A 114,341-nucleotide genomic window follows, 5' to 3' on the forward strand; every position below is an offset into this window, starting at 1 on the left:
CAACCCCGCTCCTGCAGGCGCATGAACTGTTCTCTCTTGGCCGAGAGCGGCCGACGCCCCGGGCCTTTCTTCACTCGACGCGATGACATCACGGTCTCAATTCTGCTGGACGGTGTTGCGACCATTGATGGAAACCACCCCGTCGCCAAGTGCTCAAAATTCCCCCGTCGTTGACACCGTTGTGGCAGGCGCGGGCCTGACCGGTCTGACCACTGCCGTGCTGCTGGCCCGCTCAGGCCAGCGGACAGCTGTGCTGGAGGCCCGGCATATCGGCGCTGCGGCCACCGGCAACACCACTGCCAAGGTCTCCCTGCTGCAGGGCACCAAGTTCTCGGCCATCGCGGCGAAGCAGTCCCGCGAGGTGCTGCAGGCCTATGTCTCCGGCAACCGCGAGGGGCAGCAGTGGCTGCTGCGCTATCTGGAGGACAACGGCCTGGACTATCAGGTCCGCACCGCCTACAGCTATGCCCACTCCCATCCCGGCCTGGAGCCGCTCCAGCAGGAGCTGGAGGCGTGCCTGTCCGCCGGCGTACCGGCCCGCTGGACTGAGTCCACCGAGCTGCCGTTTCCCACCGCCGGCGTTCTCGCCTTGGACGATCAGGCCCAGATCCATCCCACCCTGCTGCTGCAGGCGCTGCTGGATGAGCTGATGGAACGCGGCGGTGCGGTGCACACCGGCGTGCGCGTGGTGGACGCCTCCGGCTCGGCGCCGCTGACGGTGCAGACCACAGCCGGGACGGTGCAGGCCGACCACCTCGTGCTGGCCACCGGCGTGCCGGTGCTCGACCGCGGGGGCTATTTCGCCAAACTCACCGGCGAACGCTCCTATGCCTCGGCCTACCGGCTGCCTGCCGGCAGAGCTCCCCCGCAGGGGATGTACCTCAGCGTGGACTCCCCCGGCCGCAGCACCCGCACCGCTGAGGTCAACGGCGAGGAGCTGCTGCTGGTCGGCGGCAACGGCCATATGGTCGGCCGTGCTGAGTCGCACCGCGGCGCGGTGGAGGACCTGCACACCTGGACCGTGCAGCACTTCCCCGGGGCTCAGCTGACCCACCGCTGGTCGGCCCAGGACTATCAGCCCGCCGACAGCGTCCCATTCGTCGGCCCCCTTCCGCGCCGCGGCGGCAGAATCCATGTGGCCACCGGCTACAGCAAGTGGGGCATGACCAATGCGGTGGCTGCCGCTTTGGCGCTCTCATCGCAGATCCTCGGCGGATCGATGCCCTGGGCCGAAACGCTCAGCAGCCGCCGTCCGACTGTCTCCGCGGTGCTGAGCGGCGTGCAGAAGAACGTCTCCATCGGCGCCAGGATGGGTACCGACTGGGCCTCCGCGGAGCTGCAGTCCCTGCCTGAGCAGGTACCGCCTGAAGGCTCCGGCGTCGTCGGGCGCTCCGGCGGCCGTCCCGTGGGCATATCGACTCTCGGCGGCGCCGTCCGGCAGGTCTCGGCGATATGCCCGCATATGGGCGGAGTGCTGAACTGGAACGACGCCGAATGCACCTGGGACTGCCCGCTGCACGCCTCCCGCTTCACCGCCGACGGGACTCTGCTGGAAGGCCCGGCGGTGAATAATCTGACCAGACTCGACGACGACGGGCCCGGGTCGTCGAATTCTGCGCCCAGCGGGTAGACTGGTGCACTGTTGCGGTCCGCCCTGCGGACCCATGCGTCGTCAGAACGCCTTCTCAGCAGGTGCCTCTGCGCACCGGTGATGCTGTCAGCAGTGACTTTCTCGCGGCGACCGAGTGCACCGTCCGGTGCTTTCGCCCCTGCCAGACCCCCTGAACCGGACCGTTCTGGCGACCTATGAAAGGCCATCCCATTTCTGAATCCCCTATGACCTTCGCCGCCCTGGGCGTCCCCGCACCCCTGGTGGATGTCCTGCAGGCCGAAGGCAAGACCACCGCGTTCGATATTCAGCGCCACACCCTGCCGGACACTCTGTCCGGACGCGATGTGCTCGGACGCGGCAAGACCGGCTCGGGCAAGACCCTGGCGTTCTCCCTGCCCCTGGTGGCGCGGCTGGCCGCAGCCGGAGGCTCCCGAGCCTCGCGGCGTCCCCGCGGGCTGGTGCTGGCCCCCACCCGCGAGCTGGCCACGCAGATCCATGGCGTCATTGAGCCGTTGGCGGCGGCGAGCGGACTGCGCACCACCACGATCTTCGGCGGAGTCAGCCAGGCTCGTCAGGTCTCGGCGCTGCGCGACGGCGTCGATATTGTCATCGCCTGCCCGGGCCGGCTGCAGGACCTGCTCCACCAAGGTGCCCTGACTCTGGACGGAGTGGAGATCACCGTTCTGGACGAGGCCGATCATATGGCCGACCTGGGCTTCCTGCCGGTGGTCACCCGTCTGCTGACCGCCACCCCCGCCGGAGGGCAGCGGATGTTCTTCTCCGCCACCTTGGACAACGGCGTCGATGTGCTGGTCAGACGGTTCCTGCGCAATGAGCTGCTGCACTCGGTGGATGAGGCCACCTCTCCGGTGGCGGATATGACCCACCATGTCTTCGAGGTCGCCGCGGAGGAGAAAAAGCCGCTGGTCAAGGCCCTGGCCTCGGGCACCGGACGGCGGATCCTGTTCACCCGCACCAAGCACCAGGCCAAGAAGCTGGCCAAGCAGCTCACCGCCCAGGGGGTGCCGGCGGTGGATCTGCACGGCAACCTCTCGCAGAACCAGCGCGACAGAAACCTCGCGTCCTTCGGATCCGGGGATGTGCGGGTGCTGGTGGCCACCGACGTCGCCGCCCGCGGAGTCCACGTGGACTCGGTGGAACTGGTGGTGCATGTGGATCCGCCCGCTGAGCATAAGGCCTATCTGCACCGCTCGGGACGCACCGCACGGGCCGGCAGCTCCGGAGACGTGGTCACGGTCATGCTCCCCGAGCAGCGCCGCGACACCCTCGCCCTGCTGCGCCGCGCGGCCATCGACGCCGCCCCGGCCGCGGTGTCCAGCACCTCGCAGCAGGTCAGCCAGCTGGTCGGCGAGCCGGCCCCCTATGTGGCGCCTCCGGCCGCACCGGCAGCCGGCAGCACCCAGCGCGCCAACACCCCCGGGCGCCGCAGCGGCCGCGGCCGCAGCGGACGGAATCGCAGCTCCTCCGCAGGTGAGCGGTCAGGTCGCCGTCGGTCGGGGCGCCGCACACCAGTGGCGGGCTAGCCGCTGTCGGGGTCCACCAGCGACTAGGATGTTCTGCGGCCGGCCGGAAGCCGGCTTCAGAACACCGCCGCCGCTGATCAGGAGCCTGGATGACGGCTTGGAATCTGATCACTGACCTGGGATTCATCTGCCTGCTGCTGCTGGCCGGTGCCCTGCTGCGCGCTAAGGTCCGCGTCATCCAGGCGCTGTTCCTGCCGGCCAGTCTGATCGCCGGGATCCTGGGCCTGGCCCTGGGCCCCAACGGCCTGGGGGTGATTCCCTTCTCCGAGGCCCTGGGCGACTATGCGGGCATCCTCATCGCCGTGGTCTTCGCCGCCCTCCCGTTCACCTCCCAGCTGACCTCCTTCGCCCAGGCCGCCAAGAACGTGGTGACCACCTGGGCGGTGTCTCAGTCCGTGGTGGCGCTGCAGTGGGGTCTGGTCCTGCTGTTCTCGCTGGCGGTGATCGCGCTGATCTTCTCCGACATCCCCGACGGCTTCGGCCTGATGATGGCGGCCGGATTCATGGGCGGACACGGCACGGCGGCCGCCATCACCGAGGTCTACGGCGATCAGTGGGCAGAGGCGCAGAGCCTGGGAATGACTGCCGCCACCGTGGGGATCATCGTCTCCGTGCTCGGCGGGATTCTGCTGATCAAGCTCGAGTCCCAGCGGGGCGGCACCGCCTATCTGCGCAGCTTTGCGGATCTGCCACCCCAGCTGCGGACCGGAATTGTCGAGCCGAACCAGCGCACTGCAGTGGGCGAAGGTCCGGTGTCCACTATGTCCATCGATCCGCTGATCTACCACGCCGGCCTGGTTCTGGGGGTGGCCGGAGTCTCGGTGCTGGCAGCCGATGCGCTCAGCGGGCTGGGACCCGGCATCAGCGTGCCGACCTTCTCTGTGGCGTTTCTGGCTGGCTTCGCGGTGCTGGGGCTGCTGCGGTCCACCGGCGCGATGCGGCACTTCGATCGGCGGCTCTTCGAGCGGACCTCCAGCTCCTCAACGGACCTGCTGGTAGCGTTCGGCATCGCCTCCATCAACCCGGCCGTAGTGGTGGCCTACGCCGCTCCCCTGGCACTGCTGCTGGCGTTCGGAGTGGCGTTCATCCTCTGCTTCTACGCCCTGATCGCCAAGCGGCTGTTCACCGACCACCCTGTGGAGCAGTCGCTGTTCCTGTGGGGCTGGAACACCGGCACCGTGGCGATGGGCATCGCACTGCTGCGCGTGGTGGATCCGGATATGCGCTCGAAGACCCTGGACTACTACGGGATCGCGTATGTGCCCATCGGGTTTGTCGACATCGCCATCATTGCCCTGCTGCCCATGCTGGTCATGGCGGGAATGGCATGGCCGGCCGCTCTGGTGCTCACCGCCGCTGGAGCCGCACTGCTGGTGGGAGCCCGCCTGACGGTGGCCCGACCACGCACCGCCGCTCCCATAACGTAAAGGGTTATATTTTTCAGATATAACCGTTATGCTCATGTCATGAGCTCTGAGCACGTAGCCGTCATCGCCGATGTGATCGACTCCCGGTCCTATCCGGACCGTTCGGCAGTCCAGCAGCAGGTGGAGCAGCTGCTCCAGCGGATCAGCGACGCCTATCCGCCGCTGCGGGCGTTCACCCCCACGGTAGGCGACGAGCTGCAGGCCGTCTACAGTTCCCGCGCCGAGGCGCTGGCCGCCACCCTCTACGCGGGCCTGCTCCACGAATCCGGGCCGCAGCTGCGGTTCGGACTGGGCCAGGGCGAAGTGTTCGCGGTGACCAGCAGCGGCTCGGAGAGCATCGAGGACGGACCCGGATGGTGGCGGGCCCGGGAGGCCGTGGAGTCCGCCCACCGGCTGCAGCGCCGGCACCGGTATCTGCGCAGCCGGTTCGTCGGCCCCGAGCCCGAGCTCCAGAGGCTGACCAATGCCTATCTGCTGCTGCGTGATCAGACAGTGGAGGCAATGAGTCTCAGTGCCCGCCGGTACGCTCGGGGTATGGCTGAGGGCAGGAGTCAGGAGAGCGTGGCTGAACAGCTGGGCGTCTCCCAGCCGGCGGTATCGAAGTCCCTGCGCAGCTCCGGGGCCGCCGCGGTGTTGCAGGGACTGCGCGAGCTCACCGACGCCGCCGATGCGCCGACGCAGGAGGCGCAGTGACGCTGCTGGGCCTGATTCTGCTGAGCATCGGAGGCGGCGATCTGCTGCGGGTGCTGCTTCCGCGCAGAGCCGGCAGCCTGCTGCGGATCGTCCTGCTGGCCGGGTTCTCTCTGGTGGTGCTGGTGGCCGGAGGGATCCGCTGCTCAGTGCCTGCCTGGGGGATTCTGCTGGGGCTGGTGGCAGCCGCCTTCTGGTTCTGCACCGTGCGCATCGGGCCGCCGCTTCCTCCGCACCGGCTTATCCGCACCCCGCGGGTCCAAGCCGTGCTGGTCATCGGTTTCCTGCTGATCACCGCCGCGGCGGTGCTGCTGGCCCAGCTGAGCGGCAGCGCGGCGGCTGCGGCGGCCCATCACACCCTGGGCGGCCTGCCGCTGCAGACTGCGGTGCTGGGGGCCGGCGTGGCCGCGTTCCTGGGGGTGAGCTCCAATGGCCTGGTGCGGGCAGCGCTGCGGCAGGACGGCTCCCATCCGTGGGAGCAGGCGGCCTCCAATGCCCATCAGCTCAAGGGCGGGCGTTGGATCGGGCCGCTGGAGCGGATCACGCTGACCGGTCTGCTGGTGGCCGGTGCCTACCCGGTGGCGGCAGGACTGATCGCGGCCAAAGGCATCGTGCGCTTCCCGGAGATCCAGGCGGACCAGGCCAACGGCAATAAGGCGGAGTATTTCCTGGTGGGCAGCTTCGTCAGTTGGACCCTGGCCATCCTGGCTGCGGGTCTGCTGATGGCTGCGCAGTGATGCGGCAACCCCGCAGCGCTCAGGGAGCGAACTGCAGCAGCTGCGAGCGCACCTCCGGGCTCAGCCGCCGCGGGGATCCGGTCTCCCGGTCCACCATCACCAGTGTGGAGCGGGCGGTGACCTGCGGGGCGGGCAGCTCCGGGTCCGAGCGCAGGGCATAGTCGATGACGAAGCTGGCTCCGCCCACCGAGGGCACTGTCATCTCCACGGTGACCGGGTCCCGCTGGTAGGGCAGCTGGCCGCGGTACTTCAGCTGAAAATCGGCCACCAGGGCCCACAGCTCCTGGTCAGGCGCCAGCGGCGGGAAGATTCCCTGCTGATCGGGGTCGCTGCCGCTGCGCCAGAAGGCCCGTGCCCGGGCTTCCTCCAGCAGACGCAGAATGGCCACATTGTTCACATGTCCGTAGGGGTCCTGGTCGCCCCACCGAAGCTGCAGGGATACCGCAATGGCTGTCATGGCTCCCAGCGTAAGTCATGGCCTGCGGGTCACTGCGCATCGGCTCCCGGGCCGAACCGCCGGCTGAAGGCCTGTGTGGCCGTCGCGTTGAAGGTGACGAACCTGATCTCCTCGAAGTGCTCTCTCAGCGCCGGGTCCTGCTGCAGCGCCGCAGCGGCGGCCTCAGCCACCTGATGCGGGTCCCATCCGTAGACTCCGGCGCCGATGGCCGGGAATGCGATGGTCTTCGCCCCGGCGTCCCGTGCCTGCTGGAGGCTGGTGGCAAAGCAGCTGCGCAGCACACCGGCGTCGTGCTCGCCGGCGCGGCGATTGGGAGCCACAGTGTGGATGACCCAGCGCGCCGGCAGTCTGCCGGCTCCGGTGCGGACGGCCCTCCCGGCAGGCAGCCCATCTGGCAGCTGGGTGCGGCGGAGGCGGCGGCATTCCTCCAGCAGCTCGGGCCCGGCCGCCCGGTGGATGGCGCCGTCGACCCCTCCCCCGCCCAGCAGCGAGGAGTTGGCCGCATTGACCACCGCATCCACCTGCTGCGCGGTGATATCCCCCTGCACCACGGTGATCCGGGTCATCAGCTCCGCCCTTCCGCGGCCAGGATCCGACGCACCGCTGGGGCCACCTGCTCGGTCAGCAGTGGGGCGAGATCATCACTGGGGCGCAGCTGATCCAGCGGTATCCAGCGCAGCTCCTCGATCTCGGCGGCCGGCTGCAGCTGAGCGAGGATCTCTTCGCCGAGCGAGGGTTCGGCAGGCAGCTGAGCCATATCCACCAGATAGTTCTCGCAGACGACGTCGTATCCGGACTCGTTGGCTGCGGCGGCGCGGAAGCGTCCCATCGGCTGCAGCTGCGCCGGCTGCAGGTGAAGCCCGATCTCCTCCGCTATCTCGCGGAGCGCGGTCCGACGCGGGCCCTCGTCCGGTTCCGGCTTGCCGCCGGGCTGCATGAAGCGCTCGGTGCCGCGCTTGCGGACGGTGAGCACGCGGCGGCGGCTGTCCAGCAGCACGACGGCGGCAACGTGGATGCTCTTCTGGCTCACCCGCCCGAGTGTAGCGGCACCGGTGTGCAAGCATGTCAGCTATGAACGATCTATTTGTCGGCTCAGAGGTGAGCCAGCTGCAGCAGGTCATAGTGCACCGGCCCGGAACCGAGCTGCTGCGGCTGACCCCGGAGACCAAGGATGAGCTGCTCTTCGACGATCTGCTGTGGGTCCGCCGCGCGCAGGAGGAGCACGACCAGTTCACCCACGCGCTGCAGCAGGCCGGTGCTGAGGTGCTGCACCTTGACGCTCTGCTGACGCAGACCCTCCAGGTTCCTGAGGCCAAGCAATTCGTGATCGACCACACCGTCGACGAGCGCCTGCACGGTCCGGCTGCTGCCCCGGTGCTGCGTCAGGTGGCCGAGTCAATGGGACCTGCGGAGCTGGCCGAGCTGGTCATCGGCGGGATGACCAAGCGGGAGCTTCTGAGCCGCATTGATGAGCCGCGCTCGGTGGTGCTGCACTCCATGGGACCTGATGATCTGGTGATCCCACCGCTGCCCAACCACCTGTTCACCCGGGACGCCTCCTGCTGGGTCTATGACGGGGTGGCAGTGAATTCGATGCAGAAGCCGGCTCGGATGCGGGAAGCTGTGACCTATGAGGCCATCTACCGCTGGCACCCGCAGTTCGCCGAGGCGGCCTTTCACCGCTGGTCGGACGGTCTGCGAGACGGGCAGGCCACTGTGGAGGGCGGAGATGTGCTGGTGCTGGGCGGGGGCGCCGTGCTGGTGGGCATGAGTGAGCGCACCACTGCCCAGGGCGTGGAGCGGCTGGCCAAGCGGCTCTTCGCCGGCGGCTCCGCGGACCGGGTGGTCGCACTCAGCCTGCCCCGCGCACGGTCGTTCATGCACCTGGACACGGTGATGACCATGGTCGATGAGCGATCCTTCATCGAGTATGCGGGGCTGGGCGAGCTTCCCTCCTATACGATCACTCCGCGCGAGCGCGCAGGCACGCCCGCGGAGGTGGAGCTGACCATCGCCGATCACCCTCCCGGGCAGGCGCACCGAGCGATTGCCGAAGCCATGGGGCTGCACGGGCTGCGCATTCTCACTGCGGAGCAGGATGTGCACTCCGCGGCGCGTGAGCAGTGGGACGACGGCTGCAATGCGCTGGCAGTGGCTCCAGGGGTCGTCATCACCTATGACCGGACCCCGACGTCGAACTCGTTTCTGCGTGAGTCCGGCATCGAGGTCATCGAAGTCCCCGGCGGCGAACTCGGCCGCGGGCGGGGCGGTCCCCGCTGTATGAGCTGCCCGACACGTCGGGCTCGGGCGGGCGAATAGTCCGGGAGATCAGCGTCAGCGCGTTCGCGCAGGCCACCAGGACCACTCCGGCGAACCCGACCAGCGGCAGGTCCTCCTGAAGGAAGATGACGCCGATGAGCGCGGCGAACACAGGGTGCAGGGACATCCCCAGCCCGAAGACCACCGGAGAGATGTGCCGCAGCACAATCAGGTCCAAGGTGTAGGGCACTGCGGAGGAGAGCAGTCCGGCGATGATCGCGAAGCCCACCGCTGCCAGCGGCGGCTGCGTGCCTGCCACAATGACCAGGGCCACCGGCAGCATGCCGGCCGCAGAGATCATAGTAGCCACTGCTGTTCCTTCCACCCCCGGCACCCGGCGTCCCACTACCCGGTTGGTGAGGATGTAGCCGGCCCAACAGGCGGCCGCCAGCACCGCGAAGGCCAGTCCCAGCACGTCACTGGTGGGGCCGGGGCGGGTCAGCAGCAGCACTCCGCCCAGCGCCAGGGCGGCGCAGAGCAGGCTTCGCAGGCGCGCACCCGGAGCACGTGAGAACAGCAGCGCCACGGCCAGCGGCCCCAGGAATTCGATGGTGACCGCCATACCCAGGCCGATCCGCTCCAGCGCCGCGTAGAGGAAGGAGTTCATCCCGGCGAAGAAGGCGGCCAGCCCCAGGATGGGCAGCCACTGGCCGCGGGTGTAGCGCCAGAACCTGGGCCTGGCCACCGCGAGCATCACCAGCGCAGCCACCAGCTGCCGCCCGGCCACCACCCCTATCGGCGTCAGAGCAGCGAAGGCCTGGGCGCCCACTGCGGCACCGGCCTGTGTGCTCGCCGCGCTGCTGGCGATCACCGCCAGTCCGCGGCCCGGCCGGCCGCTGAGTCGAGAGGTCACAGACCTATTCTGCCTCTCCCCAGATCAGAGACTCACATAAAACTCACAGAAACTTTGATAACAGGACGATAACGACCCGAGATCCGCATGATTCCGGGGTTTTTACGCTGGTGGACGCCTGTCCGGCGCGGTTGACGCGGCGGAGCGGAGTCTTTTTACTTGAGTGCGGACATCTTCTTGTGATGTTGGCGTGACCTTCCCATCGCGTCATGCACAGCATCGCGAGAGAATCGAGACCAGTGAGGAATCACGACTTTATGAAGACACCAAAGACCATCAAGAAGGTTGTCGGCGGCTCCATGGCCGCTGCCACCCTGGCCGGCGGCGCCATGCTGGCCCAGGCCCCTGCAGCATCCGCCACCGGCGTCTGGGACCGCCTGGCCGAGTGCGAGTCCGGCGGCAACTGGTCCATCAACACCGGAAACGGCTTCTACGGCGGACTGCAGTTCACCCCCCAGTCCTGGCAGGCTGTGGGCGGATCCGGCCTGCCGCATGAAGCCTCCCGCGAAGAGCAGATCAACCGCGCCCAGAAGCTGCAGGCCATCCAGGGCTGGGGCGCCTGGCCCGCCTGCTCCGCCAAGCTGGGCCTCTACGGGGAGGACCCGGGCACCTCCAGCCCGGAGCCGGTCCAGCAGCAGGAGCAGGCCGAGCCCGCTCCCCAGCCGCAGCAGCAGGAGCAGGCCGAGCCCGCTCCCCAGCCGCAGCAGCAGACCCAGCCGGCCCCGCAGGCTCAGCCTGAGGTGCAGGAGGCTCCGCAGCAGAGCTACTCCGCTGCCGGTGAGTTCACCGCAGAGCCGAACGCTGACGTGGAGGTCGGTGAGGAGACCTACACCGTGGCTGCCGGAGACTCGCTGTCCTCCATCGCCGCGGAGCTCGACATCGACTGGAAGGACCTCTGGGGCGCCAACATGGACCTGATCGAGGATCCGAACCTGATCTACGTCGGCGACGAGCTGAAGCTGCCGGTCACCAACTGATCCTCTCCACACGTTCAGCCTGCAGCCGGCCCGGCTGCAGGCTGAACGTGACGGTGCCGTGCTGATCAGTGCGGTACACCGCCGATCCCTGCCGCTGAAGGGCTTCCAGGATCACCGGATCCGGGTGCCCGTAGGTGTTCTCCGCCCCGACCCCGATCAGGGCCGCATCAGGCTGCAGGGACTCCAGGACAGCGGTGCCCGAATTGGCGGCACCGTGATGGGCAACTTTCAGCACGTCGACATGCTCCGGCAGCGAGCCGGCGTGCAGCATCATCGAGGCGACCTCTTCTTCGAGATCTCCAAAACCCAGCAGGCGCAGCGGATTGTTCGCGGATCCGACTGCGCCTGCTGGCGTCTGGGGAGTCGAGAGTTCGAAGAGGGTCACCAGGGAGTTGTCGTTGGCCCCGGGGTAGTGGCTCGGTGCCGACCAGACGCTCCAGCGCACTGTCCAGGCGTTGCCGTGAGTTCCCTGATCGCCCGGCTGAGCGCGACGCACCGGAACGTCTTCCAGAGGCACTGTCAGTTCTTCGAGCGCCTGGGCGGCGTCGAAATCCGCAGATCCGGAGTAGAGCACCTGATGCACTGCCGCGGCCTCGAAGATACCGCCGGCTCCTCCGTAGTGGTCCAGGTGCTCGTGGGTGATCATCAGCACTTCCACCGTCTCCACATTCAGCACTGACAGGCACCGCTGTGCCAGTTCGGGGTGCTCGCCGGCATCGACGACCACTGCGGCGGTCTCTGCGGTGCGGACCACCAGCATGTCTCCCTGGTCCACGTCGCACAGCGCAAACCGCCAGTCCTGGTCGACGCTGGCAGGGCGCAGCGCTGAGGCCGGCAGCACCACCGCAGTCAGCATCCCCGCAGCGGCCACCAGGACGCTGAGCTGCCGGGGCCCGGGTGGACGCCCCAGCACCAGCAGGCGGCAGCCCAGCAGTGCGGCGCCGGTGTAGCAGGCAGCCAGCGTCAGTCCGAGCCATCCTTCGGGCCACGGGGCCAGGGCTTGGGGCAGGGAGCTGGCAGCACTGCCGATCGCGGCTATGCCGGCGGCAGGAAAGCCTGCCAGCCAGAGCAGTGCGGTGCTGATCGCTGGGGCGGCCGTTGAGAGCACCGCCGCCACAGTCCCCGGCACGGTGGCCAGCGGCAGCAGCGGGGCGGCCAGAATATTCGCCGGGACGCTGTAGAGGGTGACTCCTTCGGCGATGGGCAGCAGCACCGGGGTGACCAGCAGCTGTGCGGAGACTGCCAGAGCCAGGGGGCCGGACACTGCCCGGGGCAGCCGGGAGCTGAACACCTCCTGGAGCCGCTGACCGGCGCACACAATGCCGGCGGTGGCAGCCACAGAAAGTTGAAACGCAGGCTCAGCGGCGTACCACGGGTCCCAGATCAGCAGCAGCACCACGGTGGCGCACAGCAGCGCCGAGGATGCCCGGCCCCGTCCGGCGAAGACGGCCACCGCCCCGATGCTGCCCATCACCGCGGCCCGCATCACACTGGGGGCCGGCTGGACCAGGAGTACGAACAGCGCCAGGCCCAGCAGCAGCGCCGGCGGCACTGTCCAGCGCGGTGCCCGAAGCAGGCGCAGCATACCCAGCAGCGCCCCCATCACCAGGGCGCAGTGGGTGCCGGAGACCACGGTCATATGGCTCAGCCCGGCCACCCGCATCGACTCAGTCAGTTCCTGGCTCTGTCTGCTGCGGTCTCCCAGGATCACCCCGGGCAGCAGTTGGTCTGCAGGTTCAACGGCCACCTGAGCGGCCTCGGCGGTCCCGGTCCGCAGTCGGCTGAAGGCAGCTGTGAGTCTGGAGCAGCGGTCCTCCGGCAGCCGGGTGAACGCCTCATCCCCGAACGGCGCTGCCACCGCCGTGGCACGGTCAGCGCCCTCAGTCTCCCCCAGGGTGACCAGTCCGCTGTACCGCTGGCCGGCCTGCAGATCGCCCGCCTGGCCTGAGCGGTCAATGAGGACCACCGGTGCCTCGATCTGCTGAGCCGCCGGCGAACCGGGCAGCTCGGCCTGCAGCACCTCAGCGGCGGCTCGGTGGCCGGCAGTCTCGGAACCCCAGTCCAGCTCCGAATCAGCAGGAGCCAACGGCGCGGGGTCCGCGGTGACCCGCAGCTGCACCTGGATGGGAACCCCGCTATCCACCGCTTGGTTCCAGCCGGTCTCCTCCCAGCGGCGCTGATCCCCGGCGGCTGAGAGTGCGACGGCGCAGCAGACGGCAGTGCACAGCAGGGCCTGCAGGGCCACCGGCCACATCCGGGAGGCTGCGGCTTGCGGCAGCAGCCACAGTGCAAGACCCAGCGCGCAGGCCACCAGCGCCAGTGTGAGACCCAGGCCGAGGCTGACCGAGGCGCTGCTGCTGATCGCCGCGAAGGCCGCAGCCCAGCTCAGGCATGCAGCCGGCAGCAGACGCAGGTCCAGCGGCTGCCGGTCCTCCACGCTGCGCGTCATCACCAGGTGACGTCGTCGGCGATGTTCTCAATAATGGCCGGTCCGATCCCGCTGACCGCGGCCAGCTCCTCCACCGAGCCGAAGCTCCCGTGAGTCTCCCGGTGGGTGATGATTCGCTCGGCCAATGCTGGGCCGATCCCGGAGAGCTCCTCCAGCTCCTCGGCCGTGGCGGTGTTGAGGTTGATCTTCTCGGGTCCGGTCTCCACCCCGCCGGGGGCCGGCGGAGGAGAGCTGTGCTCGAACTCTTCGACAGTAGGAACCCAGAGCAGGGTGCCGTCCTGCGCCTCGGCGGCCAGGTTCACTCCCGCCGGGGCCGCATCAGCGGTGAGGCCGCCGGCGGCTTCCACGGCGTCAGCCACGCGGGATCCCGGCTCCAGCTCCACCAGCTGGGGCTCGGCGACCGCCCCAGCGACGTGGACCAGGATTGACTCCTGCGGTGAGGCTTCCTGCTCCGCTGCAGGGTTCTGGGGTGGGCTCTCACGGGGCCGGTCCGTGCCGGCCGCCGTCAGTTCGGCCGGTTCCGGAAGCCCCTGGGAGGATGAGGATGAGCTGAGCAGCCAGGAGACCGCCAGCCAGCTCAGCAGCCCGGCGGCGATCACCAGCACCGCACCCAGGCGCAGCCGGATACGCACCGGGGACGCGTGGGCCTGACGGCGCTTCAGCCGCAGGTGTTCTCGCCGGGTGAGCTGCTCGACCTCGTCCTGGTGGGCGTGCTCCATATCCGTTGAGGCTAGAGCCCCGCCTGGGCGGGCGATTCAGCGCCGAACTCAGCTGTGGAGGACTGTGCGTGGCGCCTGCCTTGCGGATGGCTGGGGAAAATGCGGCCCGGCTGCGTTATGGGCCCTGACGGCTCATTCGTGGTGGTCTGCGCCGGTGGAGGGCTCCTTGGCCGGCTCCACCACGGTCACCGCCAGTGCACCCAGTCCCAGATGTGCGCCCAGGGCCGGGGGCAGCTCCACCACCGGCACCGGAGCCGCCGACGCCTGCTGCAGCGACTGTGCCAGCCCCACCCCTTCGGCGCGATTGCCGAAGCAGTGCACACCCACTCGAGCGGCAGGGTGGTCGGCGGCCTGCTCCAAGGCAAGGTGCAGCAGACGGTCCACGGCGCGGGAGAAGCTGCGCGGCCGCTCGATCAGTGCCACTTCGCCTGCGCGGATGCCCAGCAGCGGTTTGACGCCCATCACAGAGCCCAACAGGGAGGAGAGCCGGTTGATGCGTCCGCCGCGGCGCAGCTGCTCCAGGCTGGGCACCACAAAGGTCGCCTCCGCCGAAGCGGCAGTCTCCCGGGCGGCGGCGGCAGTGGTGCGCAGGTCCGCACCCAGCCGGGCGGCCAGCGCCGCCTGGATCACTGCTTCGCCCAGAGCCAGACCCGCCTGCTGGGAGTCCACCACGGTGACCGGGACATCCACCTGCTGGGCAGCCAGGCGCGCGGCCTCCACCGTTCCGGAGAGCTTGGCTGACAGATGCACCGAGACGATACCGGCGAAACCTGCTCGCTGCAGATCGCGATAGACCTCGGCCAGCCGGCCTGGAGCGGGACGGGAGGTGCGGACGCTGACCCCCTGGGCCACCGCCAGCGGAAGGTCCCGCTCCAGCTCCTCGGAGACCTCGGAGTAGATCTGGGCCTGGTGGGGGAAGTCGATCATCACCGGGATGGGCACGATGGTGATGTGCTCGCCCACGGTTCCCACCGCGGCGGTGGAGTCACCGGGTTTCATCGGCAGGCCGCTGGCCGAATCCGTGACCACTGCGATGCGCCCGCGGACCCGCCGCAGGCTGACCCGGCGCCGCTGAGAGCGGCGGCGAGCCAGCAGCTCGGCCTCCAGCGCTGAGACCCAGGCTGCGGTCTGCTCAGCGGGTGAGGGCGACATCAGCCGGTGACGACATTGACCAGCTTGGGCGCGCGCACAATCACCTTGCGCACTCCGCCGTCCTCGGCGATGTAGCGCTGAATCTTAGGCAGCGCCAGAGCGGCAGCCTCCAACTCGTCCTCGCTGATGTCGGGGGCGACTTCCAGCTTGTCGCGCAGTTTGCCCTTGACCTGCACTACCGCGGTGACGGTGTCCTGAACCAGCAGGGACTCGTCGACCTGCGGCCAGGTGGAGTTGGCCACCGAGGGCTCGTGGCCCAGCATCGCCCACATGTCCTCAGCGGTGTAGGGCGCCACCAGCGACAGCAGCTGGGCGGTGACCTCAGCAGCCTCGCGCACTGCCGGGTCTGCCGGACCGGCGCCGGAGTCGATCTCCTTGCGTGCGGCGTTGACCAGCTCCATCAGCCGGGCGACGACGACGTTGAACTTCTGGTCTGCGATCAGCTGCTCGGCATCAGCAACGGTGCGGTGAGCGGCTGCCCGCAGCCCGGCTGCCCCGGAGGCCGGATCTGTTCCGGGGCTGCTGGTGACGTCCTGAGCCACGCGCCAGGCCCGGGCGAGGAACTTGGCCGAACCGGCGGGGCTCATATCCTGCCAGTCGATGTCATCCTCCGGGGGGCCGGCGAAGACCATAGCCACCCGCACGGCGTCGACCCCGTGGGCGTCCAGCTGCTCCGCCAGGTCCACGCCGTTGCCCAGGGACTTGGACATGGCCTTGCCGCCGTTGAGCACCTGCCCCTGGTTCAGCAGCGCTTTGAACGGTTCGGTGAAGTTCACCAGCCCGATGTCGTACAGCACTTTGGTGAAGAACCGGGAGTAGAGCAGGTGCAGGATCGCGTGCTCCACGCCGCCGACGTACTGGTCCACCGGCATCCACCGGTTGGCCGCCTCTGTGGGGAACGCCTGGTCGGCGCTGGTCGGGTCCAGATACCGCAGGTAGTACCAGGAGGAGTCCACGAAGGTGTCCATGGTGTCGGTGTCCCGGGTGGCAGCACCCCCGCAGGCCGGGCAGTCCGCAGTAACCCACTCGGACATTCCTCCCAGCGGGGATGTGCCCTTCGGGGCCAAGTCCTCTCCCTTGGCCTCAGTGGGCAGAGCCACCGGCAGCTGGTCCTCCGGCACCGGCACCTCCCCACAGTCGGGGCAGTGGATGATCGGGATCGGTGCGCCCCAGAAGCGCTGGCGGGAGACCAGCCAGTCGCGCAGCCGGTAATTCACTGTGGCCTCACCGGCACCGGATTCCTCCAGCACCTGCACCGCCCGGGCGATCGCCTCCTGCTTGGGCAGGCCCTCCCATTTCGGGGAGTTCACCGCAGTGCCCTCCCCCGCGGTGGCCGTGCCGGAGACCGCAGGGTGCTCCTCGCCGGTGTCCACCACCACATTGACCGGCAGTCCCATGGTCAGTGCGAAGTCCAGGTCTCGCTGGTCGTGGGCCGGAACACCCATCACCGCGCCGGTGCCGTAGTCGGCCAGCACGTAGTCGGAGGCCCAGATCGGAATGGACTCCCCGGTCAGCGGATGCACGGCGTGCCGGCCCAGCAGCACGCCGGTCTTCTCCCGGTCGGCGGACTGGCGCTCGATCTCGGAGACGGACTTCAGCCGCTCCCGGTAGGCCTCCAGCTCTTCGCGCTGCGCCTCGGTGACCAGCTCCATGGCCAGCGGCGCATCGGCGGCGACCACCATGAACGTCACCCCGTAGAGGGTGTCCGGGCGCGTGGTGAACACCTCGATGGGCTCGGCGTCCTCAACCTGGAACCGGACCGAGGCGCCGGTGGAGCGACCGATCCAGTTGCGCTGCATGGCCAGCACACGCTCGGGCCAGGCGCCCTCCAGCTGGTCCATATCGTCCAGCAGGCGGTCGGCGTAGTCGGTGATCTTGAAGTACCACTGGTTCAGCGACTTCTTGGTCACCGCGGTGCCGCAGCGGTCGCAGCCGCCGTCGACGACCTGCTCATTGGCCAGCACCGTTTGGCAGCTGGGGCACCAGTTGACCGGTGCGTCCTTCCGGTACGCCAGCCCGCGGCGGTGCAGCTGCAGGAACAGCCACTGTGTCCACCGGTAATACTCGGGGTCTGAGGTGTGCAGCCGACGGGTCCAGTCCATGGAGAGCCCGTAGCGTTTGAAGCTGGCCGCCTGGGTCTCAATATTGCGGTAGGTCCACTCCGCGGGGTGCGCGTTGTTCTTGATCGCAGCGTTCTCAGCCGGCAGTCCGAAGGAGTCCCAGCCGATGGGGTGGAGCACATTGTTCCCGCGCATCCGCTCATAGCGGGCGATCACGTCCCCCATGGCGAAAGCCTCTGCATGCCCCATGTGCAGGTCCCCAGAGGGGTAGGGGAACATGTCCAGCACGTACTTCTTCGGCCGGGGGTCGTCCTCGTCGACCACGAACGTCCCGGCCTTCTCCCAATAGGGCAGCCAGCGGGCTTCGATCTCGGCGAAATCGTAGCTCTGCTTCTCGGCGGATGGCTGGTTATCGCTCAACGGTGGGCACCTCGGGGTTATCGGCGCGGGAGGAGCCTCCCGCGGCGGGTACAGGCATTGCAATGCCCTCCAGTCTATGCCCTACCGCACCGCTAGGCTTGCTGGTGTGAACGCGACGACGAGCGGCCCGCAGCTGCCCTGGACCGAGGATCCACACCGGACCGGCGAGCCTATGCAGGTGCAGCTGCCGCTGCCGGGTGCCAGCTGCCGGGCGGCAGTATGGCGCTACCGGCCCACCCGAAGCCCCGGCGCTGCTGCCCATTCCGGCCGGCGGCTGCCGCGGCTGCTGATGATCCACGGATTCCGCGGCGATCATCACGGCATGCAGCTGGTGGTCGATGCGCTGGCGGAGTTCGAGGTCTTCGTCCCCGATCTGCCCGGCTTCGGCGCCACGCCCGCTGTGGTGGATGCCGCCGGGCGGCCGGTGGAGCATTCGGTGCAGCTCTACGCCCAGGTGGTCGCTGCCTTGGCCGATGCCTTGGAGCTGGGGGAAGAGGATGTGCTCACCGGCCACTCCTTCGGCACTATCATCACCTCCGCCCACGCCGCCCAGTCCCCGAGCCGGTGGGCGGGGCTGGTGCTCAGCGCCCCGATCAGCAACTCGGTGTTCTCCGGCACCCAGCTGCCCGGAGCCGCCGTCGTGGAACTGTACTACCAGCTCAGCCGGCTGCTGCCGGCCCGAGCCGCCGATGCGCTGCTGCGCTCCCAAACCGTGATGGAGGTGACCAATCTCACCATGGGTGTGGAGTGGGATGCGCCGCTGGCGGCCTTCGTGCGCGATCAGCACCGGCGCTACTTCGGCGGCTATGCCGACCGCGCCACGCTGCTGCAGGCCTATCGCGCCTCCAGCAGGCACACTGTGGCTGACTACGCCGAGGGGCTGCAGCTGCCGGTGCTGCTGCTGCCCGGAGCCAAGGATCAGCTGAGCAGCCCGCAGGGACGACGTCGGCTCCTGGCTCGTCTGCCGCAGGGCCGGATGGAGACGCTGCGCGGCACCGGACACTTGGTGCACTATGAGAAGCCTGCGCAGCTGGCGCGGGCCGTCCGGCGCTTCATCGCGCAGCTGGGGTGAGTCCGGTTCAGAACTGCAGGCTGGCGACGTCGTCTACGGCGATGCGCAGCCCCCGCTCCCCCGGGTTCGGCGCTGCGCTGGCGGTGCGCCGGGCGCGGCGGATCTCTGCCAGCACATCTGCGGCCTGGGCGTAGCTGAAGAACAGCAGCCAGCGATGTGTGCCCTCCTCGGCGGGGGCGGGGCCGACCCAGCGCAGACCCTCTGGCAGCTGCACGCGGCCGATCAGTTCTTCGGCGTCGGCGCGGGAGCCGGTGATGCTGAGCATGCGTGAGGCCGGGGGCAGTCCCAGCTCCAGGCGCCGGTACAGCTCGGTGCGGGCGTAGCCCACCGGATCCCAGCGCACCAGGGCGCCGGTGAGCTCCTCATTCTCCGCGGTGACCACCACCGTTCCGGAGCGGGCCGGATCCTCACTGTGGGGGCGCACCAGGGAGGCGGCGCGGAACCAGCGGGCCAGCACCCGCCGCGGCACGTCCAGTCCTTCGCGGGCCAGCTGCGCGTCCCCGTCGAGCAGCAGCGCGGCGGCATAGCCCTCAGCCGGTATGGGCTCCACCCCGGGGGTGCTGACCACCAGTGCGGGTGCGGCGCCCACTGAGGCCACCGGCTGGTCCCCGGTGGAGGAGATCACCGGCGTGTTGGGGAAGGCTCGACCCAGCTCCTGGGCGGTGCGGTCAGCCCCGCGGGCGGCGGCCCGGAAGCTGGTGGCTGAGCATTCCGGGCAGCGATGCCGCCGGTGGTGCAGTCCGCACCAGCGGCACTGCAGGGCGTGGGACTGGGTGTAGTGCGGCGGCAGCATCAGCGGCCCGTGGCAGTCCGGACAGCGCTGCTTGGCCCGGCATGCCTCGCAGACCACCGCCGGGACGAACCCGGTGCGGCCGACCTGCACCAGCACCGGCCCGTGCTCCAGGGCCTCCCGCGCGGCCCGGTAGGCGGTGTGGGGCATCCGCGCCCGGTGTGCGGTGGGGTCCCGCTCCTGGGTGTAGGAATCAGCGGTGGCGCGCACCAGCGGTGCTGCGGCTCGGCGCTGCCGGGGAGCCGGAGTCTCATCGGTGAGCCATCCGCGCTCCACCAGCCGTTGGACCTCCAGGCTGCGGGAGGTGGAGACGAACAGGATCCCGGCCCCGGTCTGCACGGCGCGCAGCAGTGCGACTTCGCGGGCGTGGTGATACGGCGCCCGGGGCTCGGCAAGGCTGGGGTCGTCGTCGTCGAGCATGACGATCAGATGCGGTGCCGGAACCGGCGCGAAGACCGCCGACCGGGTGCCCACGGCAACGCGGGCGTGGCCGTAGCGCAGCCGCAGGTAGGACCGGTAGCGGGGCGTGGGCCCCATCTCCGCGCTCAGCCGCGCCACAGTCTCGGCCGGGAGCTGCTCCTCCAGGGCTGCGGCCACCTGGTCCACATCCCGCTGGTTGGGGACCACCACCACGGCGTCTCCGCCGTGGTGAAGGCACTGCTTCACAGCGCCGCGTATGATCTCCGCCGCGCTGGAATCACCGTATCCGCGCAGGGCCAGCTGGGTGCGCCGCGGCCCGGGCTGCTCGACCCTGCGGGCCGGCGGCGGATTCAGCTCGGCGAACTCCTTCTCCACACGGGCGGCCCGGGCGGGCACCGCGGCGCGCAGCACATCAGCGGTGACCCCGGCGTAGCGCTGCGCCACCTGTTCGGCCAGCTGCAAGATCTCCTGGCTGACCACCGGCAGCGGGGAGATCACCTTGGAGATCAGGCTCAGCCGCGCCGGGGTGGAGGACTGCTGGGCCCGGGAGACCACGATCCCGGCCAGCTCACGGCCGGAGAAGCGCACCTTCACCCGGCAGCCGGGCTGAACCGCCTGGTGCATCTCCTCCGGGACCGCATAGTCGAAGGGCCGGTCCAGATGCGGCACGGCGGTCTCCAGGAGCACCTGGGCTACCGGAGATTCGGCGGCGGCTCCTGCCGGCATCGCCGGCGGCGGGGCCGGAGCCAGGGAATCCAGCAGCGCAGGCTGCTGCTCCTGGGCACGCTCCGGCGGTTTATCGGTCATAGTCCCGATGCTACGCGGCCCCCCGGACGACTGGCAGAATTGCTTCCGGCGTTCGCCCCGGAGAGTACCCCCAGCGCACAGGAGGCAGACTGCATGAGCATCGATATCGGCGTCGTGGTCACTGACACCTACCGTCCCGGCGACGGCGATCGCGACACCGCGCCGCTGATCGCCGCTCTCCGAGCCCGCGGGATCACCGCTGAACCGGTGGTCTGGCATGCCTGGGACCCGCGGCGCGACGGCGGCTTCCGCATGCTGGTGCTGCGCACCCCGTGGGACTACTCGGAGCGGGAGGAGGAGTTCCGGGCCTGGCTTCAGCAGGCTGGGCAGGTCTGCGACGTGCAGAACCCGCCGCAGCTGGTGCGCTGGAATCTGGACAAGGTCTACTTGAAGCAGCTGCAGCAGGCCGGGGTGGCCACTGTGCCCACGGACTGGGCGGCCGATCAGTCGCAGCTGACCGAGGCTCTGGTCGGTCACGGCCAGCAGTGGGTGGTGGTCAAGCCCACGATCTCAGCCGGTGCGCTGAACACCGGACTGCTGCGGGCTGATTCCGCCGAGGCGCGGGATCTGGGCCGCCGCATCCTGGACCGGGGCCGCACGGTGATGGTGCAGCCGGAGGTGCCCGAGCTCTCGGCCGGGAGGGAGAAGGCGCTGTACTTCATCGACGGGGTCTTCACCCATGCGATCGCCAAAGGAGCCCTGCTGGCCCGCGGGGGCGGCTTCCGCGGCGGCAGCTACCAGGAGGATCCGCAGCCGGTGGAGGCCTCGCCGGCCGAGCAGGCCTTCGGCGTCCAGGTGCTGAATGCCTGTGCCGCGGCCGCCGGCACACCGGTGCCGCTCTACGGGCGGATCGATGTGGTCTCCACTGCCGAATGGGGCACCGTGCTGCTGGAGGCAGAGCTGTTCGAGCCAGCGCTGAACCTGCACCGGGCGCCGCATGCCGCCGTCGCACTGGCTGAGGCAGTCAGCAGGCGGTTGGAACAGTCGGCAGCGCAGCCGGTGGGCTGAGCCGGGCTGCTGCTGCACCGCTGGGCAGCGGCCGCGGGTCGCAGCGGAGTTCTGCGGCGGTGCCATGATTCTGGCTGCCTCGGGTCGCTGATGCCGCTGAGGTGATTGGGGTGGAGCCGGATGAGCGCCTGCTGCGGGCCGCTCGAGCGCGTCCCGGCGCAGCGCGCGTGCTGCACGGATCCGCAGAGCATATTCCGCTGCCTGATGCCAGTGTGGATGTGGTGCATGCGCGCTTCGCCTACTTCTTTCCCAGTGAGGGGTTCAGCCCCCAGCCCGGTCTTGATGAAGTGGCCCGGGTGCTGCGGCCGGGAGGCCGGCTGGTGGTGATCGACAATGACCATGAGGTCGGAGAGTTCGCCCAGCTGCTGGCGGCCAGCGCCCCGGCGGCAGCTCAGGGCCGCGGCAGCTCTCCCACCCGCTGGTGGGCTGAGCGCGGTGCGCAGACCGTGAGCGTGCTCAGCGGCTGGCAGTTTCAGTCCCGCCGGGATTCGAGCGGGTGCTGCACCTGGAGTTCCCCGCGCAGCTGGCACAGAGGTGGCTGGATGAGCATCCGCGGCGGCTGGGCCTGAGCTACGGGTATCTGCTGCACATCTGGACCGCACCCGGCGGTGAGAGTGCAGTGCGCAGCGGGTAGGCGGCTTAAGCGCCGAAGAAGTCTTTGAGCTGCTGCACGCGGTTGAGCTGCTCCCAAGGGAACTGCGTATGGCCGAAATGACCGTTGGTGGCCGTCTGGCTGTAGATGGGGCGTTTCAGGTCCAGCTCCTCGATGATGCCCAGGGGCCTGAGGTCGAAGACCTCGCGGATCGCTGAGGAGATCTGGACCGGGTCCACCGTCTCCGTTCCGAAGGTCTCCACATAGATGCCGACAGGCTGGGCCCGTCCGATGGCGTAGGCGATCTGGATCTCGGCGCGGTCGGCCAGCCCGGCGGCCACCACATTCTTGGCCACCCACCGCATGGCATAGGCGGCCGAGCGGTCCACCTTGGAGGGGTCCTTGCCGGAGAACGCTCCGCCTCCGTGCCGGGCGAATCCGCCGTAGGTGTCCACGATGATCTTCCGGCCGGTCAGCCCGGCGTCGCCCACCGGACCGCCGATCACGAACGGCCCAGACGGATTGATGATCTCCTGGACCGCTCCCAGCTCCAGCCCCGAGGCGGCCACCACCGGTTTGATGACTGCTTCGGAGATATCGGCCTGCAGCTGGGCCTGCGAGGTCTCGGCAGTGTGTTGGCTGGAGACCACCACGGTGTCCAGGGTCACCGGCGCGTCGCCGTCGTAGCCGACGGTGACCTGGGTCTTGCCGTCGGGCCGCAGATACTCCAGCTCACCGGACTGCCGAACCTCTGTGAGCCGGGCGGAGAGCCGGTGGGCCAGCGCGATGGGGGTGGGCATATAGGTGTCGGTCTCGTTGGTGGCATAGCCGAACATGATGCCCTGGTCACCGGCTCCCTGGGCGTCGCGCGGATCGGTGGCGCCGTCGCGCGCCTCCAGGGAGTGGAAGACGCCGCCGGCGATGTCGGAGGACTGCTGACCGATGCTGATGGAGACGCCGCAGCGAGCGCCGTCGAAACCGTTGGCCGAGGAGTCGTAGCCGATGCCCAGCAGGGTCTGCCGCACAATCTGGGGGATCTCCACATAGCCGTCAGTGGTGACCTCACCGGCCACGTGCATCAGGCCGGTGGTGGTCAGCGCCTCCACTGCTACCCGGGAGTCAGGGTCCACGCGCAGCAGGGCGTCGAGGATGCTGTCGGAGACCTGGTCACAGATCTTGTCCGGGTGTCCGATGGTCACCGACTCCGAGGAGAACAGTCGCAGCGAGTCTGAAGTGGTCACCGGCTCATCCTATCCCCGCCGGCCACCGCCGCAGCAGCCGTGGTGTCACAGAGCGTAGCCGGCAGGCTGCACGCATCGGCAGCTCTGTGAAGTGGACAGCGGGCAGTTCTCCTGGTTCTGTGGACGGCGATGAAATACGTCAGTGGCTGCGCGAGCGCAGCGGCCACACGGCACAGGAGGCAAGCCCGATGAGCTACACCCCGCCGGAGGTCGCATTCTGCACGCCCATTCCGATCCGCTGGTCGGATCAAGACTTGAACGGGCATGTCAATAACGCCCGCGCCCTGACGCTGGTGGAGGAGGCCAGGATCAGCGCCTCGGCACACTGGGCAGGCGGCACCTCGGCTCACCGGCATCTGCCCCGCGTGGTGCGCACAATGACTATGGACTTCCAGCGGCCCATTCACTATCCGGACGCACTGGAGGCCTATGTGTGGGTCACCAGGATCGGCAGCACCTCCTACACCGTCCACCACGATCTGGTCCAGAATGAGCAGCTGTGCCTGAGCTGCGACGCCGTGATCGTCCTGCTGGATCCGGACACGCAGCAACCCACCCAGATACCCGAGGGGCTGCGCACCATCCTGGCTGCCGCCCTCTCCCACGATGCGAGAGGCCGACGATGACATCCGTTATGGAGCACCCGGACTATTTCCTGCTCGACGAAGGACTCACGGCGCAGGAGACCCAGCTGCGGGACGCTGTGCGCAGCTTCGGCAATGAGCATGTGCTCCCGGTGATCAACGAGTACTGGGAGCGGGCCGAGTTCCCGGAGCCGATCCTTGGCCCGCTGGCCGAGCTCGGCATCATCGGGGGCTTCATCCCGGGCTACGGCTGTCCCGGTCTGTCCCGACGCGCGGCTGGGGTGGTCGCCCGGGAGATGGGGCGGATCGACGGTTCGGTCAACACCTTTCTGGGGGTGCATTCCAATCTCTGCATGGGCACGATCTACATGCTCGGCAATGAGGAGCAGCGCAGCCGGTGGCTGCCGGAGATGGCGCAGCTGAAGCGCACCGGTGCCTTCGCCCTGACCGAACCCACGCACGGCTCTGACTCGGTCTCCCTGGAGACCTCGGCCCGCAAGGAAGGCGATGCCTGGGTGCTCAATGGGCACAAACGCTGGATCGGCAACGGCCATGCCGCCGACGTGGTGACCATCTTCGCCCGCGACGAGGCCGATTCCCAGGTCAAGGCCTTCGTGCTGGAGCGCCAGGCGGACGGCTCCTATCCCGAAGGCTATCGGCCCGAAGTCATCACTGGGAAAGTGGGCAAGCGGTCCATCAACCAGGCCGATATCGTCATCGAGAACCTCAGGATCCCGTCCGAAAACCGGCTGGCCGACTGCAGCAGCTTCAAGGACGTCAACAGGCTCCTGCGCGCCACCCGCGGCGGGGCTTCCTCGGAGGCCGTCGGCCACGGGATGGCGGCTTTCGAGATCGCTGCGGAGTATGCGCTCAACCGTGAGCAGTTCGGCGCTCCGATCGGCAGCTATCAGCTGATCCAGGAGAAGCTGGCCACTATGCTCTCCGATCTGACGTCCATGCAGCTGATGTGCACCCGGATGGCCGTGCTGGCCGAGGACGGCCGGCTCACCGACGGGATGGCCTCTTTGGTGAAGATGACCACCTCGCGCAAGGCGCTGTCGATGTGCCGGCAGAGCCGGGACATCCTGGCCGGCAATGGTCTGCTGCTGGAGAACCACATCGCCCGGCACCTGACCGATATGGAGGTGGTCTCCACCTACGAGGGCACCGATTCCATGCAGGCGCTGATTGTGGGCCGGGACATCACAGGCACGTCTGCCTTCACCCGGACCGCGCGCCGCTGACGGGCGGTCCGCGCTCAGCTGCCCAGCAGCCGGCTCAGAGTGCTGATGACGGCTGCTGCGGCCTGCTGCTTCGTTCCAGCAACGTGTTCGGCATGCTGCCCGGCCAGCCGGTCTTTGACGGAGTCGGCGGCCAGAATGTGAATCTCTGTGGAGTCCTGGCCGAATACCAGGTTCTCCCCCACCCTGTTGAGCACCAGCAGATCGCAGCCTTTGCGCTGCAGCTTCTGCTGGGCCAGCTGCAGCGGGTCGGTGGTCTCATCGCCGGTCTCAGCGGCGAAGCCGACGATCACTGCCGGCCCGCCGGTCTGGGAGCGCCGGGAGACGACGTCGGCCAGGATGTCCGGGTTCCGGGTCAGTGTGATGGTCGGGCTGGCGCCGTCGTCGGTCTTCTTGATCTTCGCCGCCGCGTAGTCAGCGGGGCGGAAATCGGCGACGGCGGCGGCCATGATCAGTGCATCAGCTCGCTCAGTCTCCACCCGCACCGCCTGGTGCAGCTGCTCCGCGGTCTCGATGCGCACCACCTCGGCGCCCTGCAGCTCCGGGCCCAGCGGTGCGTCCATGGATCCGGCGATCAGGGTCACCTCGGCCCCAGCCTGCAGCGCCGCCTGGGCCAGCGCCATCCCCTGCTTTCCGGAGGACCGGTTGCCCAGGTAGCGGACCGGGTCAAGAGGCTCGCGGGTGCCGCCGGCAGTGACCACTACGCGGCGTCCTGTCAGCTCGCCGGTTTCGCCCGCCGCACTGAGCAGCTGGTCGATGCGGGCCTTGATCTGTTCCGGCTCGGGGAGTCTGCCGGGGCCCGAATCCGCGCCGGTGAGCCGGCCGACCGCCGGGTCCATCACCTCCAGGCCGCGGGCGCGCAGCTGCCTCACGTTCTCCGCAGTGGCCGGGTTCTGCCACATTTCGGTGTGCATGGCCGGGGCCAGCAGCACCGGCGCCTGGGTGGCCAGCAGCGTGGAGGTCAGCAGGTCATCAGCCATGCCGGCGCGGGCCTTGGCCAGCAGGTCGGCGGTGGCCGGGGCGACAACCACCAGGTCGGCCTCCTGCCCCAGGCGGACGTGGCGCACTTCGTCCACGCCGGAGAACACGCTGGTGGTCACTGGGCGCCCGCTGATCGCCTCCCAGGTGGCGCGTCCCACGAACTGCAGGGAGGCTTCTGTGGGAATGACGTCCAGCTGGTGGCCGTCCTCTGTCAGCAGCCGTGCCAGATGCACGGCTTTATAGGCGGCGATGCCGGCGGAGACACCTAGGACGATGCGCATTCGGTCCATCCTCTCGCCGGGCCGCCGGAGCGGGCAGGCTCAGGCAGCCTCGTCGGCGGCCGGCTGCTTCTGAACCAGCAGGTCCTCGTTGATCTCACGCAGCGCGATGGACAGCGGCTTCTCATTGAGCTTGGTCTCCACCAGGGGACCGATGTGCTCGAAGAGCCCCTCGTGCAGCTGCGCATAGTAGTTGTTGATCTGGCGCGCCCGCTTCGCGGCGAAGAGCACCAGCGCGTACTTGGAGTCGGCCTTCTTCACCAGGTCGTCGATCGGCGGGTCGATGATGCCTTCGAGCTGCTCAGTCACAAATGTCCTTATGCGTTGGGGGTCGGTTCGAAGCCCATCTGGGCTACAAGTTCCTCGGCGGCGCGGTCGACGTCGTCGTTGATGATGGTCACGTCGAATTCCTCTTCTGCCGCGAGTTCTATTCTAGCGGTTTCCAACCTGCGCTGCTGCTCCTGGGCAGATTCCGTGCCGCGGCCGATGAGACGGGCGACCAGATCCTCCCAGGTCGGGGGCGCTAGGAAGACGAACTGTGCCTCCGGCATAGTCCGCCGCACCTGCCGTGCGCCCTGCAGATCGATCTCCAGCAGCACCCGGCGTCCCGCGGCCAGGGCCTGCTCCACTGTGGAACGCAGCGTGCCGTAGCGGTGGCGCCCGTGCACGGTGGCCCACTCCAGGAATGCGCCCTCGTCCACCAGCCGGTCGAACTCCTCGGGCTCGATGAAGTAGTAGTCCTCCCCGTGCACCTCACCCGGCCGCGGCGGACGGGTGGTGGCGGAGACGGAGAAGTGCACCTGCGGATAGTGGGTGCGGATGTGCCGGCTCAGCGTGGACTTGCCCACTGAGGTGGGACCGGCCAGGACGGTGACGGCTGGGGCGCGGCTGGACTGGGGCATCAGCCCAATTGTGCCAGATGCTCGGTGAGCGCCTGGCGCTGCTTGACCCCCAGTCCGCCGAGACGGCGGTTGATGGAGATGCCCAGGTCCTCCAGGATGCGGGTGGCGGTGACCCGTCCGACCCCGGGAAGGGCTTCCAGCAGCTCGATGGTCTTCAGTCGGGCCACCGCCTCCGAGGTGTCGGCGGCAGTGAGAACCTGAGGGAAGCTGAGCGCTCCGGTTCCGAATTCCCGTTTCACCTCGGCGCGCTCTGCACGGGCGGCCAGTGCCTTCTGGCGAGCCGTATCGCGCTCCTGCTGGGTGAGTTCTCGCAATGCCACAGTGATACTCCTCACATCGTGGGCCCAGGCGGACAGTGTGATGTGCCAGAATCTAACGGCAATCTGCGTCCAGGGCAATAGCTCGTGACACAGCAGAGTGTCTGATGGCCGATATCAGCCCAGGTCGGCGCGCGAAGACTCGATGGCGGCACGCAGATCGGCCACCTCAGGGCCGGCGGTGAGGATGCCGCGGGAGGAGTTGACGACCACCTGGTCCCAGACGCGGCCGAAGCTTCTGCGCAGCTGCTGGGCGTCAGCGCCCTGGGCCCCGTATCCCGGCGCCAGCAGAGGTGGAGAGCCGGCGGTCAGATCGATCTGGTGCTGGACGGCCAGGTGTGCGGTGGTTGCCCCGACGACCAGCCCTATGTGTCCCAGCGGCGCGGCAGAGGCCGCCGTATTGCGCCGGGCGGCTTCGGCTGCCACCTGGCCGGCGACGGTGCGGTGGGCCCGGGCCACCTGTGCCACATGATGCTGGAGCCGGGCCAGCTGCACATCCTGCCCCTCCGGGTTGGAGGTCAGGGTCAGCACAAAGAGTCCGGCCTGGTGGCGTTCTGCGGCCTCCACGGCCGGCTGCAGGGAGCCGAAGCCCAGATAGGGGCTGACGGTCAGGGCGTCGGCGGCGAAGTCCCGCTCCGGGTTGAGCCAGGCCTCGGCGTAGGCCGTCATCGTGGAGCCGATGTCCCCGCGTTTGGCGTCGGCGATCACCAGCAGACCGGCGTGCCGGGCATACGAGATCGTCTCGGTCAGGGCCTGCATGCCGGCTGGCCCGTGGGCCTCGTAGAAGGCGACCTGCGGCTTGATGACGCCCACCCGGCCGGAGGCAGCCTCGATCACGCGCTGGCCGAACTCCCTCAGCCCGGCGGCGTCGGGGCTGAGCCCCCAGTCGCTGAGGATCTCCGGATGGGGATCCAGTCCCACGCAGAGCGGGCCCTTCTCCCCCAGCGCGGCTGCCAGCCGCGTGCCGAAGGACTGCCGGGTCATCCGGCGACCTCCAGGCCTGCCTCATGCAGCCGGGCTGCGTGCTCCTGCAGGGAGCTCACCGACCAGGTGAAGGTGCGCTGGGCCTCAATGGCCTGCACGGCGGCTCCCAGCTCGGCCACGGTGGTGATCACCGGCACGCCGAGGCTGGTGGCTGCTGCGCGGATCTCGTAGCCGTCGCTGCGGGCGTCACCGCCGGAGGGAGTGTTGATGATCAGGCTGATCGTCCCGGACTCCACCAGCTCCAGGATGGTGCCGCCCTCTTCCGGGGTCTCGGCGATCTTCTGCACCACTTCGCAGGCGATGCCGTTGCGGCGCAGCACATCTGCGGTGCCCCCGGTGGAGACGATCTCGAATCCCAGGTCGGTGAGCCGTTTGACCGGCATCACCACTCCGCGCTTGTCCCGGTTGGCCACTGAGACGAAGGCCTTGCCGGAGGTGGGCAGCGGGTTGTTGGCAGCCAGCTGGGACTTGGCGAAGGCGGTGTCGAAGTGCTTGTCGATCCCCATGACCTCGCCGGTGGAGCGCATCTCCGGTCCCAGCAGGGAGTCCACCACCCGGCCGGCGGGTGTGCGGAACCGGGCGAAGGGCAGCACCGCCTCCTTGACCGCCACGGGGGCGGCAGGCGGGAGCTGGGAGCCGTCTCCGGCGGCCGGAAGCACCCCGGCGGCGTGGTGGCCGGACCCGGCGCGCAGCTCGGCGATGCTGACTCCGGTGCCGATCAGCGCGGCGGCCTTGGCCAGCTGCACTCCGGTGGCCTTGGAGACGAGCGGCACCGTCCGGGAGGCCCGGGGATTGGCTTCGATGACGTAGAGCACATCGGAGGCCACAGCGAACTGGATGTTGATCAGTCCGCGCACCCCCACACCTTGGGCAATTGCTGCGGTGGCCTGGCGCACCCGGGCCAGCACATGGGGGCCGAGGGTGATCGGCGGCAGCACGCAGGCCGAGTCCCCGGAGTGGATCCCGGCTTCCTCAATGTGCTCCATGATCCCGCCCAGATACAGGTCCTGTCCGTCGTAGAGCGCGTCGACGTCGACCTCTATGGCGTCCTCCAGGAAGCGGTCCACCAGAACCGGGTGCTCCGGGGTGACCTCTGTGGCGTGGGTGATGTAGCGGCGCAGTCCGGCCTCGTCGTAGACGATCTCCATTCCGCGTCCGCCCAGCACGTAGCTGGGACGCACCAGGACGGGGTAGCCGATGCTGTCGGCGACCCGTTTGGCGTCCTCGAAGCTGACTGCGGTGCCGTTCTTCGGAGCGGTCAGTCCTGCTGCGTTGAGCACCTGGTCGAAGGCCCCGCGGTGCTCCGCCAGGTCAATGGCCTCCGGGGAGGTGCCCAGGATGGGCACCCCTGCCTGGGCCAGCTGTCCGGCCAGCTTCAGGGGCGTCTGCCCGCCCAGCTGCACGAAGACGCCGGCCACTCCCCCGGTTCGCTCCTCCGCGGCGATGACCTCCAGGACGTCCTCCAGGGTCAGCGGTTCGAAGTAGAGCCGGGTGGAGACGTCGTAGTCGGTGGAGACGGTCTCCGGGTTGCAGTTGACCATGACCACGTCGTAGCCGTCGTCGTCGCCGCTGTAGTCGGTCAGCGCCATCGTGGCGTGGACGCAGGAGTAGTCGAACTCGATGCCCTGCCCGATTCGGTTTGGACCGGAGCCGAGAATGATCACCGATGGTCGTGAATGCTCGGCGATCTCGTCCTCCAGGTCGTAGCTGGAGTAGTGGTAGGGCGTGAAGGCCGGGAACTCTGCGGCACAGGTGTCCACGGTCTTGTAGACCGGCCGCACGCCCAGGGCGTGGCGGACTCCGCGCACCACGGCGGGGTCCATGGACCGCAGAGCCCCGATCTGCTCGTCGGAGAAGCCGTGCCGCTTGGCGGTGCGCAGGGCGGCGGCGTCGAGCTCACCGGCGCTGCGCAGGTCTTCGGCGATCTCGTTGATCAGCTGGATCTGGTCCAGGTACCACGGATCGATGCCGGTGATGCGGTGGACCTCCTCCAGATCCGCCCCCGCCAGCAGGGCGCGCTGCACCTGGTGCAGACGCTCGGTGGTGGGAGTGGCCATCCGCTGGAGCAGATCGCTGAGCTCCTCCTGGTCATCGTCGGTGAACCGGAATTCGCTGCCGCGCTGCTCCAGGGAGCGCAGCGCCTTCTGCAGCGCCTCGGTGAAGTTGCGTCCGATCGCCATCGCCTCACCCACCGACTTCATGGTGGTGGTCAGCGTGGGGTCGGCGGCCGGGAACTTCTCGAAGGCGAAGCGCGGCACCTTGACCACCACGTAGTCCAGCGTGGGCTCGAAGCTGGCCGGGGTCTTCTGGGTGATGTCATTGGGGATCTCATCCAGGGTGTAGCCGACTGCCAGCTTGGTGGCGACCTTGGCGATGGCGAACCCGGTGGCCTTCGACGCCAGCGCTGAGGAGCGGGAGACCCGCGGGTTCATCTCGATGACGACCACCCGCCCGGTCTTCGGGTCCACGGCGAACTGGATATTGCATCCGCCGGTGTCCACGCCGACCTCGCGGATGACGTTGATGGCGATGTCCCGAAGCTTCTGGTACTCCCGGTCGGTGAGCGTCATCGCCGGGGCCACGGTGATGGAGTCCCCGGTGTGCACGCCGACGGGGTCGAGGTTTTCGATGGAGCAGACGACGACGACGTTGTCATTGGCGTCGCGCATCATCTCCAGCTCGTACTCCTTCCACCCGAGGATGGACTCCTCCAGGAGCACCTCCGTGGTGGGTGAGTACTGCAGTCCCGCTCCGGCGATGCGGTGCAGGTCCTCCTCGTTGTAGGCCATGCCGGAGCCCAGCCCGCCCATGGTGAAGGAGGGCCGGACCACCATGGGGTAGCCCAGCTCCTCGGCGGCGGCGAGCGCCTCGTCCATGGAGTGCACGATCCGGGATTTGGCCGATTCGGCGCCGGAGCGTTCGACCACGCCTTTGAACTTCTCCCGGTCCTCGCCCAGCTCGATGGCCTCGATATTGGCGCCGATGAGCTCCACGCCGTATTCGGCCAGCACCCCCTGCTTGTCCAGGGCGATGGCGGTGTTCAGCGCGGTCTGGCCGCCCAGGGTGGGCAGCAGCGCGTCGGGCCGCTCCTTGGCGATGATCTTGGCGACCACTTCGGGGCTGATCGGCTCCACATAGGTGGCGTCGGCGAACTCCGGGTCGGTCATGATGGTGGCCGGGTTGGAGTTGACCAGGATGACCCGGATTCCCTCCTCCTTCAGCACGCGCAGCGCCTGGGTGCCGGAGTAGTCGAATTCTGCGGCCTGGCCGATCACGATCGGCCCGGAGCCGATGACCAGCACGGAGTTGAGGTCGGCGCGCTTAGGCATTCTTCTCGGGTCCTCCTGTGGCTGAGCGGGTGGAGTCGGTGGCTGAGGGGGCGGTGTCCTCAGCCGAGGGGCGGCGGTCTGCCGGGGGCAGCGTCTGCGCGCCGGTGGCCTCCCGCCCGGCGCGGTGGGCCTGGATGAGTTCCACGAATCGGTCGAAGAGGTAGGCGGAGTCGTGCGGGCCCGCGGCGGCTTCGGGGTGGTACTGGACGCTGAAGGCGGGAATGTCCAGGCAGCGCAGCCCCTCCACGACGCCGTCGTTGAGGCTTGAGTGGCTGACCTGGACCCGGCCGTAGCGGGATTCGGGGGCGCTGAGCGTCTCCCCGACTGGGGCGTCGACGGCGAATCCGTGGTTCTGGCTGGTGATCTCCACCTTGCCGGTGGCGTGGTCCATCACCGGCTGGTTGATGCCGCGGTGCCCGAAGGGCAGCTTATAGGTGGAGAAGCCCAGGGCGCGGCCGAGGATCTGGTTGCCGAAGCAGATCCCGAAGAACGGTGTCCGGGAGTCCAGGACCTGGCGCAGCATGCCGATCTGTGTGCTGGCGGTGGCCGGGTCTCCCGGCCCGTTGGAGAGGAAGACGCCGTCGGGGTTGAGCTCTTCGATCTCGGCAAAGGTGGTCTGGGCAGGCAGCACGTGCACGCGCAGGCCGCGTTCGGCCATCCGCACCGGGGTCATGGACTTCAGCCCCAGGTCCAGGGCGGCGACAGTGCCGACCGGCTTGCCCTCCCAGCCGTGGTCGGCCGGCTCCACCGTGTAGGGCGTCTCGGTGGTGACCTCTTCGGCCAGCCGGGCTCCGAGCATATCGGGCTGGCTGCGCACCGCCTCAAGCAGCTGGCTGTGCGGCGCTTCGGCGTCGTCGCCGGAGAAGATTCCGGCCTTCATGGACCCGTGGTCGCGCAGCCGGCGGGTGATCGCGCGGGTGTCGACGTCCTGGATGCCGACCACGCCCTGGGCGGCCAGCTCCTCATCGAGGCTGCGCACCGAGCGCCAGTTGGAGGGCCGGCGCGCAGCGTCGCGGACCACGTAGCCGGCCACCCAGATGCGCCGGGACTCCGGGTCCTCGTCATTGACGCCGGTGTTGCCGATGTGCGGGGCGGTCTGCACCACAATCTGGCGGGCGTAGGAGGGGTCAGTGAGGGTCTCTTGGTAGCCGGTCATACCGGTGGCGAAGACGGCCTCGCCCAGTGTGGTGCCTTCGGCTCCGTAGCTGGCGCCCTGGTAGACGGTGCCGTCCTCGAAGACCAGCAGCGCGGGTGTTCTGGTGTTGCTCATAGCTGGTGTGCGTCTCCTCAGACGTCGGGGCTGTGGGTTGTGCCGTGGGCGGGTGTGATGGTCTCCAGCGCCTGGCGCAGGGTGCGGCCCTCCTCGGCGCGGCGGGGGCGGAAGCCGGTCTCCACGGCGGTCTCCCCCAGCCGCCATCCGATGATCAGGGCGCCGTCGCGTTCGACGAACTTGCCCACCACGCCGCGGTCGGTGCGCACATACTGCAGGTCACCGGCGGGGATGAACCAGTTCCGGGCGCCGGCCCGGAAGATCGCAGCGCCGCTGCTGTGGGCCTCGATGCGTCCGGTGGTGCGCAGGCCCAGTTCGTGGACGGCCACGCGGTCCAGGTAGTCGGCTGCGGAGACAGTGCCGATGACCATCCCCTCGGCCCCGGCCTGCGGCTCGGCCTCGATCAGCTCCTCGGGGATCTGCGGCGGGGCAGGCAGTGCGGACTGGCGCCGCTTGCGGCCGCGCCAGCCCAGCCAGATCAGCAGGCAGATCCCGGCGATCACGGCCAGGGAGATCCACAGGTACATCAGGTAGGTGCCGGTCATATCCGGGGCTGCGGCGGCCAGTGTCATGCCGTCCTCCCGGTGCGCGAGCCGGCCAGTTCGCCGTCGAGCACCGTAGCGTGCCCGCCCAGGAAGGCGTGGCGGACCTGGCCGGGCAGCTCCAGGCCGCGGAACGGGGAGTTCCGGCCTTTGGTGGCGTGGTTCTCCGGGGTGATGGTGGTGGTGGCGCTGGGGTCCACCAGGATCAGGTTCGCCGGCTCCCCGGCTGCCAGGGGGCGGCCCTGGTGGGTGTGTCCGCAGATCTCGGCCGGGCGGACCGAGGTGATCTCGGCGAAGCGTCGCCAACCGATCAGTCCGGTCTCCACCATGGCGTGCTGCACTGCGCTCAGGGCCGTCTCCAGCCCGGTCATCCCCATGGCGGCCTGGGCCCATTCGCATTCCTTGGCCTGGTCCGGATGGGGCGCGTGGTCGGTGGCGACGACGTCGATGATTCCTTCGGCCAGAGCGTCGCGCAGGGCATGGGTGTCGGCCTCGGTGCGCAGCGGCGGGTTGACCTTGTAGACCGGGTTGTAGGAGCGGACCAGCTCATCGGTGAGCATCAGGTGGTGCGGGGTGACCTCTGCGGTGACCTGGATGCCGCGCTGCTTGGCCCAGCGGATGATCTCCACCGACCCGGCGGTGGAGACGTGGCAGACGTGCAGCCGGGCCCCCACGTAGTCGGCCAGCAGCACGTCCCGGGCGATGATGGCCTCCTCGGCCACTGCGGGCCAGCCGGGAAGACCCAGGGCGGCGGAGACGCTGCCCTCGTTCATCTGCGCGGGGTGCTCGGTGTCCCAGGAGGTGAGATCGGCGTCCTGGGCGTGCTGGGCGATGAATCCGCCGATGGTGGTGGCGTATTCCAGGGCTCGGCGCATCAGCTGGGCATTGTTCACGCAGTGGCCGTCGTCGGAGAACATCCGCACCTGGGCTGAGGATTCGGCCATCGCGCCCAGTTCGGCCAGCACCGTCCCGGCCAGCCCTTTGGTGACCGCGCCGACCGGGTAGACCTCCGTCCAGCCGGAGTCGGCGCCCAGCCGCTGGACCTGTTCGACGACGCCGGCAGTGTCGGCCACGGGGGTGGAATTGGCCATGGCGTGCACGGCGGTGAACCCGCCTTTGGCCGCGGCCCGGCTGCCGGTCTCCACAGTTTCGGCGTCCTCGCGGCCGGGTTCGCGCAGATGGGTATGCATATCGACCATCCCGGGCAGGGCGATCAGGCCGGTGGCGTCGATGGTCTCCAGGGACACGTCCTCGCGGGGCGCTGCAGTGTCGGCGCCGAGGCTGGCGATCTTCCCGTCCCGCAGCACCAGGTCGGCAGTGCTCTCCCCCAGGACCTTCGCGCCGAGGATCAGGTAGTCGGTCATGCGGTACTCCCGTCGTCGTGATTCTGTGACAGCAGCAGGTGCAGCACTGCCATGCGGACGGCCACACCGTGAGCCACCTGATCGAGGATCTTGGCCTGCGGAGAGTCCGCGGCGGCGGCGGAGATCTCCACACCGCGGTTCATCGGTCCCGGGTGCAGCAGCAGCGCCGGCTCTGAGGTGCCGCCCATCTGCAGCTGCTGCAGCACCGTCAGCCGTTCGTCGGTCAGCCCCCAGCGGCGGGTGTATTCGGCGGCATGGGGGAAGTACGCTCCGCCCATGCGCTCGGCCTGGATGCGCAGCATCATCACTGCGTCGGGGTCAGCGGCCAGCGCCGCATCGAGGCTGTGGTGCACGGTGACCGGCCAGTCGGAGATGCCCTTCGGAAGCAGGGTCGCCGGCGCGGCGAGGCTGACCTCCGCGCCCAGGGTGGTCAGCAGCCACACATTGGACCGGGCCACCCGGGAGTGCAGGATGTCGCCGACGATCAGCACCTTCATACCGGCCAGGTCGCCTCCGCGCGGGGGGCGGCCGTGGGCGGGGCACCAGCCGCGCCGCAGGGTCAGTGCGTCCAGCAGCGCCTGGGTGGGGTGCTCGTGGGTGCCGTCGCCGGCATTGATCACCGCCGCCTCCGTCCAGTCGCTGGCGGCCAGCTGGGCCGCCGCCCCGGAGGCGCCGTGGCGGATGACGATGGCGTCTGCGCCCATGGCTTCCAAGGTCTGGACGGTGTCCTTCAGAGACTCGCCCTTGGAGACGGAGGAGCCCTTCGCGGAGAAGTTGACGACGTCGGCCGAGAGCCGCTTGGCCGCGGTCTCGAAGGAGACGCGGGTACGGGTGGAGTCCTCGTAGAAGAGGTTGACCACTGTGCGTCCGCGCAGAGTGGGCAGCTTCTTCACCTCCCGGGAGGAGACGGCGGCCATCTCCTCCGCAGTGTCCAGGATGGCCAGGGCGTCCTGGCGGCTCAGTGAGGAGGTGTCCAGCAGGTGGCGCAGGCTCATGCGCGACCTCCCCGGGTGATCAGGACTGACTCATCGGCCGGGTCGACGTCGTCGACTTCGGCGAGCTGGACGAAGACGCGTTCCTCGCGGGATGTGGGGAGGTTCTTGCCCACATGGTCGGCACGGATAGGCAGCTGCCGGTGGCCGCGGTCCACCAGTACGGCCAGCCGCACGGCGGCGGGCCGCCCCAGGTCGGAGAGCGCATCCAGCGCCGCCCGGACGGTGCGGCCGGAGTAGAGGACGTCGTCGACCAGCACCACTGTGGCGCCGTCGATCCCGCCGGGGGGCACGTCGGTGGGCTCCGGGGTGCGGGCTCCGCCGCTGCGCAGGTCGTCACGGTACATGGTGATGTCCAGCGACCCGACGGCGTCGCGGCTGAACCGCTCATCGATGCGCTGCAGCTTCTCCCCCAGGCGGTGGGCCAGGGGGGCGCCGCGGCGTGGGATGCCAAGGATGACGAGGCCGTCGATGCCGCGCTGGGCTTCGACGATCTCATGGGCAATGCGGGTCAGGGCGCGCTCAATGTCGCCTGCGCTCATGACCTGCGCAGTCTCAGGCGGGGTCTCCACCATGTCGACTCCTTCCTCGCCTCACGGGACGATCATTAAAGGAGCGGTGTGCTTCGACTCAGCCTACCCCATCGTCGTCGGGGTCGGTGAGGGTGTCTTTGAGCTGCTGGATGCGTCCGAGCACGCCGTTGACGAAGCGCGGGGACTCCTCGGTGGAGAGCTGCCGGGCCAGTGTGACGGCCTCGGACACGGCCACGCCGTCGGGGATCTCCGGATTGTGCAGCAACTCCCAGGTGCCGATGCGCAGCGCCATCAGGTCCACCCGGGGCATGCGCTCCAGGCTCCATCCGCGGGCGTAGGTGGCCAGCAGCTCATCGATCTCCTCGCGCCGGGCGGTGACGCCTTCGATGAGGGTGCGCACGTAGTCGTTGACGACCATGTCAGCCCGCTCCACGCGGGTGGTGAGCACCTGGTGGGGGTCTATGCCGCGCTGCTCGGCCTCGAAGAGGACCTCCAGTGCCCGCAGCCGGGCTTTGCTTCGTTTGGCCACGGCGGGGGGTCAGTCGTTGACGCGGCCGAGGTATTCGGAGGTGCGGGTGTCCACCTTGACCCGAGTGCCCTGGTCCACGAACAGCGGCACCTGGATCTCGTGTCCGGTCTCCAGGGTGGCGGACTTGGTGCCGGCGTTGGAGCGGTCGCCCTGCAGGCCCGGCTCGGTGTAGGTGATCTCCAGCACCACCGAGGGGGGCATATCCAGGTACAGCGGAGTGCCCTCGTGCATGGCGATGGTCACCTCCTGGGACTCCAGCAGGAAGTTCGCCGCATCGCCGACAACCTCCGAGGGGACGGTGATCTGGTCATAGTCACGCAGATCCATGAAGACGAAGTCTTCGCCGTTCTGATAGAGGTACTGGTAGTCGGAGCGGTCCACGGTGGCGAACTCCACCTTCGCACCGGCGTTGAAGGTCTTGTCCACGACCTTCCCAGAGGTGATGTTCTTCAGCTTGGTGCGGATGAACGCCCCACCCTTGCCGGGCTTGACGTGCTGGAACTCCAGGGTGTTCCACAGCTGGCCCTCCAGCTTGAGCACCGAGCCGTTCTTAATGTCATTGGAAGTTGCCACAGGTTCAGGAGCTTTCTTGTCGGACGTCAGAGATTCACCAGCAGACCATCCTACCTCCTCCCCGCCGGCGACCTGCAGTCCGATCACCTCAGGGCGGATGCGCTCAGCGTCCGTGGCTACAGGGAAACGGTGGTATCTGAGACCGGTTCCGCGATCTCCTGGTAGGTCGCATACAGGATGGAGGGGTCGGGGATCTCCACAGTAGCCGGCTGTCCCACGCCGCTGAGCAGCACGAACCGCAGTGTCTCCCCCCGGTTCTTCTTGTCCCGGCGGATGCCCTCCAGCAGCTGGTTCCACCGATCGTCCCGGTAGCTGACCGGCAGCCCGAGGCTGGTGAGGATCTCCCGGTGGCGGTCGGCGGTGGCGTCGTCGAGCCGGCCGAGGCTGCGCGCCAGCTCGGCGGCGAAGACCAGGCCCACCGAGACGGCGGCACCGTGACGCCACTGGTAGCGCTCGGCCAGCTCGATGGCATGGGCCAGGGTGTGGCCGTAGTTCAGATGCTCGCGGCGCCCGGTCTCCCGGGCGTCCTCGCCCACGATCTCGGCTTTGACGCGGATGGAGCGCTCAATGAGTTCGCGCAGCTGCTTGGAGTGCGGGTTCTGCGCCTGGTCCGGGGCGGATTCAATGATCTGCAGAATCTGCTCATCGGCGATGAACCCGCACTTGACCACTTCGGCCAGGCCGGCGACCAGTTCGTTGCGCGGCAGGGTCAGCAGCGTGTCCAGGTCCACCAGCACCCCGGCGGGCTGGTGGAAGGAGCCCACCAGGTTCTTCCCCTCGGCTGTGTTGATACCGGTCTTGCCGCCCACAGCCGCGTCCACCATGCCCAGCAGCGTGGTGGGCATATGCACCACGCGTACCCCGCGCAGCCAGGTGGCGGCCACGAATCCGGCCAGGTCGGTGACAGCGCCGCCTCCCACGGAGACCACGGCGTCGGAGCGGGTGAAGTCGTTCTGGCCCAGCACCTGCCAGCAGAAGGCGGCCACCTGGATGTGCTTGCCCTCTTCGGCGTCGGGGATCTCCGCAGTCACCGCCTGGTACCCGGCCTTCTCCAGGTCTTCGCGCACCACATCGCCGGTGGCGCGCAGGGCCCGCGGATGAATCACCAGCACCCGCTCGGCAGAGGGGCCGATCATCTCCGGCAGTCTGGCCAGCAGACCGTTTCCGATGACGACGTCGTAGCCCAGTTGGTTGCCCCCTGCGCCGTTTCCTTCACCGACGGTGACCACAGTGGGCTCTGCCGCCGGGGTCTGCGGGGGTCCGGCCTGGCTCTCTGCGGCCGGGCTGGGTTCGGGGTTCTCAGTCTGGGGTGTCATGAGCGTGAGGAGATCGGTCCTTCGGTTCTGCCAGCGGTGGGTTGGTCGCGGTGTCGGTGCCGGCGGGCATTGACCGCCTGCACGATGGTATCGACTCGAGCGCCGATCGTCTCCTCGGCGGCGCTGACCACCAGGTCTGCGCACTCCAGGTAGAGCGGCCGCCGCGATGCGTAGATGCGGGCCCACTTGTCGATCGGCGGCTCCTCGCCCCCGGCGGTCAGCACCGGCCGGGTGGCGGCATCGCCGATGCGGGCCCGCGCCTGCTCCCGGGTGACCTCCAGCATCACCACGAAGCTGGGGCGGAGCAGCCGACGCGTGTTCTCCGAGAGGACGGCGCCCCCGCCGAGGCTGACCACGGAGGGCCGGGGCGCATCCAGCAGCTCGGCGATGATGCGCTCCTCGGCGCGGCGGAACGCCTGCTCGCCATGGGTGCTGAAGTACTCGGGGATCGACCCGTGGCGGGCGGCGAAGAACTGGTCGGAGTCCACATGCGGCCGGCTCAGCCGCCGCGCCAGCGCCGCCCCGACGGTCGACTTGCCGGAGGCCATAGGGCCGATGAGCACGATGTTTGCGTTCACGACAGACTCACTGCAGATGTGCCGGCGCCTGCACCGGGTCGCCGTCGTGGCCGGCGGCCTGCGGGTCTGCGCCCAGGGCGGGCAGGTTCTGCAGGTATCCGGTGAGGTTCCGGCGGACCTCCTCGACGCTGTCGCCGCCGAACTTCTCCAGCACGGCCTGCGCGATGACCAGTGAGACCATGGCTTCGGCGACCACTCCGGCGGCCGGTACTGCGCAGACGTCGCTGCGCTGGTGGTGGGCGGTGGTCTGCTCACCAGTGGCGGTGTCCACAGTGCGCAGCGCACGGGGAACAGTGGCGATGGGCTTCATAGCGGCGCGGACCCGCAGTGTCCCGCCGATGCTCATACCGCCTTCGATCCCGCCTGCCCGGTCCGTGGCGCGCACAATCCGGCCTTCGGCGTCGAGCTGGATCTCATCATGGGCCTGCGAGCCGCGGCGGGCCGCTGTGCGGAACCCGTCTCCGACCTCGACTCCTTTGATCGCTTGGATTCCCATCAGGACCCCTGCCAGCCGCGCGTCGAGCCGGCGGTCCCAGTGCACGTAGCTTCCCAGGCCCGGGGGCAGGCCGTCGACGACGACTTCGACCACCCCGCCCAGCGTCTCCCCTGCCTTATGGGCGGCGTCGACCTCAGCGACCATGGCCTGGGAGGTCTGTGCGTCGAAGCAGCGCAGCGGGTCGGCGTCGAGATCCTCGACATCAGTTGCACCGGGAAGAGCCGCCTCCTCCGGGACACTGACACTCCCCACCGCCACGGTGTGAGAGACGGTGGTGATCTCCAGCGCATTGAGCAGCTGCTGGGCTGCGGTCCCCAGTGCCACCCGGGTGGCGGTCTCCCGTGCGGAGGCCCGCTCCAGCACGGGCCGGGCCTCGGTGAAACCGTACTTCTGCATGCCGGTGTAGTCGGCGTGGCCGGGCCGCGGGCGGGTCAGCGGAGCGTTGCGGGCCAGGCCCTCCACCTCGCCGGGCTCCACGGGATCGGCGGACATGACCTTCTCCCATTTGGGCCACTCGGTGTTGGCGATCTCCACCGCCACCGGGGCCCCGAGCGTGCGTCCGTGGCGCACTCCGCCGAGCAGCTGGACGTGGTCCTGTTCGAACTTCATGCGCGCTCCGCGTCCGTAGCCCAGGCGACGCCGGGCCAGGGCCCGCCGGATATGGCCGGTGGTCAGCTCCACTCCGGCCGGCAGGCCCTCCAGGATCCCGACCAGGGACTTGCCGTGTGATTCTCCGGAGGTGAGCCAGCGCAACATGACATCCATCCTAGTCCTCGCCGCTGAGGGCAGACCGCATCAGGTTCACCATGTGAGCATGCTCGGCGGGACTGAGCCGGGCTGCATCGGCCTCGGTGCCGGCGGTGAACAGCTCCACCTGCTTGACCGCCTGGTGCAGCAGCATCTCCAGGCCGCTGGTCACAGGCCACCCGCGGCGCTGCCAGGCCTGCGCCAGTGCCGAGGGCCAGGGGTCATAGGCGGCGTCGAGCAGCAGCGGGCCTCCAGCCGGGTTCTGTGCCGTGGTCTCACCGATGCGGCCGGCCACCTCATCTGCGGCGCGGGGAGGCAGCGTGGAGACCACCGCGCAGGGCTGTTCGGTCTGCAGATCGGCGGGCAGCGTCTCCAGGGGACGGATCTCTGCGGCCAACCCCAGCAGGGGTGCGAGCGCCGCCACCGATGCCGCGCGCTGCGGGGATCTGACGTAGAGCACCGCGTCGGCACAGCCCAGCTCCGCGGCTGCGCCCAGAGCCGCCGCGGCGGTCCCGCCGGCTCCGATGATGGCCATACGGCCCGAACCCCCGTAAGCCATGGAGTCGGCTGCGGCCTCTTGCCGCAGAGCGGCGACGATTCCGTCGACGTCGGTGTTCTCCCCGTGGAGCCTGCGGCCGCCCGCGGCCGAGGAGATCACCACGGTGTTGAGCACTCCCAGGGTCTGCACGCGCGGGGAGAGCGTGGTCATATGCTCCACCATGGCGGACTTCAGCGGCATCGTCACCGACCAGCCGATCCATGACGGGTCGGCCCCAGGGCCGTCGATGAAGGTCTGCAGCTGCTCCTGGCTGACGTCTGCGCGGCTGTAGCCGATGTGCGCGCCCAGAAAGCCGTAGGCCGCGGCGTGCAGGGCCGGGGACTTCGAGTGGCTGATCGGCGAGCCGAGGACTGCAGCCCGGTGCTGGACCGGTGCCGCATGAGAGCCCCCTGCAGGGCTCATTCCTCCAGCTCCTCCTCGGCGGATTCCACGTCTTCGGGGCTGCAGACCCCGGGATTGTTATTGCAGAAGTCGTTGAATTCCTGCACGTCCTCCATATGGTCGGAGTACCACTCGTTGAATCGCGTTTCGCCGGTCTGGGGGTTCACCGTCACCCAGAAGTAGGCGTCGGTATCCGCCGGGTCGGCGGCTGCGGCGATGGTGTCCTCCACGGGAGTCGCGATCGGCCCCGGCGGCAGGCCTGCGTGCACAAACGTGTTGTACTCATTGGACTCATCGTGCCGCTCTTCGTCGGAGAAGTGCAGATCTCCGCTGCGTCCGAGTCCGTAGTTCACGGTCGCATCGATCTGCAGACGGCCTTCGGTGCCCTCGTGGTCGGGGTTCTCGATGCGGTTCTCGATGGCGCCGGCCATGATCCGGTAGTCCTCGAACCGCTCCTCGCTGGGACGCTCATCGCTGATGGTGTTATTGGCCTCAGCGGTGAGCAGCGAGGCGACGATGATCGTCTCCCACTGCTCCTCCGGATCGGTGACGCCGGCGTCCTCGAGTCGCTCGAAGGTGCGGTCGACCATGTCCTGCAGAACCTCTTCGGGAGTCATCTCGAAGGAGTCTTCATATTCGTACTCGTACTCCCCTTCGGCGATGAAGCCCTCCAGGGTCTCCGCCTCCTCGGGCAGGCCGTACTGACTGGGGTCGGACGCGGCCTCGCGGATCTCTTCCAGGGAGAAGGGGGTCGCACTGGCGATCCCCTCCAGGATCCGATCAATGCGGGTTCCGGCGTCGACGGCCACGTAGACTCGGTTCTGCTGGCCGAGCAGCACGTCCACGGCATCCTGGGCGGGCATCTGTTCGCGCATCGTCACCGGACCCGGCTGCAGCACCGGCTCCTCATCCAGGTCGTTCAGCGCATCCCAGAAGGCGTCACGGCTGGCGATGATGCCCTCATCCACCAGACGGTTGGCCACCGTTTCGAGCCCATCGCCCTGGTTGACCTCGAAGGTGATGGAGTCCCCGGACTGCGCCTCATAATCGTATTCGCCGCCGCCTCCGAGGATGGAGTTGACGATCATCACGAACCCGATGACCAGCACGGCGAATCCGCCCAGCGCCACCCCGAGGGTGATGTTGCGGCGCCGTCGCTTGGCCCGGCGCCGCTGCAGCACGCTGCGGCTCACGCCTCCTTGGGCCGGAGCCACGGTCTGGTATCCGCGTCCGAAGCCGGAGGCGCCCACCAGTACAGGCGTGCCGTCCTCGTCATGCTCGATCTGCCCGTCATAGTCCTCCTCCCATTCATGGCCGAACACCCCGGCGCCATGCAGGTCCTCGGCGTAGAACTCCTCCTCATAGAACTGCTCCTCCGAGTCCGCGGTCTCGGCCGGGTCCGGGGAGTAGGGAGAATGCGGAGCGACGACCTGTTCGAAAGGCGTTGACGGAGAGGCAGCCGCCGGCGCGGGGACCGCGCACGCAGCGGCGGGAGAGGACGACGACGACGGCGGAGTGGACTGCGCGGCAGGGTCGGCGGCGGGGGTGGGTGCAGCCGGCTCGCCCGCGGGGCTGCCCGGTGCCTGCTGAGGGCCCGGTGCCTGCTGAGGGCCCGGTGCCTGCTGAGGACCGCCCCCGCCTGCCGGGGATCCGCCGGACGCCTCAGCCGTGCCGGCCTCCGCCCCGGGCACCGGCTGGACGGGATTCTGCCGCGTCTGCAGCCGGCGACGTTCCCTGCGCGAGAGGAACCCGCCGCTGGTCCGGGTCTCACCGGGGCCGGTTTCACCGTTGCGGTCCTCACCAGTTCGGGGTCCGGCGGACCGTAAGCCGCCGGCGCCGGGCTGGGCAGTGCCGCTCTGGTCACTGGCCGACGGTGATGCTGAGGCTTGGCCGCCGCCTGCTGCCGCGCTCCGGGGCTTTCGACGGCGGCCCCGTTCGTCCTTAGGGGTCTCTTTCTCCTGGTCGAACAGCGCAGGACGCTCTGCGGAGTCGTCAGCCGTGGAGCTGGTGCTCATGCGGCGCACGGCGGATTCGCGTTCACGCTGAGCGGCTCGTGCCCGCTCTCGCGCCTCACGGATCTCGCGCCTGCGACGCCGGGAGCCCACCCCGGGGGGCTTTTCATCGCTCACGCAGTTCCTCGCTGGGCAGATCGACGGCAGATACAGGTCAGGGCTAGACGAATGTCTATTGCCGAGACCTCACGATTGTAATCTATCTGTTATTTCACGCCGACTTCAGCATCTCCAACCAGCTCCGGCGCGCCGCCAGGGCCTCCTCGGCCTCCTTCTGGCGTGCAGCGTCCCCGGAGGCCTGCGCAGCGGCCAGGTCCTGCTCCAGCTGCTCAATGGTCTCCTCCAGCTGGGTGAGCATTTCGTTCTGGCGGTCGCTGCGTGCCGCCTCCCGCGGGCTGCGGCCGGCACCGGTGGCCTCCCGGTAGGCCTCCTGCACCTCGGCGATGGCCCGCTCCATACGTTTGACGTCTCCGCGCGGCACTTTGCCGGCGGCATCCCACTGCTCAATCAGCTTCAGGTAGCGGTCCCGCACAGCCTCGGGCTTGGTGAAGGGCATCAGCTCGCGCAGCTTCTCCAGAATCTCCTCTTTGCGCTTGAGATTCTCGGCGTATTCGGCGTCGATCTTCGCATTGGCCTGCTCGCGGGCTGAGAAGAACACGTCCTGGGCGGCCCGGAAGCGAGCCCATTGGGCGTCCTCAGTTTTGCGGGGGCCGCGCCCCAGAGCCTTCCAGCGGTCCATCAGCCGGTGATAGGCCTTGGTCGTCGCACCCCATTCGGTGGAGCTCTGCAGCGCCTCAGCTTCTGCGATCAGCTCCTCCTTGGCCCGCTTGATCTCCGCGGCTTCCTTGTCGCGGCGGACGAAGAATGCCTTGCGGCTGCGCTCAAAGCGGCTGCGGGCGTCGCGGAACCGCCGCCACAGCGGATCCTCCTGCGCCTTGGTGAGCCGGGGCGGAGTGCGCTGCTCAGCCTTCCACGCCTCAAACAGCTCAGCCATCCGCGCCTGGGCGGTCTTCCAGTGCTGAGAATCGGGGTCGGCGTCGGCCAGCGCCTCCGCCTCAGCGACGATCTCCTCGCGGACCGCGACCTTAGCCGCCAGCGCCTGCTCATTCTGCTTGGCCTCCTCCGCGGCGATGGCCTCGATTCCGGCCTGCACCTCACTCAGCAGGCTGCGCAGCTCCTCGACGTCGCCCAACCAGGTGCCCTCTTCCAGCTCGGAGACCAGCTGTTCACGGCTGGCGCGCAGGTGGGCTGCGGAATCGGCCTGGGTGGCCACCCGGGCGGCCAGCAGCAGAGCCCGGTTGTAGAGATCATCGAACTTCCGGGTGAAGTACTGCAGCGCCTCGTCCTCGCCTCCGGCGGAGTACTGGCCCACATACTTCTCCTCGCCTCCGGGTTCGCTCGGCAGGGCGTAGACGTGGCCTTCGGCATCGACGCGGGCCCGGTCGCGGATCTCGTCGAGGGAGGTCTGGTGATACGTAGGCTTGACTGCAGGGCTCATGGCATCAAGGGTACCGGCAATGGATATGATGGTCAGGTTTGGCACCTGCGGCATTGAAGGAGACTGAGGAGCATATGGCACGCACCGCTTCCCTGTCCGGCTACCTGGAGCTGCTGCCCGAGGAGCGCCTGGTGGAGCTGCATATGCTCGACACCCTCCGCCGCGTCTTTGAGGCCCACGGGTTCTCCTCCATCGAGTCCCGCGCCGTTGAGCCGCTCGAGGTGCTGCTCGGCAAAGGCGAGATCGACAAAGAGGTCTACGCGGTCTCCCGCATCCACGACGACGACGGCGCCGCCGCCGCGGCCAAGCATGCCCTGCACTTCGATCTCACGGTCCCCTTCGCCCGCTATGTGGTGGAGAATGCCGGGCACCTGGCGTTCCCGTTCCGCCGCTACCAGATCCAGAAGGTCTGGCGGGGCGAACGCCCCCAGGCTGGACGCTTCCGGGAATTCACCCAGGCCGATATCGACATCGTCGGCGACGGGGAGCTGCCCTTCCGCTGCGATGTGGAGATCGCTCTGGTGATGGCCCGTGCCCTGGAGGCGCTGCGCATCGGGGAATTCACCCTGCGGGTCAACAGCCGCAAGCTCTCCGAAGGGTTCTACCGCTCCATCGGCCTGGAGGATACGGCTGCGGTGCTGCGCGCGGTGGACAAGTTGGAGAAGATCGGCGCCGAGCGGGTGGCCGCCGAGCTTGTTGAGACTGCCGGCGCATCCGAGACCCAGGCGGAGCAGGCTCTGGCACTGGCCCGGATCAGGACCTCTGAGCCCGACGTCGCCCCCCGGGTATTGGATCTGCTCGGCGATGCCGCACCGGACGACCTGCTGCGGCAGGGGTTGGAGGAGCTCACCACGGTGATGGCTGAGCTGACCTCCCGGGTTCCGGGCCGGGCAGAGGCGGATCTGTCGATCGCCCGCGGGCTGGACTACTACACCGGCACCGTCATCGAGACCGTGCTGCACGGTCACGAGGAGCTGGGCTCGGTCTGCTCCGGAGGCCGGTACGAGTCGCTGGCCACCAAGGGCCGGCGCAGCTTCCCCGGAGTGGGGCTGTCCATCGGGCTGACCCGGCTGCTCTCCGCGCTGCTGGATTCCGGGGAGGTCTCCGCCTCCCGGAAAGTGCCCACCGCGGTGTATGTCACCCTGCGCGAGGACCAGGACTGGCCGGCCGCCCAAGACGTGGCCGACCAGCTGCGCGAGCGGGGCATCAGCGCCGAGGTGGCGCTGAGCGCAGAGAAGTTCGGCAAGCAGATCAAGTATGCCGATCGGCGGGGCATCCCCTACGTCTGGTTCACTGACGAGCAGGGACGTCACGAGGTCAAGGACATCCGCAGCGGCCAGCAGACCGAGGCCGACCCGGCCAGCTGGTCTCCGGCGGCCGTGGACCTCACCCCTCAGATACGATTCAACGACCGCTGAGCATCGCGGACCCGGATTCGACACCCTAGGAAGGACACAGTGCTCCGCACCCACACCACCGGCGAGATCAACGCCGGACTCATTGGCCAGACCGTCACCCTCACCGGCTGGGTGGCCCGCCGCCGCGACCACGGCGGGGTCGCCTTCCTGGATCTGCGTGATGCTGCGGGCATCGCCCAGGTGGTCGTCCGCGACGAGGCCGATTTCGATCCGCTGCGCAATGAGTTCGTCCTGAGGGTCACCGGCACAGTGGAGCGCCGTCCGGCCGGCAATGAGAACCCGAACCTGCCTTCGGGCGAGGTGGAGATCATCGTCGAGGAGCTGGAGGTGCTCAACACCGCCGCTCCGCTGCCCTTCCAGATCGATGAGCATGTTGAAGTCGGCGAGGAGGCCCGGCTGCGCCACCGCTATCTAGACCTGCGCCGCGAGGGGCCGGGACAGGCGATCCGGCTGCGTTCGGAGGCCAACCGGGTGGCCCGCGAGGTCCTGCATGCCGAAGGCTTCACTGAGGTGGAGACCCCCACCCTGACCCGCTCCACCCCGGAGGGAGCGCGTGACTTCCTGGTGCCTGCCCGCCTGGCCCCTGGCTCGTGGTACGCCCTGCCGCAGTCGCCCCAGCTGTTCAAGCAGCTGCTGCAGGTCGGCGGAGTGGAGAAGTACTACCAGATCGCCCGCTGCTACCGCGACGAGGACTTCCGCGCTGACCGGCAGCCAGAGTTCACCCAGCTGGACATTGAAGCCAGCTTCGTGGAGCAGCAGGACGTCATCGAGCTGGCTGAGCAGATCATCCGCCGGCTGTGGTCCCTGATCGGCGTCGAGATCCCACAGACCATCCCGCACATCACCTACCGGGAGGCGATGGCGAAGTACGGCTCCGATAAGCCGGACCTGCGCTTCGGCCTGGAGCTGACCGAGCTGACCGAATACTTCAAGGACACCCCTTTCCGGGTGTTCCAGGCCCCCTATGTGGGCGCGGTGGTCATGCCCGGCGGCGCGTCCCAGCCGCGGCGCACCTTGGACGCCTGGCAGGAGTGGGCCAAGCAGCGCGGCGCCAAAGGCCTGGCCTATGTGCTGGTCGGCGAGGACGGTGAGCTCGGCGGCCCGGTGGCCAAGAACCTCTCTGAGGCCGAGAAGGCCGGCCTGGCTGAAGCCGTGGGTGCCTCCCCCGGCGACTGCATCTTCTTCGCCGCCGGGGAGACCAAGGCCTCCCGGGCGCTGCTGGGTGCAGCCCGCAATGAGATCGCCGAGCGGGTGGGGCTGATCGAACCCGGCTCCTGGTCCTTCGTGTGGGTGGTGGATGCTCCCATGTTCGAGCCTGCCGCCGAAGCCAAGGCCTCCGGAGATGTGGCCGTGGGCGAGGGCGCCTGGACCGCGGTGCATCATGCCTTCACCGCGCCGAAGCCCGAGTTCGCCGAGACCTTCGACGCTGAGCCGGGCGAAGCTCTGGCCAATGCCTATGACCTGGTGTGCAACGGCAATGAGATCGCCGGCGGCTCACTGCGTGTCTACCGCCGGGACGTACAGGAGCGGATCTTCAAGGTCATGGGCATCTCCGAAGAGGAGGCCCAGGAGAAGTTCGGCTTCCTGCTGGATGCCTTCAAGTACGGCGCTCCCCCGCACGGCGGCATCGCCTTCGGCTGGGACCGCGTGATCGCACTGCTGGCCGGGGAGGAGTCGATCCGTGAGGTCATCGCGTTCCCGAAGACCGGCGGCGGCTTCGACCCGCTGACTGCCGCTCCGGCCCCGATCACTGCCGCCCAGCGCAAGGAAGCCGGCGTGGATGCCAAGCCTGAGCCGAAGCCGGGCGAGGCTAGGCAGGGCGCAGTGAAGCAGCCGGTCGACGAGTCCTGAGCCGGGCAGCGGGCGCGGCCCCGTCTTCGGCGGCGAGGAGCAGTCCGCGGCCGCGGATCGCCAGCAGAAGCACTGCCGCGCTCACCAAGGTCAGTCCGAGCATCGGGTAGATCATCGGCCCTGCTCCGCCCAGGCCGGGCAGCATGTGCGCCAGCATGCCCACGGTGAGCAGCGTGGCAGCTGCCGAGGCACCGACGGGGTTCCAGCCTGTGAATACCCTCACACCGAGCCTGACTCCCGCCGCGGGCGCTGCAGATCCTCGGTGTCGACGACCAGCGTGACTGGTCCGTCGTTGACCAGCTCGACCTCCATGTCCGCACCGAATCGGCCGGTGTGCACCCGGGCCCCGAGGCGGCGCAGCGCGGACACGAAGGATTCGTAGAGGGGTTCGCTCACCGGTCCCGGGGCCGCGCGGCTCCATGACGGACGGCGTCCGCGGCGGACGTCGGCATGCAGGGTGAACTGGCTGACCACCAGCAGCGGCGCCCCGGCCTGGGCGCATGACCGCTCCCCCGCCAGGATCCGCAGCCCAAAGATCTTGTCAGCCAGCAGCTCGGCCTCGGCGGTGGTGTCCTCATGGGTCACGCCGAGCAGCACGACCAGCCCCTCGCCGTCGAACCCGGTGCTCGTCGCGCTCGGGTCGTCGTCGCCGGTCAGCCGGACATGAGCACGCGAGACGCGTTGGATCACTGCACGCATGCTCCACATTCTGGCACGCGCCCGCGCGGCTGCCGACGGTGCCGACCCGGACGCCGTCGGTGCGCGGCACGCGATAGAGTCGAGGCCGACCGTTCGACGACATCTGTGAGGAGGCCGCGGTGACCGATCCGCTCGGCGGAGACCTGTTCTCCAGCGCGAAGTTCGAAGACCCCCAGGCCTCCGCACCGGGGCAGCGACGGCGGCACACTCCGCTTGCTGTGCGGATGCGGCCGCAGCGGCTGGATGAGATCGTCGGGCAGAAGCACCTGCTCAAGGACGGCTCGCCGCTGCGGGTGCTGGCCGAGGGCTCACGCGGCCCGGCCGGACCCTCCTCGGTGATCCTCTACGGTCCGCCCGGCACCGGGAAGACCACGATCGCACACGTCATCGCCCGCGGCGGCCAGCGAAAGTTTGTGGAGCTCTCCGCCATTCGTGCCGGCGTCAAGGATGTCCGTCAGGTGATGGACGCAGCGCTGAACGACCGTGACCTCCACGGGGTCACCACGGTGCTGTTCCTCGATGAGATCCACCGGTTCAACAAGGCCCAGCAGGACGCGCTGCTGCCCGGGGTGGAGAACGGCTGGGTGATTCTGGTGGCCGCCACCACGGAGAACCCCTCCTTCAGCGTGGTGGCTCCGCTGCTCTCCCGTTCGCTGCTGCTGACTCTGCACCCGCTGACCCGCGAGGATCTGGACGCTCTGGTTGACCGGGCGCTGCAGGAGCCCCGGGGCCTGAACGGACAGTACAGCCTGGATCAGAAGGCCCGCGACCATATTCTGCGGGTCTCCGGCGGCGATGCGCGCCGGGTTCTGACCACCTTGGAGGCTGCTGCCGCTGTGGCTGCCGGCCGGGAGGCCGCGGAGATTACCGCAGAGGACGCCGAGCAGGCGGCCGATTTCGCGGTGCAGCGCTATGACAAGGACGGCGACCAGCACTACGACATCATCTCCGCGTTCATCAAGTCGCTGCGCGGCTCGGATGTGGACGCTGCGCTGCACTATTTGGCGCGGATGATCGTGGCCGGCGAGGATCCCCGGTTCATCGCCCGCCGTCTGGTCATCGCCGCCGGTGAAGAGGTGGCCATGGCTGATCCCTCAGCCCTGCAGACGGCGATCGCCGCAGCCGATGCGGTCCAGCTGATCGGGATGCCGGAGGCCAGGATCCTGCTGGCCCAGGCCACCGTGCATATCGCCACCGCCCCGAAGTCCAACGCCTCCTACAAGGCGCTGGATGCTGCGATCGCGGACGTGCGGGCCGGCAAGGGTGGGCCCGTTCCGCCGCATCTGCGGGACGCGCATTACGCCGGCGCCCACCGATTGGGCCACGGGAAGGGCTACATCTACGCCCACGACGCCGCCAACCACGTCGCCGCGCAGCAGTACGCCCCTGACGACCTGGTGGGAACCGACTACTACTCCCCCACCACCAACGGGTATGAGCGCAGCGTCGCCGAGCGGGTGGAGCGGCTGCGCGCCATCATCCGCGGCCACTAGGCCCCGGCCCCGCCGCAGGGGCATCACGTGTCAGAAGGGCCCAAACTCCCGGCTCTGAAGGCGAGGTTTGGGCCCTTCCGGCACGTAACGTGCGGGGACGGCGGATCAGTGCCGGCCGGAGTGGCCTGCGGTGATCTGCTCCTGCGACTGGGCTGCCTCCAGCCCGGTGGCGCCGTCGTGGTGCCCGTTGTGCTCCAGGGCCTCCAGATACTCCTGGCGGGACACCGGCTCCACACGGTCCTCGAAGAACATGCGGTTCAGCGCGGCACGGAACTTCTCCACCCGTGTGACCTTGCCCTTGGCGTTGGGCCGCGGACCGGACGGTGCCGGAGCCTCGTAGGAGACCAGGGTCCACAGTTCGTACTCGCTGGGCAGCTTGTGCCGCTCGTGGAATCCGCCGTCGGGGCTGACCTCGATGATGCCGGCTTCGTGGCCGTGCAGGGCGATCTCCCGGTCCTTGCGCTGCAGGGCCAGGCAGATCCGCTTGGTCAGGATGTAGGCGATCACCGGGCCGACGAAGATCAGCACGCGCGACCAGTAGGTGATGTCGTTCAGCGACAGCTGGAAGTGCGTGGCGATCAGGTCATTGGAGCCCATGCCCCACATGATGCAGTAGAAGGTCACCGTGGCCGCGCCGACGGCAGTGCGGGTGGGCGCGTTGCGCGGGCGGTCCAGCAGATGGTGCTCCTTCTTGTCGCCGGTGATCCAGGCCTCGATCCAGGGCCAGATGAACATGCCCAGGAACATCACCGCGATCGGGATCATCGGCACCAGCACGGGGGTGGCCACTGAGTTGCCGCCCCACGGGGTGGGGATGACGAACTCCAGCGGGATCGGTCCCAGCCAGCCGGGCATCAGGCGCAGCACGCCTTCGAAGGGCCCGATGTACCAGTCCGGCTGGGCCCCGGCCTGCACAGGCGACGGGTCGTAGGGGCCGTAGTTCCACAGCGCGTTGATCTGGAAGGTGCCCGAGATCAGGCACAGGATGCCCAGCACGATGAAGAAGAAGCCGCCGGCCTTGGCCGCATACACCGGACCCACCGGGTAGCCGACCACATTGCGCTCAGTCCGGCCCGGACCGGGGTACTGAGTGTGCTTGTGCACGACCACCATGAACAGGTGGATCGCGATGAGGATGAGGATCATCCCCGGGATGATGAAGATGTGCAGGGTGTAGAGGCGCGGAATCACCTCATCACCGGGGAACTCACCGCCGAAGAGGAAGAAGGAGAGGTAGGTGCCCACCACCGGGATGGCCTTCATCATGCCGTCGATGATGCGCAGGCCGTTGCCGGAGAGCACCTCATCCGGCAGCGAGTAGCCGGTGAAGCCGGCACCCAGGCCCAGGATCAGCAGTGCGCAGCCGACCACCCAGTTCAGCTCACGCGGCTTGCGGAAGGCGCCGGTGAAGAACACACGGAGCATGTGCACGCTCATCGCCAGGATGAACAGCAGCGCGCCCCAGTGGTGCAGCTGGCGCATGAACAGTCCGCCGCGCACATCGAAGCTCAGCTCCAGGGCGGTGGCGTAGGCGGTGGACATGTCCACCCCCTGCAGCGGGGCGTAGGACCCGGAGTAGCGGGTGGTGGCCATCGAGGGGTCGAACCAGAACGTCAGGAACGCGCCGGAGAGCACCACGATGATGAAGCTGTAGAGCGCCACCTCGCCGAACATGAACGACCAGTGATCCGGGAAGACCTTCCGGCCGAACTCCCGGACGATACCGGTGCCGCCGACCCGCTGGTCCACGTAGTTGGCGATGCGTCCGGTGCGCGTCCTGGGCTGGTACTGATCGGCCTCGAGGTACTGAGCCTCGGTGTAGTTCTTATCAGCGGCGCTCATGCGTTGCCACGCTCCCAGTAAGTCGGGCCGACAGGTTCAGTGAAGTCGCTGCGTGCCACGAGGAAGCCCTCGTCGTCGACGGTGATCGGCAGCTGCGGCAGCGGCCGGCCGGCGGGTCCGAAGACCACCTTGAACTCCTGTGCGGCGTCGAAGGTGGACTGGTGGCACGGGCAGAGCAGGTGGTGGGTGTGCCGCTCATAGAGAGCCACCGGGCATCCCACGTGGGTGCACACCTTGGAGCAGGCGATGATGCCTTGATAGGTCCAGTCCTCACGGCCCGGGCTGGTGTGCTCAAAGTCTTCGGGATTCATCCGCATCAGCAGCACCACGGCCTTGGCCTTCTCAGAGAGCCGCTCACCGTGGCTGGAGATCTCCCGCAGGTTCTCCGGGATCACGTGCATGGCTGAACCCACCGTCAGGTCCGAGGCCCGGATCGGGGTGCCTGTGGGGTCGCGGACCAGCCGCACGCCCTCATCCCAGATGGTGTGGCGCATCCGCTCGGGGCTGAACTCCTCGCCGTAAGCACGGTCCAGGTCGCGGAACATCACCACGGCCGGCAGCGGAGCCAGCAGAGCCGCTGCGATGAGCGTATTGCGCAGCAGCGGACGGCGCTTGATCTGGGTCTCTTCCACGATCTCGCCCATCATCTGAGCCGCCTCAGCACGCTCAGCCTCGGCGCGCAGCGGCTTGCGGGGCTCGACGATTTCGTGGTCGGGCATGAGCGTCTTCGCCCAATGCACCACACCCAGGCCGATGCCGAGCATGGCAAAGGCCGAGCCGACGCCCAGCAGAGTGTTCTGGATGCGCAGCCACTGCATGTGGTCGAAGTACTCGCCGAACTCTTCGCTGGTGCGGCCGATCGCGAAGTACCCGACCATGAAGACGATGGTGCCGATGATCGAGATGATGAACAGCGTGGCGACCTGCCGCTCGCTGCGCTTGGCGGCCTTCTCGTCCACATCCGACAGCCGCGGGCGGTGCGGCGGCAGCCCAGGGCTGTCGATGGCGTAGGTGCCTGACTCCCCCTCGCCGGCTGTGACGACGGCGCCCGATTCGCCGTTACCGTGCTCGGCCATATGGTTTCTGTCCTTTGCTGTGTCTGAAGTGCGGTATGGGTGCGTGTGTGGGGTGCGGAGCTAGGAGGACCGGGAGGTCAGCCAGACCATCGACCCGATGAGCAGGGCCAGTCCCAGCGTCCAGATGAGCAGCCCCTCAGAGACTGGTCCCAGGAATCCCAGTGAGAAGCCGCCGGGAGTGCCCTGGTTCTCGTAGGTCTTCAGGAAGGCGATGATGTCGCGCTTATCCTCCGGAGGAATGTTGGCGTCATTGAACACCGGCATGTTCTGCGGTCCGGTGGTCATCGCCTCATAGATGTGGCGCTCCTCCACCCCGTGCAGCGAAGGTGCGAACTTTCCCTCAGTCAGGGCGCCGCCCGCGCCGGCAGCGTTGTGGCACATGGCGCAGTTGATGCGGAACAGCTCGCCGCCGCGGGAGGGGTCGCCCTGGTCGACGTCGAGGTACTCATCCTCCGGAACGGCGGGGCCGGTGCCGAGGGAGGCCACATAGGCGGCCAGCTGGGCGGTCTGCTCCTCGTTGAACTGCGGCGGCTTCTGCTGGGCCTGCGGTCCCTGCATCTGCATAGGCATCCGGCCGGTGCCGACCTGGAAGTCCACCGAGGCTGCGCCGACGCCCACCAGAGACGGTCCGGCGTCGGTGCCCTCAGCGTTCATGCCGTGGCAGGTGGCGCAGTTGGCTACGAACAGTCGCTCGCCCTCCTCCACCTGCTCAGAGGTGTAGCCTTCCGGCAGGTTGGAGGCTTGAGCCTCATTGACCGTGGTCGCAGCGGCGTAGAGCCCGCCGGTGAGCAGCAGCCCCAGAAGGAGCAGCGCCACAAAGGCGAACGGATGGCGGCGCTTCTGCGTCAGTGCCTTCACTTAGCCGGTGTCCTTTTCTTCTCAGATGCGGTTCTTAAGCGTGTGGGGTGCTTCTTCGTCATACGAACTGCGGCAGCAGGTACACCACCGCGAACAGGGCGATCCACACTACGTCGACGAAGTGCCAGTAGTAGGAGATCACCACGGCGGCGTGGGCCTCCTTGGCGGTGAACTTCACGCTGAAGTAGGCACGGACGATGACGTAGAGGAAGGCGAAGAGGCCGCCGATGACGTGGAGGCCGTGGAAGCCGGTGGTGATGTAGAACGCCGAGCCGAAGGCGTTGGTCTGGATGGAGACCCCGTGGGAGACCAGCTCAGCGAACTCGAAGGACTGTCCCGCGATGAAGATGGCACCCATCAGGTAGGAGAGGATGTACCACTCCACCATGCCCCAGTTCTTCACCTGCAGCAGGCCCCCGGTGCGCCGAGGCTGGTGGCGCTCCGCGGCGAAGACGCCGAATTGCGCGGTCACCGAGCTGGCCACCAGGATCACCGTGATGATTCCTGCCAGGACCAGGTCCAGACGGGCGCTGTACTCGGCCCACATCTCAGCCTGCGTGGAGCGCAGCGTGAAGAACATGGCGAACAGGCCGGCGAAGAACATCAGCTCGCTGGTGAGCCACACCATGGTGCCCACGGACACCATATTCGGGCGGTTCGGCAGCGCGCGCGCCGGAACGTTGGGAGCTTGGGTTGCAGACGTCACAGAGACATTATGTCCTGAAAATGATCCGCTTTGCCATCGGCCAGCCGGGTGTGGCGAGGGCCTGCATCCTTGTGATGGCGCTGTTTTCCGCGTCATCTCTGGGATCGGCTCACGGTGGGCGTGACGAAAGTTGCATGAATATTTCTACACATCGTCGAAAAACGTCCTCTCAGGTGCTCCCCGCGCCCTGGTGGCTCTCAGGCACCGACTCCGACGGCGCGGGGGTTGGCGTCTACAGTGGAGCCATGAGCGCAGCAGAGCACAGCACCGAGATGTCATGGCCTGATCTCCTGGAACGGCTGCTCAGCGGGGAGTCGATCTCCGCCGGTGCGGCCTCGTGGGCCATGTCGCAGCTGATGAGCGGTGAGCTCTCCGACGCTCAGGTGGCCGGGTTCCTGGTGGCCCTGCGCGCCAAGGGAGAGACAGCCCAGGAGCTGCTGGGGCTCTCCGAGGCGATGATGGCAAAGGCCGAGCCGATCACCATAACCGGCCCTGCGGTGGACATTGTGGGCACCGGCGGCGACCGGCTGGGCACGGTCAATATCTCGACTATGAGTTCGCTGGTGGCCGTGGGAGCCGGAGCCAGGGTGGTCAAGCACGGCAATCGCGGCGCCTCCACCACTGCCGGGGCCGCCGATGTGATCGAGGCCCTGGGCGTGGACCTCCGGCTCACCCCCGAGCGTGTCGCCGCGGCAGCGCAGCAGGTGGGTATCACCTTTCTGTTTGCCCAGCAGTTTCATCCGGCGATGCGTCACGTCATGCCGGCCCGGCGCCAGCTGGCGGTGCGGACCGTGTTCAATTTCCTGGGTCCGCTGTCCAATCCGTCGCGTCCTGAGGCGCAGGCGATCGGCTGCGCCTCTGCGGAATTGGCTCCGCGCATCGCGGAGACGCTGGCGGCCCGGGGCACCCGCGGGCTGGTCTTCCGCGGACAGGACGGCCGTGACAAGATCACCACCTCATCGGCGACCGACCTCTGGGAGGTGCGCGACGGGGACGTGACGCACTGCAAGCTCACCCCGGAGGATCTGGGGGTGCGCCGCTGCCGGGTGGAGGACCTCCGCGGCGGCTCCGCGCAGCACAACGCCGGAGTGGTCCGGGCTCTGCTTGCCGGTGAGGAGGGCCCGGTGCGCGAGGCGGTGGTGGTCAATGCCGCTGCAGGACTGACGGCCTTGGATCCTCAGGCCCCCGGTGATGTGCTGTCTCGGCTCAGGGCCAATATGGAGCGCGCTGCTGAGTCCATCGACTCCGGGGCCGCTGCTGAGGTGCTCCGCCGCTGGGTGGAGTTCAGCACGGCGGGCTGAGGTGACCTGCGGGGCGGCTCAGTCCGCGTCGTCCTCATGGCCGAAGGGGTCGGGGTCCACCCCGGGCAGCCAGCTGTGTCCGGGCTCGTTCCAGCCTTCGCGCTTGACGATCTTCTTCCAGCGCTTGGCGTACCGGTCTGCCAGGCGGTTGACGTAGAGATAGCCGTCCAGGTGGTCGTATTCGTGCTGCATGATGCGCGCAAACCAGCCGCGGGCTTCGAACTGAACCGGTTCGCCATCGGCGTTGAGACCAGTGATCTCGATGTGGTCGCTGCGTTTGAGGGGGAAGCTGTAGCCGGGAGCTGAGAGGCAGCCCTCCACCTCCTGCTCCGGGTCAGGAAGCTCCTGGGAGACTCTGCCGATCAGCCGCAGCCGCGGGTTGATGATGACTCCCCGATTCGGCACGGCCCCGGTATCACCCGAGTACTTCCAGGTGAAGATCCGCAGGCCCACGCCGATCTGCGGGGCCGCCAGCCCGACGCCGTTGGACGCTTCGAGCGTCTCCTCCATATCCACCAGCAGCTCGCGGATGGATTCGTCGATGCTCTCCACCTCGGCGGCGCGGCGGTGCAGAACCGGCTCGCCATGGATGACGATGGGACGTACGGCCATTCAGGTGATCCTCTCTGGACACGGCAATGCCCGCCGCAGAACCTGCTGCGACGGGCCGCCGTCTATGACACTGTGCGGCAGCAGTCAGTGGGCGTAGGTCTTGCGGTTGCCCTCCAAGGCCCATCCGCTGATGAAGAAGACGACGGGGATCAGGGCGATGAACACCACCCACCAGTCGATGGCCAGACCGAAGACCGCGAAGGCAAGTGAGAAGCCCAGGCCCAGCGGCCACCAGCTCCAGGGGTAGAACTCGCCGTAGTTGCCGGTCATGTCTGAGATATCGCCCTCGGGGTTGTCCCCGTCCATGGCCTCTTTGGCGTTCTTATCGGTGGCTCGGAGGTAGAACCACAGCATGAAGCCCAGTCCTGCGGCCAGCAGCAGCAGGGGGAAACCCGCCAGTTCGTCGAATCCGGTGACGAAACCGTAGATGAAGGCAACGACCAGGAAGAAGACGCCGATGACGCCGAAGATTCCAACATTGGTTTTCATAGCGCTCCCTAGATTCCTGCCTTGTCCTTCTGGTCTGCCGGCCCGAACACCTTCCCTGCAGGGGTGTGCAGGCTGTGGCGCTCAGAGAGCTCCGGATGGTGCAGATCCAGGGCCGGACGCTCGGAACGGATTCGCGGCAGCGAATGGAAGTTGTGCCGCGGGGGCGGGCAGCTGGTGGCCCACTCCAAGGATCCGCCGAAGCCCCACGGGTCGTCGACGAGGACCTTCTTGCCCTTGCGGTGGGTGACCCACACGTTCCAGAAGAACGGGATGAGCGAGGCGCCGAGCACCATGGAGAACACGGTGGAGAACTGGTTCATCCCGGTGAAGCCGTCCTCGACCAGGTAGTCGGCATAGCGCCGCGGCATGCCCATCACTCCGAGCCAGTGCTGGACCATGAACGTGCCGTGGAAGCCGATGAACAGCATCCAGAAGTTGATCTTTCCCAGCCGCTCGTTCAGCATCTTCCCGGTCCACTTCGGCCACCAGAAGTAGAAGCCTGCGAACATGGCGAACACCACGGTGCCGAAGACCACGTAGTGGAAGTGGGCGACGACGAAGTAGGTGTCTGAGACGTGGAAGTCCAGCGGCGGAGAGGCCAGGATGATGCCGGTCAGACCGCCGAACAGGAAGGTCACCAAGAAGCCCAGGCTCCACAGCATAGGGGTCTCGAAGGTGATCGATCCGCGCCACATGGTGCCGATCCAGTTGAAGAACTTCACGCCGGTGGGAACGGCGATCAGCATGGTCATCAGCGCGAAGAACGGCAGCATCACCGCTCCGGTGACGTACATGTGGTGGGCCCAGACGGTCACCGACAGGGCCGCGATGGCAATGGTCGCGTAAACCAGTCCCTTGTACCCGAAGATCGGTTTGCGGCTGAACACCGGGATGATCTCGGAGACGATGCCGAAGAACGGCAGGGCGATGATGTAGACCTCCGGGTGGCCGAAGAACCAGAAGAGGTGCTGCCAGAGGATCGCTCCGCCGGACTCCGGGTCGAAGATATGTCCGCCGAGCCGGCGATCCATGGCCAGGCCGAACAGAGCCGCGGCCAGCGGCGGGAAGGCCATCAGCACCAGAATCGAGGTCACCAGGGTGTTCCAGGTGAAGATCGGCATCCGCCACATAGTCATGCCCGGGGCGCGCATGCAGATGATGGTGGTGATGAAGTTCACGCCGCCGAAGATTGTGCCGAAGCCGGTCAGCGCCAGTCCCAGCACCCACAGGTCCCCACCGACGCCCGGGGTATAGGTGGTGTCGGACAGCGGCGCATAGGCGAACCACCCGAAGGAGGCCGCGCCCTGCGGGGTGAGGAAGCCGGCCATAGCCACCAGCGAGCCGAAGAGGAACAGCCAGAACGCCAGCGCGTTCAGACGCGGGAACGCCACATCGGGAGCGCCGATCTGCAGCGGCATGATCACATTGGCGAAGCCGGCGAACAGCGGGGTGGCGAACATCAGCAGCATCACCGTTCCGTGCATGGTGAACAGCTGGTTGTACTGCTCCTTGGTCTGCAGGAACTGCATTCCGGGCTCGAAGAGCTCGGCACGGATGATCAGTGCCATCACACCGCCGAGGCAGAAGAACAGGAAGGAGGTGATCAGGTACATGTACCCGATCGTCTTGTGGTCAGTGGTGCTGAGCCAGTTGACCACGATCCGTCCCTTGGAGACCGGGACGCTGCGGCTGGCCTCGCGTGAGGAGTCGGAGGAGTATTCCATCGTGGACATGGTCAGCTATCCCCTCTGGTCAGGGTCTGTTGGTCTTGCAGGTTGGGATTGCGATTGTACTCATCGCCCAGGTGTCCCTCATCGAGGGTCTCCAGATAGTCGACGAACTCGTCGGCCTCGACCACTTCGACGTTGAACAGCATCTCTGAGTGGTACTCACCGCAGAGCTCGGCGCACTTGCCGTCGAAGCTGCCGGTCTCCTGGGGGTTGAGGTAGATGTAGTTGGTCCGGCCGGGAACCAAATCCCGCTTCTGCAGGAAGGCCGGCACCCAGAAGGAGTGGATGACGTCGCGGGACTTCAGCTCGAAGGTGATGTCGTGATCCACGGGCAGGTAGATGGTCGGCAGAGTGTCACGCACGCCCTCCTCGCCGGTGAGGTGGCCCTGAGTGCTGGTGTCGTGCACCTCGTATTCGGTGCCGTCCTCCGCCGTGTAGGTGTAGTTCCAGTCCCAGGCCCACTGCTTGCCGTAGACCTCGATGGTCATATCGGGCTCTTCGTACGGCTCGTCGACGGAGCGCTGCACCTGGTCGGTGTAGAAGAAGAGCACTGCCACCATCACCAGCGGAACAATGGTGTACATGATCTCCAGCGGCACGTTATAGGCCAGCTGACGGGGATAGCCGGTCTCCCCCTTGCGCCGGCGGTAGGCGACCATGCACCAGAGCATCAGGCCCCAGGTGATGAGTCCGACGACCAGCGCTGCGATCCAGGAGTTGACCCACAGGTCGGTCAGCTCCGCAGTGTTGGTGGTCGTGTCCCGCTCGCCGGGAAGCCAGCCCCGCCGCGCGGGGTGGTCTTCTGCACAGGCAGTGAGCACCATCAGCGCCACGCCGGCCAGGGCAAAGGACTTCGCCGTTCGGCTGAAGCTGCCGGTTCGCTCCTGCGAAGAACTCACAGACGGCCCTTCCTCTTCACTTGGTGTGCGAGTGACTCGCGCACATTCTCTTGGGTCTTGATCGACGCCTGCGGGCAGCCGCGCCTTCAGGCAGATCAGCGACATCTTTACGCTGGGAACAAGACTACTACGACTCGTAGAGAAAGCGCTCGAGGCACAGGGGTGTCCGAGCCACCACCGACGTCTGCCGGCAGGGCCGTGGAGGGTTGATTCTGCGGCTCGCTGCGCAAGCTCTCAGCGGCGGATCAACGCACAGAGGCCCGCCCCCAGCTGCAGGGTGCGGGCCTCTCTATTACTTCTACATTAAGTAGAAGTGTGGTGCGTCAGTTGCGGATCTCAGTGGAACGAGTCCCCGCAGGCGCAGGATCCGCCGGCATTGGGGTTGTCGATGGTGAAGCCCTGCTTGGAGATGGAGTCTTCGAAGTCGATGGTGGCCCCCTCCAGATACGGGACGCTCATCTTGTCCACGATGACCTCCACCCCGTCGAATTCGCGCAGGGTGTCGCCGTCGAGCACCCGCTCGTCGAAGTAGAGCTGATAGATCAGGCCGCTGCAGCCGCCGGGCTGGACCGCCACGCGCAGCCGGAGGTCCTGGCGCCCCTCCTGCTCCAGCAGCGAGGCGACCTTCTGTGCGGCTGCCTCGGAGAGCTCGACCTTGTGGGTCTTGTACCCCTCGACCTCGTTGCCTCGGATCTCGGTGGTCTCTTGGGTCGGAGTGCTCATCGCGTTCTCCCTCTCCTCACATGGGACGGTGTGCTCCTATTGAGGGTACCAACGACGGCGGCTGCGGCATCATTCCCGCCGCGCCAGTAGACTGGGGCGGTGCTTGGACGTAGGAAGAAGACCCAGAATGAGCTCCTGGAGGCTGAGGCTGCCCAGGCTGCTGAGGCGCAGCAGCAGCAGCCGAAGAAGAAGCTGCCGGAGAAGAAGGGCGTGCCCACTCCGCGGCGCAAGGAGCGTGAAGCTGCCCGGAAGCGACCGCTGGTGGCCAATGACCGCAAGGTCGCTCGGCAGCGCGAACGGCAGCGGGTCGCTGAGGAGCGCGCGAAGATGCGCCGCGCCATGGAGACCGGCGAGGAGCGGTATCTGCCGGTGCGCGACCGCGGCCCCCAGAAGCGCTTCGCCCGCGACTATGTGGATGCGCGCACCGGCATCGGTGAGTGGCTGCTGATCATTGTGCTGCTGTTCCTCTTCGGCTCCTTCGTGATGACCGAGGAGGCCCGCGCGATGGTGGCCTTCAGCCTCTGGGCGGTCATGTTCGCCGTCATCGTGGAGAGCTGGTGGGTAGGGCGAAAGGTCCGCCAGGGCATCGAGGCCAAGTACGGGCCCGGCAGCCTGGAGAAGGGCGTGCGGTTCTATGCCGCCATGCGGTCCCTGCAGGTGCGCCGGCTGCGGCTGCCCAAGCCGATGGTGGCTCGGGGCGAGTTCCCCAGCTGAGCCGGCGACTTCCCCTGCTCACCCGCGCACCGCTGCCGGACGACGCCGGGCCAGCTCCCTGTTGATCCTCCGGACCCACAGCGGACCCTGATAGATGAATCCGGTGTAGCCCTGGACGAGGTCGGCGCCCAGACGCAGCCGCTCCGACACGTCGTCGGCGGTGATGACGCCGCCGACCGAAATGATCGCAGCTGAGTCGCCGAGTCCGGCGCGAAGCCTGGTGAGCACCTGCCGGGACCGCTCGGCGAGCACCGGCCCGCTCAGCCCCCCGGCGCCGGCGGCCTCCACCACCGAGGCCTCGCTGCGCAGCCGCTCCCGGGAGATAGTTGTGTTGGTGGCGATCACCCCGTCCAGTCCCAGCTCGGTGACCAGTTCGGCCACGGCGTCGACGTCGTCGTCTGCCAGATCGGGGGCAATCTTCACCAGCAAGGGCACATGCCGTCCGGCGGCGGCATCGGCCTCCTCCCCCACTGCTCGCAGCAGCGGGCGCAGCCCCTCAATCTCCTGCAGCTGGCGAAGTCCGGGAGTGTTGGGCGAGGAGACGTTGACCACCAGGTAGTCGGCCACCGGCGCCAGGGTGGAGGCTGAGAGCAGGTAGTCCTCCACCGCCCCCTCCAGCGGCACCACTTTGGTCTTACCGATGTTGACCCCCACCACCGGGGCATGCGCTCCGCGCTCTCTCAGCTTGGCGATGCGTGCCGCAGTGCGCTCCAGGCGTCTGCGCACCGCTGCTGCGCCGTCGTTGTTGAATCCCATCCGGTTGATCAGCGCCTGGTCCTGCACCAGCCGGAAGAGTCGGGGCGCGGGGTTTCCCGGCTGCGGCTGCGCGGTGACTGTTCCCACCTCAATATGGCCGAAGCCCAGGCAGGCCAGCGGCAGCACAGCGGTGGCGGACTTGTCGAACCCGGCTGCCAGCCCAAAGGGTGAGGGCCAGTCGATTCCCAGGGCCCGGGTGCGCAGCGACTCCTGCGGGCGGGTCAGGCGCTGAAGCACCGCCCCCAGGCCGAGGCGGTGCGCGACCCGCAGACCGCTGACCGCCAGGCGGTGCGCCTGCTCAGGATCCATGCGGGACAGAACGAGCCGGAAAGCGGCGCGGTAGAGCGGAGCGTCAGAAGGCATAGTCCCGATCCTATCGGCCTGCGCCTGCCGGGTCCCGGCGCTTCCTACACTGGGGATATGACGACGTCGACTTCCTCTCCGCGGAGTGACTCCGGAGGCTCTGAGCGCGGCAAGGAGCGGGCAAGCGAGGCTCAGCACCCCGGAGACGAGCTGCTGGAAGACTCTCCTGCCGGGGTGTGGGTGCCGGACTGCCTGCCGGGCTGCTCGCGCAGGACGATTCCGCTGGGTGAGGACTTCGAGGGCAGCGTCTCCGCCACGCTGGTGCGCTGTGATCAGCAGCCTGCGCGCCCATCAGCCCCGCCGGTGCTGCAGATCCACGGCTGGACCGACTACTTTTACAACCTGGAGCTTGCCCACCGATTTGTGGAGGCCGGGCACCGGTTCTATGCCCTGGACCTGCGCAAATACGGCCGGAGCCTGCGCGCCCACCAGACCCCCGGGCATATTGACGATCTGGCGGCCTATGATGCCGAGATCCAAGCGGCCCTGGAGATCATCGCTCAGGAGAACCCGGAGGCCGGCCGTCCGGTGGTCGCCGGCCACTCTACGGGCGGACTGGTGGCCGCGCTGTGGGCCCAGCGCCATCCGGGGCAGGCGGCCGCGCTGGTGCTGAACTCTCCGTGGTTGGAGGTCCCCGGCCACTCTCCGGCCCGGGCCGCGGCGGAGGGGATCGTCACGCCCCTGGGTGCGGTGAACCCGACCGCGACGCTGCGGGTGCCGCGGCTGGAGCACTATTGGGAGTCGCTGTCGGATCAGGCTCACGGCGAATGGCAGCTGCATCCCCTGTGGCGGCCCAGGAAGTCCTTCCCCATGACGGTGGGCTGGCTGAAGGCTGTCTTCGCCGGCCACCGTCGGGTGCGGGAGGGGCTGGAGATGGATCTGCCGGTGCTGGTGCTGCTCTCCACCGGGACGGTCTATCGCCCGCAGTGGACACCGGAGCACCAGGAGAACGACGGCGTGCTGGACGTGGAGCTGCTGGCCCGCCGCGCGGTGCGGCTGGGACGCCACGTCACGGTGGTGCGGATCCCGCAGGCGATGCATGACGTCTTCGCCTCGCGGCAGCCGGTGCGCACCGAGGCTTTCGAGCATGTCCGCCGCTGGCTGCAGGTCTACGGCACCTGAGGGAGACCGTTCACGCGGAGTCGCGCACCGCGTCCACCGCCCCGCCGTAGCGACGGTCCCGCTGGGCGTAGATCTCCAGCGCGTGCCAGAGCGTGGTGCGGTCGACGTCGGGCCACAGGGTGTCGAGGAACACCAGCTCGGCGTAGGCGGACTGCCAGAGCAGGAAGTTGCTGATCCGCTGCTCCCCGGAGGAGCGCAGGAAGAGATCTACGTCCGGAGCATCAGGGTGGTTCAGATGTGCTGCCAGGGTGGATTCGCGGATGCGCCGCGGGTCGATCTCGCCCCGGGCGGCACGTTCGGCGATGGCGCGGGCGGCGTCGGTGATCTCCGCTCGTCCCCCATAGTTGACGCACATGGTCAGCGTGCAGCGAGTGTTGCTGCTGGTCAGCTCCTCGGCAGACTCCAGCTCGCGGATCACCGAGCGCCACAGCTTGGGCCGCCGTCCGTTCCACCGGATGCGCACGCCCCAGGAGTTCAGAACGTCGCGCTGCCGGCGCAGCACGTCCCGGGAGTAGCTCATGATGAAGCGCACCTCTTCCGGTGAGCGCTTCCAGTTCTCGGTGGAGAACCCGTAGACGCTGACGTGCTCCACGCCAGCCTCGATGGCCCCGGCCATGACTTCCATCAGACTGTGCTCGCCGGCCCGGTGACCTTCGGTCCGCGGAAGTCCGCGCTGATTGGCCCACCGGCCGTTGCCGTCCATCACCACAGCCACATGCCGCGGGATCAGCGCCGAAGGCAACTTCGGGGGTTCTGCTCCGCTGGGATGCGGCCACGGGTCCTCATACTCGGTTGCGCGGGAAGTCACGGTGCTCATTGTGCCAGGCATGCCCACCACCCGGTGCCGCTGCCCCAGTCCATTGGTCCTCACATATTAGGGGTCCAGCTCTGCGGCCGCGACCGGCGGCATTGACAGTGACATGCGTCACATCGACATCCTGACGATGTGCAGCGAATGTGACCGGCAGTTCAGTGCAGACCAGCGATGAGGTACTCACCATGGGCAGCAGAAGGTGGCTCACCACCGGCGCCGTCCTGACCGCAGCGATAGGCCTTGCGGCCTGCGGCGGTCAGGAGGACACCGATCAGGAAGTCGCCGGGGGTGAAAGCCCCGAACCCGTCAGCACCGAAGCGCAGGAGTCGGACTGCCCCTCGCCGATGGAGACGAACGGAACCTCGGAGGGAGACCCCACAGTCGAGGAGACCGCTCTGGAGCAGGTTGACGCCGAGGACCAGGGCTGGAGCGCCCAGGCGTGGCACTGCCCGGAGGAGGAGTGCGTCTCCCTCATCGTCTGGACCGCGGGCGGACCAGTCTCAGAGGTTCCGGTGAAGGAGTACCACGACCGCATTGCAGAGGGAACTGATGTCTCCCTCGTCTCCGTCTATGCCTCCGACGGCCACCCGCCGGAGGAGGCGGACGGCTGAGCATCCGGGGCGCCGGTTCGCCTCCAAGGCGTGGCAGTCAGGCACCGGAGGGGCTGCGTTTCCCTGCGCTCAGTACGCAAAGGCTCGCAGCGAGGTGAGCCGCCGCTCCAGGTGATGCTGGGCGTAGTCGGTGGCCACCGACACCGCCTCATGGCGCATCTCCGCACTCGCCGCGGCGGTGCGCTCCCAGTCCCCGTGCTGCAGCGCGTGCAGCAGCTCCGGGGTGCCGGGCCCCACACTGCGGGACCCGGGCGGCCGGCAGTCGGGGCAGACGGGGCCTCCGGCACCGGCGTGGAAGGCCGCATGCGGCCCTGGGGCGCCGCAGGCCACGCAGGCGCTCCAAGTCACCGCCCAGCCGGCGGCCGCCACAGCGCGAAGCAGATAAGAGCCGAGCACCACATCCGGGGAGTGCACCTCCCGGGCCAGGGCTGAGTAGGCTCCATGCAGCAGATCGAACTGGTCAGCTCCGCCGCGCGCCCGCTGCCGCCCGGGCTGCTGCGGTTCGACCTGCTCATGCTCAGCGATGCGTTCGGCCGCCTCAGCCATGGCGGATGCGGCGGTGTACTTCTCATAGTCGGCCGCGATCATTGTGCCGTAGGCGCTGCGGCCCACCGCCTGGGTGACGATGTCCAAGCTCCGCCCGCGGACGAACTGCACATCGGCCACCATGAACGGCTCCAGGGTGGCGCCGAACTTTGAGCTGGTCCGGCGCACACCTTTGGCCACTGCCCGCACCAGGCCGTGGAAAGCGGTGAGTACAGTGATGATTCGGTCGGCCTCACCCAGTTTCTGGGTGCGCAGGACTATCGCGAGGTCGCGGTAGCTGCGCGCAGCGAAGGTGGACACCGGTTCGCCTCCCAGATCGTGGCGTCCTCAGGCTATCTCGGCCCGTGCTCAGGCGTCGCGAATGGCGCGGTTGACCGCGGAGATCACCGCCTGCAGGGAGGCCAGGGTCGTGTTGTGGTCGATCCCGACGCCCCAGAGCACACGCTCGCCGATGGCCAGCTCCACGAAGCTGGCTGCCTGGGCGTCGCCGCCGGAGCTCATGGCATGTTCGGTGTAGTCCAGCAGGCGCACGTCCACACCCTCAGCTGCCAGGATTCTCAGCAGCGCGTCGATGGGGCCGTTGCCTTCGCCGGTGACCCGCCGGGCGGTGCCGTCGACCTGCAGCTGCAGGTCCATGGAGAACTGCCCGTCTGCGTCGGAGGCGGTCTTGACCTCACCCAGCCGGTAGTGGCCCCAGCGGCGGTCGCCGTCCTCGGCGGGCAGGTACTCGTCGCGGAACATCTGCCATATCTCCTCGGGGGTGACCTCTCCCCCGCCGTCGTCGGCCCGGCGCTGGATGACCCCGGAGAATTCGATCTGGGCGCGCCTGGGCAGCTCGATCCCGCGCTCGGCTTTGAGCACATAGGCCACTCCGCCCTTGCCGGACTGGGAGTTGACCCGGATGACGGCCTCATAGCTGCGGCCGATGTCCTTGGGATCGATCGGCAGGTACGGCACGGCCCAGGTCAGCTCATCGCGCGGGACTCCGGCGGCCTCGGCGCGGGCATCCATATGGGCGAAGCCCTTGTTGATGGCGTCCTGGTGAGAGCCGGAGAACGCGGTGAAGACCAGGTCGCCGCCGTAGGGGGACCGTTCGGGCACCGGCATCTGGTTGCAGTACTCCACGGTGCGGCGGATCTGGTCCATATCGCGGAAGTCGATCTGCGGGTCCACTCCCTGACTGAAGAGGTTCATTCCCAGGGTCACCAGATCCACGTTGCCGGTGCGCTCCCCGTTGCCGAACAGACATCCTTCGATCCTGTCCGCCCCGGCCTTGTAGCCCAGCTCGGCGGCGGCCACTCCGGTGCCGCGGTCGTTATGCGGGTGCAGCGAGAGGATGATGCCCTCCCGCGGGTGGAGATGCCGGTGCATCCATTCGATGGAGTCGGCGTAGACATCGGGGGTGGCCATCTCCACGGTGGCCGGCAGGTTGACGATCACCGGCTTCTCCGCTGAGGCGCCGAAGATATCGACCACCTCATTGGAGATCCGCGCGGCGAAGTCCAGTTCGGTGCCGGTGAAGGATTCGGGGCTGTACTGGTACACCACCTCAGTGGGCACCTCAGAGGTGGCCAGCAGCTGCTCCTCGAACTTCTTGCACAGCCGGGCGCCGGTGGTGGCGATGTCCACGATGCCGTCCTGGTCCTGCTTGAACACCACTTCGCGCTGCAGCACAGAGGTGGAGTTGTACAGGTGCACGATGGCGCGCGGGGCGCCGGCGATGGCTTCGAACGTCCGCTCGATCAGATGCTCCCGGGACTGGGTGAGCACCTGTATGTAGACGTCGTCGGGAATCTTGTTCTGCTCAATGAGCTGACGCACAAAGTCGAAGTCGGTCTGCGAGGCTGAGGGGAATCCGACCTCGATCTCCTTGTACCCCATGCTCACCAGGAGGTCGAACATCCGGTGCTTGCGCTCGGGGCTCATCGGGTCGATCAGCGCCTGGTTGCCGTCGCGCAGGTCCACCGCACACCAGCGGGGGGCCGAGCGGATGGTCTTGTCCGGCCAGGTGCGGTCCGGAAGCGAGACGGTGATCTGCTCCTCGAAGGGAACATAGCGCTGGTAGGGCATCGGGGAGGGCTTCTGCAGGCTGCGCATGGGAGTCCTTACACGGTTGCTGGTGCGGTTCTCGGGCCGAAGGGAGCCGGTTCTGGCGGAAACTCCGCAGCGGGGATTCGGCCTCGGGATATGCCGTGCGCGAAGGCTGAGGTCAGCGGCGCGACGGCTCGTCCCCGCTGCGGCGGAGAAGCTGGCCTAGTAGCGCACGCTCAGTGATGTCCTGCACGTCACTGACGGTAGCACGCCCGCCCCGGGCTCGGGCACCCGGCGCAATGTCGGTTCACTATGTGGACGGCTCGCTCTGCGGATCTGCCAGTCAGAATCCCAGCCGGTTGAGCTTCTTGGGATCGCGCTGCCATTCCTTGGTGACTTTGACGTGCAGGTCCAGGTGCACCGGTGTCCCCAGCAGCTTGGTGATCCCGGTACGGGCCTGGGAGCCGATCTGCTTCAGTCGGCTGCCGCGGCGCCCGATGATGATGGCTTTCTGGGAGTCGCGCTCCACGTGAATAGTGGCGTGCACATCCAGCAGCGGCCTGCCCTCCGGGCGGTCTTCGCGGGGGATCATCTCCTCCACGGTGACCGCAATGGAGTGCGGCAGCTCATCACGCACATCCTCCAGGGCGGCCTCGCGGATGAGTTCAGCAACCATCACCTGCTCCGGCTCGTCGGTGAGCTCGCCTTCGGGGTACAGCGGCGGGGAGGTCGGCATCATCTGGATCAGCTCATCGGCGACGACGTCGACCTGCTCGCCGTTGACGGCGGAGACCGGAATGATTGCGGCGAAGCCCTCAGCCTGGCGGGCCTCACCTGCCAGATGCTCCCGGCCGAGCTGGTCGGCGGCGATCAGCTGCTCGGCGAGCTCGGAGCGGGAGACCTTGTCCGTCTTGGTCACCAGCGCCACTACGGGCTTGTGCGGCAGTTTGGTCAGCTGCCCGGCGATGAATCGGTCCCCGGGCCCGATCTTCTCATCGGCCGGCAGGCAGAAGCCGACGACGTCGACCTCGCTGAGGGTGTCGATGACCAAGTCGTTCAGGCGTGAGCCCAGCAGCGTGCGGGGCCGGTGCAGCCCCGGGGTGTCCACCAGCACCAGCTGGGCCCCTGGCCGGTCCTCGGTGCCGGGGCGGTGCACGATGCCGCGGATGGTGTGCCGGGTGGTCTGCGGTTTGGAGCTGGTGATGGCGACCTTCTCGCCGACCAGCGCATTGGTCAGCGTGGACTTCCCGGCATTGGGGCGGCCCACGAAGCTGGCGAAACCTGCGCGGTAGTTCTCGTCGAACTCCGGGAACTGCGGCAGCGGTAAGTGGTCAGCCGTCATCGTCTCCTCCATCGTGCGCTCATACGGTGCATCTGCGCCTCAGCGGCGGGTTCCGGTCTCAGCCGGCGAGCGCGCGCTGCCGGCGGCGACCGCCTCCTGCTCAGCCGCTTCACGTTCGGCGGCCAGCGCCTGCTGCTCGTCCTCGGTGCCGACCCCGCCTCGGGCACCGCGCCGGGCCGGATCCTGCTGGTGGGCCTCGGGCAGCGCTGCGGCATCCTCGCCGCGGGTCACCGACTCCCACACCAGCAGGTGGGAGACTCGGTTGCGGCGTCCGGTGAGCCGGTCGGCGTGGAGCACGACGCCGTCGATCTCCACTTCGGAGCCGGCGATCGGGACTCGTCCCAGGTGCTTGGCCAGCAGACCGCCGACAGTGTCCACGTCCTCCTCGTCCTCCAGGTCCAGGTCGAATGCGGAGGCGAAGTCGTCCACGCTCATCCGGGCCGGGACTCGGACCCGGCCGTCGTCGAGGTGCTCGATCTCTTCGACTTCGTCGTCGTACTCGTCGACGATGTCCCCGACCAGCTCCTCAATGAGGTCCTCCATGGTGACCAGCCCGGCGGTGCCGCCGTACTCATCGATCACCACGGCCACATGGGTGGACTCGCGCTGCAGCTCGGAGAGGAACTCGCCCACGGATTTGGACTCCGGCACATACCGGACGTCGCGCTGCAGCTCCTCCACTGCGATGCTGGCTGCGGTCCGGGAGGAGAATCTGGCCGGGGCGCGGCCGATGCGGATCATATGGTCCAGGTAGGCCACGTCCTTCAGGTAGACCATGCCGGTGATGTCATCGGCCGAGCCTCGGGTCACCGGCATCCGGGAGTAGCCCGAGCGCAGGAACAGCGTCATGGCCTCCTCGCAGCTGGCCTCAGCGTCGATGGTGACCATATCGGTGCGTGGGACCATCACCGAGCGGACCCGGGTGCTGGAGAGATCCAGCACCGATTCGATCAGTTCGGCCTCATTGTCCTCAATCACATCAGACTCATTGGCGCGAACGATGTAGTCCAGCAGCTCGTCGTCGTCGAAGAATCCCTGGTCAGCGGCGGTGCCCGGCAGGATCTTCCCGCCGATGCGGGCCAGCCACTGCGGCAGCGGCCCCAAAGAAAGGCGCGCCAGGCGCACGGTGCGGGCCGTGGCGGTGATGATCCGAAGGTGATGGGCCCGGCCGATCTTCCGGGGCGAGACCGCCGCACTGACCAGTCCGGAGGAGCCCAGGGCGATGCCGGCCAGCAGGGCGCCGAGCTCCAGGTCTCCGACGGCGAGTATGGCGGTGATGGTGATCAGCACCACTGCCACAGTGGTCAGTCCCCAGCGCCAGATCTGTAGGGCAAGGGTGTGCGGGACCGGTTCGGTCAGGATCATCTCCACAGCGCCCAGGCCCTGTTTCTCGGCGACCTCTTCGGCCTCTTTGCGGGTGAGCCGGATGAAGGCGGCTTCCGCGGTGGAGAGCACAAAGGCCAGCACCGCGGCGGCCACAGCGGCGCAGACCAGCAGTATGATCGTCATCGCTCAGCCGCTCACCGTGGGGGTCGGGGCGGACCGGCCCAGGAACTGGCCGAGCAGCCGGGCCTGCAGGGAGAACATCTCTTCACGCTCGGCCGGTTCGGCGTGGTCATAGCCGAGCAGGTGCAGGACGCCGTGGGTGGTCAGCAGGCACAGCTCGTCGCCGAGGGAGTGCCCGGCCTCGGCGGCTTGGGCGGCCGCAACTGCGGGGCAGACCACCACATCCCCCAGGGCGCCCTCGGTCACCGGGGCCTCTGCGGTGCCCGGTGTCAGCTCGTCCATCGGGAAACTCATCACATCGGTGGGGCCGGGCAGGTCCATCCACTGCAGGTGCAGCTGCTCCATCGCCTGTTCGTCCACCAGCGCCACCGAGAGCTCCACCGCAGGCCCCAGTCCTAGCTCCGCGTAGAGGAAGGCGGCCAGGTCGGTCAGCTCAGCCAAGTGCGCGGCGGTGATGCGGGAGTCCGCAGAGGCGTCGTCGATGGTGACGGTCATCGTCGCCTGCCTCCGCTCCCGGGCCGGCGCGCGGCGGAGTCGTGCTGGCTCTGGTGGCGCTCATAGGCGTCCACGATGCGGCTGACCAGCTCGTGGCGGACCACGTCCTGGGAGCCGAAGCGGGAGATGGAGATGTCCTCCACGCCGTCGAGGATCTCCAGCACAGTAGCCAGGCCGGAATCCGTGCCGCGGGGCAGGTCCACCTGGGTGATGTCTCCGGTGACCACGATCTTGGAGTTGAAGCCCAGCCGGGTCAGGAACATCTTCATCTGCTCAGCGGTGGTGTTCTGCGCCTCGTCCAAGATGATGAAGGAGTCATTCAGAGTCCGGCCGCGCATATAGGCCAGCGGCGCGACCTCGATCGTGCCGGCGGCCATCAGCTGCGGGATCGACTCAGGCTCGATCATGTCGTAGAGCGCGTCGTAGAGCGGCCGCAGATAGGGGTCGATCTTCTCATTGAGCGAGCCGGGCAGGTATCCCAGCTTCTCGCCGGCCTCCACGGCAGGGCGGGTGAGGATGATTCGGTTGATCTCCTTGGCCTGCAGGGCCTGCACGGCCTTGGCCATCGCCAGATAGGTCTTGCCGGTGCCGGCCGGGCCGATGCCGAAGATCACCGTGGACTCGTCGATAGTGTCCACATAGCTCTGCTGGTTGGCCGTCTTGGGCCGGATGGTGCGGCCGCGGTGGGAGAGGATATTGGTGGCCACCATGCGTGCGCTGGTGGGGGCATCGTGAGCCCGCACCATGGTGGCGATCTGCTCGATGATCTCTTCAGTGGCGGTGGTTCCCGAGGCGGCCAGCGTCTTCAGCTGGGTGAGGATCTCCACGATCTGGTGAGTATCGGGGCTGGGGCCGGAGACCGTGATGAGCTTCTCGCGCAGTCCGAGGCTGACATCGGGATAGAGCCCGGCCAGGATGCGCAGCGCCAGATCCTGCACCCCCAGGGTGCGGAACATCGTTTCGGCGTCGGCGAAGTGAACTTCGCGCTCAACAAAGGTGGGAGTCGGGGTCTCGGTAATCAGGTGCCTCGCTTGTTCGGGTGTCGGGTGCTTCTAGGATACGTCCAACGCGCCCAGAGTGGGGCGTCTTCCCGCAGGTGCGTGAGGCGCAGCTCACCACTCCCACCGGCCCAGCAGCAGCTGGGCGGCCGCCAGGGCCGCCGGCCCTGCGGTGGATGAGCGCAGCACAGTGGGGCCCAGCCGGGCGGTGCGGGCCCCGGCGGCGGTGAGCTGCTCGATCTCCCGGTCGGTGATTCCGCCCTCGGGGCCCACCACCAGATGCAGCTGGTCCACACCGGACTCCCGTTGCCCGGTTGGGTCCAGGCCGTGGGCCTCCAGGGCAGCGCGCAGGGAGCTGCGCTCGCGCTCGTGCAGCACGACGACGGCGGGGCGGGGCTGGTCCTGCTGGATGCGACGCAGGTAGTCGGCGGTGGTGTGCAGCTGCTCCACCTGCGGGATGGCGGTGCGCCGGGTCTGTTTGGCCGCCGCAGTGACGGTGCTGACCCATTCGGCGTGCTTCTTCGCCTCGCGGCCGGCCTTCCAGCGGGCCACCGACCGTTCGGCCTCCCAGGGGATGATCGCATCGACTCCCAGCTCCGCGGCCGACTCGATGGCCTGCAGGTCCCGTTTGTCCTTAGCCAGCGCTTGGACCAGCACCAGGTGGGGCCGCAGGTCGGGCTCGCGGTGGAGGGCCGTGAGCTCCACGCTCAGCTGCCCCTGGTCGGCGGCGGTGACTGTGCCTTCGGCGCGCAGCCGCTGCGTGTCGGAGAGCTGGACCTGCTCGCCGGGTCCCATCCGCATCACTGTGGCCGCGTGGTGGCCCTCCGGACCGTCGAGCACCACCACAGAGCCGACGTCGGCATCGTCCAGCGAGCCTGCGGCCAGGTGAAAGAGCGGAGCAGTCATGGCGTCGTCGTACTAGATTGATTCCCAGGCTTCGCGCAGCTTGGCGAAGACGCCCTTGTGCTCAGTGGTGGACTCCCCCGGCTTTTCGCCGCGCTCCTCAGCCAGCATCCGCAGCATTTCACGCTGCTTCTCGGTGAGCTTGGTGGGGGTCTCCACCTTCAGGTGCACCTTCAGGTCCCCACGGCCCATACCGCGCAGATGGGACACGCCCTTGCCGCGCAGGGTGATGACCTCCCCGGACTGGGTTCCGGGGCTGACGTCGATCTCCTCGATCCCGTCGAAGGTCTCCAGGGTCACTGTGGTGCCCAGAGCTGCCGCGGTCATCGGCACACTGACGGTGGCGTGCAGATCGTTGCCGCGGCGGGTGAAGACCTCGTGGGGACGCACATCGACTTCGATGAACAGATCGCCTGGGGGTCCGCCGGCCAGTCCGGCCTCGCCCTCCCCGGCCAGGTGGATCCGGTTGCCGCGGTCCACTCCGGCGGGGATCTTGACCTTCAGGGTCTTGCGTTCGCGCACCCGGCCCTGGCCGTCGCACTCCTGGCAGGGGTCTTCGATGATGTTGCCGAAGCCCGAGCAGCGGGCGCAGGTCTGGGTCTGGATCACGGTGCCCAGGATCGAGCGCATGGGCCGCTGGGTCTGGCCCGCACCTTGGCAGTCGGGGCAGGTGGTCGGTGAGGTGCCCGGGCGCATGCAGGAGCCGTTGCACACCGAGCAGGTCACCGCGGTCTCCACCTCCACCTCCTTGGTGGTGCCGAAGACGGCGTCGCGCAGGTCGATGCGCACCCGGATGAGCGAGTCCTGACCCCGGCGGGTCCGGGAGGCCGGGCCCCCGCCGGAGCCGGCGCCGAAGAAGGTCTCGAAGATGTCGCTGAACCCGCCGAAGCCTCCGGCCCCGGCGCCGCCGAATCCGGCCGGCCGGCCCTCCGGGTCACCGGTGGCGTCATAGTTCTGACGCTTCTGCGGATCCGAGAGCACCTCGTAGGCCCGCCCGAGCAGCTTGAACTGCTCCTCAGCGTCCTCTGCGGGGTTGACGTCCGGGTGGAGCTTGCGGGCCTTCTTCCGGTAGGCCTTCTTGATCTCCTCGGTCGACGCGCTGCGGTCTACACCCAGTGCCTCGTAGTAGTCAGTCAATTCTCACCCTTCAGAGAGTATGCGGGACAAATACCGTGCCATGGCGCGCACCGCGGACATCGTGGAGCCGTAGTCCATGCGGGTTGGGCCTACTACGCCCAGCTTGGCGCCGTCGCCGCCGGAATCGGCCGGAGCGTACTCCGCGGCGACCACCGAGGTCTCCGCCAGCGACTCGTGGGAGGTCTCCTGGCCGATGCGCACCGACAGTCCGTGGCGGTCCTGCTGCATCTCATGCAGCAGCCGCAGCAGCACCACCTGCTCCTCCAGTGCTTCGAGGATCGGCGCAATCGAGGGGCCCAGGTCACCGCCCGACTTGGCGAGGTTAGCAGTCCCGGCCATGATGATGCGATCCACCCGCCCCGATTCCAGGATCGCCTCCACCGCATGGACCACCAGCGCCATGCTCGGCTGCAGGGCCTGCTCCACCGACTGGATCAGGGTTTCCGCCGGCAGCGGCAGCGCCGATGCGGAGCGGTGGTAGAGCTGCTCCGAGAGCCGCTGGCCCATCCGGTGCAGCGACTCCTCATCCACCGGTTCGGACAGCGTCACCATGCGCTGCTCCACCCGGCCTGAGGACAGGATGACGATCGCCAGTGCTTTGTGGGGGCTCATCTGCACCACATCCACGTGCCGGATCCGTGCCGTGGAGTGCTGCGGATGCTGGATGACCGCCACTTGGTTGGTCAGCATCGCCAGCAGCCGAACGGTCTGCTCCAGCATGGCCTCATAGTCGTCCGCGGTTTCGGCCAGCAGGTCCATGGCGCGCCGCTCTGCCTTCGAGAGCGGGCGCACCTCGGTGATCTTGTCCACGAACAGCCGGTAGCCCTGGTCGGTGGGGATCCGTCCGGCGGAGGTGTGCGGGGCGGCGATGAGCCCCTCCTCCTCCAGCTGGGCCATATCATTGCGAATGGTGGCCGGAGAGACCTGCAGGTTGTGCCGCTCCACCAGCGCCTTGGACCCCACCGGCTCACGAGTGTGGACATAGTCCTCCACGATCGCGCGCAGCACCTGAAGCCGTCGGGTCACTGACATCTCTCGCCTCCTGACTGGCACACCCCATTAGCACTCGATCCACTTGACTGCTAATTGTAGCGAGACTGAGCGTTTCCCGCCGCCGCCCGGCGACCGGAGTTGCTAGGCTCGCCCGCTGTGACCTTCCCCACCGACTGGAGTTCCTGGGGCGCCCAGGACCTGGCAGAACGACGTCGAAGTCAGCACCGACGCGTGCCGCAGGCCCAGGCCGCCGTCGGCACTGTGGTCGAAGAGCGCGAATCCGGATGGGTCGGCGCCGTGGTCGGCACAGAGGCCGCCGGCGGCATCAGAGTGGTGCGCCTGGAGGACCGGCGCGGCCGGGTCCGCGCCTTCCCGCTGGGCTTCGGCTTCCTCATCGACGGTGAACCGGTGGAGCTGGTGGCGCCGATCCCGGCTGGGCAGCGCACGGGTCCGCGCCGCACTGCCTCCGGCTCCTTCGCAGTCGAGCAGCAGCGTGCCCGCACTGCGCGGGCCTCCCGCATCTGGGTGGAAGGCACGCACGACGCCGAACTGGTGGAGAAGGTCTGGGGTGATGACCTCCGCGCTGAGGGGATCGTGGTGGAGCCGCTGCACGGCGCCGATGATCTGCAGGTCGCCGTCGCCGAGTTCCAGCCGAACGAGCACCGGCGACTGGGAGTGCTGCTGGACCACCTGGTTCCTGGCTCCAAAGAGACTCGCATCGCCGAGGAGACCATGCGCATGCCCGGGGCGGCAGGCAATGTGCTGATCCTGGGTCATCCCTACGTGGATGTCTGGCAGGCGGTGAAGCCGCAGCGGCTCGGGCTGCAGCAGTGGCCCCACATCCCGCGCGGCACCGATATCAAGGTCGGCACTCTGGCGGCCCTGGGATGGCCGCACTCCGATCAGCGCGATATCGCCCACGGCTGGAAGAAGATCCTCGCCCAGGTGCGCAGCTACGCAGACCTCGAGCCCAGCCTGCTGGGACGGGTCGAGGAGCTCATCGACTTCATCACCGCACCCAGCCGCTGAGCCCGGTGGCCAGGTGCCGCAGCCGCGGAGCCGGTGGCAAGGCGCCTCTGCCGCTGACCCCGCTGGCCACGTGTTCTGCCCGCTGTGCCCTCGTGTGACACGCCCCGGACCCCAGTCAGTCGCCATTCAGCTTCCGGCCGTAAAATTGACACCAGCTCCTGTCCAGGGTTCCCGATGCACGGGGACCGCTGATCAGGACCCTCTCAGGGCCGACTGCGCCCACCAACCACCGTGAAAGGACGACCGACTCAGTGACCCAGCAGCACGGGAACCAGCGGCCCGCATCCGGCGGGCCCCGCCCCACCGCGTCCCAGCGGATGAAGGGCTCGGACGCTGCCGCGCCCATGCTCACACGCGAGGAGGACACACGGTGGGCCACCCTGTCGCACTTCGGCGCCGTCGCCGGCTGCCTGCCGGCCCTGGTGATCTACTTCGTCTACCGGGACCGGGGCCCCTTCACCGCCCAGGAGTCGAAAGAGGCGCTGAACTTCACACTGCCGCTGACGGTGGTGATGCTCGTGTTCTACGGCCTGGCGTTCATTCCCGCCATCGCGGCCGTAGCAGGCCTGGGCGGCGTCTTCGTCTGGGCGTTCATGGCCATCTCTGGGCTGATCGGCGGCACCGAGTGCAATAAGGGCCGCCCCTATCGGTATCCGTTCAACCTGCGGCTCATCCAGTAGTCCCCTCCCCCACCTCCTGACGACGTTACGTGTCAGATGGGCCCGAACTCCCGGCAAAAACGCCTGAGTTTGGGCCCTTTCGGCACGTAACGTGCCGGGGCGGGCGGCGGATGGCCGTCTGGGCCCCTGCGTCCGGCCGCTCATCAACCCAGCCGGGGCAGGCGGCGGCTGGCCGTCCGGGGCCCACGGGTCCCTCCTCAGCCCAGCAGCCGGCGGGTGACCGCATCCGCCAGCAGGCGGCCCTGCAGAGTCAGCACGGCGCGGCCGGCAGGGTGCGCAGCGCTGGGCTGGGCCGCCTCCTCCTCCAGCAGGCCCTCCTTGACCAGTTCGGCGATCAGTCGGTCTGAGATGGGTTCGGCGGCGCTGGGGCCCAGCTGCGGCAGGGCGTTGTACTCGGCGATCTCGAGGCCTTCGGCGATGCGCAGCCGCAGCATCAGATGCTCCAGCACTTTGGCGTCGTCGTCGAGGATCTCGCGGCCGTGCCCCGGGGAGGCTCCGGCGTGCAGCCGCTGGGCGTAGGCCGCCGGGTGCTTCACATTCCACCAGCGCATCCCGGCCAGATGCGAGTGCGCACCGGGGCCGGCACCCCACCAGTCCGTGTCCTGCCAGTAGTGCAGGTTGTGCCGCGAGCGGGTCTCCTCCCCGGTGGAGAAGTTGGAGACTTCGTACCAGGCGTAGCCGGCCGCGGTGAGCAGCTCATCGGCCAGCAGGTATTTGTCCGCCTGATCATCGGCATCAATGTCCTCCAGCACACCGCGTCTGATCTGCGCAGACAGGGCAGTGCCCTCCTCCACGATCAGTGAGTAGGCCGATACGTGATCTGGTCGCAGCTGCAGGACGCTGCGCAGGCTGTGCTCCCAGTCCCCCAGGCTCTCCCCCGGGGTGCCGTAGATCAGGTCCAGGGATGTCTGCAGCCCTGCAGAGCGGAGGGTCTGGTGGGCCGCAGGCACATTCTCCGGATTGTGGGTGCGGTCCAGTGTGGCCAGCACATGGGGAACGGCCGACTGCATGCCCAGGCTGACACGGGTGAACCCGGCTTCTGCCAGCACACCGGCAGAGGCTTCGGTCATCGTGTCCGGATTGGCCTCCGTGGTCACCTCCGCCCCTGGGGTCAGGCCGAAGAGCTCCCGCGCTGCCGCCAGTATGCGTGCCAGCTCCTCGGCCGGCAGCAGCGTGGGGGTGCCTCCGCCGAAGAACACGGTGTCCAGCTGGCGCTGCGGCGCGCCGGCGGCCTGCAGGGTCTCTGCGGCGAACTCCAGCTCGCGGATCAGCGTGTCCGGATAGGACTGCCGGGAGGCGCCGGGACCCAAGTCCTCGGCTGTGTAGGTGTTGAAGTCACAGTACCCGCACCGCACCTGGCAGAAGGGAATGTGCACATACAGGCCGAACGGCCGGTCGGTCCGGGACGCCAGGTCCGCCCGGACGGCTTCGGGCAGCGAACCGTCGGCAGGCATCGGGTCGCCGGGTGGCAGGACCGAGGGCATCAGTCTTCCGCGGACAGGGGTACGACGACGCCGCCGGGCCTGGGCGGGCTCAGCGGGGGGAATGGCTCGGGGCGGCTCATTTCTTCGCCTTGTCCTTGGCGTTGCCCTCCTCGGAGCTCAGCGCCGCGATGAAGGCCTCCTGCGGGACCTCCACAGTGCCGACCATCTTCATCCGCTTCTTACCCTCTTTCTGCTTCTCCAGCAGTTTGCGCTTGCGGCTGATATCGCCGCCGTAGCACTTGGAGAGGACGTCCTTGCGGATGGCGCGGATGTTTTCGCGGGCGATGATGCGTGAACCGATGGCCGCCTGGATGGGGACCTCGAACTGCTGGCGCGGGATCAGTTCCTTGAGCTTGGTGGCCATCTTCACCCCGTAGGAGTAGGCGTGGTCGCGGTGGGTGATGGCGCTGAAGGCATCGACCTTGTCGCCCTGCAGCAGGATGTCCACCTTGACCAGGTCCGCGGTCTGCTCACCGGTGCCCTGCCAGTTCAGGGAGGCGTAGCCCTTGGTGCGGGACTTCAGCTGGTCGAAGAAGTCGAACACGATCTCTGCCAGCGGCATGGTGTAGCGGATCTCCACCCGCTCCTCCGAGAGGTAGTCCATCCCGTCCATGGTGCCGCGGCGGGACTGGCACAGCTCCATGACCGCGCCGATGAACTCGGCCGGCACAATGATGGTGGCGTCCACCACCGGTTCGCGGATCTCGGCGATCTTCCCTTCGGGGAACTCGCTGGGATTGGTGACCTCGTGGGTGACCCCGGACTCGTCGGTGACGTGGTAGATCACATTCGGTGCGGTGGAGATCAGGTCCAGGTTGTACTCCTGCTCCAGTCGCTCCCGGGTGATCTCCAGGTGCAGCAGCCCCAGGAAGCCCACACGGAAGCCGAAGCCCAGCGCCGTGGAGGTCTCGGGCTCGAAGTTCAGGGCGGCATCATTGAGCTGCAGCTTCTCCAGCGCCTCACGCAGCACCGGGAAGTCGGAGCCGTCGATGGGAAACAGCCCGGAGAAGACCATGGGGCGCGGCTCCTCATAGCCGCCGATGATCTGCTCAGCCGGGCGGGACTGCGAGGTGACGGTGTCACCGACCTTCGACTGCCGCACATCCTTCACACCGGTGATCAGATACCCCACCTCGCCCACACTGAGACCCTTGGTGGCCTCCGGCTCAGGCGAGGAGACCCCGATCTCCAGCAGCTCATGGGTGGCCCCGGTGGACATCATCTGGATCTTCTCGCGGTGCGAGAGCCGGCCGTCCACCACGCGGACGAAAGTCACCACTCCGCGGTAGGTGTCATAGACCGAGTCGAAAATCATGGCCCGGGCCGGGGCCTCGGCGTCGCCCTCAGGCGGCGGAATCTCCGCCACGATGCGGTCCAGCAGCTCCTCCACGCCCTCGCCGGTCTTGCCGGAGACCCGCAGCACATCGCCGGGCTCGCAGCCGATCAGGTGAGCCAGCTCTTCGGCGTATTTGTCCGGCATGGCCGCGGGCAGGTCGATCTTGTTCAGCACCGGGATGATGGCCAGGTCATGCTCCATGGCCAGGTACAGATTCGCCAGCGTCTGCGCCTCGATCCCCTGAGCGGCGTCCACCAGCAGCAGGGCGCCCTCGCAGGCGGCCAGGGAGCGGGAGACCTCATAGCTGAAGTCCACGTGACCTGGGGTGTCGATCATGTGGAAGGCGAAGGTCTCGCCGGCGAACTCCCAGGGCATACGAACCGCCTGGGACTTGATGGTGATGCCACGCTCCCGCTCGATGTCCATCCGGTCCAGGTACTGGTCCTTCATCCGCCGCGGCTCCACCACGCCGGTGAGCTGAAGCATACGGTCAGCGAGCGTGGATTTGCCATGGTCGATATGCGCAATGATGCAGAAGTTGCGGATAGCGCTGGGATCGGTGGCGGCAGGCACCAGTGCAGTGCTGGCCTTCGGTGACACGGTGTGGCACGCCCCTTGTGGTCGGCTGAGTGGTCTGAGGTTCTATCCTACGGCGAAGGCCCCGCACCTGGTCAGTGCAGGGCCTTCGGCTGGTTCGGCGGGCGGGTTCACATCCTTGCGCGTTCCCCCGCCGCCGTCGGGATGACTCAGAGGCTCTGGACCTTGGCGGCCAGGCCGGACTTGCGGTTGGCGGCCTGGTTCTTGTGGATCACGCCCTTGGAGACGGCCTTGTCCAGCTTGCGCGCGGCCTCACGCTGTGCCGCGACGGCGGCGTCCTTATCGCCTGCGGCCACGGCGGTGCGGACCTTCTTCACCGCGGTCTTCAGCTCCGACTTCACGGCCTGGTTGCGCCGGCGGCGCTTCTCATTGGTGAGGATGCGCTTCTTCTGGGACTTGATGTTTGCCACGTGTGTTCCTTCGTCGAGTTTGTCATGACCTGCGCTGCCTGAGCCGCGCTGTCACGCGTGCGACGGGTGAAGACTTCAGTGGTGTGGGGCACCATGGCGATTCGCCGCAGGCTCTTCAGGCAGAGGGACCCATGAGCGCGCGACGCTGTTGTTCCGTCGTCAGGCAGTGCATGGCCCGCAGCGGGCCGTAGACACTAGCCCTAAATTTTAGCAGATTTCACCGGGATGAGCAGACGCCGCCGGGCACTGAAGCACAGGCACGACGGCGGCGCGCAGCGTGGGCGGGCGGCGGGAGCGCAGGGTGGGTGCGCGGCGTCGGCAGCGCGGCTCGACGACGAGCGGCGGGCGCTGCCGCGGCGGCCGCTGACAGGCTCAGCGCCCGGCAGCTGTGGCCACGGCCGCGATGGCGCGCTCGACCGCATACTCCGGAGTGCGCGAGACCCCTTTGGCCTCTGCATCTGCCTGGGCGATGGCCTCGACGGCCTCGGCGGCGGCCAGCGGGGTCCAGCGGCGAGCCGTCTCAGCGGCCTGCTTCAGCTGCCACGGCGGCAGGCTGAGCGCCGAGGCAAGCTGATCGGTCCGGCCGCGGTGATCCACCAGGGCGGCGATCTGGCGCCCCTTGCGCGCTAAGGCTGCGGTGATCGCCACAGGCGCCACTCCGGTGGCCACAGCGTGCCGGTAAAGCCTGGTGGCAGCGTCGCGGCGCCCCTCGAACGCGGCGTCGGCCACTTTGAAGGCGCTGGCCTCCACACGTCCGCCGAAGTAGCGGTCCACATGCTCGGCTGTGATCTCCCCGGGCAGGTCACGCATCAGCTGCCGGCAGGCGCCTCCCAGGTCAGAGAGCGTGGAGCCGGCTGCGGCCACCAGCGCGCGGGCGGCGTCGGGGTGGATAGTGCGGGAGGCTGCGCGGAACTCGGCGCGGACGAAGTCCAGCTTGTCGGCATCGCCTTTGACCGCTGAGCAGTCCACCACCGCTGCCCGGCCCGAACCGGCCGCCCGGGAGACGGCGTCGAGGAGCTTCTTGCCCCGGGTGCCGCCGCTGTGCCGCAGCACCAGAGTGACCTCCTCATCGGCGGCTTCTTCCAGAAACGCCATGGCGTCGTCGAGGAAAGCCTCCGACATCTGGGCCAAGTCCTCAGCCAGAATCAGCCGAGGCTCGCCGAACAGTGACGGTGAGGTCAGGGTGGTCAGCTCCCCGGTGGAAGCCTCGGCGACGTCCAGCCGCGTGTATTCGAGGTCCGGATGGTCGGCCTTGAGGGCAGATTTGATTCTGTCCAGGGCGCGGGCTGCCACATAGTCCTCGGGGCCGCGCAGCAGCACAATGCTCTTCGGCTCCACAGTGCGGAAGCTGGTGGCCTCCGCCTGCCCTGCCACCTGCCTGCCCGTGCGCCGGGTACCTCGTGCTGCCATGGTGGCCATCCTAACTGCGCAGCTGGACGCTTCGTCCGGCCAGCAGGCCCATCACCAGCTGCGCCACGGCCACCGCCAGCGCGCACAGCAGCACCGGCGTCCACGAACCGACAGCCTCGTAGAGCATTCCGGCCAGAACGGGACCGGCGGCAGCCAGCAGATAGCCGAATCCCTGGGCCATGCCGGAGAGCCGGCCGACCTGTGTGGGGCTGGATGCGCGCAGCGAAATGAAGGTCAGCCCCAGCATCAGCGACGAGCCGGAGGAGATGCCGCCGCTCAGCGCCCACAGCGGCATCAGAGCTGGGGCCAAGATCATGCCGGCCAGTGCGATGATCATGAAGCCGGCCACTGCTGCGGCGACGATCCGCTGATCACGGCTGCGCTGCAGCACCTGCCCGATCACCAGGCTCGCCACCACCCCGATGGCCTGGAAGAGCCCCAGCCAGTATCCGGCCTGAGCCTCACCGATGCCGTGGGAGGTCTGGACGGCCGGGAACCATGTCAGCAGCACGTAGAACAGGGTGGACTGCAGCCCGAAGAACAGGGTGACCTGCCAGGCCAGCGGCTGACGCAGCAGGGAGCTGGGCGCCGGCGTGCTGCTGAGCGGCACCTCGTCGGCGCCGTCGTCGCAGGGACGGCCGCGCAGCGCCCAGACCGCGGCGGCTGCCAGAGCCAGTGCTGCCGCCGAGCCGAAGGCGCCCTCCCAGCCCAGCCATTCGGCCAGTGGGACTGCTGCGGCGGAGAAGCTGGCGGCTGCGGCCACCAGGGCGGCTGTATAGACGCCGGTCATCAGCGCCACTCGGTCCGGGAAGTCACGTTTGACCACTGCTGGCACCAGAACATTGCCCACACCGATCGCCGCCGACAGCAGTGCGGTGCCGGCATACAGCGGCAGCACCGCCAGCCAGCCCTCCCCTGCCGCCTCGGAATCACCCCCGGGCAGCAGGCCCGAGGCCGAGCGCAGCAGCGTGCCGGCGGTCAGCACCAGCAGCGAGACGAAGATGGTGCGCTCCAGCCCGAAGCGGACGCCGAGCAGATGCACGAAGGGCGAGACGGCGGCGAAGGCGATGATGGGAATCGAACCCAGCAGGCCCAGCGCCGTGGGGGTCAGGCCGGTGTCGGCGCCCACCGTTTCGATGAGGGGACCCACCACTGTGATGGCCGGCCGGAGATTGGCTGCCACCACCAGAACTGTGACCAGCAGCATCAGCCGGCTCGAAGTGCGGGAGGACATCGTTGACACTCTACGGCGGCAGAGCCCCCGGGACGGAATCAGCGCTGTTCGCCGGCTGCCTCCCCCAGCGCCCGCAGGGTCCGGCTCAGGCTGCGCGGCTGGTCATCGGCAGAGACGATCACGTGCCGGACGGTGGAGTCGGCATCCAGCAGGACGCTGACCCGGTGCGGTGCGCCGCGGTCAGGGTTGAAGGCCTGGTAGCGGCGGCAGACCTCCCCGTGGGGCCAGAAGTCGCTGAGCAGGTGCAGACCCTCCAGCTCCCCCGCTGCCTGAGAGCGCAGCTCCTCGGCGTAGGCCCGCAGAGTGTGGACGGAATCGCAGCTGACCGCGGCCACCTGCGCCCCCAGCCGGCGCACCCGGTCCCAGCTGCGAACCAGCTCCCCGAGCTCGCCGCCGCAGATGCGGCTGAAGGCAAAGGGGTAGAACATCACCAGCGCCGGACCGCCCTGCAGCTGCTGCAACTCCACCTGCTCCCCGTACTGGTTGGGCACCCCTAATGCGGGCGCCGCGGCACCGCTCTCGGGGCCTTTCGGCGGGGTGAGGGCCGGCATCAGGGGGTTTAAGCCTAGGACTTGCGGTGCACCAGCCGGGTGGCGGCCCAGTTGGCGCTCACCCCGGCAGAGGAGGTCACATGCAGTCCCGCGTTGGGGGCGGCATCCTGAATCTCCACCGGCGGCACATAACCGCTGCGCCCCGAGCGCGGGGTCAGCAGCCACACCACGCCGTTGTCATCCAGTGTGGTCAGCGCATCCACCAGCGCGTCGGTGAGGTCGTCATCGCCCTCCCGGAACCACAGCAGCACGGCGTCGACAACTTCCTGCTCGTCCTCGTCGATCAGGGGCTCATCCAGCTGATCCTCCAGCGCGTCTCGCAGCCGGTCGTCGACGTCGTCGTCGACTCCGATCTCCTGCACCAGGGAGTCAGGCCGCAGGCCCAGCTCGCCGAGAAGGTTGGTCTGGTCTACCACATTGGTGGCGGCGTCGTACTTCGATTCCACACACCTAACGTTACGCGGATTCTGCAGGCCCCGGGAAGTGCAACACCGGAGCCAGCAGGTAGAGTGACGTCAGAAAACGCCCGCAGCGGAGACCCCGCGCTGGGCGCTGCCCGAATGGACTGTGTCGGCCCTGCCACCCAGGGCCCGACGAACGACCGAGAAGAAAAGGTGCCGCACCGATGAGCGCTGGTGAAGAGACCTCACATATTCGCAGTGGCCTGGTTGATCAGTTGCCGGATATGGACCCGGAGGAGACTTCTGAGTGGTTGGAGTCTTTTGACCAGTTGGTGGAGGTTCATGGCACTGAGCGGGCGGAGTACATTATTCGTACGCTGCTGCAGCGTGCTGGTGCGAAGTCCATCGGTGTGCCGATGGTGACCACTACTGATTATGTGAACACGATTCCGGCTGATCAGGAGCCGGAGTTTCCTGGTGATGAGGAGATGGAGCGCCGGTATCGGCGGATTCTGCGGTGGAATGCTGCGGTGATGGTCCACCGGGCTCAGCGTGAGGATGTGGCTGTGGGTGGTCATATCTCCTCCTATGCCGGGGTGGCCACGCTCTATGAGGTGGGGCTGAATCATTTCTTCCGCGGTCAGGATCATCCTGGTGGTGGGGATCAGGTGTTCTTCCAGGGGCACTCCTCGCCGGGGAACTATGCCCGGGCGTATTTGGAGGGCCGGCTGTCTGAGCAGCATCTGGATGGGTTCCGTCAGGAGGTGTCGAAGGCTCCGTATGGGTTGAGCTCGTATCCGCATCCGCGGCTGATGCCGGATTTCTGGCAGTTCCCCACGGTGTCGATGGGTCTGGGGCCGATGAATGCGATCTATCAGGCTCAGTTCAACCGGTATCTGCACCACCGGGGGATTAAGGACACCTCGGATCAGAACGTGTGGGCGTTTCTGGGTGATGGTGAGATGGATGAGCCGGAGTCCCGGGGTCTGCTGCATCTGGCGGCCAATGAGAAGCTGGACAATCTGCATTTTGTGATCAACTGCAATCTGCAGCGTCTGGACGGTCCGGTGCGCGGTAACGGCAAGATCGTCCAAGAGCTGGAGGCCTTCTTCCGCGGGGCTGGCTGGAACGTGATCAAGGTGCTGTGGGGCCGTGAGTGGGACCAGCTGCTGGCCAAGGATGATGACGGCGAGCTGGTGCGGATCATGAACGAGACCCTCGATGGGGACTATCAGACCTATAAGGCCGAGTCCGGCGAGTTTGTGCGGGAGCATTTCTTCGGCCGCAGCGAGAAGACCAAGGCGATGGTCGCTGATATGTCTGACGATGAGATCTGGGGGCTCAAGCGCGGCGGGCATGACTATCAGAAGGTCTATGCCGCCTATAAGGCCGCGGTGGAGACCAAGGGCAGGCCCACGGTGATCCTGGCTCAGACGATTAAGGGCTATGGGCTGGGTCCCAGCTTTGAGGGCCGCAATGCGACGCATCAGATGAAGAAGCTCACCGTGGAGGATCTCAAGCGGTTCCGCGATACTCTGCGCATCCCGATCAGTGATGAGCAGATTGAGGCTGACCCCTACCAGGTGCCCTACTACCACCCCGGTGAGGAGGCTGAGGAGATCGTCTACATGCGCCAGCGGCGTAAGGAGCTCGGCGGCCCGGTGCCGCAGCGCCGGGTGAGCGCCAATACGCTGCCGCTGCCCGGGGAGAAGGCCTATGCCGGGACCAGGAAGGGCTCGGGCAAGCAGAAGGCAGCCACCACTATGGCGTTTGTGCGGCTGCTCAAAGACCTGATGCGGGATAAGGAGTTCGGCTCCCGGATCGTGCCGATCGTGCCCGATGAGGCCCGCACCTTCGGGATGGACAGCTTCTTCCCCACCGCGAAGATCTATAACCCCAAGGGGCAGAACTACCTCTCGGTGGACCGGGAGCTGATGCTGGCCTATAAGGAATCCGCCCAGGGCCAGCTGCTGCACCCCGGGATCAATGAGGCCGGAGCGACCGCGGCGTTCACCGCCGCTGGGACCAGCTACGCCACCCATGGCGAGCCGATGGTGCCGTTCTACATCTTCTACTCGATGTTCGGGTTCCAGCGCACCGGCGACTCGTTCTGGGCAGCCGCGGACCAGATGGCCCGCGGGTTCATCATCGGTGCCACCGCCGGGCGCACCACCCTGACCGGTGAGGGCTTACAGCACGCCGATGGCCACTCCCCGCTGCTGGCCTCAACCAACCCGGCGGTCAAGCACTACGACCCGGCCTTCGGCTACGAGATCGGCCACATCATCCGTCACGGGCTCTATGAGATGTATGGAGACCACGACGGCGACCACAACCTGATGTACTACCTGACCGTCTACAACGAGCCGGTCACCCACCTGCCAGAGCCCGAAGACCTCGACGTCGAGGGGCTCATCGGCGGGATCTACCGGCTCAAGTCCGCTGAGATCGACGGCGAGAAGGTCCAGCTGCTGGCATCCGGGGTCTCAGTGCCCTGGGCCCTGGAGGCCCAGCAGATCCTGGCCGATGACTGGGGCGTAGCCGCCGATGTGTGGAGCGTGACCAGCTGGAACCAGCTGCGCCGCCAAGCCCTGGACGTCGAGCAGAGCGCGATGCTCGACCCCGGGCGGGAACCCGAAACCCCCTTCGTCACCCGCCAGCTTGAAGGCGCAGAAGGCCCGATCATCGCCACCACCGACTACACCACCGCCGTGCCGGACCAGATCCGCCAGTTCATCCCCAACGAGTTCGCCACCCTGGGCACCGACAGCTACGGATTCTCCGACACCCGCGCCGCCGCACGGCGGCACTTCAAAATCGATGCCCACTCCATGGTGGTCCGAGCCCTGCAGATGCTGGGCAAGAACAAAAAAGCCGCCCAAGCCATGGAGAAATACGACCTCACCAACCCCAACGCCGGAACCTCCGGCACCAGCGGCGGCGACGCCTAAGCTGGTTCCGCGCTGGTTCCGCGGGTGGGGAAACCCCGCCACGCTCTCGGCCGGCAAAGCCTTGCCGACCATCACACCTGAAGAGGTTCCGCGGGTGGGGAAACCCCGCCACGCTCTCGGTCGGTATGACGTCGGCCCCTGGACCGCTGAAGCGGGACGGGGGCCGACGTCGTTGTTTGTAGGGACCGCACAAAGTAATCTCTCTTCACATGAGCGTCGACACCGGCAGACTCCCTCCTGCCGTACAGGTCTCCGAGGAGGCGCTGGAGGTGCTGCGAGCGCACTCCGGACCCCTGACCACCACAGTGGGCAGGCACCTGGAGGAGCAGCTGTCCTGGTACAAGCAGCTCAGCACCGAGGAGCGCGCCTCCCTGCGGCTGATCGCCCAGCGCGGCATCCAGGGCCTGGTCAACTGGCTGCAGGACCCTGCCTCCCGGTCGCTGCCGCTGGTCAACGAGCTGCTCGGACCGGCACCGACCGATCTGATGCGCACCATCTCCCTGCAGCGGGCTCTGCAGCTGATCCGCACCATCGTGGAGACGGTCGAGCAGCGCCTGCCGGGTCTGATGCCCGATGCGGACCGGCAGCTGATGCTCGAAGCCGTGCTGCGCTACTCGCGGGAAGTGGCCTTCGCCATCGCCGATGTCTATGCCCGCGCCGCCGAATCGCGCGGAGCCTGGGACTCCCGCCTGGAGGCGCTGCTGGTGGACGCCGTGCTGCGCGGCGAGCCGCCGGAGCAGATCGCCTCCCGCGCCGCGGCCGTGGGGTGGCAGAGCCAAAGCGAGATTGTGGTGATCATCGGGCCGGCCCCTGATCAGGCCGATGCGGTGTTCATGTCTCACCTGCGCCGCCAGTGCATCAGGTTCTCCGCCGACGCGGTGGTGGGCGTCCAGGGCGACCGGCTCATCCTGCTGCTGGGCGGGGTCTCCTCGCTGCAGGAGGGTCTGGAGCGGATGCTGCCGCACTTCGGCGAGGGCGCAGTGGTCTACGGCCGTCATGAGGGCCCCATTGCGCAGGCGTCCCGCTGCGCGCAGTCGGTCTTCGCCGGCTGCTCGGCTGCACCCGCCTGGACCCGGGCACCGAAACCCGTGGCCGCCGAAGACCTGCTTCCCGAACGTGCCCTTGCCGGGGATCAGCACGCCAAGCAGGCACTGGTCGGCAGCGTCTACCGGGCGCTCGCGGAGGCCGGCCACAGCCTGCTGGAGACGGTGGAGGCCTACGTGCATGCCGGCCACTCCTTGGAGGCCACCGCGCGGGAGCTGTATGTGCACACCAACACTGTGCGGTACCGCCTGAAGCGGGTCACCGAGATCACCGGCTGGGACCCTATGGAGCCGCGGGACGCCTACGTTCTGCAGACCGCACTCGCCCTGGGACGGCTGTGATGAGATTTGTAGGGAAGCTACAACGTCCCGCGGGCGACGTGGTCACCGCCACGGGGGACGCCGGCCACCGGAAGATGGGACAGTGGAGACTGTGCTAGCGATCGTTTGCCCAGGACAGGGCTCCCAGACACCCGGACTGCTCAGCCCCTGGCTGCAGGCCGAGGGTGCCGCGGAGCTGATCGACGAATTCTCCGACGCCGCCGGAACCGACCTGCGCGTGCACGGCACAAGCTCCGATGAGGAGACCATCCGGGACACGGCGGTGGCTCAGCCCCTGATTGTGGCGGCATCGCTGCTCAGCGCCCAGGCGCTGGGGCTGAGCCCGGAGCGTGTGGCCTCGTTCGGCCCCAAGGCGCTGGTGGCGGGCCACTCGGTGGGTGAGATCCCCGCAGCGGCCCTGGCCGGAGTGATCACCCGCGCCCAGGCCGGGCGGCTGATCGGAGTCCGCGCCTCTGCGATGGCTGAGGCCGCGGCCGCAGAAGCAACCGGTATGGCCGCAGTCCTGGGCGGCAAAGAGGAGGACGTCCAGGCCGCCATCGAAGCCGCCGGACTCGCCGCCGCGAATGTGAACGCACCCGGCCAGGTGGTCGCCGCAGGATCTGAGCAGGCGCTGCAGCAGCTGGCCGAGACCCCCCCGGCCCGCGCCCGCATCGTCCCGCTGAAAGTCGCCGGGGCTTTCCACACCGACTACATGGCGGAGGCGCGCACCGCACTGGAGCAGGAGGCGGCGCAGGTTCAGCCGGCCGATCCGGGCACCGGGCTGCTCTCCAACCGCGACGGCGTCCGGGTCTCCTCCGGAGCCGAGGCGCTGAGCAGGATCGTGGATCAGGTCACCCGCCCCGTCCGCTGGGACAAGTGCATGGAGACCATGCGCGAGACTGGAGTCACCGGCATCCTGGAGCTGCTGCCCGGCGGTACTCTGGTGGGGCTGGCCAAGCGCGGCCTGCGCGGCGTCGAGTCCTTCGCCGTCACCTCCCCCGAGGATGTGGAACGCGCCGCAGAGTTCATCGACGAGCACACCCGCTGATCTGCTCCCTGACAACGAAAGGCCCACTGACGTGACAGCCGCTCCCTCCGCCCCGCTGGCCCAGACCTCCCCCGTCGCCGGGACCGCTGTGCTCGGCCTGGGCGTCCACCGGCCCGAGGTAGTGGTGGACAACGAGCAGATCTGCCAGTGGATCGACTCCTCCGATGAGTGGATCCGCCAGCGCACCGGCATCGTCACCCGTCGTCGGGCACCTGCGCACGTCTCAGTGGTGGACATGTCCTATGACGCGGCTCGCGAGGCGCTGCAGGACGCCGGTATCGACGGCAGCCAGCTGGGCGCCGTCGTCGTCTCCACGGTGACCCACCCCTACCAGACCCCTTCGGCGGCCGCTGATCTGGCGCACCGTCTCGGCGCCACTCCGGCCGCGGCCTTCGACATCTCCGCCGCCTGCGCCGGTTTCTGCTACGGCATCGGGCAGGCAGACGCGCTGGTGCGCTCCGGGGCCGCCGAGTATGTGCTGGTGGTCGGGGTGGAGAAGCTCAGCGACTTCATCGACAACCATGAACGCTCCATCTCCTTCCTGCTCGGCGACGGCGCCGGCGCTGTGGTGGTGGGCCCCTCGGAGACGCCCGGGATCTCCCCCTCGGTGCTGGGCTCCAACGGTGAGAAGTGGAGCGCAGTCTCCATGAACAACTCGCTGCTGCGACTTCGTGACGCTCTGTTCGACGCCCACACCAGCGGGGACGCCTCCCAGCTGATGGATCCCGAGCAGCGGCTGTGGCCGACGCTGCGCCAGGACGGGCAGACCGTCTTCCGCTGGGCGGTGTGGGAGATGGCCAAGGTGGCCAAGCAGGCCCTGGAGACAGCTGGGATCAGCGCTGCGGACCTAACAGCCTTCGTTCCGCATCAGGCCAATATGCGGATCATCGATGAACTGGCCAAACAGCTGAAGCTGCCCGAGACCGTGCTGATCGGACGCGACATCGTCGACTCCGGCAACACCTCGGCGGCTTCCATCCCGCTGGCGCTGCACCGGCTGCGCAGTGAGCACCCGGAGATCCGCGGCGGCTATGCTCTGCAGATCGGCTTCGGCGCGGGCCTGGTCTACGGCGCCCAGGTGATCCGGATCCCATAGGCTGGCTCCGGCGCAGATTTTGCCCATTCCCCGATCACACAACCGAAAGGAAACCCAGTGGCTGACAAGAATGAGATCCTCGCAGGCCTCGCGGAGATTGTGGAGGAGGAGACCGGCCTGGAGACCGATGAGGTCCAGCTGGACAAGTCCTTCACCGAGGACCTGGATATCGACTCCATCTCGATGATGACCATCGTGGTCAACGCCGAAGAGAAGTTCGACGTGAAGATCCCCGACGAAGAGGTCAAGAACCTCACCACCGTCGGCGACGCCGTCGACTACATCGCAAACGCTCAGGGCTGATCTCAGCCCGCCGAAAGGAGCTCCATGTCACGCCGACTCGTCATCACCGGTCTCGGTGCCACCACCCCCATCGGCGGGGACGTGCCGACCACGTGGGAGAACGCGCTGACTGGAACTTCCGGCGCGAAGACCCTTGAGTACGACTGGGTCCAGGAGTACCAGCTGCCGGTGACCTTCGCCGCCGAAGTCGCCGCTGAGCCTGCTGAGGTGCTCTCCCGCCCGGAGATCAAGCGGATGGACCGCTCCACCCAGTTCGGCGTGGTTGCCGCGCGGGAGGCTTGGGCGGATGCCGGTCTGGACGGGGCTGACCTCGACGGCGAACGGGTCGGGGTCAGCTTCGCCACCGGGATCGGCGGGGTCTGGACGCTGCTGGACTCCTGGGACACTCTGCGGAACAAGGGGCCGCGCCGGGTGCTGCCGATGACGGTGCCGATGCTGATGCCCAATGGCGCAGCCGGAGCCATCAGCCTGGACATCGGCGCCCGGGCAGGGGCTCGCACCGCGGTCTCAGCCTGCGCCTCCGGCGTGGAGGCGCTGATCATGGCCCTGGACCTGCTGCACAACGGCGATGCCGATGTGGTGCTTGCCGGAGGCACCGAGGCCGCGATCCATCCGCTGCCGCTGGCGGCCTTCGCCAATATGCAGGCGCTCTCCCGGCGGAATGACGATCCGGCTGCGGCCTCCCGTCCCTACGACGTCGACCGCGACGGTTTTGTCATGGGCGAGGGCGCCGGTGCGCTGGTCATTGAGACCGAGGAGCATGCTGCAGCCCGCGGAGCCACTGTCTACGCGGAGCTGGCCGGCGGAGGCGTGACCTCTGATGCGCATCACATCACCGCCCCGGACCCTGAGGGCCTGGGTGCTACTCGCGCGCTGCGCAAGGCGCTGGCCTCGGCCTCGGCTGCGGTCGAGGACGTCACTCACGTCAACGCGCACGCCACCTCCACCCCGGTGGGTGATATTCCGGAGTACACCGCGATGAAGGCGGCCTTCGGCGACCATCTGGAGAACATCTGCGTATCGGCCACCAAGTCCCAGACCGGGCATCTGCTGGGGGCCGCCGGCGCGGTCGAGGCGGTGCTGACGGTCAAGACCCTGGCCGACCGGAAAGCACCGGTGACGATCAACTTGGAGACTCAGGATCCGGAGATCCCGCTGGATGTGGTCACCGGTGCTCCGCGGGAGCTGGGGTCCCAGGACCAGGTGGGCATCTGCTCCAGCTTCGGGTTCGGCGGCCACAACGCGGTGGTGGCCTTTCGGACTGTGTGAGGCCCGCCCGCCTGCCGACAGAGAGCTGACGGACCTCAGACACGCTCAAGAGGGGGCACTCGCCATAATGCGGCGGGTGCCCCCTCTTGTGCGTTGTCAGCGCCGCAGGTGGAGGATTCTGCGGCGAGCCGTCTCAGCCGACGCTGCTGAGCCAGCGCACCGGCGCTCCTTCGGCGGCGTGTCGGAAGGGTTCCAGCTCCTCATCCCATGCTTCGCCCAGGGCCAGGGACAGCTCCTGGTACATCACTGTGGGGTCGCCGGCGCCCAGCTCGTAGGCGTAGCGGATGCGGTCCTCGGAGACCATGATGTTTCCGTGGGTGTCGATAGTGGCGTGGAAGATGCCCAGATCCGGAGTATGGGACCAGCGGGAGCCGTCGTGGCCGGGCGAAGGATCCTCAGTCACTTCAAAGCGCAGATGCGCCAGCCCGCGAAGCGTGGAGGCGAGTTTGGCGCCCAGGCCGGGGCTGCCGCGCCAGGTCAGTTCGGCGCGGTGGGTTCCGGGCGCGGCAGGCTGCGGCGTCCAGGCGAACTCCACACGGGAGTCCACCACTGACGACACGGCCCATTCGATGTGTGGGCAGAGCGCGGCAGGAGCCGAGTGGATGTGCAGCACACCCTGCGTCCCGGTTCCCTGGGCGATGTATTCAGCCATATCCATCCTCCACGTGTGCTTCTCGGTACGTCTTCCCCTACGTCCGATGGGCACATCTGCGTGGAAGGATGCGCTCTCATGTTAACAGGAAGCCTGTGCGTGGGCACCCTCAGGCACGCGGATGGGCTTGGCTGTAGGCCGCTGCCAGCTTCTCGGCCGAGACATGCGTGTAGATCTGGGTAGTCGCCAGCGAGCTGTGCCCGAGCATCTCTTGGACGGTGCGCAGGTCCGCGCCGCCGTCGAGCAGATGGGTTGCGGCGGTATGCCGCAGGGCATGCGGCCCCCGGGCTGAGGTGGTTCCAAGGGCGCCCAGCGCCTGATCGACCACGCGGCGCACCACCCGCACATCCACTCGGCGGCCCCGCCTGCCCAGGAAGAGCGCCTGGGCGGATTCCTCCCCCACCAGCAGCGGCCGGGCCTTTTCGCCCCACCGCTGCAGCGCCCGCTGCGCAGGGACGCCGAAAGGCACCACTCGTTCCCGGCGACCCTTGCCGAGCACCCGCAGGGTCCGGCGCTGATGGTCCACAGAGTCCTGGTTCAGACCGACCAGTTCGGAGACCCGGATGCCGGTGGCGTAGAGCACCTCCACCATGGTCTCGTCCCGCACCGCCAGAGCCCAGCTCACCTGGTCCGGATTCGCAGCGGCCTCCAATGCCTCACGGCGGGCGCTGAGTGCGGCCGTCAGCTCATCGATGTGCTGAGCCTGCAGCACATCCGGCAGTCGGCTGCCCCTGGACGCTGAGGCCAGCCGAACGGCTGGGTCCTCGGTGAGGTGGCCGCGGCGGTGTGCCCAGGCGGTGAAGGCCCGCACCGAGGCGGTCTTGCGGTTCAGGGTGCTGCGGCTGAGCCCACTGGCGTGCAGCTGGGCCAGCCAGGTGCGCAGCACGGCCAGGGTGAGCCGACGCAGCCCCCCGGCGTGGACGCTGAGTTGGGCGAGGTCGCTGGTGTAGCCGCGCACTGTGTGCGCCGAGAGTCGCCGCTGGTGCTGCAGATGCGCGGCGAACTCCTCGATCAGCGGGTCCTGGGGCGCATCGGATGAGTCGGCCATAGTCGCAGTCTAGGCCCGCGGAGGCGCCTCACGGCGCAGGCGGACGGGCTCTGCCCCACTGCCCGTTGGTCTCTGCGGCCAGTCCGCGCCGCTGCAGCCTGCTCAGCCCGCTCAGCACCTGGGGCATCGCCAGACCTGCGACCTGGGAAAGCCGTCCTGCAGTGGTCAGCCGGCGGGCAGGCAGCGCGTCGTAGATCCGCCGCTCAGCCTCCCCCAGCCCCTCCAGCGGGTCGGGATCCGACCGGTGCCGCTGCGCCGACGACTCCGGCAGCGGCAGCGGATCCTGCTCGAGGGCCGCTGCGGCCACCATCTGCATCACTTCGGCTGCGTCGGTGACCAGCTGGGCCGGCGTCTGCTGCAGCAGCCGGTGGCAGCCGGCCGAACTGGCGGAGTAGACGCTGCCGGGAACCGCTCCGACAGGCCGTCCCAGCTCCAGGGCGTGATGGGCGGTGGACAGGGCGCCGCTGCGCCACCGGGCCTCGACCACCACTACAGCGTCGGCGAGCGCGGCGATGAGCCGGTTGCGCTGCAGGAAGCGGTGCCGTGTGGGCGCGGATCCCGGAGCCATCTCGGTCAGCAGCAGCCCGTGATCGGCAATGCTGCGCAGCAGAGGCTCATTGCCTGCCGGATAGAACCGGTCCGCACCCCCGGCCAGGACGGCCACGCTGCTGGCGAATCCTGAGGTCCCCGCGGCCAAGGCTGCCCGGTGCGCGGCCGCGTCGACTCCGTAGGCCCCGCCCGAGAGGACCGCCACCTCCCGCGCCGCCAGCTGCTCCGCCAATTCAGCAGCAACCTGTCCTCCGTAGTCGCTCATCTCCCGGGCGCCGACGACAGCGATGCACCGTCCCGGCCTGGGAAGCCGGTCAGCCGCGGCAGCATAGACCTGCTGGGGATGCGTGCTGCGCCCGCTGCCGCGGCAGCGGAAGTACAGTCCCAGCGGGGCAGCTGCCTGCAGGTCATTCAGCTGCTGCGGCCAGGCGGCATCCTCCGGGATCAGCAGCCCGCCGCCGAAGTCCTCCAAAGCCGCTAGGTCCCGTGCGCCGTCGGCCTGGGCGGCGCGGGTGCGCCAGCGCTTCAGGGCATCGCGGAGTCCCGCAGTCCGCCGCAGGCCCGCTTCTGCGGCCTGCCGGGCGGCGGCCTCCTGCTCGCCCGGGCTCGGCTCCTCGCCTCCCAGGGCCAGCTGATGGGTCCGCTCCACCCCGAGGGCGGTCACCGCCGCCCACCCCATGAGGTCGCCGGGCTCCACCACACGGCACAGCTCGGAGCGCATCACCCGCAGCCTCCTCTCGGCCCACGGCGGGCTCCCGGTGCTCTGATTCATTGTGGTCTCCTCCTCTCAGCGGCTGAGCCGCAGCTGCATGGCGGCGTCGACGTCGTCAGAGTCCGGGCGCTGCCGCCCAGCCAGGTCGCAGAGGGTCCAGGCCAGCCGCAGGACCCTGAGGTAGCCGCGCAGGGAGATGGTGGCTCTGTCCAGTGCCCGGTCCAGCGCCGCTGTGGTCTGGGTGGGCAGCCGCATGAAGCTGGTCATCATCGGCAGCGGCACCTGACTGTTGAGGGTCAGCCCCTGGGGCTGCAGCCGCTCGCGCTGCTGGCCGCGGGCCTGTATGACTCGCTCCAGCACCTGGGCGGAGGATTCTTCCTGTTCACTCAGGCTCACCGCGGCGGACCGTGGGCGTTCAACCTGCATCTGCACATCAATGCGGTCCAGCAGCGGGCCGGAGAGCCGGGAGAGATAGCTTCGGCGTTCGGCCGCTGAGCAGGTGCAGGCTCTCCCCCGCCCGACGTTCATTCCGCAGGGGCAGGGGTTGGCCGCCAGCACCAGCTGGAATGCCGCCGGATAGGTGACCTGCCCGGCAGCGCGCTGCAGGCAGATGGTTCCGGTCTCCAGAGGCTGGCGCAGAGCGTCGAGCACATGCCGCTGGAACTCCGGCGCCTCATCCAGGAACAGCACTCCCCGGTGGGCGCGGGTGATGGCCCCGGGTGCCGGTATCCTCCGCCCGCCGCCGATGATCGCCGCGGCGCTGGCGCTGTGGTGCGGCGCCTCATAGGGCGGGGTGCGGCGCAGCTGGGTGACCTCGGCGGCCCCGGAGCTCAGTGAGGCGATCGCGGTGACCTCCATGGCTTCTGCATCGTCCAAGGGAGGAAGGATCCCGGGCAGACGCTCTGCCAGCATGGTCTTCCCCGCCCCGGGGGCGCCGATGAGCATCATGTGGTGGCCGCCGGCGGCAGCGACTTCCAGGCCGAAGCGCGCCTCGGCCTGGCCACGCACCTCGGCCAGGTCGCCGCACTCCGGTTCGGAACGGTGAGCGTGGCCTTGGTGGGCGGCGGTGCTGGGCACCCAGACGCGGCGCAGGCCTTCAGCTGACTGCCCCTTCAGCTGCCCGGCGGGGGCGCCGAATGCTGCTGCCACATCACTGACGTGGTCCGCGGCCAGAACCTCGATGCCCGGCACCAGGGCGGCCTCCTGAGCATTGGCGGTGGAGACCACCACCTGGCAGGCGCCGGCCTCTGCGGCTGCGGCCACGGCTGGCAGCACCCCGCGCACTGGCCGCAGCCGCCCGTCCAGACCGAGCTCGGCCAGGAAGATCACATCTGCGGTGCCGGAGAGGTGACCATCGGCGGCCCAGGCGCTCATCAGAATCGCAAGGTCCAGCCCGGAGCCGGACTTGGGCAGCGAGGCGGGACTCAGGTTCACCGTGAGCCGACGGCGGGGCAGCTGCAGCCCCGCGTTCTTGGCCGCCGAGCGGATGCGCTCCTGGCTTTCGCGCAGTGCGGCATCGGGCAGCCCCAGCAGCACAAAGGCCGGCAGCGACTGGCCGATATCTGCCTCCACCTCGATCAGGTGGCCCTCCATCCCGATCAGCACCACGCTGCGTGCCCGTCCCATACTCATAGCCGCACATCCTGCAGGTGCTCGATGTTCACGCAGTCCTCGCCCTGTCCGGCCAGCAGCACACCGACGACGTCGACCCGCCGCTCGCGCAGCGGCACCCGGCGTCCGGAGGCGTACTCCCCCAGCAGTCGGTGCAGGCGGCGCAGCTTCTGCTCATCCACGGCTTCCAACGGGTCCCCGAAGCCGGTGCCGCGGCGGGTCTTGACCTCTACCGCCACCAGCTCGGTCCCGTGGACGGTGATCAGGTCCAGCTCGCCGCGCGCGGACCGCCACCGCCGGGCCAGCAGCCTGTGTCCGCGGGCGGTGAGATAGTCGGCGGCCAGCTGCTCGCCGATGAGCCCGGTGCGGTCTTTGGCACGCATCCCCCCTCCTCTCGTGATCGCTGATCACCAGAGTGCGGGCGGATGCTGCTGGGTCCGCTGAGTTCTGCTGTGACTGTGGAGTCCGCGGTGCGGCGTCCTAGCCTGCGTGCGGAAGGGGAAAACTGGTGCCGTGCCCGCAGCGGGGCGGCCTGCCTCAGGCTTCTGCTGGGGCGGGGACTCCCAGGTTCCAGGAGCGGCGGTGGTAGCTGGTGGGCCCGTGGGCGCGGATGGCCTCCCGGTGGGCCGGGGATCCGTAGCCCTTATTGGAGTCCCAGGCGTAGTCCGGATGCTCAGTTGCCAGCTGCCGCATCAGCTCGTCCCGCTCGACCTTGGCCAGCACGGAGGCGCAGGCCACGGTGAGGCTGAGCGTATCGGCCTTGGCCAGAGTGTGTACGCGGGCAGAGCCGCCTGCGGTGAGCCAGTCGTGCACGCCGTCGAGGAGCACCAGATCCACCGGACGGGACAGCTGGGCCTCCACCTCGCGGAGTCCGGCTCGGCCGGCGGCCGAGAGGGCGGCGGTCAGCCCGGCGGCATCGATGGCCTCCGCGCTGCGGTGCTGGACGCTGAACGCCGCAGCGTGCTCGCAGATGCGCGGGTGCCACTGGGTGCGCGCCGCGGCGGTCAGCAGCTTGGAGTCGCGCACTCCGTCGAGCGCCTCCCAGCAGCCGGCGCTGCGCACGGATGCCGGAAGCGCCTGCAGATCCATCACCACCACGCCCACAGTCACCGGCCCGGCCAGTGCACCGCGGCCGACCTCGTCCACCCCGGCGATGAACCGTGCCCCGGTCTGGGCGGCCAGCTTCAGCTCCGGCAGCAGTGTGGCGCTGGTGGTCATGGGCTCTCCGGCACCTCCGCGAACGGCTCACGGTCTGATCCCCCGCCTCCGAAGCGGTCCATCGGCCAGACGGTGGCCAGGGTGCGGCCGATGACGTCATCGACCGGGACCGCCCCCTGGTCCGCTTCGTTCACGTGGGAGCGGGAGTCCGCCGAGGCTGAGCGGTGGTCGCCCATCAGCCACACGTGGCCCTCCGGCACGCTCACTTCGAACTCGGCTTCGCTCGGCGCGTCTCCCGGATACAGGTAGGGCTCGTCCACCGGTTCGCCGTTGACCAGGATCCGGCCCTGCTCGTCGCAGCAGGCCACAGTGTCCCCCTCCATACCGATGATCCGTTTGACCACGTAGTGGGAGGAGGTGTCCGGCATCAGCCCGATGAACACCAGGGCGTCCTGGAACACGGTGGTCTCCGGCTTCGGCTCGGAGCCCCACCAGTTCCGGGTGTCCTCGAAGACCACCACGTCTCCGCGGTGCAGGTCCATCACCTCCGGGGCGAGCAGGTTCACCACAATCCGGTCGTCCACCTCCAGCGTAGGCTGCATGGACTCTGAGGGGATGTAGAAGGCCCGCAGGAAGAAGGTCTTGATGATGAAGGAGATCACCACCGCCAGGGCCACAATGGTCACCAGCTCCACCAGGAAGCTGACCGCGGGGTGGCGTCGTCGTGCTGGCGAGTGGTCCGAGTTCTCCTGCCGCGAGGATGCGGGGTCCTCGGCGTCGGCCGGTTCAGGGGCGCTGTTCAGGGCCGTCTCCTTCCACTGTGCGGCGATCACTGACGGGCCAGACGACTTCCACGGCGCGGCCGATGATGCGGTCTTCGCTGATCATACCGCCGCCCGGGGCGCCGAGCAGGTCTCTGGAGTCCACCGATGCCCTCCGGTTGTCTCCCATGACCCACATCCGTCCTGGGGGCACCTCAGCTTCGAAGCTCAGCTCAGAGGCCGGTGTCGAGGCGCTGACCGGTTCGGTGAGGTAGTCCTCCGGGACCGGCTCGCCGTTGACCGTCAGCCGGCCGGAATCATCGCAGCAGGCCACCGTATCTCCACCGGTGCCGATCACCCGTTTGACGAAGACTCCCGACGGCGAGCTCATGCCGAACCAGTGCCCCACCTGCTCCAGGAGCCGCTCAGCTGCGCCGCCGCCGCGGTAGGGGGTGAAGGAGCCCTCTCCGTCGAAGACCACCACATCCCCGCGCTGGACGCCGTCCTCGCCGGGGTAGCGCTTGTCCACCACCACCCGCTCGCCGTCGTGCAGGGTGGGGACCATGGACTCCTGGCTGATGGTGTAGACGTCGACGACGAACAGCCGGACTACGGCGCTGATCAGCAGCGCGGCGGCGAGCACGACGGCGGCCCGCACGCCCCAGCGGCGCAGACGGGTCCCGGCTGCGGGCCCAGAACGCGAAGAGCCCCGAGACGCCGAGCTGTGCTCGGGCATCTCGGGGCTGCTGCGCATGCGGAGTGAGGTGAGCGCCGGGCTCAGGCCTCGACGGTGTCCTCGACGTCCTGTCCCTTGGCGCGGGCCACGGCGGACTCGCGCTTCTCGCGGATGCGGGCGGCCTTGCCGTGGCGGTCGCGCATGTAGTACAGCTTGGCGCGGCGCACGTCACCGCGGGCCACCACCTCGATCTTCTCGATGACCGGGGAGTGCACCGGGAAGGTGCGCTCCACGCCGACGCCGAAGGAGACCTTCCGCACGGTGAAGGTCTCGCGCAGTCCGGAGCCCTGTCGGCCGAGCACGTAGCCCTTGAACACCTGGACACGGGTGGTCTTGCCTTCGACGATGTTCACGTGCACATTGACCGTGTCGCCGGGCGCGAAGTCCGGGATGTCGCTGCGCAGAGACTCCTTGTCGAGGAAATCCAGCTTCTGCATTGCTGCTCCTTAGGGCGGGCTGCCACAGGTCAGTCGCCCTGATGTCAGGGACCCGGGCCGCAGGCTGCTGCGGCGCTGGTCTTTCAGGCTTGATGTCGCGTCCGCGGCCTCACGGGGCCGGGACGGGGCCTGTCTGTTGACACCAGCTCCCCCATGGCAGAGCGGGCGCCCAGCAGGCACAGCGGTACAGTCTACTCCGCTGCGCGCTCCCGCGCCACCACGTGCTTGGCCCACAGGTCCGGACGACGGCGCCGGGTCCGCTGCTGGGACTGTTCGCGCCGCCAGGCCTCGATCTTGGCGTGATTGCCGGAGAGCAGCACCTCCGGGATGCGGCGGCCGCGCCACTCGGCAGGTTTGGTGTAGACCGGGTACTCCAGCAGGCCGTCGGCGCTGTGGGACTCCTCGGTGAGGGACTCGGCGTTGCCGATCACCCCGGGGATGAGCCGGGTGATGGCTTCGACCATGACGATGACAGCGGCCTCTCCCCCGTTGAGCACATAGTCACCGATGCTCAGCCGGTGCACCTGGAAATGCTCCTGGGCCCAGTCGGTGAGCCGCTCGTCGATGCCTTCGAACCGTCCGGGGGCGAAGACCAGATGTTCGGCGGCGGCCAGCTCAGCGGCCCGCTGCTGGGTGAACAGCTCTCCGGAGGGGGTGGGCACCACCAGGATGGGCCGCGCGGCTGCGCCGTCGTCGCTGAGCACGGATTCCAGGGCCTGGGCCCAGGGCTCGGGCTTCATCACCATGCCTGCCCCGCCCCCGGCCGGGGGCGAGTCCACTGTACGGTGCCGGTCGTGGGTGTAGTCGCGCAGGTTCGTCCGCCGGATCTCCAGCAGTCCGTCCTGCTGGGCGCGGCCGATCAGGGAGAGGTTCAGCGCCTCGAAGTATTCGGGGAAGATGGAGATCAGGTCCAGTCTCATGGGAACAGGCCCTCCGGCGGGGTGAGCCGGATCTGCCGGGAGCCGGGATCGATGTGGGGCACGATGGCCTCCACAAACGGCACCAGGACCTCCTCACCGGCCTCGGTGGTGACCACCAGCAGGTCTTGGGCCGGCCCGGTGATCAGCTCTGCCACCACGCCCAGCTTCCGGCCGGCGGCGTCCACGCAGACCATGCCCTCCAGCTCGTGGCTGTACCAGCCCTCCTCGTCCTCCTGATCGGAGCTGACATCGATGTAGAGGACGGAGCCCCGCAGCGCCTCGGCCGCGCTGCGGTCGGCGATCTCATCAAAGCCCAGCAGGCAGATCTGCTTGTTCCAGCGCTGCCTGGAGACTGTCAGCACCGAGGTGGTGCGGTCCTGGGTGTCCCGGCCGGGTTCACGGATGAGCTGGGAGCCAGGCGCCAGGCGCTCGGCCGGTTCGTCCGTGAAGAGCTGAACGGTCACCTCGCCGCGAATGCCGTGGGGCTTGCCGATACGAGCGACCCGCAACCGCTCCCCGTGATCGGGGCGCGCCTGCGGGCCGTTGCCGTATTCAGATGCAGCCACCGGTGGATCCCCGGCTGCTCAGCGGCGGCGGTCGGTGTCGACGACGTCGACGCGGACATCCTCGCCGCCGGGAAGCGCTGCCACCACTGTGCGCAGAGACTTTGCAGTGCGTCCGGCGCGGCCGATGACCCGCCCCAGATCGTCCGGGTTCACCCGGACCTGGAGAGTGTCATAGCGGCGGCCGTTGCGGCGGCGGACGTCGACGTCGTCGGGCGAGTCGACGATCCCGCGCACCAGGTGCTCCAGCGCATCAGTGATCACAGCGTCGCTGCTCATGCTTCAGCCTTCTCCTCGGAGTCCTCGGCGGGAGTCTCCTCAGCGGCCTCGGCGGCCTCAGCGGGCTCCTCTGCAGGCTTCTTCTCGGTCTTCTCCTGAATGACCGATCCCTTGGAGGGGGCCACGAACTCCTCAGCGGGAGCCTTGGTCTTCAGGGTGCCCTCGGCGCCGTCGATCCCCTTGAACTTCTGCCAGTCCCCGGTGATCTTCAGCAGGGCCAGCACCTGTTCGGTGGGCTGGGCGCCCACCGACAGCCAGTACTGGGCCCGCTCGGAGTTGATCTCGATGAACGAGGGCTCCTGGGTGGGGTGGTACTTGCCGATCTCCTCGATGTTCTTGCCGTCGCGCTTGGCGCGGGAGTCGGCAACAACAACGCGGTAGTGCGGGCTGCGGATCTTGCCCATCCGCTTCAGACGAATCTTGACTGCCACTGGTGTGGTTACTCCTGTATCTCAGTAAGGGTGCGCAGGGGCCTGCTGCCGCGTGGGGTGATGCAACGGCGCCAGGCCGGCGCTGAACGTTGGTCAGGCCCGCGAGAGTAGAGGGTGCTCGCGCAGCACTGAGCAAAGTACCTGCCCATTGTGCCAGATTCCCGACGGCGGCGCATTCCGCTGCGGTCCGGACGCTACTTCAGATATTTCTCGAAGCCCTTCGGCAGGCTGAGGTCCTCGGGCTTGACCTCGTGGCCGGCGCCGAAGCTGGAGCCGTCCATCTTCTGCTGCGCGGCCTGCTGGCGCTTCAGCTCGGCTTCGCGGGCCTGCTGGGCGGCCTTGGCCGGATTGCCCGACTTGGCCTTGGTCTTCTTGCCTTTGCCCTTCTTGCGCTTGCCGCCAGGGGCTCCCATCCCGGGCATTCCTCCCATGCCCGGCGGCATTCCGGGCATGCCCCCGCCGCCGGGCATTCCGCCGCCGGAGGCCATCTTCTTCATCATCTTCTGCGCCTGGCCGAAGCGCTCCAGCAGGGAGTTGACCTCGGAGACGTGGACCCCGGAGCCGCGGGCGATGCGGGCCCGGCGGGAGCCGTTGATGATCTTGGGCGCATTGCGCTCGTGGGGAGTCATCGAGTTGATGATCGCCTCCACGCGGTCCAGCTGGGAGTCGTCGAACTGCTCGAGCTGCTGCCGCATGCCGGCGGCGCCGGGCATCATGCCCAGCAGCTTCTTCATCGAGCCCATCTTCTTCAGCTGCTGCATCTGAGCGCGGAAGTCCTCGAGGGTGAAGTCCTCCTGGTCGGCGAACTTCTGAGCCATCTTGGCGGCCTCAGCCTTGTCCCAGGTGGCTTCGGCCTGCTCAATGAGGCTGAGGATGTCGCCCATGTCCAGGATGCGGCGGGCCATCCGGTCCGGGTGGAAGACTTCGAAGTCCTTCAGGCCCTCACCGGTGGAGGCATACATCACAGGCTTGCCGGTCACCTGGGCCACCGAGAGCGCGGCACCGCCGCGGGCGTCGCCGTCGAGCTTGGTGAGCACCACGCCGGTGAAGTCCACGCCCTCGTTGAAGGCTTGAGCGGTGTTGACCGCATCCTGACCGATCATCGCGTCGATGACGAACAGGGTCTCGTGAGCGCCCACCGCAGTCTTGATGTCCGCGGCCTGCTGCATCAGCTCGGCATCCACGCCCAGGCGGCCGGCGGTGTCGATGATGACCACATCGTGCAGCTTCTCCCGGGCGTAGTCCACGCCGTCGCGGGCTACCGCCACCGGATCCCCGGTGGGAACCTCGGCCTCGGAGCTGACGCCGGGGTGCGGCGCGAAGACCGGCACGGAGGCGCGCTCACCGCCGACCTGCAGCTGGGTGACCGCGTTGGGCCGCTGGAGGTCGCAGGCCACCAGCACCGGCTGGTGCCCCTTATTCTTCAGGTGGAAGGCGAGCTTGCCGGCCAGGGTGGTCTTGCCCGCGCCCTGCAGGCCGGCGAGCATGATGATGGTCGGCGGCTGCTTGGCGAAGGCCAGTTCACGAGTCTCGCCTCCGAGGATCCCGACGAGCTCCTCGTTGACGATCTTGACCACCTGCTGGCCGGGGTTCAGTGCGCCGGAGACTTCCGCGCCCAGGGCGCGGGCCTTGACCCGGGCGATGAACTCGCGCACCACTGGGACGGCGACGTCGGCGTCCAGCAGCGCGCGGCGAATCTCGCGGGCGGTGCCGTCGATATCCGCCTCCGTCAGCTTTCCCTTCCCGCGCAGGTTCTTGAAGGTCGCGGTGAGACGGTCGGAGAGCGAGTTGAACACGGTGTGGTTCCTTACAGGAGTCTTCGAAGGGGCGGCAGCGGCCTTCAGGCTGCGGTGCAGCTGTGGGCCGACAGCTCCGGTGCCAAAGCTCTAGAGTAACAATGTGAGCCAAACGGAGGACGCACAGGTCATCCAGTCAGCGCTGTCGGCCCACCGCGAATACCTACGGACCGCGGAGGAGGCCCACCGGCGGGCTGCCCGGGCACTGTCCGGGCGCGGGGAGCTGCCCTCGGACAGCAGCAGTCCCATCACGCTCTCGGCGGCCCACCGGGCCCGCTGCGCCTCCTTCGCCCAGCGCGGCGAGTTCGTGGAGCAACTCATCGCCTTCCCCGCCGCGGGCCTGCGCGCTCTGACGGCTCAGGACATGCGGACCCTGCAGGTGCCGGCCCATATCGGCACCGCCGCGGTGCCGCCAGAAGTGGCGGCACGCATCACCGCCCGGGAGGAGTCCGCCCGCCGCAGCGCCGCCGGCTCAGCGGCCCGGCCCAGCGCAGCAGCTGCGCCCGGCACGGCTCCGTCGCAGGCTCCCGGATCCCACCTGGGCGGCTCCCCCGCCGGGGCCTCCTCTGCTGCCGACTCGCTCGCTGACCAGGAGATCGCCTCCCCCGTTCCTCCGCAGCCGAAGCCGGCGTGGCACCGGCGCAGCTTCGAAGAGGTCCTCTACGGGCACTGGCCGGACGATGAGCCGCCCACCCAGTAGGATCGTCTGTATGACAGACCACACCGATGACGTGGCTGCTGAGGGGGCCGGCCGCCGTCCGGACGATGGAGTCTCCGTGGAGAGTCAGGATTCCTCTGCCGCCCAGCCCGCTCACGACGGCGGGACTGCAGGGCCGGAGAATCTCTCCCGCCCTGCGGAGATCGAGTCCTCCGGCACGCCGCAGACCGAGGACGACGCCGTGGCGGCCGATGCTTCTGAGGGCGCCAGGGCGGTGGCCCCGGTCAGCGGTGATTCCGGCGTCGAGGACTCCTCGGTGGAGGGCTCCGGGGCCGAAGAGGCCGACGTCGAGCCCTCCTCGTCCGAGGAGGCCACCAGTGACGAGACCGCCGGTGAGGATCGCACCGGTGAGCCTCAGCTGCCCACCGATCTGGGTGAGAACGCCCACGAAGTGGTCACGGCGCTGCTGGGCCACCAGAAGGACCTGGTGGCGGAGCTGCGCAGCGCCTATGAGCGGCTCGAGCAGGTGCGCGAGGTGGAGCAGGCCGAGCTGGAGTCCCGGATTGTTCAGCTGGAGTCCCGCGCCTCCGAGACAGACCAGCTGCACGCCCAGCTGCAGGAGCTCAGCTCCCGCACCGCGGCGCTGGAGGCGGCCCTCGCCGAGCAGAGTCGCACCCCAGAGCAGCTGAAGGCGGAGATCTGCCAGGTGAAGGAGTCCGCGGCCGCGCAGCTGGCCGAGCGGGATGCGCGCATTGCCGCGCAGAACGCACGGATCGAAGAGCTGGAGAACGCCATCTCCGCTGCCGCGGCGTCGGCTGAGAGCGCCCATGAGAAGCTGCAGGTGCTGGCGGAGGAGACCGAGTCCAGTCTGCTGCACCGGGTCTCCGAACGTGTCTCCCCTGCCGCTGCGCAGGCACGGAACGCTCTGGGCACGCTTGCCAAACGGCTGCGCCGCTGACCCGCATCCTCCGGAGATCCTGCCCGCCCGAACTGCCGCACGCCCAGCGCCCTGAGACCACCTGCGAGGTGCCGCGGCTGAGCGTACGGCCAGCTGTCCCTGTGGGAGACTGTCTGACGTGGAAACTTCAGTTCTGATCACATTCGTTGTCCTGGCCGTTGTGCTGCTCGGCGTCGTCGGCGGACTGCTTGTCCGCGGCCGCACCCTGACGCCGAAGCAGACCAAGAAGCTCTACCCGGAGACCCGCGACGCCGATGATCTCCCGCCGGGAGCGGCTGAGGACGCCGAGGGCGACACGCTGGTTGCCGACCGCCCGGACACCGCCGAGGCGGACACCGCAGCGCCGCCTGTGGAGCAGGTACCGGCCGAGCCGGAGGTGGAGACTCCCGAGCCGGTGTCCACTCGGCTCGCTCGGCTACGTGCCCGGCTGGTGAAGTCCAACAATGTCTTCGGCAAGTCGCTGCTGGCCCTGCTGAGTCAGGATCAGATCGACGACGACGTCTGGGACGAGATCGAGGAGACGCTGCTCACCGCCGATCTGGGCACTGATTCCACCATGGAGCTGGTGGACACCCTGCGCGAGCGGGTCACCGTTGAGGGCTCCAAGGATCCCCAGCGGGTGCGCGCGATGCTGCGCGAGGAGCTGATTAAGCTCATCGATCCGACTCTGGATCGCAGCCTGAACACCGAAGCGGACTCCCGGCCCGCTGTGGTGCTGGTGGTCGGGGTCAACGGCGTCGGCAAGACCACCACGGTCGGGAAGCTCGCCCGGGTGCTGGTGGCTCAGGACAAGGACGTGATCCTGGGCGCTGCCGATACCTTCCGTGCGGCAGCAGCCGAGCAGCTGACCACCTGGGGCGCTCGGGTGGGCGTGCCGACCGTCTCCTCAGAGGTCGAAGGCGCAGATCCGGCGTCGGTGGCCTATGAGGCGGTGGACAAGGCCACTGAGCTGGAGTCCGACGTCGTGCTGGTGGATACCGCTGGACGGCTGCAGAACAAGGCCAATCTGATGGACGAGCTGGGCAAGGTCAAGCGCGTCATCGAGAAGAAGTCCGAGGTGGATGAGGTGCTGCTGGTGCTGGACGCCACCACCGGGCAGAACGGCCTGAACCAGGCGAAGGTGTTCTCCGAGGCGGTGGATGTGACCGGCATCGTGCTGACCAAGCTCGACGGCACCGCCCGCGGCGGCATCGTGGTAGCTATCCAGCGCCAGCTGGGGGTCCCGGTCAAGCTCATTGGCCTCGGCGAGGGGCCGGACGATCTGGCGCCCTTCGAGACCGAGGCGTTCGTCGACGCCCTGCTCGAGGAGCAGTAGGCTCCCGGCAGACCGCTCAGACGTCGGCGGTGCGCAGCCCGTACGTCCGCCCTCCCCCAAGATTTAACGCCGGGGAAACATCACGGCACCCGCAGTGAAACACGTCGGCAGTTGGATGGTGTCCAGCTCGCACCGGTGAGAGTCGCCGGTGAGTGACGTTTTCCTGGAGGGACACATGGAGATACCTGACGTGACATGGGTCATCGTGGCAGGGGCGCTGGTGCTGTTTATGACGCCGGGCCTGGCGCTCTTCTACGGCGGCTTGTCCCAGACCAAGTCCGCGGTCAACATGATGATGATGAGCTTCGCGGCGATGGGCCTGGTCGCCCTGACCTGGGCGCTGTGGGGCAATGCGATCGCAGGTGCTGACGCCATCGGCGGCGGACTCTTCGGCAATCCGACAGCGGACTTCGCGCTGGCTGAGTCCTTCGCCGCCGGCGAGGACTCCTTGGTGTGGGTCGGCTTCGGGGCCACTTTCGCCATCATCACCACCGCGCTGATCTCCGGAGCCATCGCCGACCGGGCCAAGTTCTCCGCCTGGATGATCTTCGTTCCCGTCTGGGTCACGCTGGTCTACTGCCCGCTGGCCTTCTGGGTGTGGGGCGATGGCGGCCTGCTGGTCGAGGGCGGCATGATCGGTGACGCGGTCGGCGAGGCAGTCGACTTCGCCGGTGGGCTGGTGGTGCACATGTGCGCCGGGCTGGCTGCCCTAGCGCTGGTGCTGGTGATCGGCCCGCGCAGCAACTTTGCCCCCAATAAGCCGCATAATGTGCCGTTCGTGCTGCTGGGGGCTTCTATCCTGTGGTTCGGCTGGTTCGGCTTCAACATTGGTGAGGCTGCTGACGGCGCCCAGGCCAGCCTGAACTGGATCAACACGATGCTGGCTCCGGCTGCTGCGCTGGTGGCATGGCTGGTCACTGAGTGGGCCCGTGGGAAGAAGCCCACGCCGGTGGGTGCGGCTTCCGGCATCGTGGCCGGCCTGGTGGCGATCACTCCTGCAGTGGCGTTCCTGACCCCGCTGGGTGCGATCATCCTGGGCCTGGTTGCCGGTGTGATCTGCTGCTTCGCCGTCGACTTCAAGTACGGCAAGTATGACGACACCTTGGATGTGGTCGGCCTGCACTTCGTGGCCGGTCTGTGGGGCACTCTCGCCATCGGCCTGTTCGGTGTGGAGGAGCTGATCGGTGACGGCCGCAGCGGCATTCTGCTCGGCGGCGGGTTCGACCTGCTGTGGGCCCAGATCGTGGCGTGCGCGATCACGCTGGTGTTCACCTTCGTGGCCACCTTCATCATCGGGCTCATCATCCAGAAGACCATCGGGTTCCGTGTGGAGCACGAGGTGGAGGAAGGCGGCATTGACGCTGTGGCCCACCACACTGAGGCCTACGTGTACGACGAGGCGACGCCTCGCCCCTGAGCCTGGGGCACATTCCTTCAGCGGAGGGCGGAGTCAGCGCTGCTGGCCCCGCCCTCCGCTGCGCCGGATCAGCCAGCCGCAGCCCTGCGGGCCGGCAGAGTCTCCGGTGCCGCGGTCCAGGCGGCAGCACCGATGAGCATCACGACCCCGGTGACGCCGAAAGCCCATCCGTAGCTGAGATGGTCCACAATGAGCCCTGCCAGCAGCGGTCCGATGATGGCGCCGAAGTCTTGGGTCATCTGGAAGGTGGAGACCACTGAACCGCCATTGCGGCCTTCACCGACGATGTCGGCGACCGCAGCCTGCTGGGCCGGCACAATGAGACCGGTTCCAGCCCCTGCCACCAGGCTCAGCACCAGCAGCATCCAGGGGTGGGCAGCTGATCCGAGTGCCGCGGTCGCCAGCCCCGCGATCACCAGCCCGGCCAGGATAGGTGGGCGTCTGCCCCATTCATCGGAGCGTTTGGCCACGGTGAGCACAACTGCCACGTTGCCGGCTGCGAATGCCGCAAGGGCCACTCCCGCCAACTGGTCGGCGCCGATGAACCACCCGGTGCCGACGAATGCTGTTGCCGCGAAGAGCGGCACGATGGAGTTTCTGAGCCCGAAGGTGGCCCAGCCGTTGGCGAATCCTGAGGTCAGTGCCGCTCGGTAGCTGGGCATTCTCCACGCCTCTGCCACAGTGGCGCGGCGCCGGCTGTCCCGGTTGGCGCGGTCTTCCAGTCGTGAGCGGCGCAGCATGACGAACACGATGGCTGCAGCCAGGATCAGTGCCCCGCCGTAGACCAGGAACGGGACGCGCTGGCCCAGCACCAACAGTGCTGATCCCAGCAGGGGGCCTGCCACGTTTCCGATCAGAAAGGCCGATGCGTACGCGCCGGAGACCCGTCCGCGGATCTGCGGCGGAGCTTTCCGGGCCAGGAAGGTCATCGCCGAAACGGTGAAGAAGGTGGAGCCGATCCCGCCGACGGCCCGGAAGATCAGCAGCAGCTCATAGGTGGGGGCGAAGGCCGTGGCGAACATGGAGGCGGCCACGATGAGCAGTCCCACCACATAGACCGGTGTCTCTCCCAAGGTCTGGGTCAGCTTGCCGGAGACCGGTGCGAAGATCAGCCGAAACAGGCCGAAGGCGGAGACGACTGCGGAGACCGCCATCGCGCTGACCCCGAAGTCTGCGGCGTACTGCGGCAGGATGGGGGCGACGATGCCGAAGCCGATGGCGATGATGAAGGCTGAGGCGATCATCACCTTCAGCTCGGCGGGTATGCGGGGACGCTCAGCGGCTTCGGCGGATGTGCTCACATGTGTTCAGCAACGTTGAGCTCCCGCGATGTCTTCCCCGCGCCTCGGCCGCCGGCAGAATCGCTGAGCAGAGACGCTCACCGGGGTGTGGTCTCGGCCCACATCACCGGGTCCTCGAGCAGTCTGCCGGCCACCGCCAGTTCTGTGAGCAGCGCAATGGCATCGGCAGAGCCCCGGAGTCTGCCGCGCAGACTTCCTCCCAGGTCGTCTCCAATCTCTGCACTGCAGTGGACCTGCGCTGCAGCTGCAGCGCGCTGCAGGACCGGCAGTTCGTGTTCGGCATCGGCGAGCCCTTCCCAGTGGAAATCGACGTCGATGGGGTGTGTGGCCTCGCCGGCCGTGGAGTCGACGGCGCGCAGTATTCGCCCCGCAATGCGCTCAGCAGTCTGGGCAGACACCTGATACTGCACGTGCAGCCACGGGCGTTCGGAGACCTCCAGAACCTGGTGCTGCTGTGCATCCAGAGGCTGGGCAGGGTTCGCCACCAGCACCTCAAGAGAAACACACAGAAGATCGGGAAACAGGCCCGCCACTCGTCGTGCAAGATCGACGACGCTGCTGTCGATCTCGGCAAGGACATCCGTGTATCGGGTCTCCCCGCCACCACGGTGCAGTGCGGAGACGACCTCACCGTCCACAGTGAGCATCCTGAGCTTAGTGCCGGGGATCTGCGGCTCGACCATCACCTCATAGCCTGGCTTTGCCAGTCCCGTACGTCCTCGGGGCATGAAGATCTGCGTGAAGGAATAGGAAGAGCTGGTAAAGTTCGACCGCCGCGTGGGGGCGGTCTGGAAGTATTCGAACGCCGCGGCAAACTCCTCAGGACCACGGACATCGGAGATCACTTCAATACCGGCCTCGCCCACCACCGGCTTGAGTCTCACGGGCCATCCTGCCGACTCGGCGTAGGCCAGGGCCGCTTCGTACCCGCGCCGCACTGAGAATGCTGCAGACTCCGGTGCAGGAATCTCATATGACTTCAGCAGCTCGCGCCGGATCCGTCTGTCTTCCAGAGCGGTCACCGTGGAGACCCCGGCGGTGTTGGCCACACCGTGGGCGAAGGATGCCTCCGCGCCCCCGCTCCCCCGTCCGGGCAGCATGAGCACTTGACCGGGAAGCAGGGAGCAGGCCGCGCCGCTGCGCAGCGCTGCCGTGTGGAGCAACCATCCATCCAGCAGATCGGCGCTGATGACGTCAGCTGGTGCTGGCAGAGCTGTGCCGATTCGCGCCGGGGGTCGGGGCGGCTTCATGCGGTGTCCTCCTCCAACACGTCAGTCCCTGAGGCTCCGGCATCGGCGCCGTCGTCGAACATTCCGGGCTCGGTGCTGTCACCCAGAGCCTCATCCTCGGCCTCCAGGTCTTCCAGATCTGGGGTGAGGAATCCGTCCGGCGGCGCTTGGGTGATGTGCTCGGTGCGCACGAATTCGGGGATGGCTTTGGGCGGGCCCAGCACTGCCAGCACCACGAGGGCGGAGACTGCCTCGGTGGGTCCGGAGGCTTGCACATGAATCTCGTTTTCGCCGGCGGCGCGCACCCAGCCTGAGAGGCCGAATGATGTGGCGTGCCGGGCCAGCCAGCGGCGATACCCTACGTCTCTGACTCGCCCCACGACCTGCAGGGATAGGTTAAGGCGCTCGGCCCGCTGGTGGCGCGCTGTCAGCCCGTAGGACTGGATGGTCTCCCTCATGAATCTTTCAGAGATTCTGCGCGGAGTCCCGTACATGGGGTACTCGGCGACTGGCAAGGCTGCCATGGCATTGAGCTCTACGATGGCGGCATCCTGCTCCTCCAGCGGTTTGGTGTGGTCTTCCAGCAGGAAGTCCACACCGCAGTACCGCATACCAGGCACCGCACGAGTCGCACGGACTGAAGCCTCCTTGATGCTGGGGTGAAGGTCCTCCAGGATCTCTACAGAATCTCCGCCTTGGGTGAGGTTATTGGTCGGCGCCAGGGTGACACGTTCCCCTGCCGGCGGCACGCTCGTGATGGAGTAGGGGGTTTTGCTGAGCATGTATTTGGCGGACGCGTTGAACTTCACGCGCAGCTGACCCAGATGAGAGTTTCGCTGACGTTCCATGTTCTTCTGGATCATCAGCTGGCCGATGGTCTGCACCCCGTCGCCCACCACCGAAGCTGGTATGCGCTCCACTGCGGCGAAGACCTCGTCTCCGATGACCATTATTCGGTAGTCATTGCCCCGGACGTGCTTCTCCACGATGAAGGGCTGGCTGCCATGGGTCCCACTGTCGAGCTGCCTCAGCAGCGCGGACAATTCCGAGCGCGTCTGGATATTGGGCGTCACACCGGTGCCCATGGTTCCTTCGGCAGGTTTGAGCACCACGGGGTAGCCGATCCGATCGGCATAGGTCAGGGCCTTCTCATGAGCGCCGCCGGGGAACGTCCGGCCCTGCGGCACCGGACAGTCGTGGCGCTGCAGCAGCAGACGGGTCGCTTCCTTGTTCCGGGCCACTGATGAAGCCACAACACCCGACAATGGCCAACGTGAGGCGCGGAAGTGGACCAGAGGGTGGGCCCCGTCCGTGGCGGCGAATGCCGACTTGTTGTAACGCACGGTATTGAGCCCGTAGGCCAGGGCCTCCCGCTCCAAGATATGACCCCGCACCGCGTACGAGCCGATGGGCGCAATGTAATTGACATCGCTGTATTCATTGGCCGAGGGGCCGCTGGCTGCGATCTCTGAGCTGGAGTGGAAGATGCGGGCTTGGGCGCGTGCGACCAGCGCCTCGTAGCGCAGTCGCAGGCCCATGCCGAGTCTGAGGGCCGGTGAGCGACGCAGCCGCGATTCTCGGCTGGAGAGGAGAAAGCGACGCTCCACGTCCGCAGCACCGGTGAGATGCTGGACTCCGGGCATGGCCACTGCCAAGTCCCGGTGCGCCATGCGGGTGATCTTAGAGGCCCCTGGGAACTGGCTGATCAGAATGTGCCCGGCGGGGTTCTGGGCGAGGAACTGCTCGGCCTGCTCCAGGCTTCGCAGCAGACCTCCTGCCTGGCCCGGACGCAGGTGCAGAGTCCTCAGGACGCCGGCTCCCTGCTGGAGCAGCTCTGCGGTGCCGTGAGGTCCGGACTGCCGCGCCATGATGCGGATATCCAGGCCGGTGAGCACCTCAGCGGTCGCATCGTCGGCGTAGCGCTGCAGTGCGACGGTCTCTTCCCGAACCACAGGGTTCTGAAGAATGATCCGCCCCGGGGCCAAGCCCTCCGACCTCCACTTCGCCAGCGCATCGATCACACCACGGGCCTCGTCGGCTTGGAGCTGTCGCCGAAAGGAGACCCACAGCGTCTGCCCGCCTGTGCGCGCCGATTCACGTCCCCAGGCGTAGAGCACCTCTTCCAGCTTGAGGAGGTCACTGGGTGCGTCACCGTCGCAGATCACCCGCACCGGGCCGCGCTGCCGCTTGGCACGCCGGCCGAAGTATGACTCCAGCGCCTCAGGGTCAGCTTCGCGAAGGGCAGCCGGCGCCGGGGGAACTCCGGAGATCCGGCGCCGGCCGAGCAGGTCGGCGAGAGTGACGCCTGAGGCCTTGGCCGCGCAGTCCAGCAGCGCAGTCTCGATCCCCATGACAGTGGCGCGGCAACGGAAGGCGACGTCCAGCTCATCTGCTCCAGCTGCGGACTCGAGCACCTCAGTCCGGCGCCGAATGCTCGCCAACGGGTCGGCGAGGTCCAGGGACCAACCCACCAGATCCTTCAAGGCCCCGTCCAGCAAGGCCCAGGAGCGGTCATGGCGGTCACCGGTCTGCCCCACCCTGGGCTGCGCTTCTCCAAGGCCGGTGACCTCGCGTCCGTCTGCTGTGACGGCAGTGAGGCTGATGACGTAGTTCAGCGGCGCTACCGTGCGCCGGGTGTGTTCAGCCGAGAGGTTCATCGGAACCCGATAGGCAATGGCCTCTGCATGCTGTACACGCAGCCACTGCGGGCGGCGCAGCTGAGGAAGCGAAAGCCTCACGGGACCTCCTGTTTCTCGGGTGCCGCATCCCTGTTCAGACGTTGGGACACTACCCGAGTGGAGCCGTCTTGGCGCATTGACACCCCGTAGAGGGCATCGGCGATCTCCATGGTGCGCTTCTGGTGGGTGATCACGATCAGCTGAGAGCTTTCCCGCAGCTCCTCGAAGATGACCAGCAGGCGAGAGAGGTTGGTGTCATCCAGGGCCGCCTCGACCTCGTCCATCACGTAGAAGGGGCTGGGCCGGGCTTTGAAGATAGCGACCAGCAGCGCGACGGCGGTCAGTGATCGCTCTCCGCCGGAGAGAAGGGAGAGCCTGCGGATCCTCTTTCCCGGGGGCCTGGCGTGAACCTCGATGCCGGTGTTGAGCATGTCCTCCGGGTTGGTCAGCTCCAATCGCCCCTCGCCTCCGGGGAAGAGGCGTGAGAAGACCCGTTCGAACTGGATGCGGGTGTCTTCCCAGGCGGCGGCGAAGACGCGGTGAACCGTGGAGTCAACCTCGGCGATGATGTCCAGCAGGTCCTGCCGGG

At 68.1% G+C, this 114,341-nt stretch carries 106 protein-coding genes and 1 pseudogene (1 of these 107 running past the window's edge); 31 read left to right on the plus strand and 76 right to left on the minus strand.

Going from position 1 to position 114,341, the window contains the following annotated elements; all coding sequences use genetic code 11:
- The first annotated feature begins 181 nt into the window (after window positions 1-181).
- From Q1K09_RS02475 to Q1K09_RS02495, 5 genes and pseudogenes are all read left to right on the plus strand, one after another.
- Window positions 182-1,630, plus strand: a complete 1,449-nt coding sequence (locus Q1K09_RS02475) for an FAD-dependent oxidoreductase (RefSeq protein ID WP_300342919.1) — start codon at window positions 182-184, stop codon at window positions 1,628-1,630.
- Between the two features lie 176 nt (window positions 1,631-1,806).
- Window positions 1,807-3,093: pseudogene (locus Q1K09_RS02480) on the plus strand (DEAD/DEAH box helicase); the annotation flags it as partial.
- A gap of 152 nt (window positions 3,094-3,245) precedes the next feature.
- The gene (locus tag Q1K09_RS02485) at window positions 3,246-4,583 is read left to right on the plus strand and encodes a hypothetical protein (protein WP_300342921.1); all 1,338 of its coding nucleotides are present in this window, start codon (window positions 3,246-3,248) and stop codon (window positions 4,581-4,583) included.
- A 39-nt stretch (window positions 4,584-4,622) separates the two neighbouring features.
- The gene (locus tag Q1K09_RS02490) at window positions 4,623-5,276 is read left to right on the plus strand and encodes a SatD family protein (protein ID WP_300342922.1); all 654 of its coding nucleotides are present in this window, start codon (window positions 4,623-4,625) and stop codon (window positions 5,274-5,276) included.
- Entirely contained in the window at window positions 5,273-6,010 is a 738-nt protein-coding gene (locus tag Q1K09_RS02495; RefSeq protein WP_300342923.1) for a hypothetical protein, read from the plus strand. Before Q1K09_RS02490 ends, Q1K09_RS02495 begins: the two co-directional genes overlap by 4 nt.
- Window positions 6,011-6,029: 19 nt before the next feature.
- On the opposite strand, the gene Q1K09_RS02500 is transcribed toward Q1K09_RS02495, so the two are convergent.
- The 3 genes from Q1K09_RS02500 to Q1K09_RS02510 are packed head-to-tail and all read right to left on the minus strand — an operon-like array spanning window position 6,030 to window position 7,497.
- Entirely contained in the window at window positions 6,030-6,467 is a 438-nt protein-coding gene (locus Q1K09_RS02500; protein ID WP_300342925.1) for a thioesterase family protein, read from the minus strand.
- 29 nt (window positions 6,468-6,496) lie between these two features.
- Window positions 6,497-7,033 (minus strand): O-acetyl-ADP-ribose deacetylase, encoded by a 537-nt coding sequence (locus Q1K09_RS02505; RefSeq protein ID WP_300342927.1) that lies wholly within the window; start codon window positions 7,031-7,033, stop codon window positions 6,497-6,499.
- On the minus strand, window positions 7,033-7,497 hold the full coding sequence (locus Q1K09_RS02510) for an NUDIX domain-containing protein (RefSeq protein WP_300342929.1): 465 nt from the start codon (window positions 7,495-7,497) through the stop codon (window positions 7,033-7,035). Before Q1K09_RS02510 ends, Q1K09_RS02505 begins: the two co-directional genes overlap by 1 nt.
- Window positions 7,498-7,538: 41 nt before the next feature.
- On the opposite strand from Q1K09_RS02510, the gene Q1K09_RS02515 reads away from it, so the two are divergent.
- Complete coding sequence (locus Q1K09_RS02515; protein WP_300342931.1) at window positions 7,539-8,786, plus strand: arginine deiminase; 1,248 nt, start codon at window positions 7,539-7,541, stop codon at window positions 8,784-8,786.
- On the opposite strand, the gene Q1K09_RS02520 is transcribed toward Q1K09_RS02515, so the two are convergent.
- Window positions 8,695-9,639 carry an EamA family transporter gene (locus Q1K09_RS02520; protein WP_300342933.1) on the minus strand — a complete coding sequence of 315 codons (945 nt, stop codon included), beginning with the start codon at window positions 9,637-9,639 and terminating at the stop codon, window positions 8,695-8,697. The genes Q1K09_RS02515 and Q1K09_RS02520 overlap by 92 nt on opposite strands.
- 257 nt (window positions 9,640-9,896) lie before the next feature.
- On the opposite strand from Q1K09_RS02520, the gene Q1K09_RS02525 reads away from it, so the two are divergent.
- Complete coding sequence (locus Q1K09_RS02525; RefSeq protein WP_300342935.1) at window positions 9,897-10,616, plus strand: transglycosylase family protein; 720 nt, start codon at window positions 9,897-9,899, stop codon at window positions 10,614-10,616.
- Here the strand turns inward: Q1K09_RS02525 and Q1K09_RS02530 are convergent.
- From Q1K09_RS02530 to leuS, 4 genes are all read right to left on the minus strand, one after another.
- Window positions 10,606-13,065, minus strand: coding sequence for a ComEC/Rec2 family competence protein (locus Q1K09_RS02530; protein WP_300342937.1), 2,460 nt, complete (start codon window positions 13,063-13,065; stop codon window positions 10,606-10,608). The two genes, Q1K09_RS02525 and Q1K09_RS02530, sit on opposite strands and share 11 nt — an antisense overlap.
- Window positions 13,065-13,784: a ComEA family DNA-binding protein gene (locus tag Q1K09_RS02535; RefSeq protein WP_300342938.1), complete on the minus strand. Its 720-nt coding sequence runs from the start codon at window positions 13,782-13,784 to the stop codon at window positions 13,065-13,067. Before Q1K09_RS02535 ends, Q1K09_RS02530 begins: the two co-directional genes overlap by 1 nt.
- 132 nt (window positions 13,785-13,916) lie before the next feature.
- On the minus strand, window positions 13,917-14,936 hold the full coding sequence (locus Q1K09_RS02540) for a DegV family protein (RefSeq protein WP_300342940.1): 1,020 nt from the start codon (window positions 14,934-14,936) through the stop codon (window positions 13,917-13,919).
- Entirely contained in the window at window positions 14,936-17,416 is a 2,481-nt protein-coding gene (gene leuS / locus Q1K09_RS02545; RefSeq protein WP_300342941.1) for a leucine--tRNA ligase, read from the minus strand. Before leuS ends, Q1K09_RS02540 begins: the two co-directional genes overlap by 1 nt.
- A 106-nt stretch (window positions 17,417-17,522) precedes the next feature.
- On the opposite strand from leuS, the gene Q1K09_RS02550 reads away from it, so the two are divergent.
- The gene (locus Q1K09_RS02550) at window positions 17,523-18,488 is read left to right on the plus strand and encodes an alpha/beta hydrolase (RefSeq protein WP_300342943.1); all 966 of its coding nucleotides are present in this window, start codon (window positions 17,523-17,525) and stop codon (window positions 18,486-18,488) included.
- A gap of 7 nt (window positions 18,489-18,495) precedes the next feature.
- Here Q1K09_RS02550 and Q1K09_RS02555 read toward each other — a convergent pair whose 3' ends face one another.
- Window positions 18,496-20,505 carry a primosomal protein N' gene (locus tag Q1K09_RS02555; protein WP_300342944.1) on the minus strand — a complete coding sequence of 670 codons (2,010 nt, stop codon included), beginning with the start codon at window positions 20,503-20,505 and terminating at the stop codon, window positions 18,496-18,498.
- A 93-nt stretch (window positions 20,506-20,598) separates the two neighbouring features.
- Between Q1K09_RS02555 and Q1K09_RS02560 the strand changes: the two genes are divergently transcribed.
- The gene (locus Q1K09_RS02560; protein ID WP_300342946.1) at window positions 20,599-21,513 is read left to right on the plus strand and encodes a hypothetical protein; all 915 of its coding nucleotides are present in this window, start codon (window positions 20,599-20,601) and stop codon (window positions 21,511-21,513) included.
- Between the two features lie 110 nt (window positions 21,514-21,623).
- Entirely contained in the window at window positions 21,624-22,082 is a 459-nt protein-coding gene (locus Q1K09_RS02565; RefSeq protein ID WP_300342947.1) for a class I SAM-dependent methyltransferase, read from the plus strand.
- A gap of 70 nt (window positions 22,083-22,152) precedes the next feature.
- Here the strand turns inward: Q1K09_RS02565 and metK are convergent, their stop codons facing one another.
- Window positions 22,153-23,346 carry a methionine adenosyltransferase gene (metK, locus tag Q1K09_RS02570; RefSeq protein WP_300342949.1) on the minus strand — a complete coding sequence of 398 codons (1,194 nt, stop codon included), beginning with the start codon at window positions 23,344-23,346 and terminating at the stop codon, window positions 22,153-22,155.
- A 188-nt stretch (window positions 23,347-23,534) separates the two neighbouring features.
- On the opposite strand from metK, the gene Q1K09_RS02575 reads away from it, so the two are divergent.
- Both Q1K09_RS02575 and Q1K09_RS02580 read left to right on the plus strand, forming a co-directional pair.
- Window positions 23,535-23,972, plus strand: coding sequence for a thioesterase family protein (locus Q1K09_RS02575; protein WP_366908883.1), 438 nt, complete (start codon window positions 23,535-23,537; stop codon window positions 23,970-23,972).
- Window positions 23,969-25,174 carry an acyl-CoA dehydrogenase family protein gene (locus tag Q1K09_RS02580; RefSeq protein WP_300342953.1) on the plus strand — a complete coding sequence of 402 codons (1,206 nt, stop codon included), beginning with the start codon at window positions 23,969-23,971 and terminating at the stop codon, window positions 25,172-25,174. The genes Q1K09_RS02575 and Q1K09_RS02580 overlap by 4 nt, the downstream gene beginning before the upstream one ends.
- A gap of 14 nt (window positions 25,175-25,188) precedes the next feature.
- Here the strand turns inward: Q1K09_RS02580 and coaBC are convergent, their stop codons facing one another.
- From coaBC to Q1K09_RS02675, 19 genes are all read right to left on the minus strand, one after another.
- Window positions 25,189-26,433, minus strand: a complete 1,245-nt coding sequence (coaBC, locus tag Q1K09_RS02585; protein WP_300342954.1) for a bifunctional phosphopantothenoylcysteine decarboxylase/phosphopantothenate--cysteine ligase CoaBC — start codon at window positions 26,431-26,433, stop codon at window positions 25,189-25,191.
- A 39-nt stretch (window positions 26,434-26,472) separates the two neighbouring features.
- A complete protein-coding gene (gene rpoZ, locus Q1K09_RS02590) occupies window positions 26,473-26,739 on the minus strand; it encodes a DNA-directed RNA polymerase subunit omega (RefSeq protein WP_300342956.1) in 267 nt (88 codons plus the stop codon).
- A gap of 8 nt (window positions 26,740-26,747) precedes the next feature.
- Window positions 26,748-27,332, minus strand: a complete 585-nt coding sequence (gene gmk, locus Q1K09_RS02595; RefSeq protein ID WP_300342958.1) for a guanylate kinase — start codon at window positions 27,330-27,332, stop codon at window positions 26,748-26,750.
- A complete protein-coding gene (gene mihF, locus Q1K09_RS02600) occupies window positions 27,332-27,652 on the minus strand; it encodes an integration host factor, actinobacterial type (RefSeq protein ID WP_300342960.1) in 321 nt (106 codons plus the stop codon). The genes gmk and mihF overlap by 1 nt, the downstream gene beginning before the upstream one ends.
- Window positions 27,653-27,766: 114 nt before the next feature.
- Window positions 27,767-28,633: an orotidine-5'-phosphate decarboxylase gene (gene pyrF / locus Q1K09_RS02605; protein ID WP_300342962.1), complete on the minus strand. Its 867-nt coding sequence runs from the start codon at window positions 28,631-28,633 to the stop codon at window positions 27,767-27,769.
- Window positions 28,630-31,962 (minus strand): carbamoyl-phosphate synthase large subunit, encoded by a 3,333-nt coding sequence (carB, locus tag Q1K09_RS02610; protein WP_300342964.1) that lies wholly within the window; start codon window positions 31,960-31,962, stop codon window positions 28,630-28,632. The genes pyrF and carB overlap by 4 nt, the downstream gene beginning before the upstream one ends.
- Window positions 31,955-33,232 carry a glutamine-hydrolyzing carbamoyl-phosphate synthase small subunit gene (gene carA, locus Q1K09_RS02615; RefSeq protein ID WP_300342966.1) on the minus strand — a complete coding sequence of 426 codons (1,278 nt, stop codon included), beginning with the start codon at window positions 33,230-33,232 and terminating at the stop codon, window positions 31,955-31,957. Before carA ends, carB begins: the two co-directional genes overlap by 8 nt.
- A gap of 17 nt (window positions 33,233-33,249) precedes the next feature.
- On the minus strand, window positions 33,250-33,804 hold the full coding sequence (locus Q1K09_RS02620) for a hypothetical protein (RefSeq protein WP_300342968.1): 555 nt from the start codon (window positions 33,802-33,804) through the stop codon (window positions 33,250-33,252).
- Entirely contained in the window at window positions 33,801-35,138 is a 1,338-nt protein-coding gene (locus Q1K09_RS02625; RefSeq protein ID WP_300342970.1) for a dihydroorotase, read from the minus strand. The genes Q1K09_RS02620 and Q1K09_RS02625 overlap by 4 nt, the downstream gene beginning before the upstream one ends.
- On the minus strand, window positions 35,135-36,127 hold the full coding sequence (locus tag Q1K09_RS02630; RefSeq protein WP_300343128.1) for an aspartate carbamoyltransferase catalytic subunit: 993 nt from the start codon (window positions 36,125-36,127) through the stop codon (window positions 35,135-35,137). The genes Q1K09_RS02625 and Q1K09_RS02630 overlap by 4 nt, the downstream gene beginning before the upstream one ends.
- A gap of 2 nt (window positions 36,128-36,129) precedes the next feature.
- Window positions 36,130-36,705 (minus strand): bifunctional pyr operon transcriptional regulator/uracil phosphoribosyltransferase PyrR, encoded by a 576-nt coding sequence (pyrR, locus tag Q1K09_RS02635; protein ID WP_300342972.1) that lies wholly within the window; start codon window positions 36,703-36,705, stop codon window positions 36,130-36,132.
- Window positions 36,706-36,760: 55 nt separating this feature from the next.
- Window positions 36,761-37,192, minus strand: coding sequence for a transcription antitermination factor NusB (gene nusB, locus Q1K09_RS02640; protein ID WP_300342974.1), 432 nt, complete (start codon window positions 37,190-37,192; stop codon window positions 36,761-36,763).
- A gap of 9 nt (window positions 37,193-37,201) precedes the next feature.
- Window positions 37,202-37,765, minus strand: a complete 564-nt coding sequence (gene efp, locus Q1K09_RS02645; RefSeq protein WP_300342976.1) for an elongation factor P — start codon at window positions 37,763-37,765, stop codon at window positions 37,202-37,204.
- 116 nt (window positions 37,766-37,881) lie between these two features.
- Window positions 37,882-39,081: a 3-dehydroquinate synthase gene (gene aroB / locus Q1K09_RS02650; protein WP_300342978.1), complete on the minus strand. Its 1,200-nt coding sequence runs from the start codon at window positions 39,079-39,081 to the stop codon at window positions 37,882-37,884.
- A complete protein-coding gene (locus tag Q1K09_RS02655; protein ID WP_300342979.1) occupies window positions 39,078-39,659 on the minus strand; it encodes a shikimate kinase in 582 nt (193 codons plus the stop codon). The genes aroB and Q1K09_RS02655 overlap by 4 nt, the downstream gene beginning before the upstream one ends.
- A gap of 7 nt (window positions 39,660-39,666) precedes the next feature.
- Window positions 39,667-40,911 carry a chorismate synthase gene (gene aroC / locus Q1K09_RS02660; RefSeq protein WP_300342981.1) on the minus strand — a complete coding sequence of 415 codons (1,245 nt, stop codon included), beginning with the start codon at window positions 40,909-40,911 and terminating at the stop codon, window positions 39,667-39,669.
- A gap of 10 nt (window positions 40,912-40,921) precedes the next feature.
- A complete protein-coding gene (locus Q1K09_RS02665) occupies window positions 40,922-41,863 on the minus strand; it encodes a shikimate dehydrogenase (RefSeq protein WP_300342983.1) in 942 nt (313 codons plus the stop codon).
- A complete protein-coding gene (locus Q1K09_RS02670; RefSeq protein WP_300342985.1) occupies window positions 41,860-43,971 on the minus strand; it encodes an endolytic transglycosylase MltG in 2,112 nt (703 codons plus the stop codon). The genes Q1K09_RS02665 and Q1K09_RS02670 overlap by 4 nt, the downstream gene beginning before the upstream one ends.
- Window positions 43,972-44,065: 94 nt before the next feature.
- Window positions 44,066-45,352 (minus strand): DUF349 domain-containing protein, encoded by a 1,287-nt coding sequence (locus Q1K09_RS02675; RefSeq protein ID WP_300342987.1) that lies wholly within the window; start codon window positions 45,350-45,352, stop codon window positions 44,066-44,068.
- 74 nt (window positions 45,353-45,426) lie between these two features.
- Here Q1K09_RS02675 and hisS point away from each other — a divergent pair, with 74 nt between their 5' ends.
- Window positions 45,427-46,770, plus strand: a complete 1,344-nt coding sequence (gene hisS / locus Q1K09_RS02680; protein ID WP_300342989.1) for a histidine--tRNA ligase — start codon at window positions 45,427-45,429, stop codon at window positions 46,768-46,770.
- A gap of 39 nt (window positions 46,771-46,809) precedes the next feature.
- Window positions 46,810-48,621: an aspartate--tRNA ligase gene (aspS, locus tag Q1K09_RS02685; RefSeq protein ID WP_300342991.1), complete on the plus strand. Its 1,812-nt coding sequence runs from the start codon at window positions 46,810-46,812 to the stop codon at window positions 48,619-48,621.
- On the opposite strand, the gene Q1K09_RS02690 is transcribed toward aspS, so the two are convergent.
- A complete protein-coding gene (locus tag Q1K09_RS02690) occupies window positions 48,581-48,844 on the minus strand; it encodes a hypothetical protein (RefSeq protein ID WP_300342993.1) in 264 nt (87 codons plus the stop codon). The genes aspS and Q1K09_RS02690 overlap by 41 nt on opposite strands.
- On the minus strand, window positions 48,841-49,320 hold the full coding sequence (gene dtd / locus Q1K09_RS02695; RefSeq protein WP_300342994.1) for a D-aminoacyl-tRNA deacylase: 480 nt from the start codon (window positions 49,318-49,320) through the stop codon (window positions 48,841-48,843). Before dtd ends, Q1K09_RS02690 begins: the two co-directional genes overlap by 4 nt.
- A 119-nt stretch (window positions 49,321-49,439) precedes the next feature.
- Here dtd and Q1K09_RS02700 point away from each other — a divergent pair, with 119 nt between their 5' ends.
- On the plus strand, window positions 49,440-50,813 hold the full coding sequence (locus Q1K09_RS02700; RefSeq protein ID WP_300342996.1) for a replication-associated recombination protein A: 1,374 nt from the start codon (window positions 49,440-49,442) through the stop codon (window positions 50,811-50,813).
- Window positions 50,814-50,918: 105 nt separating this feature from the next.
- Here the strand turns inward: Q1K09_RS02700 and Q1K09_RS02705 are convergent, their stop codons facing one another.
- The 4 genes from Q1K09_RS02705 to Q1K09_RS02720 are packed head-to-tail and all read right to left on the minus strand — an operon-like array spanning window position 50,919 to window position 55,295.
- Entirely contained in the window at window positions 50,919-52,655 is a 1,737-nt protein-coding gene (locus Q1K09_RS02705) for a cytochrome bc complex cytochrome b subunit (protein ID WP_300342997.1), read from the minus strand.
- A complete protein-coding gene (locus tag Q1K09_RS02710; protein WP_300342999.1) occupies window positions 52,652-53,731 on the minus strand; it encodes a Rieske 2Fe-2S domain-containing protein in 1,080 nt (359 codons plus the stop codon). The genes Q1K09_RS02705 and Q1K09_RS02710 overlap by 4 nt, the downstream gene beginning before the upstream one ends.
- A gap of 60 nt (window positions 53,732-53,791) precedes the next feature.
- Window positions 53,792-54,589: a c-type cytochrome gene (locus tag Q1K09_RS02715; protein ID WP_300343000.1), complete on the minus strand. Its 798-nt coding sequence runs from the start codon at window positions 54,587-54,589 to the stop codon at window positions 53,792-53,794.
- A 58-nt stretch (window positions 54,590-54,647) separates the two neighbouring features.
- Complete coding sequence (locus Q1K09_RS02720) at window positions 54,648-55,295, minus strand: cytochrome c oxidase subunit 3 (RefSeq protein WP_300343002.1); 648 nt, start codon at window positions 55,293-55,295, stop codon at window positions 54,648-54,650.
- Between the two features lie 245 nt (window positions 55,296-55,540).
- Here Q1K09_RS02720 and trpD point away from each other — a divergent pair, with 245 nt between their 5' ends.
- Window positions 55,541-56,596 carry an anthranilate phosphoribosyltransferase gene (gene trpD, locus Q1K09_RS02725; protein ID WP_300343004.1) on the plus strand — a complete coding sequence of 352 codons (1,056 nt, stop codon included), beginning with the start codon at window positions 55,541-55,543 and terminating at the stop codon, window positions 56,594-56,596.
- Window positions 56,597-56,614: 18 nt separating this feature from the next.
- Here trpD and def read toward each other — a convergent pair whose 3' ends face one another.
- From def to erpA, 5 genes are all read right to left on the minus strand, one after another.
- Window positions 56,615-57,208 (minus strand): peptide deformylase, encoded by a 594-nt coding sequence (gene def, locus Q1K09_RS02730; protein WP_300343006.1) that lies wholly within the window; start codon window positions 57,206-57,208, stop codon window positions 56,615-56,617.
- A gap of 84 nt (window positions 57,209-57,292) precedes the next feature.
- Window positions 57,293-57,697, minus strand: a complete 405-nt coding sequence (locus tag Q1K09_RS02735; protein WP_300343008.1) for a cytochrome c oxidase subunit 4 — start codon at window positions 57,695-57,697, stop codon at window positions 57,293-57,295.
- Window positions 57,698-57,705: 8 nt separating this feature from the next.
- Window positions 57,706-59,430, minus strand: a complete 1,725-nt coding sequence (ctaD, locus tag Q1K09_RS02740) for a cytochrome c oxidase subunit I (protein ID WP_300343010.1) — start codon at window positions 59,428-59,430, stop codon at window positions 57,706-57,708.
- 2 nt (window positions 59,431-59,432) lie between these two features.
- A complete protein-coding gene (gene coxB / locus Q1K09_RS02745) occupies window positions 59,433-60,251 on the minus strand; it encodes a cytochrome c oxidase subunit II (protein WP_300343130.1) in 819 nt (272 codons plus the stop codon).
- Window positions 60,252-60,662: 411 nt separating this feature from the next.
- Window positions 60,663-61,049, minus strand: coding sequence for an iron-sulfur cluster insertion protein ErpA (gene erpA / locus Q1K09_RS02750; protein WP_300343012.1), 387 nt, complete (start codon window positions 61,047-61,049; stop codon window positions 60,663-60,665).
- A 99-nt stretch (window positions 61,050-61,148) separates the two neighbouring features.
- Between erpA and Q1K09_RS02755 the strand changes: the two genes are divergently transcribed.
- Window positions 61,149-61,763 (plus strand): DUF3043 domain-containing protein, encoded by a 615-nt coding sequence (locus tag Q1K09_RS02755; RefSeq protein WP_300343013.1) that lies wholly within the window; start codon window positions 61,149-61,151, stop codon window positions 61,761-61,763.
- 18 nt (window positions 61,764-61,781) lie between these two features.
- Here Q1K09_RS02755 and Q1K09_RS02760 read toward each other — a convergent pair whose 3' ends face one another.
- Entirely contained in the window at window positions 61,782-62,882 is a 1,101-nt protein-coding gene (locus tag Q1K09_RS02760) for a quinone-dependent dihydroorotate dehydrogenase (RefSeq protein ID WP_300343015.1), read from the minus strand.
- Between the two features lie 57 nt (window positions 62,883-62,939).
- Between Q1K09_RS02760 and Q1K09_RS02765 the strand changes: the two genes are divergently transcribed.
- The gene (locus tag Q1K09_RS02765) at window positions 62,940-64,004 is read left to right on the plus strand and encodes an alpha/beta hydrolase (RefSeq protein ID WP_300343016.1); all 1,065 of its coding nucleotides are present in this window, start codon (window positions 62,940-62,942) and stop codon (window positions 64,002-64,004) included.
- A 10-nt stretch (window positions 64,005-64,014) separates the two neighbouring features.
- On the opposite strand, the gene Q1K09_RS02770 is transcribed toward Q1K09_RS02765, so the two are convergent.
- Window positions 64,015-64,812, minus strand: a complete 798-nt coding sequence (locus tag Q1K09_RS02770; protein WP_300343018.1) for an isoprenyl transferase — start codon at window positions 64,810-64,812, stop codon at window positions 64,015-64,017.
- 191 nt (window positions 64,813-65,003) lie between these two features.
- Here Q1K09_RS02770 and Q1K09_RS02775 point away from each other — a divergent pair, with 191 nt between their 5' ends.
- A complete protein-coding gene (locus tag Q1K09_RS02775) occupies window positions 65,004-65,429 on the plus strand; it encodes a hypothetical protein (RefSeq protein WP_300343020.1) in 426 nt (141 codons plus the stop codon).
- Between the two features lie 69 nt (window positions 65,430-65,498).
- On the opposite strand, the gene recO is transcribed toward Q1K09_RS02775, so the two are convergent.
- The 9 genes from recO to hrcA all read right to left on the minus strand — a co-directional run bounded on the left by recO (window position 65,499) and on the right by hrcA (window position 75,419).
- Entirely contained in the window at window positions 65,499-66,275 is a 777-nt protein-coding gene (recO, locus tag Q1K09_RS02780) for a DNA repair protein RecO (RefSeq protein WP_300343022.1), read from the minus strand.
- A gap of 48 nt (window positions 66,276-66,323) precedes the next feature.
- Window positions 66,324-68,072 (minus strand): 2-isopropylmalate synthase, encoded by a 1,749-nt coding sequence (leuA, locus tag Q1K09_RS02785; RefSeq protein ID WP_300343024.1) that lies wholly within the window; start codon window positions 68,070-68,072, stop codon window positions 66,324-66,326.
- Between the two features lie 277 nt (window positions 68,073-68,349).
- Complete coding sequence (gene era, locus Q1K09_RS02790) at window positions 68,350-69,348, minus strand: GTPase Era (RefSeq protein ID WP_300343132.1); 999 nt, start codon at window positions 69,346-69,348, stop codon at window positions 68,350-68,352.
- Between the two features lie 39 nt (window positions 69,349-69,387).
- The gene (locus Q1K09_RS02795; protein ID WP_300343025.1) at window positions 69,388-70,857 is read right to left on the minus strand and encodes a hemolysin family protein; all 1,470 of its coding nucleotides are present in this window, start codon (window positions 70,855-70,857) and stop codon (window positions 69,388-69,390) included.
- Window positions 70,858-70,860: 3 nt separating this feature from the next.
- Window positions 70,861-71,349 (minus strand): rRNA maturation RNase YbeY, encoded by a 489-nt coding sequence (ybeY, locus tag Q1K09_RS02800; RefSeq protein ID WP_300343026.1) that lies wholly within the window; start codon window positions 71,347-71,349, stop codon window positions 70,861-70,863.
- The gene (locus Q1K09_RS02805) at window positions 71,346-72,371 is read right to left on the minus strand and encodes a PhoH family protein (RefSeq protein WP_300343133.1); all 1,026 of its coding nucleotides are present in this window, start codon (window positions 72,369-72,371) and stop codon (window positions 71,346-71,348) included. The genes ybeY and Q1K09_RS02805 overlap by 4 nt, the downstream gene beginning before the upstream one ends.
- Before the next feature lie 90 nt (window positions 72,372-72,461).
- Entirely contained in the window at window positions 72,462-73,253 is a 792-nt protein-coding gene (locus tag Q1K09_RS02810; RefSeq protein WP_300343028.1) for a 16S rRNA (uracil(1498)-N(3))-methyltransferase, read from the minus strand.
- A gap of 12 nt (window positions 73,254-73,265) precedes the next feature.
- Window positions 73,266-74,387, minus strand: a complete 1,122-nt coding sequence (gene dnaJ, locus Q1K09_RS02815) for a molecular chaperone DnaJ (protein WP_300343029.1) — start codon at window positions 74,385-74,387, stop codon at window positions 73,266-73,268.
- A 3-nt stretch (window positions 74,388-74,390) separates the two neighbouring features.
- Window positions 74,391-75,419 carry a heat-inducible transcriptional repressor HrcA gene (gene hrcA / locus Q1K09_RS02820; protein WP_300343031.1) on the minus strand — a complete coding sequence of 343 codons (1,029 nt, stop codon included), beginning with the start codon at window positions 75,417-75,419 and terminating at the stop codon, window positions 74,391-74,393.
- Window positions 75,420-75,536: 117 nt separating this feature from the next.
- Between hrcA and Q1K09_RS02825 the strand changes: the two genes are divergently transcribed.
- Window positions 75,537-76,409, plus strand: a complete 873-nt coding sequence (locus Q1K09_RS02825; protein WP_300343033.1) for a DUF3097 domain-containing protein — start codon at window positions 75,537-75,539, stop codon at window positions 76,407-76,409.
- A gap of 251 nt (window positions 76,410-76,660) precedes the next feature.
- Complete coding sequence (locus Q1K09_RS02830; protein ID WP_300343035.1) at window positions 76,661-77,089, plus strand: DUF4870 domain-containing protein; 429 nt, start codon at window positions 76,661-76,663, stop codon at window positions 77,087-77,089.
- Window positions 77,090-77,286: 197 nt separating this feature from the next.
- On the opposite strand, the gene hemW is transcribed toward Q1K09_RS02830, so the two are convergent.
- From hemW to Q1K09_RS02865, 7 genes are all read right to left on the minus strand, one after another.
- Window positions 77,287-78,573 carry a radical SAM family heme chaperone HemW gene (hemW, locus tag Q1K09_RS02835; protein WP_300343037.1) on the minus strand — a complete coding sequence of 429 codons (1,287 nt, stop codon included), beginning with the start codon at window positions 78,571-78,573 and terminating at the stop codon, window positions 77,287-77,289.
- 76 nt (window positions 78,574-78,649) lie between these two features.
- The gene (gene lepA, locus Q1K09_RS02840; protein ID WP_300343039.1) at window positions 78,650-80,509 is read right to left on the minus strand and encodes a translation elongation factor 4; all 1,860 of its coding nucleotides are present in this window, start codon (window positions 80,507-80,509) and stop codon (window positions 78,650-78,652) included.
- A 146-nt stretch (window positions 80,510-80,655) separates the two neighbouring features.
- Window positions 80,656-80,916, minus strand: a complete 261-nt coding sequence (rpsT, locus tag Q1K09_RS02845) for a 30S ribosomal protein S20 (RefSeq protein ID WP_300343040.1) — start codon at window positions 80,914-80,916, stop codon at window positions 80,656-80,658.
- 372 nt (window positions 80,917-81,288) lie between these two features.
- On the minus strand, window positions 81,289-82,326 hold the full coding sequence (holA, locus tag Q1K09_RS02850; RefSeq protein WP_300343042.1) for a DNA polymerase III subunit delta: 1,038 nt from the start codon (window positions 82,324-82,326) through the stop codon (window positions 81,289-81,291).
- A 10-nt stretch (window positions 82,327-82,336) separates the two neighbouring features.
- Complete coding sequence (locus tag Q1K09_RS02855; protein ID WP_300343044.1) at window positions 82,337-83,560, minus strand: MFS transporter; 1,224 nt, start codon at window positions 83,558-83,560, stop codon at window positions 82,337-82,339.
- A 38-nt stretch (window positions 83,561-83,598) separates the two neighbouring features.
- Window positions 83,599-84,111 (minus strand): redoxin domain-containing protein, encoded by a 513-nt coding sequence (locus Q1K09_RS02860; protein ID WP_300343046.1) that lies wholly within the window; start codon window positions 84,109-84,111, stop codon window positions 83,599-83,601.
- Window positions 84,112-84,125: 14 nt separating this feature from the next.
- Entirely contained in the window at window positions 84,126-84,557 is a 432-nt protein-coding gene (locus Q1K09_RS02865) for a DUF3052 domain-containing protein (RefSeq protein WP_300343047.1), read from the minus strand.
- Between the two features lie 179 nt (window positions 84,558-84,736).
- Between Q1K09_RS02865 and aceE the strand changes: the two genes are divergently transcribed.
- The 6 genes from aceE to fabF all read left to right on the plus strand — a co-directional run bounded on the left by aceE (window position 84,737) and on the right by fabF (window position 92,543).
- Entirely contained in the window at window positions 84,737-87,463 is a 2,727-nt protein-coding gene (gene aceE / locus Q1K09_RS02870; RefSeq protein ID WP_300343049.1) for a pyruvate dehydrogenase (acetyl-transferring), homodimeric type, read from the plus strand.
- Window positions 87,464-87,672: 209 nt separating this feature from the next.
- Window positions 87,673-88,848: a CdaR family transcriptional regulator gene (locus Q1K09_RS02875; protein ID WP_300343051.1), complete on the plus strand. Its 1,176-nt coding sequence runs from the start codon at window positions 87,673-87,675 to the stop codon at window positions 88,846-88,848.
- A gap of 91 nt (window positions 88,849-88,939) precedes the next feature.
- Window positions 88,940-89,875 carry an ACP S-malonyltransferase gene (locus tag Q1K09_RS02880; RefSeq protein WP_300343135.1) on the plus strand — a complete coding sequence of 312 codons (936 nt, stop codon included), beginning with the start codon at window positions 88,940-88,942 and terminating at the stop codon, window positions 89,873-89,875.
- Between the two features lie 31 nt (window positions 89,876-89,906).
- On the plus strand, window positions 89,907-90,971 hold the full coding sequence (locus Q1K09_RS02885; RefSeq protein ID WP_300343053.1) for a beta-ketoacyl-ACP synthase III: 1,065 nt from the start codon (window positions 89,907-89,909) through the stop codon (window positions 90,969-90,971).
- A gap of 57 nt (window positions 90,972-91,028) precedes the next feature.
- Window positions 91,029-91,274, plus strand: a complete 246-nt coding sequence (locus Q1K09_RS02890) for an acyl carrier protein (RefSeq protein ID WP_300343054.1) — start codon at window positions 91,029-91,031, stop codon at window positions 91,272-91,274.
- 24 nt (window positions 91,275-91,298) lie between these two features.
- Window positions 91,299-92,543: a beta-ketoacyl-ACP synthase II gene (fabF, locus tag Q1K09_RS02895; RefSeq protein ID WP_300343056.1), complete on the plus strand. Its 1,245-nt coding sequence runs from the start codon at window positions 91,299-91,301 to the stop codon at window positions 92,541-92,543.
- 133 nt (window positions 92,544-92,676) lie between these two features.
- Here the strand turns inward: fabF and Q1K09_RS02900 are convergent, their stop codons facing one another.
- From Q1K09_RS02900 to ffh, 14 genes are all read right to left on the minus strand, one after another.
- A complete protein-coding gene (locus Q1K09_RS02900; RefSeq protein WP_300343058.1) occupies window positions 92,677-93,195 on the minus strand; it encodes a DUF3145 domain-containing protein in 519 nt (172 codons plus the stop codon).
- A gap of 109 nt (window positions 93,196-93,304) precedes the next feature.
- On the minus strand, window positions 93,305-94,243 hold the full coding sequence (locus tag Q1K09_RS02905; RefSeq protein WP_300343059.1) for a tyrosine recombinase XerC: 939 nt from the start codon (window positions 94,241-94,243) through the stop codon (window positions 93,305-93,307).
- A 28-nt stretch (window positions 94,244-94,271) separates the two neighbouring features.
- Window positions 94,272-95,564 (minus strand): DNA-processing protein DprA, encoded by a 1,293-nt coding sequence (locus tag Q1K09_RS02910; RefSeq protein WP_300343061.1) that lies wholly within the window; start codon window positions 95,562-95,564, stop codon window positions 94,272-94,274.
- 15 nt (window positions 95,565-95,579) lie between these two features.
- Window positions 95,580-97,136 (minus strand): YifB family Mg chelatase-like AAA ATPase, encoded by a 1,557-nt coding sequence (locus tag Q1K09_RS02915; RefSeq protein WP_300343063.1) that lies wholly within the window; start codon window positions 97,134-97,136, stop codon window positions 95,580-95,582.
- The gene (locus Q1K09_RS02920; RefSeq protein WP_300343065.1) at window positions 97,133-97,498 is read right to left on the minus strand and encodes a YraN family protein; all 366 of its coding nucleotides are present in this window, start codon (window positions 97,496-97,498) and stop codon (window positions 97,133-97,135) included. Before Q1K09_RS02920 ends, Q1K09_RS02915 begins: the two co-directional genes overlap by 4 nt.
- 154 nt (window positions 97,499-97,652) lie before the next feature.
- Window positions 97,653-98,333, minus strand: a complete 681-nt coding sequence (locus Q1K09_RS02925) for a ribonuclease HII (RefSeq protein ID WP_300343067.1) — start codon at window positions 98,331-98,333, stop codon at window positions 97,653-97,655.
- Window positions 98,330-99,106 (minus strand): signal peptidase I, encoded by a 777-nt coding sequence (gene lepB / locus Q1K09_RS02930; RefSeq protein WP_300343069.1) that lies wholly within the window; start codon window positions 99,104-99,106, stop codon window positions 98,330-98,332. The genes Q1K09_RS02925 and lepB (Q1K09_RS02930) overlap by 4 nt, the downstream gene beginning before the upstream one ends.
- Window positions 99,060-99,788: a signal peptidase I gene (gene lepB, locus Q1K09_RS02935; RefSeq protein ID WP_300343071.1), complete on the minus strand. Its 729-nt coding sequence runs from the start codon at window positions 99,786-99,788 to the stop codon at window positions 99,060-99,062. Before lepB (Q1K09_RS02935) ends, lepB (Q1K09_RS02930) begins: the two co-directional genes overlap by 47 nt.
- Window positions 99,789-99,811: 23 nt before the next feature.
- Window positions 99,812-100,207, minus strand: a complete 396-nt coding sequence (rplS, locus tag Q1K09_RS02940) for a 50S ribosomal protein L19 (protein ID WP_300343073.1) — start codon at window positions 100,205-100,207, stop codon at window positions 99,812-99,814.
- A gap of 191 nt (window positions 100,208-100,398) precedes the next feature.
- On the minus strand, window positions 100,399-101,127 hold the full coding sequence (trmD, locus tag Q1K09_RS02945; protein WP_300343075.1) for a tRNA (guanosine(37)-N1)-methyltransferase TrmD: 729 nt from the start codon (window positions 101,125-101,127) through the stop codon (window positions 100,399-100,401).
- Window positions 101,124-101,693, minus strand: coding sequence for a ribosome maturation factor RimM (gene rimM / locus Q1K09_RS02950; protein ID WP_300343077.1), 570 nt, complete (start codon window positions 101,691-101,693; stop codon window positions 101,124-101,126). Before rimM ends, trmD begins: the two co-directional genes overlap by 4 nt.
- Before the next feature lie 18 nt (window positions 101,694-101,711).
- Complete coding sequence (locus tag Q1K09_RS02955) at window positions 101,712-101,954, minus strand: RNA-binding protein (RefSeq protein WP_300343137.1); 243 nt, start codon at window positions 101,952-101,954, stop codon at window positions 101,712-101,714.
- Between the two features lie 11 nt (window positions 101,955-101,965).
- Complete coding sequence (gene rpsP, locus Q1K09_RS02960) at window positions 101,966-102,400, minus strand: 30S ribosomal protein S16 (RefSeq protein WP_300343079.1); 435 nt, start codon at window positions 102,398-102,400, stop codon at window positions 101,966-101,968.
- 194 nt (window positions 102,401-102,594) lie between these two features.
- A complete protein-coding gene (gene ffh, locus Q1K09_RS02965) occupies window positions 102,595-104,196 on the minus strand; it encodes a signal recognition particle protein (RefSeq protein WP_300343081.1) in 1,602 nt (533 codons plus the stop codon).
- 103 nt (window positions 104,197-104,299) lie between these two features.
- Here ffh and Q1K09_RS02970 point away from each other — a divergent pair, with 103 nt between their 5' ends.
- The 4 genes from Q1K09_RS02970 to Q1K09_RS02985 all read left to right on the plus strand — a co-directional run bounded on the left by Q1K09_RS02970 (window position 104,300) and on the right by Q1K09_RS02985 (window position 108,544).
- Window positions 104,300-104,896: a hypothetical protein gene (locus tag Q1K09_RS02970; protein ID WP_300343083.1), complete on the plus strand. Its 597-nt coding sequence runs from the start codon at window positions 104,300-104,302 to the stop codon at window positions 104,894-104,896.
- Window positions 104,897-104,906: 10 nt separating this feature from the next.
- Complete coding sequence (locus Q1K09_RS02975; protein ID WP_300343085.1) at window positions 104,907-105,812, plus strand: hypothetical protein; 906 nt, start codon at window positions 104,907-104,909, stop codon at window positions 105,810-105,812.
- Between the two features lie 109 nt (window positions 105,813-105,921).
- Window positions 105,922-107,127, plus strand: coding sequence for a signal recognition particle-docking protein FtsY (gene ftsY / locus Q1K09_RS02980; protein WP_300343139.1), 1,206 nt, complete (start codon window positions 105,922-105,924; stop codon window positions 107,125-107,127).
- A 148-nt stretch (window positions 107,128-107,275) separates the two neighbouring features.
- Complete coding sequence (locus tag Q1K09_RS02985; protein ID WP_300343087.1) at window positions 107,276-108,544, plus strand: ammonium transporter; 1,269 nt, start codon at window positions 107,276-107,278, stop codon at window positions 108,542-108,544.
- A gap of 68 nt (window positions 108,545-108,612) precedes the next feature.
- Here the strand turns inward: Q1K09_RS02985 and Q1K09_RS02990 are convergent, their stop codons facing one another.
- The 4 genes from Q1K09_RS02990 to smc all read right to left on the minus strand — a co-directional run.
- Window positions 108,613-109,845, minus strand: coding sequence for an MFS transporter (locus tag Q1K09_RS02990; RefSeq protein WP_300343089.1), 1,233 nt, complete (start codon window positions 109,843-109,845; stop codon window positions 108,613-108,615).
- Between the two features lie 77 nt (window positions 109,846-109,922).
- On the minus strand, window positions 109,923-111,095 hold the full coding sequence (locus Q1K09_RS02995; protein WP_300343091.1) for a hypothetical protein: 1,173 nt from the start codon (window positions 111,093-111,095) through the stop codon (window positions 109,923-109,925).
- On the minus strand, window positions 111,092-113,812 hold the full coding sequence (locus Q1K09_RS03000; protein WP_300343093.1) for an acylphosphatase: 2,721 nt from the start codon (window positions 113,810-113,812) through the stop codon (window positions 111,092-111,094). The genes Q1K09_RS02995 and Q1K09_RS03000 overlap by 4 nt, the downstream gene beginning before the upstream one ends.
- Window positions 113,809-114,341, minus strand: the 3' portion of a protein-coding gene (gene smc / locus Q1K09_RS03005; protein ID WP_366908905.1) for a chromosome segregation protein SMC. 3,067 nt of this gene lie beyond the right edge of the window; only the last 533 of its 3,600 coding nucleotides appear in the window; its start codon lies off the right edge, out of view — the gene reads right to left on this strand; it ends in the stop codon at window positions 113,809-113,811. The genes Q1K09_RS03000 and smc overlap by 4 nt, the downstream gene beginning before the upstream one ends.

The organism is Nesterenkonia sp. (assembly GCF_029265375.1).
Classification (GTDB): domain Bacteria; phylum Actinomycetota; class Actinomycetes; order Actinomycetales; family Micrococcaceae; genus Nesterenkonia.

What these genes read in the sequence shown, in the direction of transcription:
- Q1K09_RS02760 (WP_300343015.1), bottom strand. Translation starts at nt 62,882, where the DNA reads ATGCCTTCTGACGCTCCGCTCTACCGCGCCGCTTTCCGGCTCGTTCTG.
- Q1K09_RS02915 (WP_300343063.1), bottom strand. Translation starts at nt 97,136, where the DNA reads ATGAGTATGGGACGGGCACGCAGCGTGGTGCTGATCGGGATGGAGGGC.
- Q1K09_RS02485 (WP_300342921.1), top strand. Translation starts at nt 3,246, where the DNA reads ATGACGGCTTGGAATCTGATCACTGACCTGGGATTCATCTGCCTGCTG.
- Q1K09_RS02775 (WP_300343020.1), top strand. Translation starts at nt 65,004, where the DNA reads ATGGGCAGCAGAAGGTGGCTCACCACCGGCGCCGTCCTGACCGCAGCG.
- def (WP_300343006.1), bottom strand. Translation starts at nt 57,208, where the DNA reads ATGGCCGTACGTCCCATCGTCATCCATGGCGAGCCGGTTCTGCACCGC.
- Q1K09_RS02540 (WP_300342940.1), bottom strand. Translation starts at nt 14,936, where the DNA reads ATGTCGCCCTCACCCGCTGAGCAGACCGCAGCCTGGGTCTCAGCGCTG.
- carB (WP_300342964.1), bottom strand. Translation starts at nt 31,962, where the DNA reads ATGCCTAAGCGCGCCGACCTCAACTCCGTGCTGGTCATCGGCTCCGGG.
- coxB (WP_300343130.1), bottom strand. Translation starts at nt 60,251, where the DNA reads ATGGTGCTCACTGCCTGTGCAGAAGACCACCCCGCGCGGCGGGGCTGG.
- Q1K09_RS02810 (WP_300343028.1), bottom strand. Translation starts at nt 73,253, where the DNA reads ATGACTGCTCCGCTCTTTCACCTGGCCGCAGGCTCGCTGGACGATGCC.
- hrcA (WP_300343031.1), bottom strand. Translation starts at nt 75,419, where the DNA reads ATGTCAGTGACCCGACGGCTTCAGGTGCTGCGCGCGATCGTGGAGGAC.
- Q1K09_RS02975 (WP_300343085.1), top strand. Translation starts at nt 104,907, where the DNA reads ATGACAGACCACACCGATGACGTGGCTGCTGAGGGGGCCGGCCGCCGT.
- Q1K09_RS02560 (WP_300342946.1), top strand. Translation starts at nt 20,599, where the DNA reads ATGAGCATCGATATCGGCGTCGTGGTCACTGACACCTACCGTCCCGGC.
- Q1K09_RS02705 (WP_300342997.1), bottom strand. Translation starts at nt 52,655, where the DNA reads ATGAGCGCCGCTGATAAGAACTACACCGAGGCTCAGTACCTCGAGGCC.
- Q1K09_RS02875 (WP_300343051.1), top strand. Translation starts at nt 87,673, where the DNA reads ATGAGCGTCGACACCGGCAGACTCCCTCCTGCCGTACAGGTCTCCGAG.
- Q1K09_RS02555 (WP_300342944.1), bottom strand. Translation starts at nt 20,505, where the DNA reads ATGACCGATAAACCGCCGGAGCGTGCCCAGGAGCAGCAGCCTGCGCTG.
- Q1K09_RS02530 (WP_300342937.1), bottom strand. Translation starts at nt 13,065, where the DNA reads ATGACGCGCAGCGTGGAGGACCGGCAGCCGCTGGACCTGCGTCTGCTG.
- trpD (WP_300343004.1), top strand. Translation starts at nt 55,541, where the DNA reads ATGAGCGCAGCAGAGCACAGCACCGAGATGTCATGGCCTGATCTCCTG.
- Q1K09_RS02620 (WP_300342968.1), bottom strand. Translation starts at nt 33,804, where the DNA reads ATGACACTGGCCGCCGCAGCCCCGGATATGACCGGCACCTACCTGATG.
- hisS (WP_300342989.1), top strand. Translation starts at nt 45,427, where the DNA reads ATGGCACGCACCGCTTCCCTGTCCGGCTACCTGGAGCTGCTGCCCGAG.
- Q1K09_RS02490 (WP_300342922.1), top strand. Translation starts at nt 4,623, where the DNA reads ATGAGCTCTGAGCACGTAGCCGTCATCGCCGATGTGATCGACTCCCGG.
- Q1K09_RS02855 (WP_300343044.1), bottom strand. Translation starts at nt 83,560, where the DNA reads ATGTCCTCCCGCACTTCGAGCCGGCTGATGCTGCTGGTCACAGTTCTG.
- Q1K09_RS02525 (WP_300342935.1), top strand. Translation starts at nt 9,897, where the DNA reads ATGAAGACACCAAAGACCATCAAGAAGGTTGTCGGCGGCTCCATGGCC.
- Q1K09_RS02675 (WP_300342987.1), bottom strand. Translation starts at nt 45,352, where the DNA reads ATGAGCCCTGCAGTCAAGCCTACGTATCACCAGACCTCCCTCGACGAG.
- pyrF (WP_300342962.1), bottom strand. Translation starts at nt 28,633, where the DNA reads ATGACCCGGCAGTCCTTCGGCACGCGGCTGGCAGCCGCGCTGGGGGAG.
- aroC (WP_300342981.1), bottom strand. Translation starts at nt 40,911, where the DNA reads ATGTTGCGCTGGCTCACCTCCGGAGAATCACACGGCAAGTCCCTGGTC.
- Q1K09_RS02765 (WP_300343016.1), top strand. Translation starts at nt 62,940, where the DNA reads ATGACGACGTCGACTTCCTCTCCGCGGAGTGACTCCGGAGGCTCTGAG.
- Q1K09_RS02925 (WP_300343067.1), bottom strand. Translation starts at nt 98,333, where the DNA reads ATGACCACCAGCGCCACACTGCTGCCGGAGCTGAAGCTGGCCGCCCAG.
- Q1K09_RS02575 (WP_366908883.1), top strand. Translation starts at nt 23,535, where the DNA reads ATGAGCTACACCCCGCCGGAGGTCGCATTCTGCACGCCCATTCCGATC.
- Q1K09_RS02920 (WP_300343065.1), bottom strand. Translation starts at nt 97,498, where the DNA reads ATGCGTGCCAAAGACCGCACCGGGCTCATCGGCGAGCAGCTGGCCGCC.
- Q1K09_RS02625 (WP_300342970.1), bottom strand. Translation starts at nt 35,138, where the DNA reads ATGACCGACTACCTGATCCTCGGCGCGAAGGTCCTGGGGGAGAGCACT.
- Q1K09_RS02910 (WP_300343061.1), bottom strand. Translation starts at nt 95,564, where the DNA reads ATGAATCAGAGCACCGGGAGCCCGCCGTGGGCCGAGAGGAGGCTGCGG.
- Q1K09_RS02795 (WP_300343025.1), bottom strand. Translation starts at nt 70,857, where the DNA reads ATGACGATCATACTGCTGGTCTGCGCCGCTGTGGCCGCCGCGGTGCTG.
- Q1K09_RS02860 (WP_300343046.1), bottom strand. Translation starts at nt 84,111, where the DNA reads ATGCCGGCCCTCACCCCGCCGAAAGGCCCCGAGAGCGGTGCCGCGGCG.
- carA (WP_300342966.1), bottom strand. Translation starts at nt 33,232, where the DNA reads ATGAGCAACACCAGAACACCCGCGCTGCTGGTCTTCGAGGACGGCACC.
- Q1K09_RS02505 (WP_300342927.1), bottom strand. Translation starts at nt 7,033, where the DNA reads ATGACCCGGATCACCGTGGTGCAGGGGGATATCACCGCGCAGCAGGTG.
- pyrR (WP_300342972.1), bottom strand. Translation starts at nt 36,705, where the DNA reads ATGGTGGAGACCCCGCCTGAGACTGCGCAGGTCATGAGCGCAGGCGAC.
- era (WP_300343132.1), bottom strand. Translation starts at nt 69,348, where the DNA reads ATGACGGCTGACCACTTACCGCTGCCGCAGTTCCCGGAGTTCGACGAG.
- leuA (WP_300343024.1), bottom strand. Translation starts at nt 68,072, where the DNA reads ATGCGCAGCCTGCAGAAGCCCTCCCCGATGCCCTACCAGCGCTATGTT.
- erpA (WP_300343012.1), bottom strand. Translation starts at nt 61,049, where the DNA reads ATGAGCACTCCGACCCAAGAGACCACCGAGATCCGAGGCAACGAGGTC.
- lepB (WP_300343071.1), bottom strand. Translation starts at nt 99,788, where the DNA reads ATGCGCAGCAGCCCCGAGATGCCCGAGCACAGCTCGGCGTCTCGGGGC.
- rplS (WP_300343073.1), bottom strand. Translation starts at nt 100,207, where the DNA reads ATGCAGAAGCTGGATTTCCTCGACAAGGAGTCTCTGCGCAGCGACATC.
- Q1K09_RS02735 (WP_300343008.1), bottom strand. Translation starts at nt 57,697, where the DNA reads ATGAAAACCAATGTTGGAATCTTCGGCGTCATCGGCGTCTTCTTCCTG.
- Q1K09_RS02500 (WP_300342925.1), bottom strand. Translation starts at nt 6,467, where the DNA reads ATGACAGCCATTGCGGTATCCCTGCAGCTTCGGTGGGGCGACCAGGAC.
- trmD (WP_300343075.1), bottom strand. Translation starts at nt 101,127, where the DNA reads ATGAGACTGGACCTGATCTCCATCTTCCCCGAATACTTCGAGGCGCTG.
- aroB (WP_300342978.1), bottom strand. Translation starts at nt 39,081, where the DNA reads ATGACACCCCAGACTGAGAACCCCGAACCCAGCCCGGCCGCAGAGAGC.
- hemW (WP_300343037.1), bottom strand. Translation starts at nt 78,573, where the DNA reads ATGCCCTCGGTCCTGCCACCCGGCGACCCGATGCCTGCCGACGGTTCG.
- aceE (WP_300343049.1), top strand. Translation starts at nt 84,737, where the DNA reads ATGAGCGCTGGTGAAGAGACCTCACATATTCGCAGTGGCCTGGTTGAT.
- Q1K09_RS02515 (WP_300342931.1), top strand. Translation starts at nt 7,539, where the DNA reads ATGAACGATCTATTTGTCGGCTCAGAGGTGAGCCAGCTGCAGCAGGTC.
- dtd (WP_300342994.1), bottom strand. Translation starts at nt 49,320, where the DNA reads ATGCGTGCAGTGATCCAACGCGTCTCGCGTGCTCATGTCCGGCTGACC.
- Q1K09_RS02995 (WP_300343091.1), bottom strand. Translation starts at nt 111,095, where the DNA reads ATGAAGCCGCCCCGACCCCCGGCGCGAATCGGCACAGCTCTGCCAGCA.
- Q1K09_RS02535 (WP_300342938.1), bottom strand. Translation starts at nt 13,784, where the DNA reads ATGGAGCACGCCCACCAGGACGAGGTCGAGCAGCTCACCCGGCGAGAA.
- Q1K09_RS02580 (WP_300342953.1), top strand. Translation starts at nt 23,969, where the DNA reads ATGACATCCGTTATGGAGCACCCGGACTATTTCCTGCTCGACGAAGGA.
- Q1K09_RS02665 (WP_300342983.1), bottom strand. Translation starts at nt 41,863, where the DNA reads ATGAGCCCTGCAGGGGGCTCTCATGCGGCACCGGTCCAGCACCGGGCT.
- coaBC (WP_300342954.1), bottom strand. Translation starts at nt 26,433, where the DNA reads ATGCGCATCGTCCTAGGTGTCTCCGCCGGCATCGCCGCCTATAAAGCC.
- ybeY (WP_300343026.1), bottom strand. Translation starts at nt 71,349, where the DNA reads ATGACCGTCACCATCGACGACGCCTCTGCGGACTCCCGCATCACCGCC.
- Q1K09_RS02710 (WP_300342999.1), bottom strand. Translation starts at nt 53,731, where the DNA reads ATGGCCGAGCACGGTAACGGCGAATCGGGCGCCGTCGTCACAGCCGGC.
- gmk (WP_300342958.1), bottom strand. Translation starts at nt 27,332, where the DNA reads ATGCCCCAGTCCAGCCGCGCCCCAGCCGTCACCGTCCTGGCCGGTCCC.
- ctaD (WP_300343010.1), bottom strand. Translation starts at nt 59,430, where the DNA reads ATGTCCACGATGGAATACTCCTCCGACTCCTCACGCGAGGCCAGCCGC.
- holA (WP_300343042.1), bottom strand. Translation starts at nt 82,326, where the DNA reads ATGGCAGCACGAGGTACCCGGCGCACGGGCAGGCAGGTGGCAGGGCAG.
- Q1K09_RS02900 (WP_300343058.1), bottom strand. Translation starts at nt 93,195, where the DNA reads ATGGCTGAATACATCGCCCAGGGAACCGGGACGCAGGGTGTGCTGCAC.
- Q1K09_RS02905 (WP_300343059.1), bottom strand. Translation starts at nt 94,243, where the DNA reads ATGGCCGACTCATCCGATGCGCCCCAGGACCCGCTGATCGAGGAGTTC.
- fabF (WP_300343056.1), top strand. Translation starts at nt 91,299, where the DNA reads ATGTCACGCCGACTCGTCATCACCGGTCTCGGTGCCACCACCCCCATC.